Genomic DNA, 114,472 nt, shown 5'->3' with positions numbered 1-114,472 from the left:
CTCTGCGGGCCTGCGCCGAACGTGGTCTGACCGACCGCATTGCCACAGCCATTGTCACTCTGGAGCCCTGTAATCACACGGGGCGGACACCGCCATGTTCCGAAGGGCTGCTCGCGACACCGGTGAAAACCGTCTGGATTGCCTGCGCTGATCCCAACCCGAAAGTGGCGGGTGGCGGCGCGGCCAGACTGGAAGCGGACGGTCGTGAAGTGCGCTGGCTGGAGCGTGAACAGCACCATATTCCCGATGGTCCAGTCCTGCTCACGCAGTGCCGGGGCTTGATTGCGCCGTTCATTCGCTGGAGCGTGGAGCAGCGCGCCTGGCTGACGGTTAAGCAGGCCGTCAACATCGACGGACTGATGGTGCCGCCCACTGGTCGGACAACCTTTACCTCCAATGCAGCTCTGGATCTCGCGCATCGTTTGCGTCGTGCGACAGACGCGGTCGTCACGGCCGGCGGAACCGTCCGTGCTGATCTGCCGGGGCTGGATGTCCGGCGTATTGACGATCACATGGGACGGAAGCCCCGTATGCTGGTCGTCTGTTCCCGCACACGGGAAGTGCCGTCGAACTGGCTGAGTATGGCGGAGCGGCGTTTCGACGTGATCTTTTCTGATTCTGTCGAAGAGGTTCCGAAAAAGCTCGCGGAAGCGGGTGTGCTGTGGGCGCTGGTGGAAGCCGGACCGACGCTGCTCGGCGAACTGCGGGCGCGGAGCCTGTGGGATGACTGGCTGCGGATTGCCGTACGTCCCGATGGCAACGAGGATTTTTCAGTTGAACGGCGTCATGACGCGACACCGCTGGCGCTCTTCGATGAGCTGGCCGGGGCCGTGATCGCCGGTCGAAGTGAATGTGTGTGAGAGGACGTATGTTTTCAGGAATTATCGAACATCTGGGGACGGTCGCAGCGGTTCAGCCGGGAAACGCGTCCTGTATCCTCGATATCGACACGGGGATAACCGACGTGATCCTCGGCGAGAGCATTGCCGTGAACGGGGTCTGTCTGACCGCGACAGAGTTCAATGAGGAGGGCCGTGTCCGCTTCTTTGTCAGCTCGGAAAGTCTTGATCGCACGGCGCTCGGACGGCTGAAGGAAGGCTCCCGCGTCAATCTGGAACGCGCTGTCACACCCGCCACGCGCCTGTCAGGTCATATCGTGCAGGGCCATGTGGACGGTATCGCGACCTTCTGCACGGCGGATCTGGTGGGGGATGCGCGGAAGCTGGTCTTCGCGGTGCCCGAAGCACTGCGCCGTTACATGGTCGAGAAGGGATCGATCACGCTGGACGGCATCAGCCTGACGCTGAACGCCGTGAGCGAGCCAAAGGACGGGGAATTCACCATTGAGGTGATGATTATTCCCCACACATGGGACCACACCACGCTTGGCGCGCTTTCATCGGGTGATCCAGTGAATGTCGAGGTCGACGTGATTGCAAAATATGTGGAGAGCGTATGTCAGTATCGATAAAAGACAGGATGCCTCTCTCGCTGATGCGGGCGGTCGAGGCAATCCGTGAGGGTCGCATGGTCATCATGGTCGATGATGAAGACCGTGAGAACGAAGGCGACCTGGTGATGGCGGCTGAGTTCATGACGCCAAAGGCGATGAACTTCATGGTGACGCATGGGCGCGGGCTTGTCTGCCTGCCGCTCACGCCGGAGCGTGTCGAGCAGCTTGCCCTGCCGATGATGGTGAAGGTCAACAACGCCCCGCGCAGCACAGCCTTCACGGTGTCCATCGAAGCGCATGAAGGTGTGACCACGGGTATTTCCGCTCATGACCGCGCCCGCACAGTGCTGGCCGCCGTCGCGCCGGATGCGAAACCGGCTGATCTCGTCTCGCCAGGTCATATTTTCCCGCTGCGCGCAGCATCAGGTGGCGTGCTGGAACGCGACGGTCATACGGAAGGCTCCATCGACATCGCGCGTCTGGCGGGTTGCGCGCCTGCTGCGGTGATCTGCGAAATCCTGAGTGAAGACGGCACGATGGCGCGTCGTCCGGAACTGGAAGTGTTCGGGCGCAAGCACGATCTGCCGATCGTCTCGATCGCTGAACTGACGGCGTGGGTGCGCCAGCATGGAACGGCTCCTGTCCTGAGCGAGACTGTGGATGTCGATCCGGTGCCTGCGTCTGTCGTGGCGGAACTGGCCGAAGCGCGTCTGCCAACTGTATATGGCGGCGAGGATCTGGTAATCCACGCTTTCCGCGATGCTGAAGGCGTCGAGCATGTGGCGCTGGTGAAAGGCGATCCGGCGGCGAAAGGCGCTGTGCCGCTCGTACGGATGCATTCCGAATGTGTGACGGGCGACGCGCTGGGTTCAATGCGTTGCGACTGCGGCAATCAGCTTCAGAAGGCGCTGCGTGAAATCGGACAGGCGGAGAGTGGCGTGCTGCTTTACGTCCGTGGGCACGAGGGGCGTGGCATCGGACTGGGCAACAAGATCCGGGCCTACGCCTTGCAGGATCGGGGGCTGGATACGATCGACGCCAACCACGAACTCGGTTTCGAGACCGATCAACGTGACTGGGCGGCGGCATCGGCCATCCTGCGTGATCTGGGTGTGACGACGCTGGATCTGCTGACCAACAATCCCGCCAAGGTCAGGGCGCTGGAAGAGCGTGGTTTCACCGTGCGCAAGCGCATCGGACTGGAAGTCACGCCCAATCCGTTCAACCGCGCCTATCTTGACGCCAAGCGGAAACGCATGGGCCATGCCCTGCAGGCGGAGTCCGTTCCTGCACCGGCTGTCGTTCGCTGATTTTCTCCAAAAAGGTTTTTCTCTGACATGAGCACACGTTCTCCTGAATCCATGCCTTCCCTTCACCTGACACCGGCTCCACGTCTGGCGCTGGTTGTGAGCCGTTTCAATGAAGACGTGACGGGCGGTCTGCGCAACGGCTCCATCGAGTGGCTGGGCGAGCATGGCATTTCAGTCGCGGACGAGGATGTATTCCTTGCGCCGGGTGCGTTCGAGCTGCCGCTGCTGGCTCAGACATTGGCGAAGACCGGCAAGTATGAAGGCGTGATCTGCCTTGGTTGCGTCATCAAGGGTGACACGGCGCATTTCGAGTTCATCAGTCTTGGCGCGACGGTCGGTATCCAGCAGGCTTCGCTGGCGACGGAAACGCCGATCGCCTTCGGCATTCTGACGACCTATACCGAGGTTCAGGCCGTGTCCCGTTCGCGTGGGGATGAGCACAACAAGGGGCGTGAAGCCGCTGCTGCCTGCGTTGAGTCGATTGCGCTGCTGCGTCGTATCAAGGGCTGAAATAGGGAGTGGAACATCATGACGGATGAACGCATTTTGAAAAACAGCTCTTTCGTGGTGCTGCTTTCAGGTCTGGTTCTGGTCTCCGGCATGGTGTTCCAATCCGGCGTCGCAGACGCGCAGAGCCGCTATAACGGACGCGCTTCCTCGACAGCCAGTCGGACCGAAGGGTACCGTCAGAGCGGCATATCAAGATCAATACCACGATCCCGGACTGTTCAGACGACGCCTTCGGCCTCTTTGGAAAGAAGCAATACACGGTCTTCCCGTCCTGAGCGGATCGGTGGACCCTATCGGTCGGCGCTGACGCCACAGACCGCGCCGGACGCACCGACACTGCCGCATCTTACAAAGGCTGTTGAGCCACAGTCTTACAAGAGCGAACATGCCCCGGCCTCAGCCGCAAAGCGGTGAGGTGTCTGTAGTTTGAAACGCTCCAGTTATACAGGGATGGTTTCGCAGGAGTTTCTGCCTGGAAATTTTTGGTAGGGGCAGATTTTCGTAAACCCACTGTAAAACACGAAGAATATTTTGATAGTATTTTCAAAAAATTCTTATAAAACGAAGGGTTTTTAAAAGAGAAATATATGGGTCCTTTTGGGTGTCAATATGTTATTGCGAAACGGCCTTCTATAGAAGGAGAAGATCATTTTCACATATTCGTTGGAAGGGCGCTCCGAGGAGCGCGGCCCGTCGTGCATAGCGCGCCTGAAGCGTTGCGATAACATCGCTTTCCCTTATCAGGGGAGCCGCCATGACAACATCCGGTGAAGACGGCAGAGCGGCGACGGACTGATCGTAGTTATCGAAACCACGGCGCGATCCATCGTCATCGGTCAGGGATTCTGTTTCTACACCTTCAGCGAAAATGATGTCCTGGGCACCAATATCGAGATGATAATAGTCCATGGCGGTGACATTTGGCTTGATGAAGATGGTGCGATCATTGATCAGGGCTGCGGCCGGGATGAACCGCTCATCAATGAGGAGCATGTGCAGTTGTGAAACATGCAGATCCCGACGCGGGAGACCATCACCCAGCGCATCGGCCCGGATGACCAGCGGTCGCAGTGCCGCTCCAAGAACCATCTGCCTGTGACTGTACCGTCTGACGGCTTTCCAGCGGAGCGTCGCCATGTTGCCGTCACGTGTCAGAATTCCTGTTCCTTCCAGAATGTTTTCAATCAGCATCGGGCCGAATTCTGTTTCGATCAGGGTGCCCCGGCAGAAACAGGCGACCGGCGCGAGCGTAATGAGGATGTCTTTGCTGTTGGCGAAAAGCGGGTCCGTATCCGCCTGGGACAGAACGAAATCCTTGGTGAAATAGGCATTATCTGCGGCGGACAGGTTGAGGGTGATCGCTGTGCCGTCATCGTCAATCGTCAGAATATCGTCGGTGAAACTGACAGTGTCCGTGTCTGACCATGACGTGTTGAGCAGTTCGATGGAGCCGCCGGATGTCAGATACGTATCACTGCTGATAGCGGCGCTGTCGATCTGGAGAAGAGCGCCGCTGCTGATCGTGGTGCCGTCGACCGTGGCGGCCTCCTCACCCACCAGAACCGCGCCGGACTCGAGGGTCGTTCCCAGTCCGGTGCCTCCGGAACTGATGGTCAGACGTCCGCCGGACAGAATGGTCAGATTGGAGACCGTGCCGCCGCTCTGTACCGTCATTGTTCCGGCGTCAGAAATGGAGCCGTTGAGGACAGCACCATCAGCCAGCGTGATGTGACCGGATGATTCCAGTGTTACGGAACTGGCGGAAGCGTGCGTACCGCTTAGAGACAGCGTGCCATTTTCCACTGTGACACTGGAAGCCTGTCCGTCGTTGAGAACGGTCAGCGTGCCGCCGCCATCAATCGTGGCGCCGGAGGCGATGCCACCCGAGGAGACGATTTCCTGCGCGGTCGCGCCGCTGATCGTATCCGACACCGTGGAGCCGGCGACAAGGGCGACGCTCTGGTCCTCAATCAGCGTTGAACTGGCGATGCCTCCGCTTGCAACGACGAGCGTGGAAGGCGACGTCGCGTCGGTGGTGGCCAGGGTGACGCTGATGGCGGACCCGCCGGGCCCGATGGTCAGCAGGCCGCCGCTGACCGTGCCACCGCTTTCGAGACTGCCGGAAAAGACGCTTTCCTGGCCGCCGGATTCCACAAACGTGCCGCTGCCGACGCCGCCCGAGGAGACAGTCATCACGCCACCGGAAGAGACGATCGCGTTTTCGCTGATGGACGGGTCGCCGACTGCGAGCAGGCCGCCGGAGAGAACCTGTGTGTCGGCGGCGTAACCGTCGTCATCGATTTCCAATGAGCCGCCTGCAAGCGTGACGCTGGAGACCTGTCCGCCATAGATGTGGATGTCACCGCTGTCACTGACGGTCGCGGCGCTGACAATGCCGCCTGCGGAAACAAGGAGTTGTCCACCAGACACCGTCAGATCCTGACCGGAGCCGGTCGAGGCGATTGTGGTGACGGTGTCGGATGACAGTCGGGCCGCGCTGAGGAGTGCCGTATCCGTTACGCTTGTGATCGTGCCGCTGGAGAAGGTCAGGTCCTGGACGAGCGCGCCGGAAGCAAGATGAAGAGACGTGTTTGCGGACAGGACGCCGCCGGAAAGGATGCCCGAACCGGTTATCGTAAGGACGCCACCCTGTGCCGAGAGGTTGTTGACGCTCGCGCCGCTGTCCACGGTGATCACGCCGTTGACGGCATTCAGGCCGGAAACGACAGCGTTGTCTGTGATCTCCAGTGTGCCACCGTCGAGCAGGGTGATCTGCTGGCCCAGCGCGCTGGAACCGGTCAGCGACAGATCTCCGCTGATCGTGCCGCCGCTCTCCATGCCGCCGGACGAAACAATTTCCTGTCCGCCGAGACTGACCAGCGTGTTGCTGCCGACGCCCCCCGAGGAGAGGGTCATTTCGCCGCCAGAAGAAACGATGGTGTTTTCACCAAGGGAGGCGTTGATCGTCATCACGCCGCCGGACAGAAGCTGTGTGTCGATGGCGGAGCCGTTGCTGCTGATTGTCATCGTGCCGTTGACAGAGGCATTGCTCGCAATGGCCTGCTCTTTGACCTGAAGCATGCCGTCTGCTTCGACGGTTGCGGAGATGACTGTAGCGTCCACATCGAACGTGGAAAGACGACCGCCGGACTGGACATCGGCGTCATAGGATGTCGCGCCACCGGTGCCGCTGCTGTAGACATATTCTACGGAGCCGCTTTCGATCGTGTCGCCATAGATCGAACCGTTGTTATAGACTTCGATGTGGCCCCGTGATGCGACGATGCCGGAAACCGTTCCGCCATCGATAAACAGGCCGTAGTAACTGTTGTCCTGAGGGGCAATTGTCACATTATCCGCCGACCCTTTGACGGTGATGCTCGCGTCATTGAGCGTGACGCCGGAGGCATACGCGCTTGAATCCACGACCATGACTTCGTGAGAAACGACGGTGTTATAGGCGGTTCCTCCCGCACTGACCCAGAAAGCATAGTTTATGGTGGTGTCTTCGGGGCCGACGACAGTCGTGTTGCTGGTCACGCCGCCGGAGGAGATCACGGCAGAGCCGAATGCAGTGTCGGTGGCTGTCAGAGTGACGCTGACGGCGGACCCGCCAGAACTGACGGTAAGGACGCCGTCGTCGACCGTGCCACCGCTCTCGATGCCGCCGGAAAACAGCGTTTCGTTGCCACCATTCACCAGCGTGCCGCTTGCCGTACCGCCGCTCTCGACGTCTTCTGAAGTGCTGGCGGAGAGAGTGACCGAAACGGTCAGGCCGCCAGACAGAACGGATGCCGAGGCGTTTGTGTCGAGAGCGGTCTGTTTCAGGATGCCGCCCGATGAGACTGTGGCGGTGGCGCTGTCGCTGATCTGGAAATCGTTGATGCTGGCGCCAGCAACCGTGAGCGACGTGCCGCTTCCCGTAGCGCTGCCGCTTTCCAGTAGCGCACTACCACTGACTGTCGCGGAAGCGCCGCCGCTCAGTGTCGTGGACATGACCGTGCCCTGATCGTAAGCATTCAGCCAGCCGCGGGAATCCACAGTGATATCGGTGACGGACGTCGAGGAGCCATGGACATACAGATAGGCGTAATGCGCCGTGACGTTGCTCGTTGTGCCTCCCGCGAAATTTGCTTCGGCACCCTGCAGCGAGGTGATGGTGGCGTCACTATTGCTGGTGATAAAGGTGACGCCGGAGACCATCCCTCCCTGAATCTGTAATGTGCCCCCATCAGTCACTTCTGTGTCGAGGGCTGAACCCTGCTTAATAATCAGGGCACCACCACTGGAGACAGTGTCGTTCTCGGCCCGGGCCGTGGGAGATGCCAGTTCATCATAGGTATTGGTTGCGCGACCGGCGAAGACACCGGTGGGCAGATTGTAGGCGCCGTTGCCTCCAACGGTGATATTGGTTTCCGTTCCATACTCGTAGATTTCATCGTTATCGCTGATGGAAACATTGGAGATGGAGCCGCCGCTACTCACGATGAGGGTGGCGTAGACGCCGTTGTCAGCCGCAGGACCGCTGAGATCGGCGGACTGCATGATGATATTGGTGGCGCTTCCTCCGGATGACACGATGAGCGTGGCGTCGCCCATCGTGGCGCTGTTCAGCAGGCCGCCGCCTTCGACGATTGCGGCGATGGGACCGCTGATGGAGGTGGCGCTGTCCAGTCCGACGACGTTTGCTCCGTCGGACGTGTAACCACCACTCCTGTAATAGGTTGGCGCCGCGCCGGAATTGAGGAGGATGGCGGACGCCACGCCTCCATCGGCAATATCGATTATCCCGAAGGGCTGGACGATCGCGCTGGAGTCCAGCCCGCCGTTGCTGACGACTTCATGGCCGCCACTGGAGAGGGTCGTTGCGCTGGCGACGCCGCCGGACACGATCTGCAGGGAGCCGCTGTTCTGGACCGTTCCGGAAACACTGTTTCCTGAGATGATCGCGACGCCGCCGCTGCTGACGGTCAGCGCCGTGACGGTTGCTCCATTTTCGACAGTTAGCGGATCCGCAGCCGTAACGGCGGTGCTGGTCGTTGAATCGCCGCTGGAAAGGGTCGTCATGGACAGTAACCTGCGTTTGTGTCTTTCGGGGGTCGTTGCCGTGGGGAATGGTGGACAAAAGGCTCCGAAAAAAAGAAATTTCTGGCTCTGTCTGTCAGGGGTACAGCAAGGAAGTTAATGGAAAGTAGCTTTGCTGGTGGCGTGCGGAGATCGTAATCTGTTGTTGGTTCTTCAGGTCGTGAAGGAAATGGGATCGAGGCAGGCCTTCATTACTGGGCCGCGATTGATCCAGTCAGTCGGGCGCGCTCTGGCGACAGGTGAAACAATGGCGGCGTGTGAAGGGAAAATCACCGGACGGCAGAAGGTCGTGGCTCTGGGCTGGCATCCGCGGGACGATGATGCGGCGAGCCCGGGCCATGTTTCTGAGCCATGTTCCATGATGACCGGGTGACGGGCGGTATCATCCCGGTTGAATGTCTGTGGAACACCTGTCGGTCTGACCTGATCGCGCCTGATGCCCGGAAGGGAGATGCCACCGCCCTTACAGCCGGACGCGCTCTGTGCTATCAGCAACAGTCCTTGATCCACAGCAGGCCGTGCAGGCCGTGACATGACGGAAGAGCCTTGACCGAGAACTCAGACCTGCCCGCCTCGCCCTCCGACCTCGTTCCGGTTGCAATCGAGGAGGAGATGCGCTCCTCCTACCTTGCCTACGCGATGTCCGTTATTGTCAGCCGTGCCCTGCCGGATGTGCGGGACGGGCTGAAACCTGTTCATCGCCGTATCCTTTACGCCATGCGCGAGAGCGGGTTCACGGCGGACAAGCCCTATCGTAAATCGGCCCGCGCGGTTGGTGACGTGATGGGTAAATATCACCCGCACGGTGACTCCTCGATCTATGACGCCATGGTCCGCATGGCGCAGCACTGGTCGATGCGCGTCAAGCTGATCGACGGGCAGGGCAACTTCGGCTCGGTCGATGGCGATAGCCCGGCGGCCATGCGTTACACCGAAGCGCGTCTGGCCAAATCTGCCTCGTTCCTGCTGGATGACATTGATCGCGACACCGTCGATTTTCAGCCGAACTATGATGAGAGCGAGAACGAGCCGACCGTTCTGCCGGCCTCTTTCCCGAACCTTCTGGTCAACGGTGCGACCGGCATCGCCGTCGGCATGGCGACCAATATCCCGACGCATAATCCGGGCGAGGTCATCGACGCCACGCTGGCGATGATCGCCAATCCGGAGATCACGCTCGAAGAACTGATGGAGATCATCCCCGGACCGGATTTCCCGACTGGCGGCATTATTCTCGGTCGTACAGGTATCCGCTCGGCGTTCGCCACGGGACGCGGTTCGGTTGTTGTGCGGGCGAAGGCGGATTTCGAAGAGATCCGTAAGGATCGCAAGGCGATCATCATCACCGAGATCCCGTATCAGGTGAACAAGGCGACGCTTCAGGAGAAGATCGCCGAACTGGTGCGTGACAAGACCAGCGACCGCCATATCGAAGGCATTTCGGATATCCGTGACGAATCGGATCGTTCCGGCATGCGTGTGGTCATTGAGCTCAAGCGTGACGCCACGCCGGAAGTCGTGCTGAACCAGCTCTATCGTTTCACGCAGCTGCAAAGCTCCTTCGGCGTGAACATGCTGGCCCTGAACGGCGGTCAGCCGCAGCTCATGGGTCTGCGCGATGTGCTGTCGGCCTTTATCGCTTTCCGTGAGGAAGTGATCATGCGTCGCGCCCGGTTCGATCTGAACAAGGCGCGTGACCGTGGCCATATTCTTGTCGGTCTGGTGATCGCCGTCGCCAATATCGACGAGGTCATCCGCATCATCCGTGCGGCTCCGGACGCCGCTACGGCCCGCGAGCAACTGATGGCCGCCGAGTGGAACGCCGCCGATGTCGAGCCGCTGCTGGCGCTGATTCATGACGAGGGCAATGTCGTCGTCGATGGAAAAGTCCGTCTGACGGAAGCGCAGGCTCGAGGCATTCTGGAGCTGCGTCTCCAGCGCCTGACCGGTCTTGAGCGCGAGAAGATCCAGAACGAGCTGTCCGAAGTGGCAGTAAAGATCAACGAGCTTCTGGAAATCATCGGCAGCCACATTCGCCGCATGGAAGTCATGCGTGAGGAACTGCTGCTGGCGCGCGCCGAAATCGCCACGCCGCGCGTAACCGAAATTGCGGACTATGCGGGCGATCAGGACGACGAAAGCCTGATCGAGCCGGGCCTTATGGTCGTGACCATCACCCGTGACGGCTTCATCAAGCGCACGCCGCTGGAAATCTTCCGCGCCCAGAATCGTGGCGGTCGTGGTCGTACTGCCGCCGGACGTCGTGGCGACGACATCGTCGTCCGCTCGTTCAACGCACATACCCACCAGTGGGTGCTGTTCTTCTCCTCGGGCGGCAAGGCCTACCGTGAGAAAGTCTGGCGTCTGCCGGAGGCCAGCCCGACCGCGAAGGGCAGGGCGCTGGTCAATCTGCTGCCCGACCTCGGCGGCGACGAGATCACGGCGGTTCTTCCGCTGCCTCAGGACGAGGAACTGTGGGATGCGCTGCATCTCGTGTTCGCCACGGCGAGTGGCGGTGTGCGGCGTAACCGTCTCAGCGACTTCCAGAACATCCGCTCTTCCGGCCTGATCGCCATGAAGCTGGATGAGGGCGATCGCCTGATCGGCGTGGCGACCTGCCGCCAGGGTCAGGACGTGTTCCTCGCCACCCGCAAGGCGCGCTGCATCCGTTTCCAGATCACCGACGAGACGCTGCGTGTGTTCGCGGGTCGCGGTTCGACAGGCGTGCGGGGTATCCGTCTGGCGGAAGGCGATGCGGTCATCAGCCTTTGCGTGCTCAACCATGTCGAAGCCACGGTTGAAGAGCGGCAGCTTTATCTGCGTGCGGCCAACGCCAAGCGTCGTGCTGAAAACGCCGCTACGGATGAGGCGGATGTCGAGGAAGTCGGCGCCGAGGCGGAAGAGGCTGTCCTTGCGGAAGATTCCGCGCTGTCGCCCGAGCGCTTTGCCGAGCTGGAAGCTGCCGAGGAAATTCTCCTTACGGTGAGTGACGGTGGCTTCGGGCGTCGCTCATCGGCCTATGATTACCGCGTCAGTGGACGCGGTGGTCAGGGCATCGCCAACATGACGTTCTCCTCTAACAAGCGCGGCTCCGAAGTGGTGGCCACGCTCCCCGTTCTTCCGGGTATCGACGTGATGCTTGTCACCAATGCCGGTCGTTTGATTCGCGTTCCGGTCGATCAGGTGCGAGTCATGTCGCGTCAGGCCAGTGGCGTCACGCTGCTGCGTCTGGACGGTACGGAAGCAGTGACCAGCGTGTTCCCCGTTCTGGAGGATGACTCCTCCGACGGCGATGACGATGCTGGCGCGGATGGGGAAAGCGCGAGTAATGAAGGCTGAGAGACCCGCACGGGTCGGATTCTATCCGGGCACGTTTGATCCTGTGACATTCGGGCATCTGGATGTCATCGAGAGAGCGGCCCGGCTGGTTGACCGGCTGGTGATCGGCGTCGCGGTGAATGCGGGTAAAAGCCCGCTGCTGTCCATTGAGGAGCGTGTCGCGTCCATTGAGGAGGCAGTGCCACCGCTGGCGGAACGGTCCGACTGCGAGATTGTGGTCATGCCCTTCAACGAACTGCTGGTCGACGCGGTGCGACGCTCCGGTGCGACCATGATTGTCCGGGGGCTGCGGCTTCTGGTGGATTTCGACTATGAGGCGCAGATGCTTGGCGCCAACCGGCGGCTCGCGCCTGAGATCGAGACGATTTTCCTGATGGCGTCAGAACGGACACAGTTCATCTCCTCGCGGATGGTGCGGGAAATCGCCCATTATGGCGGCGATATCAGGGAGTTCACGCCGCCGGGGGCGGCTGCGCGGGTGACTGCACGTCTGGGGCGCTGATTCCGGAACTTTGCGATTCGGGCTTTGTGCCGTAAGCCGTTCGGAGCCGGTGCTTCTGTCTGTGCGGAGCGCCGGGTTCCTGTACGTGAATGGATAGGCACATGACTGACAAAAATGATATTCTGAACATGGATCTGGCTAGCGGACGCGTGGTGATCCGTCTGCGTCCGGATCTTGCTCCTCTGGCCGCCGAGCGTATGCGTACGCTGGCCGCCGAGGGCTTTTATGACAACACGCCGTTCCATCGCGTGATTGAGGGCTTCATGGCGCAGGGCGGCGATCCGACCGGCACCGGCACCAGCGGCAGCAAGCTGCCGGACCTGAAGGCCGAGTTCACCCGTGCGGCGAAGTTCGAGCGTGGCACGATCGGCATGGCGCGCACGATGAACCCGGACAGCGCCAACAGCCAGTTCTTCATCATGTTCGAGCCTTCCCCGCATCTGGATGGCCAGTACACCATCGTCGGTGAAGTGACCGAAGGCATGGATCTGGTCGACAAGATCAAGCGCGGCTCCGGCGCAGGCGGCACCGTCAAGGATCCGGACAAGATTCTGAAGATGCGCCCAGCCTCTGCTGAAGCCTGATTCAGAGGCCTGATTTCAGGTTTTTATGGCGATGGCTGTTGACATGAGCGGCAGCCATCGTTACCCGATTGCCCGTGGCGAGCCGGTAGCTCAGCCGGTAGAGCATTCGACTTTTAATCGAATGGTCGTGGGTTCGAGTCCCACCCGGCTCACCATTATTCCAGAAAAATAAATCCTCCGTTCCTGCGTGTCATAACCGTGGAATGTGCAATGTTCCTCCTGGCCATGACGTGCGGCTGGATGAGCTTTGTGTGCTGCTCTGCCGATTCCTGCCGGAATCCTCATTTGCGGCGTATATCTCGTGAAATTAGATGATTCTTAAGCCTCACACCTTACCTGTGGGTCCCATAGCCGACTGTATCGACAGAACCTTCTGTTGATGAAACGGGGATGTGTGACTGCCTGAGCGCAGACATGTCCCGTCGGAGGTGAGGTCACGCAGTTTCGGGGAACGGATGGCGGAAGAAGCTGAGACGGCTGGTGCTGAGGCACCGCCTCCCAAAAAGAGCAAGAAGAAGCTGGTGATGCTTGTTGGAGCATTGCTGGGTGTCGTGCTGCTTGGTGGTGGCGGATGGTATTACAAACAACATGCTGCGCGTGAGGTGAAAAAAGACGTGCCGGTTGTGCAGGAGGAGCCGTTTCTCGTCGATATTCCGACAGTGATCTCCAATCTCGAAAGTTCATCGGGACGACCGGTCTTCGTGAAGCTCACGGCCAAGCTACAGGTAAGGGGCGCGACCCAGCAGCAGGTCATGGCGCAGATGCCGGAGGTGCAGAATATCTTTCAGTCCTATCTGCACGAAAGTTCACAGGCAGATCTGAACGGTAATGGAATCTATCGCCTGCGTGAGGCCCTGCTGGACCGCATTGCCATACAGCTCGCTCCGATTGAAGTGAGAGATATTCTCTTCACGGAGTTTCTGATCCAATGAGCGGTGCGCAGGACACGGTCAACGCTTCCATCCCGCGCCCGGAGCCGACAGCGGCTCTGAATGAGCGCAGTCGGGAAGAGGAGGCCGCAGCCTCGGCGGACAGTGAAGCCGGGCAGGATGGCGGGGATGAAGGCGCTTTTGAGCGTCCTCTGGACCAGTCGGAAATCGATGACCTTCTTGGCAGTGTTCTCATGTCGGATGAGAACAAGGAGCCGGTCAGCGGGCTGGAACGGATCATCGGCGCGGGGCTGGTGGCCTATGAACGCCTGCCGATGCTTGAGGTGGTTTTTGACCGTCTCATGCGCATTGTGTCCACGTCCCTGAGAAGTTTCACGAATGACAACGTGGAAGTCTCTCTGGACGGGATCAGTTCGCTGCGGTTCGGTGACTATCTGAATTCGGCGAGGACCTCCTCCATTTTTGCGGTCTTCAAAGCGGAGGAGTGGGAGAATTACGGGTTGATGGTGATTGATTCATCACTGACCTACTCCATGGTGGATGTGCTTCTCGGGGGGGCGAGAAATCCTCGGCCGCTGAATGTCGAAGGGCGCGCGCACACCACGATTGAACGCGCTCTTGTCGAGAAGATGGTCCGGATCGTCCTCGCGGATCTGAGCGCAGGATTCGATCCGATCTGTGCTGTCAATTTCAAGTTCGAGCGGCTTGAAGTGAGCGCACGGTTCGCCACGATCTGCCGTACGTCAAACGCGGTTTTCATGGCGCGGATGCGCGTGGAAATGGATGACCGTGGTGGAAATATCGATGTCATTCTGCCGTATGCCACGCTGGAACCGGTGCGCGAGCTTCTGGTGCAGCAGTTCATGGGAGAGAAGTTCGGCAGGGACCCGGTATGGGAAACCAACCTCATCGACCACCTCCAGGACACGGATATCGTGCTTGATGCGGTTCTCTCTGAGCAGACCATGAAATTTTCCGAAGTTTCTGACCTGAAACCGGGATCTGTTCTTATTCTGGAACAGGAAATTGGAGCGCCAATTGATCTTCGATGCGGATCTGTTTCTCTTTTTATGGGGAAATCGGGCCGGAAAAAAGAACAGATGGCCATAAAGATTGAAGAAGACCTTCTGGTTGCCCGTACAATGTTCCAGTCCCCGGAAGGGGTGTACTCCTGATATGGAGGGTATATTATGACTGCATCTGAATACACTATTGAAATAGCGCTTTGCATTCTGCTTGGTTTCGGAATTTTCTACAGTATTCACCTTGGACGGGCTCTCGCCGTGTTGCGCAGGGATCGCCGGGAACTGGCCGATCTGGTGGCGCGTCTGGATGAGAGCGGGCGACGCGCTGAAGATGGCGTGGAGAAACTGCAGACGGCAGGAGAAGTCAGCGGTCGTTCACTGGGGCGCATGATCGATCAGTCCCGGATGCTGCAGGGTGAGCTTGAAGCTCTTTCCACAAGAGCGGACTCGGTAGCCGAACGTCTGGAAACGTTGATTCGTGAAAACAAGTTTCCTGAACAGGAAAAAGCTGTCGTGGAAGAAGTGACGCCTGCGCCGGCTGCGGTCGTGTCGCCCGATCAGACTGCGAATGTTGAAAGAGGCGCATTACCGTCTCTGCCAGCCAGCCCCACACCGGGCGTTCGTCCTTATGAACAAAGACTGCGCCAGCGGACGGCGGCCGAACAGGATTTGATCCGAGCGTTACGGATGAGCTAGTCGAATGCCGAAACTGCCTTTTTCCCGTATTTTTCAGCTCTCGTCCTGCCTTATGGGCGGACTGCTGTCACTGAAGCTGTATCTTCTGACGAGTTCACTCCTGTTCGCCAATACGCCTGACGGGGCGGCGGCGATTGCAGCGCAGGGAAGCAGTCAGGCTGCGGGAACAACTGGGTCCGCACCTTCTGTCAGTAGCGCAGGCGCTGCTCCGGCCTCTGCGCCGGAGGGTGGTGTTTCAGCAAAGTCCGGTAACGAGCAGGCTCACGCCGTGAAATCTCCCTGTTCCGAAGGAATGACCTGTATCGGGCAGCAGAATAAACCTGAGCTGGACGTCGACCATAAAGCCGATGAAGCACGGACAGGACTGCTGCAGGATCTGGCGGGTCGTACGAAGCAGCTCGATCAGGAAAGTAAAAGTCTTGAAGAATTAAAAAGAAGCATTGATGCGTCCCAGGCCGTTCTGGAGCAGCGGATGCAGAAATATTCAGAACAACAGGCTGTTGTCAAAAATCAGGCAAAACAGAAGCAACAATTAAGCGATGCTGATGTTGATCGTCTGGTGAAAATTTATGAGGCAATGGCGCCACGGGATGCCGCATCCATTTTCAATGTACTTGATTTTCAAGTAGTGGTACCGGTGATGACAAAAATGAACCCGAGAAAGGCTTCTGCGATTCTAGCGGGAATGGTGCCTGAACGGGCGATGATGGCTACACAGTTGCTTGCCGGTGTACCGCGCAGGTCTCCTGTGGTTCGGATTGGATCAAACGGCTAGATCGTTTGAAAACTGGATTATATGCCGTGACTTCAGTTTTATAGGAAGTCGCATGGCGGAGCGGGAATAAGGCGTGCGGATTAGATTCTCTTTGACGTTATGGCTTGCAACGTGCCTGACTTTTCCCGTTTCTTCTTATGCAGAAGAGTCGAGCACTGCGGCGCGCCTGCTTGTGCCGCATGATAATGAAGCAGTCACTCCGCCAGCAGATGGATCTGTTGCTGTTTCAGAACAGCCGGTTGTTCGCCATTCTGTTCGCAGACACAGGAGCAGGAAGGAAAAACCTGCGGCTCCCCCTGTCCCTGCTCCCTCTGCCACCGAGAAGGCGCAGCCATCAGCGTCCACCGGAAACCTGCCAGAAGGCTGGCGGTCAGAGCGTTTCAGCACGCAATCCGATGTTGAGCCACAGAAACCGGCAGACAATGCACCTGCGAAAACGAACGGGCCTTCTGTAGCTCCAGCGAAAGCTCCTGCACCTTCGTCGCCGGAAGAAAACAAGGCTGCCGCCGTCAACAAGATCTTTCTGCCTATGGGAGACGGAGCGGGCATCGGTGCGTTCTGGAGCGGGAACGATTTTATCATTGTTTCTGACCGTGCCACGCAGATGGATACCTCGGCCCTGCAGGGAACGGGCGTGTTTTCTGCCGCGACAGTTCAGACCGTAGGCAACACAACGATTGTCGCCTTTCATTTCAATCAGTTGATTCCACTGGAAATGCATAAACAGCCGGGTGGCTGGATTCTGGCTGTCAGGGCGGAAAACGAAGCAAGGCGTCACGCCGTGATTACGCCGCAGACGAAAGATGGCGGTCTTCTTTATCCCATGCCGCAGTCGGGGCGTGTGATTGAACTCTCCGATCCTGCATCGGGTGCCCGTCTGCTTGTGGCGACATCCGTGGAGGAATGTCCCGGTCCCCTGCTGCGTCGTCATAAGCTCGGTTACGAAATCTGGCCTTCGGTGCAGGGACTGGTTTTCGCCCTCGAATCTGACCAGATCGAAGTGCGCAAAGGAAATGGGGGCGCCTTTCTCGATATTCTTGGCAAGGACGGCATTCCTGTGGCGTCAAGTGCCGAGGGTGCTGTGGCGGATGATCGGGTGGACTGGTCTTGGCTCGGATTGCGCTCCCTGAATCCCACAGTGCTGAAGGAAGACTACCGTCGCCGCTGGACGCAGGCGGCCATGCAGCCTCCTGAAAACCGTGGCGAAGCCCGGTTGGAAGCAGCCAGAGCCGCCTTCGCGATGGGCGATGCACGAGAAGCAAAGGCGATTCTCGGAACGGCAATCGAAGATAATCCGGAACTGGCTCTTCAGCCCAACGTGACATTTCTGCAGGCTGCTTCCAGCCTGCTGACTGGGAACGCCGAGGCGGCATCGGCTCTGGCAAATCCGGAGGCGGGTTCTGACGGCGTGCTCTGGCGGGGGCTCTACATGGCCCGGAGTGGAGGAAATCCGGCCAAGGCGGCAACCCTGATGGCGCAGGGTTTCTCAAATCTGCAGAGCTATCCGGATTCTTTGAAAAAGCAGATTCAGCCGGAAGTGGCGACATTCATTGCACGCTATGGTTCGGATGAAGATCGTTCCGTGCTCGAACCGCTACCCGCTGAGGGACGTTTTGATCTTGCCCGTGCTTTCATGACTTTGAAAGCGGGCGATCAGGACAAGGCGCTGACGATGTTCTCGCGCCTTGCTTCCGACAGGAAACCGGAAGTCGCCGTTGTAGCAGCCGAACAGGTTCTGGACACGAAGCGCTCCGCTGGTCGTATTCGTCCGGCGGAAGCTGCCGCCGGATATGAAAAACTGCTCTTTGCGGCCCGTCAGGCGGGAGTTGAGAAGGAGGTCAGGCACAATCTGATCGCAGCGCTGATGCAGGCCGGTGAATGGCCAAGAGCGCTCATCTCGGTCGATGACGATCTGCGTCTGTTCCCGGAAGATCGCATTGCTCTTGCGCCTCAGATCGAGCAGATTCTGCAACATCTTGCGGAGTCAGACGGTCAGGCGGGTGGGGCGAAACCTGTTGAACTGATTGATGCGGTTGCCATGATCGAGAGCCACATCGATCAGATACCGGATGGTCCTGCCAAGGGAAAGATTCTGGCTGGCCTTGCGCGCAAGCTGCAGGGGCTTGGGTTGCCGGGAAAGGCAGCTATTGCCTTTGAACGGGCGCTGCCTCTCGCCTCTGACGATGCGCAACGTGCAGCGTTGGGTGCCGAACTGGCGCAGGCTGATATTGATGCGCAGCGTCTGGGGCAGGCGCGTCGGGCTCTGGATGAAACACAGGATCCGGGAGCGGACGCGACGCTGGCATCGCGTCGACGTGTGATTACGGCAGGCCTTCTGGCCCGGGAGGGCAGTCGTGATCAGGCGTTGCAGCTTCTGGCGGAGGATGAAAGCGATGCTTCTCTTGATCTGAAAGGCCGCATTCTGGAAGAGCAGCGTAATTGGCCGGAAGCAGTGCTCGTGGTTGGACGGCTTGCGACAAAGAATCTCCCGGAAGTGGGCTCTCTGACTCCCGAGCAACAGCAACTCGCCATCCGTCTCGCAACAGACGCCGCCCGCGCCAATGACTGGAGTACTCTGGATCGACTGCGTGAATGGGTGGGGGGGCGACGGATGAGCACCGAGCGTCAGCGCATCTTCACGCTTCTCGTCACATCCCCGGAAGATGAATTACGCAAACGTGCGCAGCTTCAGTGATCATCAGGGTCTGCAGGAACAGCCGGACATAAAGATTTTTCTTTATAGATGCCTGTCCTAAATAACGCCTGAGTAGATCACAAAGAATAGAAGAAAACAGCGTGTTGCCGTGGGTGCGATACACCGATGTTTTCGTGCGATCGAGTAGCTGCCAGACACTTACGTCACTGACGGCATGAATTTTATTCGCTATTCTGTCGCTTCCCGTGTGGCTGCACAGTGCGAAGTGCATTCAGCACCTTAGATTTATGTCTGAAAGTCGTGTTTTGCCTGATTCTGTCTTGTCTCCCGGAACCCGTGGTGAAGCCCCGGTCCTTTCACGTCGTGAAGAACGCAGACGACAGACGCAGGATGCCCTGATCGAGGCTGCGATGCGGTTGCTTGCCGAGAAGGGATTCGAGGGAACGACAACTGACGAAATCGCTGCTGCTGCCGGTATTTCCCGACGCACGCTGTTTCGCCACTTTCCGACCAAGGCGGATCTGGTTACGGCCTGGACCCAGCAGATGACGGACGTTCTCAGTGAACGGGTGCAGGCCTGTCCTCCCGAAATGTCGCCGCAGGAGGTGATCCGGGTCGCGCTGGAGGCTGTCGTTCCTCATATGGCCAAGACCCGGGAGGAGGCGCTGGCCTTTGTCCGCCTGATTGAGCAGGACCCCGGCCTGCGGTCCGTCAGCCTGCATAAATATTCCTGCTGGGAGGACAGTCTGGCGACCGTGCTGGAACAACGCCTTCCGGACATTGAAGGCAGGGCCCTGGCGGCGAGAGTGGCCGCCCGATCGGGCATTGCCGCTTTCCGGACCGCTGTTGATGAATGGATCCATGTGAAAGGACGCGTCGGGCTGGTGACCCTCATCCGGCGCGTGCTCGCCCTGCAGATCGCCTGCTTCAGGGACGACTGACGCACGTCGAAAAACAGGAACGGGTTTAATAAACCGGGATCAAAGGGACGATGTCCCTTTGTGGGGAGCGGGGCAGAGCCCCGCAAATCCTCCCCATACAAGACCCTCTCTCAGGAAGGGGCCCTGTTCCGTATCAGTCGAGTCTGACGGAAGGACGGACAAGGGAGTCCACCCAGTCCGAGAAGCAGGACATCAGGCCACGGGTAAGTCCGTACAGTTCAATCTGATGCTGACGGTAGAGCGCCAGATGACCCAGACGGGCGGACAGGCCGTGGAAAATGCCGCCGCCAAAGACGGTGCCACCCGGTAGCGTGCCCCATCCATTGTAATTGCCGAGAGCGACAATCGCGCCCTTGTTGTTGAACACGCAGGACGGGATTTCCCGCTTGTCACGCAGCCATGCCGGCAGATGACGCGCCAGATGGTGCGCCTGCTGACGGGCGACCTGCGCGGTCGGGGGAAGCGGATCGTTCACGATGTAGCTGCAATCGCCCATGGCGAAGATCGCCGGATCGTCGACGGTCTGCAGATTGGGGTTGATCAGGATCTGACCGGAACGGCTGAGCGACAGGCCGCCGAAACCGCTGGTCACTTCCGGAGCCTTCACACCGGCAGCCCAGACCCGGAGGGTGGCTGGCACGTGGCTGCCGTCTTTCAGGCTGAAACCGTTTTCATCAGCGCCGGACACCATCGCCGAAGTGCGGACTTTCACGCCGATGCGCTCCAGTTCCTTCTGGGCGGCCTCGGAAACAGCTTCCGGGAAGGCTGGCAGGATACGGGGACCGGCTTCCAGCAGCGTGATGTTCAGGGCAGGGGGTGTCTGGGAGAAACTGTGCAGCCCGACCAGCTCCAGCGCCTTGTGCAGTTCCGCGGCAAGCTGGGTTCCCGTGGCGCCGCCGCCGACGATGGCGATGTCGAGCGCGCCGTCGCCTGCATAGGCGCGGAGCAGCTCCATGCGGAACTTTTCGTTGAAGCCGTTGGCCTCGACAAGATTGTCGATGAACAGGCAGTGCTCGGAAACGCCGGGCGTGCCGAAATCATTGGCGCAACTGCCGATGGACAGGATCAGCGCGTCATATTCGACGGTGCGGCCTTCCAGAACCACAGCGCCGTCGGAGCTATGGAGCGGGCCGAGAACAGCCTCCCGCTTGTCGCGGTCTACACCGATGACCTCGCCGGGCCAGAATTCGAAATGATGCTCGCTGGCCTGCGCCATGAAGCTGATGCGGTCATTCTCGTTCTGGGCCGTGCCTGCCGCGAAACAATGCAGCATCGGCTTCCAGACGTGAGAGAAACTTTTGTCGATCAGGGTGATCCGCGCCTGCCCCTGTTTGCCGAGCGAATTGCCCAGACGGGTTGCCAGCGCCAGACCCGCGACGCCACCGCCAACGATCAGGATTTCGGATTTTTTACTCATGACTCTTTCCTGTACTCGCTGTGGAACGTCGGATAAAGGGTGTAGGCGAGGGAAAGCGCGCAGACACGCTTCCCCTCTGCTGTATCAGAAGAAACCAAGCTTCTTCTCGGAGTAGCTGGTGAGAATGTTCTTCGTCTGCTGATAATGTTCAAGAACCATCTTGTGAGTTTCACGTCCGATGCCGGACTTTTTATAACCGCCGAACGCAGCGCCCGCCGGATACACATGATAGCAGTTCACCCAGACGCGACCGGCTTCAAGGCCTTTGGCGGTGCGGTGACAGATGTTTCCGTTACGCGACCAGACGCCTGAACCCAGACCGAACTCGGTGTCGTTGGCGATCGCGAGCGCCTCGGCTTCATCCTTGAAGGTCGTGACAGCCAGAACCGGGCCAAAGATTTCCTCGCGGAAAATGCGCATGTTTCTGTCGCCACGGAACACGGTCGGCTCAACGTAGAAGCCGTCCTTGAAGGCGTTGCCCAGATCAGGCTTGGAACCGCCAGCCAGAAGCTGCGCCTTGTCCTGGTCGCGTCCGATGTCGATGTATTCCAGAATCTTGTTCTGTTGCATCAGCGAGTTCTGGGCGCCCATCATCGTGGTGGGATCAAGCGGATTGCCCTGCTTGATGGCCTTCACGCGCGGGATGACGCGTTCGATGAACTTCTCGTAGATGGATTCCTGAACCAGCGCACGGCTCGGGCAGGAGCAGATCTGACCCTGATTGAGCGCGAACAGGGTGAAGCCTTCCAGCGCCTTGTCGAGATAGTCGTCGTCATGATCCATGACGTCGGCGAAGAAGATGTTCGGTGACTTGCCACCCAGTTCCAGCGTGGCCGGGATCAGGTTTTCAGCAGCGGCGTGCGCGATCATCTTGCCGGTCGGTGTCGAACCGGTGAAGGCGATCTTGGCGATACGGGTGCTGTTGGACAGCGCCGCGCCGACATCACGGCCCAGACCGTTGACAATGTTCAGCGTTCCAGGCGGGAACAGGTCACCGATGAGCTCCATCAGCACCAGCATGCTGGCCGGTGTCGTTTCGGCGGGCTTCATGACGACGCAGTTGCCTGCGGCCAGAGCCGGAGCCAGTTTCCATGAACCCATCAGCAGCGGGAAGTTCCAGGGGATGATCTGACCGACCACACCAAGCGGCTCGTGGAAGTGATAGGCGACCGTATCTTCATTGATATCGGTGATGCCGCCTTCCTGAGCGCGGATACATCCGGCGAAGTAACGGAAATGATCGATCGCCAGCGGGATGTCGGCGTTCATCGTTTCACGGATCGGCTTGCCGTTATCCCAGGTCTCGGCGCGCGCCAGAAGCTCCAGATTGGCCTCCATGCGATCGGCGACCTTGAGGAGGACGTTGGAGCGATCGGTGATGGAGGTGCGGGCCCAGCCTTTGAACGCCTTGTGAGCGGCATCCAGAGCCAGTTCGACATCTTCCGCCGTGGACTGCGGCACTTCGCACAGCGTGCGTCCGTCCACGGGTGAAATGTTCTTCATGTATTCGCCCTTTACGGGCGCTTTCCACTCACCGCCGATATAATTACCGTAACGGGATTTGAAAGGGGGTTCCTGGTTAACCGACATGGGTAAACTCCGTATGTCTGGTGTGCTGCCTGGGGAAGCGACGGCAGAAATGTAATCAGGACTGCTTTGGTCTTGATAACTGTATACCGAGATATATGGACGAGGGTGACACAGCAACGTGCCGACGGGTAACATAATTGTGATTGGTGACACTCAGTGTCATTATGTTGACAATAAATATTGTTTTATATCAATATGATATGTGAAATATTTCTGTGATCCAGAAAATTTTCTGAAGTGATGTCATATCAGTCGCCCTCTTTGCGAAAGACGAGTCTCAATCGTCCTGACCGGTAGAAAGCGCCTGTCTGAAGGAAGAAACAGCGTGTCCCGGAGCGCCCGTTCACGCGTTCCCGACAAGCCGAGCGCCTCTATCCGGAGATGGGGCAGAACGACTATTCCGTGTCGCTTCCACTCGTGTCATTCTGTTTCCGTTATCTTTTGCGGGAGCGACGTACATGGACACAGTCTCCGCCATCCAGTCCGCAGGTCTGCCACGACACTGCACCTTTGATGCCTCTGACTGGACTATTCTGGCAGCCTGCTGGCATCCCGTGGCTCTCTCACGCGAACTGACACACAGCGCGCCTCTTGGTGTGACCCTGCTGGATGCGCCGCTGGTGCTCTATCGCAGCGGACACGCCATTGTCGTCGCGGACGATCTCTGTCCCCATCGCGGCGTTCCGCTCAGCATGGGAAAATGCAGGGGCGATACGCTGGCCTGCGCCTATCACGGTTTTGAGTTCGGCGCGGCGGGTCGGTGTGTGCATGTTCCGGCTCACCCGGACAGCGCTATTCCCAAAAAGCTGAATCTGCGTACCTATCCAGCGGTTGAGCGCTATGGGCTGATCTGGATCTGCCTGCGTCCGGATGGAAGTGAACTGAAGATTGCGGACATGCCCCACTGGGATGATCCGACCTATCAGCAGATCACCTGTCCATGGATCGATATTGCAGGGTTCGCTGGACGGCAGGTGGAAGGCTTCATCGATGTTGCGCACTTCGCTTTCGTGCACACGGCGACATTCGCAGATCCTGAAAATCCTGTTGTGCCGAGCTACATGCCCAAAAGAACGTCCTATGGGTTTGAAGCGGAATATCGCAGTTCAGTCGCCAATTACCCGCATGAAATAGAAAATACGGCCCCGGAGGGATTTGAGTGGCTGCGTCATTTCCGGGTGCATGTGCCGTTCACGGCCACTCTGGAAATCCACTTTCCGAACGAGGAGCGGCTGGTTATCATGAACGCCGCCTCGCCAGTGTCGGCGCGCATGACGCGGATGTTCGCGCCGATCTGCCGTAATTTCGATACGAATGGCGATGTCGAGGCCGTTTACGAGTTCAATCGGCGGGTGTTTGAAGAGGATCGTGCGCTGGTGGAGGCGCAGAAACCCGAAAACCTGCCGCTGGACCCGACGCTGGAAGCGCACGTCATGGCGGATCGGAGTTCGATTGCCTATCGCCGGGCGCTACGGGATATGGGGCTGAGTCACTTCTTCACAGCGTGAAGAAGGATTTTTTGCATCGCAAATCGTCGGGTCACGGGGCAAAGTCCCGTAAAGCGATTCCGATTTTGATGGGCTGCCAGTTCTGATTGCCCGTCATACCCTGTTCGGAGTCGTTATTTCTTCTTGCGATCCAGCATCCGTGTAATGGAGCGTTGCACGGAAAGACGCTCTCCGACATCGAGGCTGCGATAGAGCCGCAACAGATCAATCTCATCGATCGTCAGTTGCACGACGGCTTCCTGCGTGGCCATCCCTGTCAGAAAGACCTCCACAGGAACCTGGAACAGTTCAGCAAGGCGTGGGAGATATTCCTTTACGCGCCCGTCCCGGTCCGTCTCCCAGTGAGCGATCGCGCTGCGTGAAAGCCCCAAAGCCTCAGCGACTCCCACCTGAGTCATTCCGGCATAGTGCCGCAATGCTCTGATCCGCTGTCCTAAAGTTTCCTGACTGCCCAAACGTGCTCCGAGGGCAGAGGGCGCCTTTGTCATTGATTTGCTTATCCCGAAAAAGCGCCAGAATTACGCGCCTGACCAGATAAAACTCAGATATATGCAGAGAGTTCCGGGCAGGAGCAGACCAGATTGCGATCACCGTAAGCGTTGTCGATACGTCCAACCGGTGGCCAGTATTTCGTTGCAGGAGCGACGCCAGCAGGGAAGCATCCTTCCGCACGCTCATAAGGCCGATTCCATTCGGTTACGGCCAGATCACGCGCTGTATGGGGCGCATGACGCAAAGCCGAAGCCTCGACAGCGATCTTTCCGTTCTCGATCTGCCGGATTTCCTCACGGATCGTCAGCATCGCATCGCAGAACCGGTCCAGTTCGTGTTTGCCTTCAGATTCCGTCGGTTCGATCATGAACGTGCCGGGAACCGGAAAACTCACTGTCGGCGCATGGAAGCCGAAATCCACCAGACGCTTGGCGATGTCATCCACCGTCACGCCCGTCGCATCCTTGATCGGACGCAGATCGACGATGCACTCATGTGCGACACGCCCGTTCGCGCCGCGATACAGGATGGGGTAGGCGTCGGAAAGGCGCGCCACGATGTAGTTCGAATTCAGGATGGCGAGAGTGGTTGCGCGCGCCAGTCCTTCATCGCCCATCAGGCGGATATAGGCCCATGAGATCGGCAGGATGGAAGCCGAGCCGAACGGAGCGGCGGATACGGCATGGGCCTCGCCCTGTTCCGGACGTCCCGGCAGGAAGGGGGCAAGATGCTCACGCACACCGATCGGTCCCATGCCCGGACCACCGCCGCCATGCGGAATGCAGAAGGTTTTGTGCAGGTTGAAGTGGCTGACATCCGCGCCGTATTTGCCCGGCTGCGACAGGCCGACCTGCGCGTTCATGTTCGCGCCGTCGAGATAGACCTGACCGCCCGCCTCATGCACCAGCGCGCAGATATCGCGCACGGACTCTTCAAACACGCCGTGCGTGGAAGGGTAGGTGATCATGATCGCCGCCAGCGTGTCGGCGTGCTGCGCGATCTTGGTTTTCAGGTCGTCCATATCGACGTTGCCCTCATCATCGCATTTCACGACGACGACCTTCATGCCCGCCATCTGGGCGGACGCCGGATTAGTGCCGTGAGCGGAGGCCGGGATCAGACAGACATCGCGCTGCTCCTGACCGCGTGCGCGATGGTAGCCGCGAATGGCCAGCAGTCCGGCATATTCGCCCTGTGCGCCGGAGTTCGGCTGTAGAGAGACCGCATCATATCCACTGATGGCGCAGAGCCATGACTGAAGATCACGGAACAGTTCGGCATAACCTTCCGTCTGGTCGGCTGGCGCGAAGGGATGCAGATCACAGAAGCCGGGCCATGTGATCGGTGTCATCTCGACCGTGGCGTTCAGCTTCATCGTGCAGGAGCCGAGCGGGATCATCGTGCGGTCCAGCGCCAGATCCTTGTCGGCGAGGCGACGCAGATAGCGCAGCATGTCCGTCTCGGAACGGTAGGATGAGAAGACAGCCTGCTGCAGAAACGGCTTTTCACGGCACAGATCGTCGGGAATGTCGGAGGACAGCCCCGGCGCCGGGTCCGCCGCCGCAGCGAGGGCTTCCGTCGGACAATCCGGATCAAAGCAGCGCCAGACAGCCTCAATCACTTCCGGCGTGGTGGTCTCGTCAAGGGAGAGACCGATCACACCGTCTCCCACGCGACGGAAGTTCATGCCTTCAGCAACGGCGCGCTGGTGAATCTCTTCGGATTTTTCAGGAGCAACACGGACAGTCAGTGTGTCGAACACGGCTGTTGTCGCCACATCGACCCCGAGCGCACGCAGGCCGGAGGCCAGAGCCGCTGTCAGTCCCGCAACGCGTTCCGCGATGGCCTTCAGACCTTCCGGGCCGTGATAGACGGCATACATGGCGGCGATATTGGCGAGCAGAACCTGCGCCGTGCAGATATTGGATGTCGCTTTCTCGCGGCGGATATGCTGTTCGCGGGTCTGAAGCGCCAGACGGTAGGCAGGCTGTCCCGCAGCATCCACCGACACGCCGACCAGACGGCCGGGCATGCTGCGTTTGTAGGCGTCACGTACCGCCATGTAAGCCGCGTGCGGACCGCCGAAGCCCATAGGCACGCCGAAGCGCTGCATGGAGCCGATGGCGATATCCGCCCCGAGCTCACCGGGTGATTTCAGGAGGGTGAGCGCCAGAGGATCGGCCGCCATGACGGCAATTGCGCCTGCATCGTGCAGGGCTGTGATGGCCTCGCTCGGATCGCGCACCGCGCCGGACGTGCCGGGATAGGAAAACAGCGCCCCGAACACAGTGGACGCATCCAGATCACGCTCGGGATTTCCAACGATAATCTCGAAACCGAACGGCTCCGCACGGGTCCGCAGGACGGCCAGTGTCTGAGGATGCGTATCGGCATCGACGAAGAATACGTTCGACCTGTTCTTCGCCACGCGCCTAGCCAGCGCCATGGCTTCCGCCACCGCCGTCGCTTCATCCAGCAGGGAAGCGTTGGCGATGTCGAGTCCGGTCAGTTCCGTCACCAGCGTCTGGAAGTTCAGCAGCGCTTCCAGACGGCCCTGACTGATTTCCGGCTGATACGGCGTATAGGCTGTGTACCACGCAGGATTTTCCAGAATGTTCCGCTGGATCACTCCCGGCAGCACCGTGCCGTAATAGCCCTGACCGATCAGGGAGGTCATGACCCTGTTGCGTCCGGCGATCTCGCGCAGACGCGCCAGCACTTCGACTTCCGACCAGCCACGCCCGATCCCCATCGGCTCTTTCGAACGGATGGAGGCCGGCACTGTTTCTTCACGCAGCGCTTCTTCGCTGGAAGCGCCGACGGCCTCCAGCATGGCCGTGATTTCAGCTTCGCGTGGACCGATATGACGGGAAGCAAAAGCGTCGGAAGGCGGCAGAAGGCTGGACCAGGATGGCACGGATCGTCCCCGTATCAGAAAGAAGGTTTCACAACGTAGCTTGAAGAGGCCGTTCGGAGTCAGCCGATCAGCTTGGCGTAGGCATCGGCGTCCATCAGGTCCGCAAGCTGAGCCTTGTTTGTCAGCGTCATCTTCAGCATCCAGCCATTGCCTTCCGGATCGCTGCTGATCAGTTCAGGATTGTTCGCAAGATCCGGGTTGCCTTCGACGATCACGCCATCGACGGGTGCGTACACATCGGACGCCGCCTTGACGGATTCCACAACGGCGACGGAATCCCCCTGCTGAAGATCGTTGGCCGAGACGTTCAGTTCGAAAAATACGATTTCACCCAGTTCACTGGCGGCATGTTTCGTGATGCCGACAACCGCGACATCGCCTTCAACGCGCAGCCATTCGTGCTCTTTTGTAAAGTAAAGCGTCATCCCACCCTCTCCACGTTCTCTGAGCGTCCATTGCTTCAGAGATGAAAATCTTTTTGCCTGTCAGGACGAAAACCTGAGCCGCACGACAGGGCTCAGCGTTTGAAACCCGCTGGCACGAACGGCATGGCGGCCACCGTCACCGGAATGCGACGGCCGCGCAGTTCAGCGAAAACTTTCGTGCCCACCGGTGTAAAAGCTGTTTCGACATAGCCCATGGCGACAGGAGCCTGCAGCGTCGGCCCAAAGGCGCCGGACGTGACAACGCCAATAGGGGTGCCGCCTTCGCCCTCTGCGAACAGTTCGGCGCCATGCCTGACAGGGGCGCGGCCTTCGGCCAGCAGTCCGACGCGCCGGCGGCTTGTGCCATGCTCAAGCTGCGCCAGAATCAGATCGGCTCCGGGGAAACCGCCTGCGCGTGCGCCGCCGTTGCGACGGGCTTTCTGGATCGCCCATTCCAGCGCACCTTCCACGGGCGATGTCGTCTCGTCTAGGTCAGAGCCGTAGAGGCAGAGACCGCCTTCAAGCCGCAGGCTGTCACGAGCGCCAAGGCCGATCGGTTTTACTTCCGGCTGGGCCAGCAGACTTCTTGCAACCTGTTCGACCCTGTCTGCTGGAACACTGATTTCAAAGCCATCTTCGCCCGTGTAGCCGGAGCGTGTGACGATTGCTTCAACGCCATCCAGAGTGACCGCTTTTGCGTCCATGAATTTCATGGTCGTCACGTCCGGAGCAATCCGTGCCAGCGCCGCCTCAGCTTCCGGCCCCTGCAACGCCAGAAGCGCCCGGTCTTCCAGTGGTTCAACCGTGCAGTCTGAGGACAGTTCGCGCTGCATCAGGGCGATGTCCTGAGCCTTGCAGGCTGCGTTGACGACAACAAGAAACCACGATCCCATGTTGACGATCATAAGATCATCAAGGATTCCGCCTGTTTCATTTGTCAGAAAGCCGTAGCGTTGGCGTCCGGGTTTCAGGCCCAGAACATCAACAGGCACGATCCGTTCCAGCGCGAGCGCCACCCGGTTCATATCGCCATCGATGGGGCGGAGCGCGACCTGTCCCATGTGAGAGACATCAAACAACCCGGCATGAGCGCGGGTGTGCTGGTGCTCCGCCATGATGCCGTCGGCATACTGCAACGGCATGGCGTAACCGGCGAACGGCACCATTCTGGCGCCGCATTCTTCATGCAGGGAAAAGAGGGGTGTCTGCAGAAGCGTTTCGCTCATGGAAGCACCTTGGAGACACGGAAGAAAACTGCTGCATACGACATAAGAACGCTCCCACTTCCGGATGCCCGGTTCGGTTCAGCGCCCCTTCTGTCCGTTTGCCTGAGATCGCTATCCCGTCGGCGGGCGCTCGAAGCGCCACTCTCCAGAATGTTGTGTCACAGGGTCCTTCTGCCTGAGAGTTTCCAGGGCGGTTGCTCCTTCGGCGCCGGTCAAGAAACCGGTCTCTCCCACTGTGATGTCTGATCATCTCGCATTCCGGCCTGTCGCTGTCAAACAAATCCTGACGATTGGACAACAGTTTCGGCAGCAGGGAACGGGCGGGAGGTGAATGCGATTTTCTTGCAATCTGTTCAATTGAAGATCGACAGAGGAGCAGGCGGTCAGGCTCACTGGGAAGGTCGCATCGGGGCGGAGAGGGTTCAGCAGAGACTGTCGATCCAGAGTATTGATGAGAATATATTTTCCAGTTTTGCAAACCATTCTGGCCGGTTATGTGATGCCTTGAAAGTGTCATTAAAAATAAAGCAGAATTTTCTTGCGTGTGAAGAATAAACGCCTTATCCACCGCGCTTCCTAGCCCAAGGGGGCAATATTGCCCAACAGGCTGTCTACTGGTTTTGGGGTACGTCATGAACGCACTTGCTCAACTGGGGATGGTCTCGGAACTCCCGAGAAATAACCAGACTGTCGCTAACGCTGAGTCCTGTGAGGACGAGCGCAAGGATTACTTCGTCGAACGCGACGGCGAGAAATTTGCAGGCACGCATCTGCTTGTGGATTTGTGGGAGGCTACAAACCTCGACGATCCGGCAAAGATCGATGCTACGCTGTGTGAAGCTGCTCTCGCAGCCGGGGCTACAATCCTGCACAGTCATTTCCACCACTTTTCTCCGAATGGTGGTGTGTCGGGTGTGGTGGTGCTGGCGGAAAGCCATATCTCCATCCATACGTGGCCGGAGCGCAATTTTGCGGCTGTGGACATCTTCATGTGCGGTGAATGTGATCCGCACCTGTCCATTCCCGTGATGCAGCGCCTGTTTCAGGCCGGACGTGTGCTGGTTGACGAGCAGCGTCGGGGTCGCGTTCCGGTCTGATCCAGACCGGAAATATCATTCATATTTTCAGCTGCAATATTGTTCTGCTCAGACCGTAAGGTCTGGGCGGGTCATTTGCGGCTGTCATGAATCTATGGAGGCTGCATGTCTGAGCAGTGGCTGAACGAAGAACTGTACGAGAGCTGGGGACAGAGATTCCGGGTTCGCAAAGAGCTGGCCCGTGTCAAAAGTCCGTTCCAGGACATCGTCGTTTTTGAAAGTGATTCCCACGGCCGCGTGCTCATGCTCGACGGTGTGGTGCAGATCACGGAAGCGGACGAGTTCGTCTATCAGGAAATGCTGACGCATGTTCCGCTGTTCACGCATCCCGATCCGCGTCGGGTGCTGATCATCGGTGCGGGCGATGGCGGCGTTCTGCGGCGTGTGCTTGAGCACAGGGCTGTGGAGAAGGCCGTCATGGTGGAAATCGACGGTGCGGTCATTGAGCTGTCCAAGCAGCACCTGCCGAAGATTGCCGGTGATGCATGGAATGACGCTCGTGCGGAAGTGATCGTCGGGGACGGTATCGCTTACGTGGCGGAAGCCCCCGATGCCTCATTTGATGTCATCATTGTCGACAGCACTGATCCGATTGGCGTGGGCGAAGTACTGTTCACCGATTCCTTCTACGAGCATTGCGCCCGTATTCTCGGGCCGAACGGCCTGATCGTGAATCAGTGTGGTGTGCCGTTCATGCAGGCGGATGAACTGTATGAGACGAGTCTTCGTCGGGCGAAGTTCTTCCCGCAGGTCTCCGCCTACGTCGCGGCTGTGCCGACGTATGTGGGTGGATTCATGACGCTGGGTATCGCTTCCAAAGGCGTCGATCCGACAAAGCAGGATGTGGCTTCAGTAAAAGCACGTGCCGAGCAGGCGGGTGTTCTGGGTAATACACAGTATTGGACGCCCCAGATTCACGTGGGCTCCTTCAATCTGCCACCTTACATTGCAAAGCATCTTCCTTCCGGAAACTGAGGCTTTTCACTCAGGATAGCCATTCCGCATTCCGGAGTGGCCTGTCCTATCTGTTCTCAGGATAAAATTTTGGCACGACTCTCTATTGCGATGCGTGATGGGGAGGAGGCCTTCTAGTCATGCCACCCGAGGTGCATGTGCCTGATGGTGTGACGCTTCCTGTGGGCGGTCTGGCGGCGTCCTGACCAAGGCAGACGCGTGATCTGTCGTGTTTCTGCGGGGTTAGACCCGTCAGCATTTCTCCCGGCGATACATTTTTGCGAATCATGTTGGCTAGCCGATCGAGGTTGGGCACGACTCGATCCGTGTTCGGGGAATCGCAGGTGAGCCTGTTTTTGCAGGCTCATGAAGACGGGGCGAGGGCCGTTTTCTCTAGTGCGGACGGCATAAAGACGCGGGAAGTGATGATGGTGTTGGGCTGAGATCCAGCTTCATCTGAAATGTTCAGGTCAGTCAGACAAATCCTCATGCTCCGGAGTGCAGAGATTGCGGAAGAGGAGAACGGAAGGGGAACTTTTGGCGTGATGTGGCAAACGAAGATGCGGAGCTTTTGGTCGTAAAAACACGATGTGAAAATTGAAGTAGTTTAGTAAATGTGTTTTTATGTATTTATGATGTTTTGAAATGAATTTTAATTATTTATATGTATAAATATCTTTGCCTGTAAATAAATAATACAACGAATTTTAACTATTTTTATTTTTTTTGTGATGACTATTCTTTGTTTTTATTTTATATGAATTTTTGTGTATTTTTAAATACACCTTATTCAATTTAAAGAGCGGTCAGGTGACCTTGTTTGTCACGCTTTTTTTTTGGTCGTCTCATCTTCTTTTTTGTTGCCTACCTGTCTTTCTTTTAATACAAGGGCCATAGACAGAATACTGCCTACGTGAGTTGCTGCGACGGGTCATGTGGGTGCAACAAAGGAACTGACGTATGGCATTGATCACCGTTCAGGGTGCATCTGCAGGGGCGCATGTAGTCGTCACCGTTGATGGGGCTCTCACTGACCAGCTCGCTACTCTGGTCACAGATTTCAGCAATACGCTTACCGGAGAGATCGGTGGGGTTGACGGTGTCAATCTTGTTCCGGGTTCAACGGCTTTCACAGGCAACGGAGTGGGCTACGGCGTCGCTACCGTCGCAGGTTCCTACTCGGTAACGGGTGGCGTTGGCGCGATCGTTTTCGGTGGTGCAGTCGGATCGGGCGTCCCCAGTGTTCACACGCAGATTGACGCGTCCGGTGTGACTTCCAGCTTTGTGAGCGTCGAAGGCGGCACGACCGGCGGTGTTCAGTTTCAGGCTGGCAGCTCGGCTGGTCTTTTCGTCGCTGGCGCAGGCAACAATGCCTTCACGGGTGATCAGCTTTCCAATGCTGGCAACTGGATGGTGTTCGCGGGTTCCGGCAACGACACGGTTATCGCAGGTGCAGGTCAGAACACGATCAACGCTGGTGCCGGTGATAACTTTGTCAACGTCAGCAATGGCACAAACACGGTTTATTCCTACGGCCATGACACCATTTATGGTGGTGACTGCGCCAGCAATCAGACAGTTTCGCTTTATGGCGGCAGCTCCTTTGTAACGGTTGGCAAGGACTCCTACGTCGAAAATGTTGCTGGCGCAGGTAGCGACAACTCGATCACAGTTGGTGGCGGTTCCACCGTTGTTGGCGGTACCGACGACAAAATCTCTCTGAATGGTGGTATTTCCACGGTTCTTACGGGCGTGGGCGATACGATCTCTGCAAGCGGCGATGCCTGGGTGCAGTATGCTGTCAATGCTGATGTCAGTGTTGCTGGCTCTCTGACCTTCGTCGGCGGTTATGGCACAAGCACCATTACAGCAGGACAGAGCACGATCTTCGGTGCCGACTCGATGAATGTCATCGTGAATGGCACGGGTTCGGGTCAAACGCTGTTCTCTGGTGGCACGGGTAACGAAACTCTGAATGCTGCTGGTTCGACTAACGGTGTCGCGGCGTTCGGTAATAATGCGGGCACGACAGGCACGCAGGTGTTTATCGGTGGCACAGGTGCCGATACTCTCGTCGCCGGTGTTGGTGACGCGACGATGACCGGCGGTTCTGGTGCATCTAACATCTTTGCTTTCCGTGATGGTATTGCTGGCGGCAACTATGTTATCACTGACTTCAACTCTGCTGCTGGTAACACTGTTGCCCTGTATCAGTATTCGAATACTGAACTGCAGAATGCGCTGGCAGATCAGACGAACCAGAGTGGCTCCACGACCCTTAAGCTGGATGATGGCACAACCATTCTGTTCCAGAATGTTACCAGCCTGAATTCAGGTGATTTCCAGATCTGGTAAGTTTCAGATTTTGAAAATGAAACCGGACCTGAAAGGGTCCGGTTTTTTTTTATTCAAATCCTGGATTTACTGCTAACGGCATTTGTTTTTGAAAGGCTATGAAGTGTGCTGATAAGCATGCGATATGCTACCTGTCAGAGGCGGCATAAAATGTTAAAACTGATTAACCTTTGACGTCTTACAAGAAAGAGACCGCATTATCGTGACTGAAAAGCTCCCTCGAGAAATTCTCGAAAAACGTCTTCGTCATGTCGAGTCGTTGCTGGAATGCTATAAAGGGGCAGCTTTTCTTCACAGTATAAGAGCTGATGTAAATGCACACGATGCAGCGCATGTGCGTCATCTTCTCTTTGGATGGAATAAAAGCCGTTTATCCCGTGTAGGGCGTGTTCTTCGTGGTGGCTGGTTTCTCGTTAATGGACAGACCGCTGAAGGATGGCCCCTGAAGAAAGTTTTCCAGAGAGCACGGGAAATTGTGGAAAAAGATGGTGTCAGGAGCCTTTGCTATCGTGTGAAAAGGCGTCTGGATGCGCGCTTTCAGTCTCGGCCGAGGGTGAAAAAAAGGCTCAATAAAAATGAGACGGCATCATCGGCCAATAAAGAAAAGTTATTAAATCCGTATAGACAGCCGGTGCCGTCCGCACGAGATTTGGGCCTCACACCTAAAATATTGATTGTTGCCGAACTCAGTATCCCGCAATGCGCGAAATATCGGGTATGGCAAAGAAAAGAGGAACTGGAATTCCTCGGCTGGGAAGTTGAAGTTGTAAACTGGCACGATCCGCAGGGTGCCTTGTCGGCTATGCAGACAAGCTGGGAAGTTATTTTCTATCGTACCCCGGCGGTTTCAGTCATTCAGACGCTGATCAGGGAAGCAAAGCGCTTTGGTATTGCACCTTGGTGGGAAGTCGATGATCTTATTTTTGATCTCGAACTCTATGGCCAGAACAGTAACTTACTCTCTCTAAGTAAAGCAGAGCAGGAGGGCCTGCTTGAAGGGGCGAAGCTTTACCGGGAGTGTCTTCAGCTTTGCGGCAGGGGCATCGCCTCCACCCGTGTTCTCGGTGAAATCATGCAGCGGGCGGGTATCAAAGACGTCTGCATTATTGAAAATGCATTCGATGGTGAAACCCTGAGAATTGCGGACCAGTTGCTGGGAGCGGGGAACCTTCCGAGGAAAAACGATGACATCGTCATTGTTTATGGGTCGGGAACGCGCACACACGATCAGGACTTCGTGGAATGTGCGGCGGGGCTGGCCGCCGCCATGGATGCAGAGCCGCGATTGGTTCTGCAGATTATTGGCGAACTCACACTGCCTGATGAATTCCAGAGATTCGGTTCCCGCGTGGAATATCTGGAGGGACGTGATTATGCGGGTTACATGGCGGTTCTCGCCGCAGCGGATATAGCTATCGCACCGCTTGAGCCTTCAATTTTCAATGACGCCAAAAGCAATATCAAATTTCTTGAAGCCGCTATCCTTCAGTTGCCAGCGGTCTGTTCGCCCAGTGACACATTCCGTGTCGTGGTTGAGGACAATAAAAACGGTTTTCTTGCGAAAGACGAAACTGGCTGGAGAGATACACTTCTTGCGCTGGCTCGTGATGAAGCTCTCCGCGAACGCATCGGGCGGCAGGCCAGGCAGGATGTGCTGCTGCGCTACCGGCCTGAGGCGATAGCGCAACAGCAGGTTGCTACGCAGTTTCCATCGCCGGAGCGACGTAAAACGGATCGCCTGCGTGTCATGGCGGTCAACATATTCTTCAAGCCACGGTCTTTCGGTGGCGCTACTCTTGTGGCTGAAGAAATGGCGACGCATTTGTCAGCTCTTGAAACTGACGTCGCCATATTCACGTCCTATGAACAGATCCCCGAGCTGTTTTCGTCCTCTCTTCGCTATGAAATCGAAGGATTGCCTGTCGTCGGGTCGCCTTTGTCCACACACATCGACCCGATTGCAGGACTCGATAACCCCCGCTGTACAGCCCAGTTTATTTCATGGGTGAAAGCATTCCGGCCGGATGTCGTGCATTTTCATTCAATACAGGGACTGGGGCTGGGGATGCTGCAGGCCTGTCTGGAAGAGGGCGTGCCGTTTGTTGTGACGCTTCATGACGCATGGTGGCTGTGTGAACGACAGTTCATGGTCAAACCCAACGGACGTTATTGTTTCCAGCGCCACATTGATCTTAAGGTCTGTGGGGCGTGTCTGCCGGGTGCCATGCACCTCAAGGTGCGCCAGGACATGATGCTTTCGATGCTGAAAGAAGCCTCATTGCTTCTGGCCCCGAGCGAGTCCCATCGTGCTCTTTATCTGGCCAACGGTTTTGCCCCTGAACTGGTGAAAGTGAATAGAAACGGCTTCAGCTGGCCTAAAGTGGCGCATAAGCCACATCAGCCAAAGACGCCGCTTCGTTTTGGTTTTGTGGGCGGACAGGAAGCCGTGAAGGGTTTTCCATTGGTCCGTGAGGTGTTTGAGGGGCTGGAGAGCGCCGACTGGGAACTGGTTCTGATCGATAACACGCTTAATCTCGGCTTTGCGTCGATGGATGTTTCGGGCTGGAAAGTAAAAGGCAGGATCACCATTCAGCCAGCCTATGGCGATGCAACGCGTGATGCCTTCTTTAATTCCATCGATGTGCTGTTGTTCCCCTCTCAGTGGATGGAAAGTTACGGTCTGACGGTGCGTGAAGCTCTTGCCCGTGATGTCTGGGTCATTTCAACCGCGCCCGGTGGTCAGGCTGAAGATATCGTTGACGGCGTCAATGGTAACCTCATTCCGCTGGATGGTCGGCCAGAGCCTTTGAAGACAGCGGTGGAGGGGATTCTGGCGCGACCCGACATGCTGGACTCCTATGTGAATCCCATGAAAGGTGATCTGCCGAAATTTCGTGGGCAGGCAGAAGAACTGAAACAGTTTCTTCAGTCCGTGGTCCATTAGGCGCTTGTGCTGCCGGTTCTATGCGTCTGAAGACAGCGATGACGGGGAGGGAGTTTACTCTCCGTTGAGGGGTGCCCGATTACTCTAGGGTCATGCTTGATCTCGCTGAATTCTCCAATGATCCTTTGCTTGCACGCGAAACCCTGCTTGCCCGACTGAAAGTTGCCGGGACGGCAGGGGAGCAGGCGCAACTCCATTACCGCTTATGGGAAATGTGTCAGGCTTGTGGTGATGAGGCGGCTGCCCTGAGTCATCTCAAGGCTGCGATGCATCTGGACCCTGTCCAACGACCGGACAGATCTGACGAGGGCGCTGTGCGACGGATTGTCGTGCTGAATGTGCCCGGCACGTTTCAGGCCAATGCCCCTCTTGCCATGCTGCTGGATGACAGTACCGCCCTTTACACGATGTGGGTCTCAGGTGAGCCGGACAGACGCGAAGAGTTGGCGGAAAGAATAAGAAAACTGAAACCCGATGCGGTTGTCCTCGCAATGGGCGAGGATGCCCGTCAGACGGCTGCAATCCTTGAAGCGGAAGCTATTGGCAGGACTTCAGGAGTTCCCGTTCTGAATGGGGAAGAGCGCATCATGCAGATGGCGCGCTCAATGGTGCCGGAAATTCTGGAAAACATCCCGGGACTTTTAGTGCCGGCCTGCCGCGTGGTCTGCGCACCTTTTGATACGCTTCCCAGTTTCCCCTTGCTGGTAAGACCTGTTTCGTCCCATGCGGGAGACAGTCTGGCCCGTATTGATAATCGTGCGGACTTTGATCGCTATGTCCATGAAACGGGTGCGTCCGGGTCTTATTACGTGACCCAGTTCATTGATTATGTGAGTAAAGACGGACTCTACAGGAAGTACAGGGTCGTTTTCGTTGATGGTGTGCCGTATCCCGTTCACCTCGCTATCCATGATGACTGGGCTATCTGGTATTATAACGCGAAAATGGAGCAGTTTCCTGAGAGGCGGGCGGAAGAAGCGCGGTTCATGCTGGATATGACAGCCATTTTTCCATCTTCGGTGATGGAGGCGCTTTATGGGATTCCTCAGCGTATTGGACTGGATTATTTTGGACTGGATTTCGGTGTTCTGCAGGATGAAACGCTGGTCGTGTTTGAAGTAGAGACGGCCATGATCGTGCATGATCGCGATCCAGACGATATCTTTCCGTATAAAAGCGCCTGTATCACGCGGATCAGACAGGCTTTTGAGCGCATGATCGATAAACATGCGCATGCTGGTGTGCCTGTGGAAAAAGACACAACGTACAGCATGTCATGACCGGTTAAGAGGATCTTCCAGTAATGTGTTCGGCAAGATTATAGAACAGCCGACCTTTTAAGTTGATTTGTGGTCGGTTGGGGCGTGGAGGGTTCTGTTTCAGGTACTCTTCGATCCAACTCGTCTGGAAAACACTTTGTTCCGGAAGGGCGTCTTTCCAGTGCCTGACTGACGCAAGTCGAGAAACATTATCCCGCAGCAACTCGGTTTTGATGAAGGGCACGGCCTCGGTCTGTAGGAGATTCCGCCAGCGTAAATGCATTGCGTTAGTTTTTTTTATCGTTCTGGACAGGATGCTTTCTCTATCGCTCCAGGCGGCTGCTGTTCGCAGGTTCTCTGTCTGACAGGCAACCGCCAGTCCCATTTCGCCGTGCCAGATCAGTTCTTGCCGTGTCATATGCGTGAAATCCTGAAGAAGAACACGCTGGATGGCCGGGGCGTGAAAGCTGTGATGCTCGAAACAGACAAACCATGATTGGAGATGGGGCAGGACATCAAGAGATTCAACAACGCCCCAGACATCAGCTTCTCTCTGTTCCATGCGTGCAAACAGTTTTGAGAGCGATGAAAATGGGCCAAAGACACTGTCGTTAGCCAGTAAGATCCGGGAGGCCTGCTCGGCGCACCCCCATAGGATCAGGTCTTTCCATGCGCCAAAATCATGACCCGAGTTCGGACGGATCCAGGGTGTTATTGTGGTGCTCTGGCAGAAATCCAGAGTGTCGGCAGGGATATCCTCGCAGCCAGACAGAGCGAGATGTACGGTGAAGCCGCAGCGGGTCAGTTCGGATAAGTAATAAGCGGTATGGGGTGGGATATGTCCTGTCGGCTCGTATGAGGCAAAGAGGCAGATGGCGTCTGACACGAATATGATCCTCACACGAAAATGGCCGTCCAGCGGGTCTGATATCCATTATAAAACGTGACGTTCAAGCTACGCGATGAGCTTTTCTTTCGATTTTTTATGGCGAGTTGGCATTTTTCGGTATTTTTTTCTGGTTTCTTTAAAATGTCCACGCTAATAACCGCGTTATTGGCCAGTGGCGCGTTATGGACAGCAGTGATCCATGCCGCTGGTCTTGGTAAGCATCCCAGGAGCGTGAGTGGTCCATGAGTAAAGCTTTTATTGCTGCGGTCATCCAGGATTCGATCAATTGCACAGGGGTGGCCGCAAATAAGGCTGCTGCTGATCTTATGGATGCAATTGTGAAGGAACTGAAGCGGGACGGCGGGTTTACACTTCCGTCTTTCGGTACTTTTACGGTCAAGAAGACCAAGGCCCGCAAGGCCCTGAACCCGCGTACGGGTGAGCCGGTCAAGGTGAAGGCTGGCAAGACAGTGCGTTTCAAGGCAAGCCCGAACCTGAAGAAAGCTGTCTGAAGAAGGATTGGTATGACGGTTTAATCAACCGTCATACCGCTTTCTGGCTGGGGTGGGAGGGATCGAACCTCCGCATGGCGGAATCAAAATCCGCTGCCTTACCGCTTGGCTACACCCCATAAGCAGTTCGTGGAGATGTTCTAATCTGGCTCCACGCCTGCGTAAAGAGTGATTTTGTCTTATTTCCCGTCCTGAAAATCATTGAAACTGGCATCGCCAGCTTCAGACGTCAGGAGGTTTGACGTCTCGTCACCGCCGGTCTCAGACTTCAGGGCCACCGCATTGCGGAAAAGCCCCATTCTCTCGGCGCGGTCCAGACCGGACTCAAGAGCGATCATCGTCAGGCCGAGATCTTCGCTGTCATCTTTTTCCCATGAGCGAAGAGCGTAGGTCCACAAGGCGACAACGCCCTGGACCCGTAGAGCCCCTTCAATGCCACTGGTCTGTATGCCTGCCGCTCCGGCGATCCAGCGCATGCTGTCAACCGTGGCGCCTCCCAGAATGATCGTGACAAGAGGATCGAACGGCAGGGTCTTCAGGACGGAGAGCACGCCGGGACGATATTGCTGAAAAACGTCGAAGCGCCGCATCATCAGATCGAAGAGCATTTCCCGTGAGGTTCCGAGCGAACCATCGTCAATCAGCGCTGAACGATCCGCCAGTTGCCCCAGAAGCAGCAGCACAGACGTCTTGAACGGATAACGGCAGCGGACCTCCCCTACATCCAGACCGGCATGTCGGGCGATCTCGGGCATTGACAGGCTGCCCCAGCCCTTGCTGGCGGCGAGGGACATCGCGGCTTCAAGCAGGGTGGAGTCGAACTGGTCGTCTTCTTCTTCCATTGGCATGGGAAAGGCTCTTGATGTCGGAGAGGTTCAGGAAGCGAGTTCGCGAGCACGCCGGGCGGCGGCTGCGACGGCTTCGGGGATGGCGGACGGCCAGTTTGCCGGCGCGCTGAGCACGGCAAGGGCCGCAGCGGTAGTGCCGCCGGGACTGGTTACGCGACGGCGGAGCTCGGCGGCGTCTTCCGGGCTGTGATCGAGCAGGGCTCCAGCGCCGGAGACAGTCTTGCGGGCCAGTATGCGTGCGACATCAGCCGGTAGCCCAAGCCCGACAGCGGCTTCTTCCAGCAATTCGGCCAGCAGGAAGACATAGGCGGGGCCACTGCCGGAAATGGCTGTGACCGCGTTGATCTGATCTTCTTCGGAAACCCAGACGGTCGCGCCGACAGCCGAAAGCAGCCGGTCACAGAGTTTTTCCTGACGATCTGTAACGCCGGGCGCCCTGTAGAGCCCTGTCATGCCTTGCCCGATGGAGCAGGGCGTGTTGGGCATGGCGCGCACGACGGCAGGTGTTGCCTCCGGTGACTTGCCGCGAAGGCGCTCTGCGATCGAACCCGCGGTCAGGCCCGCCATGACGGACACGAAGACGGACCGCGCCGCGATATCGGGACGTAGCGTTGCGAGTTCTTCCATCACCGGGGCGGCTTTCTGCGGCTTGACCGCGAGAATCACCGCCTCAGGCATGAAATCTTCAGGGATTTTCGACAGTTCCCGCACGATGGTGTGCGGGGTAGCCACCGTGTCACGGTGACGATCCATGATGACGGAAGGCGCAAGACCGTTCTTGATCCAGGCTTCGAGGAGAGCCCCTCCCATCTGGCCGCATCCGACCAGAAGGAGGGGAGGGAGAGGCTCCGTCATCAGGCTTCGCCCATGCAGTCGAGCATGGCGGCTTCAAGCGCCTCGGCCGGAGCCTTGCCGCCCCAGAGCACGAACTGGAAAGCCGGGTAGAAGCGCTCACATTCTGTGATGGCGATATCCACCATGTCTTCCAGACTCTCCATGGAAGCCCCCGGAGCGCCACGCAGCAGAACGGCGTGGCGGAACATGGGCGTTCCGCTTTCGACATCGAGCGCGAAGTGACCGATCCAGAGCCGCTCATTGGCCAGGGCGATCAGTTCGAAGAGAGCCTTGCGCTGTGGTTCCGGCACTTTCAGGTCGAAGGTGCAGGTGAAATGCATGGCGCTGAGTTCGGCCGACCATGAGAAATAAAGACCGTAATCGCACCATTTGCCGGGTGCTTCGGCCGCCATCTCGGATGAATTGCGCCGGTCGAACGCCCATTCGTACCCACAGACGATCTGTTCCATCAGATCGATCGGGTTGGAGTTGGGAGTGGAGGTGGTCATCGTCAGAGCGGGCATGCAGGCCTCCCAAGCCATGAAACGCTTCTCCGTTACGGAGTGGTTTCGTCTGCGAATCAATGGCGAGCAGTCACCCGACTCGCCACACTGTTCAGCCTATGGACCCGTGCCGTTCCCGGCAAGATGAGCCGTGACTGTTTTTGTGACACTCCGACCTGTTATTTTCAGTTCGGAAAGGCGGTGCTGTCTCCGCTCCAGCCGGAACCCTGATCATCGTGACCGGTGTGCGTAGGCGCTGTGCTTGTTTCCTCAAGATCAGCGACACGTTTTTCCAGGGCGGCGATGCGCTGCTCGGCCTCTTCTCCGGCCATACGGGCGTTGGCGGCGAGTTCCTTGACGACTTCGAATTCCTCGCGGCGTACGACCTGTAACTGGCCGAGGACTTCATCGACGCGCGAGCGGACCAGCGCGTTGATCTCTTCCTTCACGCCGGCAAAGGCAGAGATCGCGCCGCCGGCAACGCCAGCAAGATCATCAAAAATACGCGGTCTGTCAGCCATTCCGGTGCTCCTCGGTGTGGCAGGGCCGTTCAGGCCAGCCCTGTTGTGAAGTCTTACTTATAAGCGTTGAAAGAGGATTAATCCAACCCACACCCTCTGTCCTCTGCGCACGCTCATCGTTATAAGGCTGAATTCATGATTATCGTCACCGGCGGCGCCGGATTCATCGGATCGTGTCTGGTTGCGGCGCTCTGTGCACGCGGGCTGGATATCGTGGTTGTCGATCGTCTCCGGGATGGAGAGAAGTGGCGCAATCTGCGCCGTCATATCCCTGTCCGCATCGTTGCGCCGGAAGACCTTGAGACGCTCCTGAATGACGATACCGTCAAGGCTGAAGCCGTCTTCCACATGGGGGCGATCAGCACGACAACGGCGCGTGACGGCGACCTCGTCTGGCGCACCAACGTCTCCCTCTCCGAGCGGCTCTGGTCATGGTGTGCGCAGCAGGGGGTGCGGTTCTTCTACGCGTCGTCTGCTGCGACTTATGGCGCGGCTGACGAGCCCTCGCTGTTTTCCGATGATCCGGCGCTGCTGTCCTCGCTTGAGCCCCTGAATCTGTATGGCTGGTCGAAACAGGCGTTCGATCTGAATGTGATGCGGTCTCTGGAACGGGGCATCGCCCGTCCTCCGCAATGGGCCGGTCTGAAATTCTTCAACGTCTACGGCCCCAACGAGTATCACAAGGGCAACATGATCTCGGTCGTGAAGGTGAAGTACGACGAGGTACGGCAGGGTCATCCAGCCCGCCTGTTCCGTTCGGATCGTGCCGACATCGCCGATGGCCAGCAGAAGCGCGATTTCATCTGGGTCGGTGACGTCGTGAAGGTCATGCTCTGGCTGTATGACAATCAGACCGTCAACGGCCTCTTCAACTGTGGCACAGGCGAGGCCCGGACCTATCTCGATCTGGCCAATGCCGTCTGTGACGCGGCGGGCGTGAAGCGGGCTGTCGAATATGTCGACATGCCGGACAGTCTGCGCGGGCAGTATCAGTCGTTCACGCAGGCGGATATGTCCCGATTGCGCGCCGCCGGTTATACGGCCTCCTTCACCAGTCTTGAGGACGGCGTTCACCAGTATGTCAGGGATCACCTCTCGAAGGCCGACCCCTACCTCTGACTTTTTCTTCATCACGTTGAGAGCCCGCGCAGGGCTGGATATCAGGAAAGTTCCCGCATGCTGCCTGTGCTCATGTTTCCGCAGTTCGACCCGGTGCTCGTGCACCTCGGCCCGCTTGCGGTCCGCTGGTATGCGCTGGCCTATATCGCGGGCATCGTTATCGGTATCCAGCTTCTGAAAAGGCTGGTTACATGGGCGCCGCGGGTAGCCTCCCCGGAACTGGCCGATGATTTTCTCGTCTGGGTCACGCTGGGCATCGTGCTCGGTGGCCGTCTTGGCTATGTGCTGTTTTATCAGCCAATGGCTTTTTTGGCGCACCCGGCCCAGATCTTCGCCGTCTGGCAGGGCGGCATGTCCTTCCATGGCGGAACCATCGGCGTCATTCTGGCGATGCTGCTGTTCTGTCGTCGCTATGGGCTGAAATTTCTGGCCTTTGCGGATCGTGTGACGACCATCGTGCCGATCGGGCTCGGCTTCGGAAGAATAGCGAACTTCATCAACGGCGAGCTCTGGGGGCGTTATGCCGACCCGAGCCTGCCCTGGGCGATGATCTTTCCCGACACGGACGGTCATCCGCGCCACCCGTCACAGCTCTATGAAGCGCTGACCGAAGGGCTCCTTCTCTTTCTTGTCCTGCTGTTTGCATTGCGTCAGCCGAAGCTGCGTGAACGTCCCGGTTTTCTGGCCGGTCTGTTTCTGGTGGGGTATGGGTGCGCCCGTATTTTCTGCGAGTGCTTCCGTGAGCCTGATGCGTTCCTCGGCTATTTTCCGTTTGGCGTCACCATGGGGCAGATCCTGAGCATCCCGATGATTCTGGCTGGTATACTGCTCATGCTCCACGCCTTTCGTGCGCCGGTTTATGCGGGCCTGCCCATTGAGGAGCAGGAAAGCGCGTGAGTGTGTCGGGTCCGCAGCAGGATAGTGAACGGTTGCCCGGCGAGCGTCTGGACGCGTTCATGGGGCGTGCTAATACGGCCTACTACGCCCAACGTGACCCTTTTGCGGACTTTGTGACGGCGCCAGAAATTTCCCAGATTTTCGGTGAGGTTCTGGGCGCCTGGTGCGCCGTTGTCATGCGCAGCCTGCCGATAGCGTCGGGCTCTTCCGTCCATCTGGTGGAGGCGGGGCCGGGGCGTGGCACCCTGATGGCGGACATGCTGCGGGTTCTGGTTCGTCTCGCGCCGGACTGTCTGGCCGGTCTGTCCGTGCATCTGATCGAGACGTCGCCGCGTCTGCGCGAGGCGCAGGGGAGGGCGTTGGCTCAGTGTGGTGTGTCCGTCTGCTGGCACGACACCCTGTCCGATGTGCCGATTGGCCCGATGATTCTGGTGGCGAATGAATTTCTCGATGCTCTCCCCATCCGTCAGTTCGTCCGCACGGAGACGGGCTGGCAGGAGCGTTTCGTTCAGGACGGGCAATGGCGTTTGCAGGATTGCAGCGATGTGCCGCCAGACGTGACGGAACGTGGTGCGACTGTTGGAGACGTTGTCGAAATTTCGCCCGCTTCGGCTGGTTTTGTGCGGGATGTGGCGGAGAGACTGTGCAGAGCGCCGGGTGTGGCGTTGTTTATTGATTATGGCACGGCCACGTCCTGCGTAGGTGAATCCTTGCAGGCTCTGCGACAGGGACGGCCGGTGTCGGCGCTGGTCGAAGCGGGTACGGCGGATGTGACGGCGCATGTCGATTTCGCGTCGATGGCGCGATCTGCGCAGAGGGCGGGTGCGGTGTGCTATGGACCGGTTGGGCAGGGCGAACTGCTGCGGGCTCTCGGCGCTGTCCAGCGGGCGGAAGCCTTGTGTCGGAGTGCGCCGGAACAGGCGGGTGCGATCCGGTCCGGACTGGACAGGCTGATCGGCCCCGACAGGATGGGACGTTTGTTCAAGGCCTTGGCTGTAGCCTCGCCGGATGTCACGATTGTGCCGGGATTTTCAGAAAAAACAGCGGGAGAACAGCAATGAGCGCTGGGCTTGTACCAGACTCGGTTGTGCAGAGTCCTTATCTGTCCTTTGTGCGTCATGGATTTTTCACACGCATCGGGGGCGTTTCGGAAGGGCCTTATGCCAGCCTGAACTGTTCAACCCGGTCGGAAGATGACCCCGCTGCCGTGACGGAAAACCGCTGTCGTGTTGCCGGTTTTTTCGGTCTGCCGAATGAATCGCTTCTGGGTGTGTCACAGGTGCATGGCGACGGGGTGATCACCGTCACCGAGCCGTGGAACCCCGGCGAGGGCGGCAAGGCGGATGCGATGGTGACCGCCCGGCCCGATGTGGCGCTCGGGGTCATTACGGCGGATTGTGGGCCGGTTCTGTTCGCCTCGAAGGATGGAAAGATTGTGGGGGCAGCTCATGCCGGTTGGCGGGGTGCCGTCGGTGGTGTGCTGGAAGCGACGGTCAGCGCGATGGAAGCGCTCGACGCGTCGGTCGAGGAGATGGTGGCTGTTGTCGGTCCCTGTATTGCTCAGGCGAGTTATGAAGTCGGGACCGACATGCGGGATGCTGCACTAACGGCGGATGCGCAGGCGGCGTCATTTTTCGTATCGGGTCAGCGAGAAGGCCATTTCCATTTTGACCTTGCCGGATACTGCATGGATCGCCTGCGCCGCGCCGGAGTGACAGCCGTGGCGTCCGTGGGACTGGATACGCTTAAAGACGAGAGACGCTTTTTCAGTCATCGACGGCGCACTCTGGCAGGCGGTGGTCCGATCGGGCACCAGATCTCGGTGATTGCAGCAGGAAGCGGAGTGGAACTGGGTTGATGAAACGGATTTTTTCAAAACTTCTTCCGCTTTCGGCGACCTGCCTGCTGACCGGCTGTCTTTCGGTGCCGCATCCTTTCGAGCATGACAAGCAGGGTCAGAAGGGCGGTATGGCGACGGCTCCGACCTCCCGTCTCGATATTCCGCTCCCCAAAGATAAAAGCCTGAGTCCGGATGGCGAAAAGCTCTGGGCGGCGCAGGTGACGCAGGCGCTGCTCGATCAGTCGATCCCGGCGATGGCGCAGCCTGTCCGGTCGGGTGACTGGTGGGTGAAGCTGCATACCGAGCAGCGGGGTGACGTCATTGTGCCGCTTTATTCGTTGATGACGCCTCAGGGCACTGTCCGCGCGACGCAGGAAGGGCCGGGTGTTCCGGCTGTTGCCTGGTCGGCGGGTGGTCCGGATGTGTTGCATGAGGCGGCGCAGCAGGGCGCGGGGCAGATTGTCAGTATTCTGACCGGTGTCATGGCCGAAAGCATGGAGGAAGATCCAAAAAGTCTGAAGCACCGCGGTGCACGGATTTTCTTTCAGGGTGTGACGGGTGCGCCGGGTGACGGCAATATTTCGCTCGCGCGTGCTTTTGTGGTGTCGTTCAGGGAAATGAAGGATACGATCCAGACATCCCGGACGGATGCGGACTTTACCGTGACGACGACAGTCAAAGTGACGGACGGACCGGCCGGCTCACGGGGGCATCCGCAGCAGAATATCCGTATCGACTGGCGCGTGACTGACAAGGACGACAAGGAAGTCGGTATAGCGACCCAGCTTCACGATATTCCGGCCCATTCGATGGACGGCATGTGGGGTGATATCGCCATGGCGGCTGCGGAAGAGGCGGCAGGAGCGGTGGAGGAAATGATTACGCGGTATTCGAGCCGTGACGCCAAACCGATACCGAAACCTCAGGAAGCGAAGAAAAACAAATAGGCTGTCCGTTTCAGAAGAAATTCCAGCAGGGAAAGTGAAGAGCGCATGTCAGTCAGAATAGACCGGGTCGTCACGCGGGGCGGTGACAGGGGACAGACGTCGCTTGGAGACGGAACGCGGCTGAGCAAGGCTGATCTGCATGTCGAGGCGATCGGCGTGCTGGATGAGGCCAATGCCGCAGTCGGCGTCTTGAGGAGCCATGTTGTGGACGCTGTCTTGTCGAAGCGACTGATGGCTGTCCAGAATCTGCTGTTCGACATGGGCGGCGATCTCTGCATGCCTGAAGGCAGCAGACATGCGAAGCGTCTGACAGACAGCGTTATCGTGCCGCTTGAAGCCGAGATCGAAAGAATGCGGGCGCTTCAGGTGCCTCTGACCAGTTTCATCCTGCCGGGTGGTTCGGTGCCCGCCGCCTGGGCGCATATTGCCCGCACGGCAGTCAGGAAGGCGGAGCGCGCAGTTGTGGCGCTGTCTGAGCAAGCAACGATCAACCCTGTTCTTGTGCCGTTACTGAACAGACTTTCAGATTACTTTTTTGTACTTGGGCGTCATCTTAATGATGATGGCAGACAGGATGTGCTCTGGCAGCCCGGTGCCGCTCTGTTTGCAGAGACACCCTGATTTCCGGTTTGTGGACAGTTTGTGTCTGTTGGTCACTGAAATTCTGACTGAATGACCATGAAAGCTTTCATGACAAAAAGAATACCTGCGGGTTTCTTGTAGTAGTGAAAGCTTCGTGCTACCAGTCGTATCAATCTCGTAAAAGATGGTTGTCGGCTCAGTTCTGTCCCGGCGAAATCCCACAGATCATGGCAACAATCAGAGTTACATCTGGTGATCCGTCACGTCAGCGGTTTCTGCTTCGGTGGAACTGGTTTTGCTGACGGCCGGACTGACTTAAATTAGAAAGTATAGTAGTGGATAGTGGATTATTGAAAAGATCCTCTCAGGCCGACCTCCTGGAGGACAATCTTACGGATCATGATGCTGAAGAAGCAGCCCTGCGTGCGTTGAACCGCATGGGGTCACACAAGGCGAGCGCTCCCGCATCCGGTGGCGGTGCGCCGCGTCAGAATGATCAGCAGCTTCGTCTGTCGCCGCGCTCCGGCCAGGATGCGGCAGGACAGTTTCGCAAGCGGCGCTTTGTGCGTGATGGAGATGTGCAGGTAGAGCACAACCCGTTCTCGCGACCGACTGCCCGCACCGTGCCTGCGCATTCCGGGGACAGCGAGACAAAGCTCAACAATCGTGCTCTTGAGGCCGAAAGACGCGCACGCAATGACGCTGAGCGTCAGGTGCAGGAACTTGAAACGCATCAGCGTTCTCTCGAGACCCGTCTTGGTCACGCACAGGTTCTGATTGCCGAACTCAAGGAAAGCCTCACGACGCGTGAAGCAGAGCTGACTGCGGTGAGAATGGAACTGGCCGGGGAACAGCTTGCCCTCCAGCAGGCTCACGCTGAAATCAAGTCGCTCCGTCAGCAGGCCCGGTCTGCTTCTCCGAAAACGGCTTCGGTCCAGCGTGACGTTGACGCAGATGAAGAAGGCCAGAAACCCGTGAAATGGTGGAAAGACTGACCGCTTCTTCTTTGGTCAATTCTTCATCTGGCAGAAAAGAGCGACTGGGATTGCTGCGTGCAATCGTTGTGCTCTCTTCTGCCTGCCAGCTTGCAGCCTTGCTGGTGCCGAACCTGATTTCAGGTTTTCTGATCCTGCTTCAGAGCATTATGGAAGCGCTGTTTCTGCCCTTCCGCCTGCTCTTCAATCTCGCTGTATGGCTGACAACGGGACGACAGATCAGCGATGCTGTCACCAGTGTGGGACATGCCATCCCACCGCGCGCTTTCTCCGATGTTCTTTATCATAGCTATGGCCCGGCGGCTCTGGTCGTCATCGGTCTACTTCTGTCTGTTCTGGCTATCGGACGACGGGAGATATGGCTTCTCTGGTTGTGTTTTCTGATGCACGGGCTGGCAGGTTTTATGATTGGAGCGCCAGAGGCTGCGCTCCTGTTTCCCGCTTTGATTGCCGAAGCTTTTGCGTTCAGGGAAATCAGGCGCTGAGCAGTAATGCAGTGGTCTGTTTTTAGAAATCTGCTTTATCTCGATATGGTTTTGGAATTGTGTGGCTGTTTTTTTGACGATGCTCTCTCAAGCTTTTTGAAAAAAGCTTTACCAAAAACTTCTGTGTAATTTTAGTCGACTTTAGAGTGAACTACTGAAGTCGTGTCTCTTTCGGGTGGGTTTCCGGGATCGTCAGACCTTTCGAGTGATGAAAATGTATGACCGTAATTCGGCTCGATCGAATGGAATGCTTATTTTCATAATGAATGTAATTAACGAGAGATTTTTATCTTGAGATGGCAGTCATATCTTTCTTGTTGAAGAAATATTTTATGGAGCGCTTTTTTTGAATGTGTAGATAAGAGCGTATGAATTTGATCTGAAGAGACTTTTTTTTGGTGAAATAATTTTAATTTGCTGTTTTTATTTGTAAAAATATACATTTTTAAATAATGAAACAAAATATTGTAATAATATATAAATCAGAAGTGTTTCCGGAAAGAATAGACTTCTCTTGCCCGTATCAGAACCTTCTCAGAGAAAGCGTTGAGGCAGTGCGTGTTCAGATGAACAGGCGCATAGGAGAGTTGGCTATGTAAAACTTCCTCCTGAAAACCGGAAATTTTCAGGAGGAAGGCACAAATATCAGGTGTCAGTGGGCATGAACATGGCGTTTGCCACGATAGACGCTGGGGTGTCCCTTATGACTTTTGAGAGCCTGCGCAGCTTCCAGATGGGCCTGAGCGGTTTTCTGGAAATCGGTGGCGAAGCTCTTCAGGTCGGCATCGGATGTGGAAGCCGCTTCGTCTCCTGCCAGCTGTACCGCGTCTGTGTGCGCTGTGATGGCATTGGCAATGTAGCCTTTATCAAATTTTGCGCCTTTGATGCCGCCAAGCTCTGTAATGATTTTCTGATCGTCAGCATTCGGCGCCGTGGGCAGGGTAATACCGTGTGCCGATGCGATGGTGCTGAGACGATCTTCAGCGCTCGTATGCTCGGAAATGGCGTGCTGGGCGAAGCTCTTGACGCCGGAGGTGCCCGCGTTTGTCAGTGCGATCTTGCCGAGCGCCACTTCCGTCAGATTGGCTTCAGCCACCGTCTGCACGAACGTGGTGTCCGCTGCGGAGAGTGAAGATGGCGGCGACGGCGTGGGGGGAGCCGGAGGCTGAGACATTGAGCATGCGGCCAGGCCGCCAAGGGCTGCAACGGCAGTTATCTTTCTGAAGATATTCATGATTCTACTCTTTTGTTGCGGGTTTCCCCGAGGGCGGTGCGGGTCTGCAGAGGTTTGTTTCTTGCCGGTTCTTCTTCTCGCGGTTACGACGACGCTCATGATCTGGGCAATTACGAGAATGGTAACGGCGCGAAAGCCGAACGCACGGAGTTCCATACAGTTCACCGGAGTGTTCGGGAGGGGACTGAGATGACCATAGGACGTGTGTGGCGCGTTGCCGCCGCCTTCATGGCGGCAACGGCTGTCATCATGGGAGCTGTTGCTGCCCACCTTCCGATTGAACGGTTCGGATTGCCGGAAGGGCGAGACATCGTTCGTGAGGCGGTGCAGATGCAGATGTGGCACGCGCTGGCCCTGCTGGCGTTGGGTATGGGCCTGCGCACTCCCTCGCGTCTGCAGGCGCTGGCTGGTTGCATGATGCTGCCCGGCATCATGCTCTTCTGCGGCGCTCTGTATGTGACGGCTTTTTCCGGTCACCATCTGGGGAGCGTTGCGCCGACGGGTGGTTCTCTCCTGATCTGTTCATGGGTTCTTCTTGGCGTAGGATTTCTTGCTCGTCATGACTGATGATATTTCTGTTGGCAGTGTCTATGTCGCCGCTCCGGGATTTGAGGGCGTCCTGCAAAAGGAGCTGGAACGACTTGGGGTGACGCCAGCCTTCTGGCATGGACGGCTGGCGGTCTGCGAAGCGCCTCCTGTACCCAGTGTCTGGGCGCTTGATGTCTGGACAACGCCTGAAATTCACACGATCGTTTCAATTGGCGAGGCTGCGCGTCTGCTGAAAGGCAGGCAGCGGAACTGGTCGCTTGCGCCGGTGGAGTTCTTCCGTCGCGCCGCGCTGATTGTCGACAGGCTACCGCCCGTCAAAGCAGCGCCGCTGGTGTTTCCGCAGTTGCCACCAACAAGTCCGCTCGGTGGCTGGACACTTCTGGCTCCCGACCGGATTCTGTTTTCCCAAGCCAAGACAAGCCCTTTTCCGATGGGTGAGGTGAAGTTTATTGAAGATCGGGAGGGGCCGCCTTCACGGGCCTATCTGAAACTATGGGAAGCCTGCACCCGACTGGGACGTTGGCCGATGCCGGGGGAGACCTGTCTGGATCTGGGTGCGACACCGGGCGGATGGACCTGGGCCATTGCGAAACTTGGCGCCAATGTCACGGCAGTTGACCGTGCGCCGCTTTCACCGTCTGTCGCGGCCATGCCGGGTGTGCGTTTCCGACAGGAAAGCGCCTTTGGTCTTGAGCCGCTCAATGAAGAGCGTGTGGACTGGCTGTTTTCCGATGTTATTGCTTACCCGGAACGTCTTCTGACGCTGGCCAAACGATGGATTGAAGCAGGACGAACCGCGCGGATTGTCATGAGCGTGAAGTTTCAGGGTGAGACCGATTTCGCCATTCTGGATCAGTTCGCGGCCATTCCCGGCGCACGTCTCGCGCATCTGTTTCACAACAAGCATGAAGTGACATTTTTCTGGTCCGAAAACGGAATCTTCTGAAATTTGCATTCTCTTGTTGCGAATGTCTTTTGTGACAGTGAAAAGACGACATCACGGATCCACTTGAGGGGAAGGAGATGTGATGCGTTTTCGGAAATTAGTGTTGTGTCTGACGTGCAGTGTCACGCTGGCTGGTATGGTGTCGGAGGCCGCCATGGCCCGGACAATGACGACGGCTCCTGTGGTTGGTAACGATCCGGTTCACCCGGTTGTGGTGCCCTACCCGGCGCCTCAAATGGCGCAGGGACAGCTTCAGGCGGCGATTGCCCGCGCCAAGGTGAGTGACAAACCGGTTTTGCTGGATTTTGGAGGAAACTGGTCGCCTGACTGCTGGGCTCTGTCGGGCGTCCTTGCGATTCCGGCAGTGTCGGCATGGATCGCCCAGAATTTTGAAGTGGTGGTGATCAATATTTCCCGTCACAACACGAATATGGGTATTGGCGAAAATTACGGTGTCGAAATTACGGCGGTGCCTTCCGTCCTGATTGTGTCCCCGGAAGGAAAACTCCTCAACACAGGCACCGTTGCGGCCTTGTCCAATGCGAGCAAGATGACGCCGCAGGCGGTTGTCGATCAGCTGGCAGCCTGGGGCAAGCTGAACTGATTCATTTCAGCAAACAGTTTCTACAAAGATCATTTTATCTGTTTTTAAACCGGAATGTCCGTGTGTCCGGCCGAACAGGACGCGGAATTATTTGCAAGCGTGACGGACCCGGTCATTTCGGTCCGATTATTTCGGACAGTATTTCAGTCAGATCGCCCGTCTCGGGTGGAAGCCTGCGGGGTTCATTCCGGGATCTGTGGTGAATTGAAACAGACATCGGGTGAGGGATGGTGAGCCTTCTGCCCGGTTTACAAAAAGCATGATTCTAAAAAGAGACAGGCCGGAGGAATTATCCTCCGGCCTGTTTTTTTGTGGCTCAGGCAGATTTCAGCTGAGCTTCGGCGAACTCGTAGTTGGCGAGCTTGTCGAGATAGTTGGTGATGTAGTCAGGACGACGGTTACGGAAGTCGAGGTAGTAGGCGTGCTCCCAGACGTCGAGGCCGAGAAGCGCCGTGCCCTGACCTTCGGCGAGCGGGTTGCTGCCGTTGGCGGTCTTGGTGACAGCCAGCTTACCGTTCGGGTTCAGGACCAGCCATGCCCAGCCGGAGCCGAACTGCGTGGTGGCGGCCTTCTTGAACTCTTCCTTGAAGGCTTCAACGCTGCCCAGATCTTCCTTGATCTTGGCTTCGAGAGCCGGCGGAATTGCGCCACCGTTGGAGGACAGGTTCTGCCAGAAAAGGATGTGGTTCCAGTGCTGACCCGCATTGTTGAAAACGGGAGCCTGAGCTGGATCGCCTTTGACGGAAAGAATGATCTCGTCGAGGGACTTGCCCTGAAGTTCCGGCTTGGCTTCGACGAAGTTGTTCAGGGCTGTCACATAGGCCTGATGATGCTTGTCGTGATGAAGTTCCAGAGTCTCCTGGCACATGCCTTTGGCGGCAAGGGCGTTATAGGAGTAAGGGAGGGCAGGCAGTTCAAATGCCATGATGATGGTCTCCTTGGATTGCAATCACGAATACAGGGCGAAACGACGCCGCCCTCAACAGCTATGGTCCACCCGGAAAAGCGTCAAGGGACGCTTGCGTGATAGATGGCTGACAGCTTTCTGAAAGGTTCAACGCAGTTATGGCAGAAAGAGATCCATTAAAAATGGAAAAGCCAGACTGCGAAACGACAGCACGTTTATGTGATCCGGATCGGTTCTTCTGTGCGATGTTCCTGCCGCAGGCCATCAGAACGGCGGCTTTTACGCTCATTGCGCTGAACTGTGAGCTCTCGAAGGCGCTGGTCCTGCCCGTGTCAGGCACGGTGACCGGCCCAATGGCAGGTCTGATTCGGCTTCAGTGGTGGCGTGACGTGATTGAGAGCCCTGAGCAGGGGCGACAGTCCCGTCATGAGATTGCGGTTGCGCTGGCGGACCTGCTGGAAAGTGGCGTTGTCCGCAAGGCTCCACTTCTCACACTGATTGACGCCCGGGAGGCGGAATTGTGCCGTCTTGCAGACTGGACGGCGTGGCGTTCGGCCATGCTGGATGGCGCGGGCATGATGCAGCGGATGGTAGGCGAACTGCTGGGAATCGAGGATGAGACGATTCTGGCTGCTGTGACCCGCGCCGGGGCGGCATTCGGCACAGGGCTGCTGGTGCGGTATCTGCCTCAGGTTCTGCTCAGTGGACGCATGCCGCTACCGGAAGAGGTGTTCACGGACGTTGGACTGTCCGCTCATGCTGACAGCGAGGACCTTCTGGAAAGCGCACGGTTGTCCACGATCGTAAGCACTCTGAAGCGGGAAGGACTGGCATTTCTGCCTGACCGTAAAGAAATCCGTCGAGCAAGGCTGGCCATGCTCCCTGCGATTCTGGCTCGCAGGGATCTGAGCCGCCCGCCGGTCGCGACCGGCGCGGTCAGAGGTGTTGGTGACCGGCTGGCCGTGATGGCGGTGGGCGTCAGAGGGCGCTAAGCCCTCCTGCCTCGCTTTGTTCATCGATCGTTGGCGACGATTTTTTCCATGACCCGGATGAGTGAGGAATAATCCTCATTCGGTGACAGACGACGGGTGAGGGAAAGCTGCTGCGTGGCTGCCGCCAGAGTCGGGACGGGCACAGCTTCCCGCGCTGCCGCATCGAGCAGCAGGCGCATATCCTTCTGCATGAGGCGGGCCGGGAACTGCGGCGTAAAATTGCCGTCCTTCGCCGCTTTCAGCTTACGCTTGTGATGCGGGGAGATCACCGCCACCTGATCGAGCGCATCGAACAGCATGGAGCGATCCAGCCCTGCGGACAGACCGTAAGCGACCGACTCGGCGAGCGTCGTCAGTCCTGCGCCCATGATCCCATTGATGACGAGCTTCAGGCGTGCGCCGCTACCGGACGGGCCGGCATGGATGGTGAGCTTGCCGATGGCGTCAAAGATGGGCGCGGCTCTCGCGACGTCTTCCCTGTCTCCTCCGACGAGGATGACAAGGCTGGCAGAATCCGCTTCCGGCGTGCTGCCCGAGACCGGGGCGTCCAGCACGACAACGCCGCGTTTCTGACCGGCTTCATACAGCGTGGCTGTCGCTTCCGGTGACACCGATGAAGTGTTGATCAGCAGGGAGCCTTTGGACATGCCTGCCAGAGCTCCGTTATCGCCATACATTGATGCGGCGAGGGCTTCGTCATCAGGCACGCACACCACAACCGTGTCTGCCTGTCTGGCAAGCTCCAGAGGTGTTGGGAGCATGGGAACGGAAGGGGAGGGGGAGCGACCGGAAGGTGTGTAGGCGCTGATTGTATAACCGGCTGTCTTGAGATGATCGCCCATCCGGCTGGCCATGGCGCCAAAACCGATAAAACCGATGCGCGGCGCATTTTCGGGAGAGAGAATCTGCATGCTGGTAAGTCCTGTTCTTATCGGGGCTGAAAATATCTCCTGATAGAATGCCTGAACGATAAGACAGTTTTTTTGAAATCACTATCTCCGGACCTGCCTCCTGTTCCGGATGAAGGAACAGGGCATGCCGCCAGTCGAATGGAGGAAATGGTCTGCGCCCAAGGATATGAATGTCGTTCTTGGGAGCGAGGTCATCAGTCAGGCAAAGCGAGACCGCACATCTTCAAATACTGGCGCGGTCAGACAGGGTGCCTTGTCGGTTTTTACTCCGGAGAGTCGATTTCCTGCCGGATCTCCCGAAGGAGTTTCCCGAAAGAAGGCTGGCAGATGTGACCGGTTTCCAAATTGTGGCGCGAGAGCAGCAGGCTGTTCGCGATTCTGAGGCCGTCCGGCATGCTGGAAATCTGGCCGTTCTGAAAACTGACGCGGGAAAATGGCACACCGCAGGCGGCAAGCGTCGCATTATGCGCGAGCACACCCAAAGTCAGGACAACACGCAGATGAGGGAGTGTCTGCAACTCGGTGCGAAGAAAGTGATTGCAGTCAACGACATCCGACGGCAGGGGCAGGTCGGAACACGGTGGCGACTGGATAACGCTGACAAACCGGGTTTCCACAGGGGACAGCGTGATGTTGCCACTTTCGTCCACGCTGCGCGAAAGAAAACCCGCCTCAGTCAGTGCTTCATAGAAAACGGATTCGGTTTGTGTATCGAAGCGGGACGTGTCGTCACTTTCCCGCGGATGGATAAAGGCTGGAGCTACAATCAGAAGGCTGGCGTCAGCGGGACCGAAAGGAAGGCGTTCACCGGCCAGTCCGGTGCGGAAACCGGGCATGGCGAAGCGCGGGCAGACCGCACTGTTATCAATGGAATCCATCGTGCCTGAAAGATCGGCGGCAGATGAGGTAACGACTCCCATGTGGTCATATGCTCCTGGACACAGCCTTCCACCCCACCGGGGAGTTAAAGGGGTGGGGTGTTCGGGATAGGGTGGTGCGGCCTTATTCAGGCTCGCTCAACTGATCCGCCGGGTGGCGAATCGGGGACTGACGCGGCCGAGGTTCGGCTGGTCGACGGGTGATCTCTTCAGCAATGTCGGCCAGATCAACGAACTGGTCGGCCTGTCTGCGGAGGTCGTCACCGATAAGCGGTGGGGAAGAGCGCATGGAGGAAACGACGGTGACCCTGACGCCCTGACGCTGCACGGCCTCAACCACGCGGCGGAAATCTGAATCGCCGGTAAACAGGATGGCGTGATCGATACGGGGAGCCGCTTCCATCATGTCCACGGCGATTTCGATGTCCATGTTGCCTTTGATGCGGCGGCGACCGCTCTGATCAGTATATTCGCGCGCCGTCTTGGTCACCAGAAAATAGCCGTTATAGGACAGCCAGTCGGTCAGCGGCTTGATGGGGGAATATTCTTCAGTATCAAGGATCGCAGCATAATAATGCGCTCTCAGGAGGTGGCATCTCCGCGCGAAGAAATCGAGCATTTTACGATAATCGACATCGAAACCAAGACCGCGAGAAGCTGAGTAAAGGCTTGACCCATCAATGAAGAGGCTGGTTCGTTCAGTGTTATGAATGATCATTAAGTTTGTATTCCTTTAATACCGCTGACTGTATAGCGAACAGGTTAAGACTTGGTTATGTGTCGCCGGAGTCCTGTCGGTCTTTTCACCGGAAGGCCGGGGTATGTTTTAAAGTCTGGAGGGTTAAAGTGGTGCGGGTTGTGATAGCCATTGGCGCGAACCTTGCCGGTTATGCTCCTGCTGATGGAAAACTGTTAGCCCCCGCCGCAACCTGCGAGGCGGCTGTAGAGGCCTTGCGAGAGCTTGACGGGCTGAGCGTGGATGCCGTGTCCTCGTGGTATGAGAGCGAGCCTGTTCCGCCCTCCGGTCAGCCTCCCTACATAAATGGCATCGTAGTGGGCAAGTCTTCTCTTGCGCCGGAAGCGCTGCTTGACGCATTGCACGGGATTGAGGCCGCATTCGGGCGTGTCCGGAGTGTTGTGAACGCCGCCCGCACTCTGGATCTGGATCTGATCGACATGGGCGGGCTGGTCAGAACGGATGTGGCTCCGCTGCTGCCGCACCCACGGGCTCATGAAAGAGCCTTCGTGCTTCTGCCAATCAGGGATGTTCTGCCTGACTGGCAAGAGCCGGGCTCGGGAAAAACGGTGCAGGCCCTGCTGGATGCGCTGCCGCCTCAGGCGATCCGACGGCTGGAGCCGGACGCGCACTGACCAAGGCTTCCCTTGTCGCGGGGATGGTGGTAGGAAACGTCTTTAACAAAATTTTCCGGAGGTCCGCCCCATGGCGCGCGTCACAGTCGAGGATTGCGTCGAGAAGGTGCCGAACCGCTTTGAACTGGTTCTGCTTGCTGCTCAGCGTGCACGCAACCTGTCCCGCGGTGAGGAACTGACAGTCGATCGCGATAACGACAAGAATCCTGTTGTCGCGCTTCGTGAGATCGCCGAGGAGACCGTTCAGCTTGAGCCGCTGCGCAGCGACCTTGTGCGTTCGCTGGCGCGTGCTCCCGAGCCTGAGCCTGCCGATGAAGAGGTCATGGATCTTATCCCGACCGAGCAGAACATCTTCGGTCTGCAGGAAAGTTCCGCAGAGGAGGAGGTGACTGACCTCTCTCCTGAAGAAATGAAGGCCGCTTTCGAGGCCGAAATGTCAGGCCGCGGCAAACGCTGAACCCGCTCTGACACATGACACCGCCGGGCGCTCCTTTTCCGGAGCGTCTGACGGGGACTGAACCTCCTCCGGCCAATCATGGAGATTTTCGTCATCCCCGCGCTTTCTCCTGCCGTTCCGCTGTTTGACTGTAACCTGTCCGGTGGAAAGGCATGAAGGTGGAGCAGGAAAAGCATCTCGTGCTCGCCCGGGGGCGGGGTGTGTCACCATCGGAAAATGACGAAATTACCGAGGTTTCGGCTGATCGCCTGATCAAGCGTATCCTTCGATACAATCCTGACGCGGACATAGCGCTCGTCCAGAAGGCCTTCGAGGTTGCGCGTACTGCGCACGAAGGCCAGTTGCGCGATGCGGGTGATCCCTACATTACCCATCCGCTCTCCGTTGCGATGATCCTCGCGCGGTTCCGGATGGATGTGCCATCCATCGCAACGGCTCTCCTGCACGATACAATTGAGGATACCGGCGTCACCATCGAGACGCTGCGGGAGCAGTTTGGTCCAACGATCGCCGAACTGGTCGATGGCGTCACCAAGCTGACCCGTCTTGAACTCCAGTCCGACCGCACCAAACAGGCCGAGAACTTCCGCAAGCTGGTGCTGGCGATGTCGCGGGATATCCGCGTGCTCATCGTCAAGCTGGCGGATCGTCTGCACAACATGCGCACCCTGCATTTCGTGCAGCGTGAGGATCGCAGACGCCGCATCGCCCGTGAGACGATGGATATCTATGCGCCGCTCGCCGGCCGTATCGGTATGGATCGGGTCAAGACGGAGTTGCAGAACCTCGCCTTCGCTCAGTTGGAGCCGGAAGCCGACGCCACCATCCGCGCCCGCCTGAATTACCTGCGCGGGCAGGGCGCTGACATCATTGAGGACGTCAAACGCGAGCTGGCGCGTCTGTGCCGCGAATCCGGGATTGAGAATGTCGACGTAAAGGGGCGTGAGAAATCGCCCTATTCGATCTGGGAAAAGATGCAGCGCCGCAATGTGGCGTTCGAACAGCTCTCCGACATCATGGCGTTCCGCCTCATCGTGGAGTCGCGGGAGGACTGTTACGCCGCGCTCGGCGCGATCCACGGCGCTTTCCCGATGATCGCCGGACGGTTCAAGGATTACATCTCCACACCAAAGGCCAACGGTTACCAGAGCCTTCATACCGGTGTGACGCTGCGCCATCCGCGCAATCAGAAAATTGAAGTTCAGATCCGCACCGAGGAGATGAACGACATCGCCGAGAACGGTGTGGCGGCGCACTGGGCCTACAAGCAGCTTCCGACTGGCGCCGCGCCGGACGAGGTTGTCGGCAAGATGAAGCGCCCGCGCTGGGTGCAGGATCTGCTCGAAATTCTGGAAGATTCGTCAGCACCGGACGAATTTCTCGAAAACACCAAGCTGGAGCTCTATCAGGATCAGGTCTTCTGCTTCACGCCGAAAGGTCAGCTGATTCCGCTGCCCGCTGGCGCGACGCCGGTCGATTTTGCTTACGCCGTGCACAGTCAGGTCGGTGATTCGTGTGTCGGCGCGAAAGTGAATGGACGGCTGGTGCCGCTGCGTTACGAGCTTCAGAACGGCGATCAGGTCGAGATCATGACCGCTCGCGGCGGCGCGCCGTCGCCGTCATGGGAACGGTTTGTCGTCACAGGCAAGGCCCGCGCCCGCATCCGCCGCTATGTCGCGCAGCAGCAGCGTCAGGTCTCGCTCGACTCGGGTAAGGCGACGCTCGCCAAGGCGTTCCGTCAGGAAGGCGTGGACGGTTCCGAAAAGGTGCTGGAGACGCTGCTCAAGGAACTGAAGCAGGCGTCTGTTGAAGATCTGTATGTCGCGGTCGGCACCGGCAATATCGGGCCGCGTGATGTTGTTCATGCCGCTTATCCCGAATTGCGCCGCACCACCCGTGGCCCCCGCATGGTGCCGGGTCTCGTGGCGCGTGCGCCGGTGCCCAAGCCGAAAACGGGTGGGGCCGGGATGGCGCCGCTGGTCGGCCTCGGGGCAGGAATTGCCGTTCATTTTGCTGGCTGCTGCCATCCGCTGCCGGGCGACCGGATCGTGGGCGTGGTCGCCAGCGGCAAGGGTGTGACCATCCATACGGCAACCTGTCAGACGCTGGAATCCTTTGCCGCTACACCTGAGCGCTTTCTGGATGTGGACTGGGATTACGAAGCGCTCGGACGTGTCGGGAAGGCGGGTAGCGAACCGTTTGTTGGTCGTGTCACGGTGATTGCTGCGAACGAGCCGACCACGCTGGCGACGATCACCAATGGCGTGTCCCGGCAGGATGGCTCGATCGTCAATCTCAAGATCGTGCATCGTCAGCTTGATTTCATGGAAGTGCTGGTGGACGTGGAAGTCCGGGATCTGCGGCATCTGTCGAGTGTGATCGGGGGGCTTCGCTCCGTGGAGGGAATCTCTCAGGTCGAGCGGGCGCGGTCATGAGAGGCTTTCCGGCATGATCATCGGCACCGGCATGGATCTGTGCGACATGCGCAGGATCGAAAAAGCCATCGAACGCTTCGGGGCCCGTTTTCTGGATCGTGTCTTTACGGAAACCGAACGGGCGCGGGCGGAACGTCGCAGCGGGCAGGCGAGGATTGGAGCATACGCCAAACGCTGGGCCGCCAAGGAAGCCTGCGCCAAGGCGCTTGGAACAGGGTTTGCCGACGGCGTGTTTCATAGCTGCATCGGTGTGGGCAATCTGCCGTCCGGGCAGCCGGTGCTGACCCTGACCGGAGGGGCTGCCGTCAGGCTGGCCGCCATGGTTCCGGCGGATATGGAGGGGCGTCTTCACCTGTCGATGACGGATGATACGCCTTACGCACTGGCGCAGGTCATGATCGAGGCCCTGCCGCGTCTCTGAGCGCTTTTGCTTGACAGGGGTGGGTCGCCTCGGCTTCATCCGCCGTTCGCCCGGTCAGGGTGCGATAGCCTTGCCGTGTGGCGGGGATCAGGCGGAAACAGGGGATGGAATGAAGCCTAAGGACGAAAGCGTAACGACGCAGGGACATGGGGCTGCCCGTAAAGGGGAGAGCCTGTTTGACTTCGTGCGCTGGTTTGCAAGTGTCATTCTGCTGGTTCTGGTGGTGCGCACATTCCTCTACGAGCCGTTCAACATTCCCTCCGGTTCGATGATCCCGACGCTTCAGGTGGGGGACTATCTGTGGGTTTCCAAATATAGCTACGGCTATTCGAAATACTCATTTCCGCTCTCTCCCAACCTGTTTCAGGGGCGCGTCTGGGGTGCGGAGCCGCATCGTGGCGATGTGGCGGTGTTCCGTTTCACCAAGAACCCATCCATTGATTACGTGAAGCGGATCGTGGGTCTGCCCGGTGATCACATCCAGATGCGTGAAGGGCAGCTTTATCTCAACGGCACGGCTGTGCCCTGTGCGCCTGAAGGCGAATATGCCGAGCAGGACGAATATCATATGGGCCGGAAAGGGCATCTGTGTCGGGAGACCCTGCCGGGAAGCGCCGGGCGGACGCCTGTCGAGCATGAGGTTCTGCTTTTTCCGGAAGATGGACAGCGCAACGATACGCCTGACTACATTGTCCCCCCCGGCTATTTCTTCGCGATGGGTGACAACCGTGATCACAGCGCGGACAGCCGGTTCATGGGCGATGCCGATCAGGATCTCGGGTTTGTGCCCATGGAGAATCTCGTTGGCCGGGCAGGTATGATCTTCTTCTCTGTGGATATGACGCACCCGATCTGGCAATTCTGGGCATGGCCGACGGAAATCCGGTGGGCCCGGCTTTTCCATGTCGTGCACTGATCGACAGTGACGAACGGGGATCTTGTGGAACAGACCGTACTCGACAGCCTGCAGCAGCGGATTGGTTATCGGTTCACCAGCGCGAAGTTGCTGGGAGAAGCGCTGACCCATCGTTCCGCCGCGCATCAGCGGCGTACGGGAAAGCGTCCTGGAAAAAGCAGCGGGAAAAGCCAGACCAAAGGCGCTGGCTCGAACGAACGGCTTGAGTTCATAGGCGATCGGGTGCTCGGGTTGCTGATGGCGGAATGGCTGCTGGAACGCTATCCGGATGAGCAGGAAGGAGCGCTTGGTTCGCGTCATGCCCATCTTGTGTCGCGCACCGCGCTGGCGCAGGTGGCGCAGGAACTGGGACTGCCTGAAGCTCTGGATGTCGCCGAGCACGAGGACAAGGCCGGGATTCGTGGCACGGCGAACGTGCTGGCCGATGCGCTCGAAGCCATTCTGGGTGCGCTGTATCTGGATGGTGGCCTGGAGCCGCCCCGCAAGCTGGTCCGGCAGTGGTGGGGAAGCGCCATCATCGCGCAGGCGCGGCCGCCGAAAGATCCGAAAACGGCTTTGCAGGAGTGGGTTCTGGCGCGTGGGCTGGCTCTGCCAGCCTATGAGGTGGTCAGCGCGGACGGGCCGTCACACGCTCCCTGCTTTGTCGTGGAAGTTCACGCCGCCGGTATGGTTGGCGAAGGAGAAGCGGGTAGCAAGCGCGCGGCCGAAAGTGCCGCCGCAGCCAATCTGCTGGAAAGATTTAACACTGCACCGGGAGCAGGACGGAAATGACAGAAGAGACACGGTGCGGGTTCGCCGCGCTGGTCGGGGCGCCGAATGCAGGGAAATCGACCCTGCTGAACCGTATGGCGGGCGCAAAGCTGTCGATCGTCAGCCCCAAGGCGCAGACAACACGCTTTCGGGTGCTGGGCATCCTGATCCGGCACGCAACCCAGATTCTGATCGTTGATACGCCGGGTATCTTCCGTCCGAAGCGCAAGCTCGATCGCGCCATGGTGGCGGCGGCATGGTCAGGCTCCGAGGATGCGGACGTCACGCTGCTGCTGATCGACGCGAAGTCCGGACTGGATGATGCGACGACGGCCGTGATCGAACAGCTGGCGAAGGCCGGACGACGTGTCTGGCTGGTGCTGAACAAGACCGATCTGGTGACGCCGCAGTCCCTGCTGCCGCTGACGGCGGCTGTTGCCGAGATGATCCCGGTCGAGCATGTCTTCATGATCAGCGCCCGCACGGGTAATGGCGTGGACGATCTGCTCGATCGTCTGGCGGAGTCCCTGCCGCCCGGTCCATTCCTTTATCCGGAAGATGACATGACCGATCTGCCGGATCGGTTGCTGGCGGCGGAGCTGGTGCGTGAGCAGATTTTTCTGCAGACGCATGAGGAGGTGCCGTATGGCGCGACGGTCGAGACGGAAAGTTTCGTCGAGCGTCCGGATGGTTCCGTACGGATCGATGTCACCGTCTATGTTGGCCGGGCGAGCCACAAGGCGATCCTGATCGGCGAGCGGGGCCGCCGTATCCGGGAAATCGGTCTCAAGGCGCGGCTTCAGTTGGCCGATCTGCTGGACCGGCCCTGTCACCTGTTCCTCAATGTGAAAGAACGTGCTGGCTGGGATGAGGAGCGGGCGCGTCTGCGGGCCATCGGGCTGGATGATAACGCCTGAAGACTGTTTTTGAGTGTTGCGTGGGGGCGGCGCTCTGTGTTTTGCCCCTGATCCGACAAAGCCTGATCCCGGCTGGATGAAATGAAAAGGGTGATGGAGGCTCTGCCCTTTCTGGCAAAGGTGGAGCCCGCCCGATCTCCTGTTTCAAAAGCATGAACGGATTTTGTGGGGCGTGAAGCTGTGCGTCAGCTTGGCCGGTTTTTCTCAGAGACCTGATGATCGAACGTGGGAGGCCATCCACTGATGACGGGGATAAGGCGCTCCTGTTCTGGAGCGACTCCTGACAGGTAAACCTGAATTTTATAGGGATATTTACGTCTGTTCTTGTGATACGCGCCATCGGGCGATATGACGTGGCCTCGGGTTCCATGTCATATCGTTCGGCAGGACGATGAGGGACGTGGACATAACATCCGAATTATCCGCGCATTGAGGTACCATGAACATCACCGCTGAAGGCCCCGCCACGCCGCGTCGTGCGCTCCTGAAAATATCCGGTGAGGCGTTGATGGGCACCGGCCAGTATGGCGTTGACGCCCAGACGGTCGACCGCATCGCGGCTGACGTCGCTGCTGTCGCACAGAGCGGCATTCAGGTCTGCCTTGTTGTCGGTGGCGGCAATATTTTCCGCGGACTGACAGCCGCAGCGCGCGGCATGGACCGCGCCCAGGGCGATTATGCCGGGATGCTGGCCACCGTCATCAACGCGCTGATGGTGCAGAACGCCCTGGAGCGGGAAGGCATCCCCACGCGGGTCATGTCGGCCATTCACATGTCCTCGATCGCCGAACCCTATATCCGTCGCCGCGCCGTCCGCCACATGGAAAAAGGCCGGGTTGTGATCTTCGCCGCCGGCACGGGCAATCCCTTCTTCACGACGGATACGGCGGCAGCCCTGCGGGCCGCAGAGATGGACTGCGACATTCTGCTGAAGGGAACGCAGGTGGACGGCGTCTATGACTCCGATCCCCGCAAAAATCCGGACGCCAAGCGCTATGAGAGCCTGACCTATCTTGAAGTTCTGTCACGCGATCTCAATGTCATGGACGCCGCGGCCATCAGCCTCGCCCGTGAGAACAGACTGCCGATCATTGTCTTCAATATTCACGAAGCAGGGGCTTTTCAGCGCGTGCTGAGGGGCGAGGGGCCATTTACACGGATTGAAGAAGCCGGTTGATACAGCGCAAAGACGTTCATCAATCATTCATGTTTGAACCGGCGTGCGAATCATTGCAGCCGGTCTGTTGAGGGGAGAGCCGCTGTGGCTGAACTGGACACGCTTACTGAAGATCTGACACGCCGTATGGAGGGTGCGCTCGACAGCCTGCGTCGTGATTTTGCCGGTCTGCGTTCCGGGCGCGCCAACGCGGCCCTGCTGGAGCCGGTGCGTGTCGAGGCCTATGGCGGTGAAGTGCCGTTGACGCAGGTGGCGACGATCGCGGCTCCGGAAGCACGGATGCTGACGGTTCAGGTCTGGGACCGTTCGCTGGCTGGTCTGGTTGAAAAGGCCATTCGCGATTCCGGTCTGGGTCTCAACCCGGCGGGCGAAGGTCAGACCATCCGCGTGCCGATTCCCCAGCTGACCGAAGAACGCCGTAACGAACTGGCCAAGGCCGCCGGTCGGTATTCCGAAGGCGCCAAGATTGCTGTTCGCGGTGTCCGTCGCGATGGCATGGACAAGACCAAGGGCTTCGAGAAGAAGGGCGAGATCAGCGAGGACGATGTGAAGACGTGGTCGGACGCGATCCAGAAGCTCACCGACCAGTACGTGAAGAAAATCGACGAGGCGCTTTCTGAAAAAGAGCGCGAGATCAAGCAGGTCTGATCTCGGGAATGCCTCTTCCTCTGGCAACGGCGACGACAGGCCCTGTGACGATCGGAGCGTCTTCGGACGGTTCGGTCCCCCGGCATGTTGCGATCATAATGGATGGTAACGGACGATGGGCCGCCTCTCGTGGGCTGCCGCGTATCGCCGGCCATCGCGCTGGAGCCGAGGCGGTGACCCGTTGCCTGAAGGCGGCGCGTGCGCAGGGGCTGGAATATCTGACGCTCTATGCGTTTTCATCGGAAAACTGGCGGCGTGGCCCTGATGAAGTCGCGGATCTGAAGGGGCTGCTCCGCTTTTATCTCCGTCACAAGGTGGCGGAACTGCACAGCCAGCAGGTACGCATCCTGTTTGTCGGTGAGGTGCACCGTTTTGGCCCGGATCTCTGCGACGAGCTAGAGCGGGCCGAGCGGCTGACGGCGCATAACACGGGTCTGACCCTGCTGCTGGCCCTGTCCTATGGCGGGCGCAGCGAAATCGTGCAGGCCGCGAAGGCGCTGGCGCGGGCGGCCCTGCGCGGCGAGATCGATCCCGATTCGATTGATGAGGATGTCGTGTCACGTCACCTGCTGACGGCAGGTATTCCCGACCCGGATGTCATTGTCCGTACGAGCGGTGAGCATCGGCTTTCCAATTTCCTGCTCTGGCAGAGCGCCTACGCCGAACTGGTTTTTCTCGAGCAGCTCTGGCCGGATTTCAATGAAACCAGCTTCATGCAGGTGCTGGAGATCTATGCCCGCCGGGAACGACGCTTCGGTGCGCGTCCAGCGTGAACAGTCCCGTTTCCCCGCCGACCGCATCGGCTAAAGGTTCGAACTGGCAGGATCTCAGACCACGCCTTATTTCCGCAGTAGTGCTCATCATCGTGGCCGCGACGGCGATCGGGGCCGGGGGCGTGATCTATGGCGGCCTCATCATTCTGACCATGTGCGGACTGGCGTCCGAACTGGCCGGACTGTTCGGCCTGTCAACGCGGTCATGGCGTGGCGTGCTGTATCTGGGATGGGCATTGTGCGCCGGTATCGTGGCCTATGCCGGGCGATGGGCGCAGCTTGTCGCCTTTCCCATGAGCGCTTTCATATTCGGCCCGGCCCTGTGGTGCGGCAACGCCATCATTGTTGCGGCGGGCGCTTCGCTGCTGTGGCTGCGTCTTGGAGTCGATACCGGCATATGGTCGGTGGTGTCCGTCATTGCTCTGGTCGTGGTCAGCGATTCCTCGGCGTATCTGGTGGGGCGTCTTGTCGGCGGCCCCAAGCTGGCTCCGTCCATTTCTCCGGGCAAAACGCGCTCAGGCGCTGTCGGTGGTCTCGCCGGAGCCATGCTGGCGGGCATGTTTCTGGCGTGGCTTTCCGGAAAGAATGGTGGTTTGCCACTCTCTTCAGTGCTGCTTCGAAGCGCGGGATGGGCCGCGCTTCTGGGTGTTGTGGCCCAGACAGGCGACCTTATCGAGAGCGCTGTGAAACGCAGGCGTGGCGTGAAGGATTCCGGCACGCTGTTGCCGGGACATGGTGGGCTGCTCGATCGTTTTGATGCGCTGCTGGCGGTTGCTCCGCTGGCGGCCCTGCTGTCTCTGGCGGCGCAGCAGGGTGCGGGTTTCTGGACTGTTGGAGTGGGCGATATTCTCGCTGCTCTGATGAGAATGATGGGACGCTGACGGAAGTATGACAGGGCTTCTTCACGGAGCCCTGTCGTTTTTTCTGGATAAAGCGGGTAAGATGAGGCGGTGATGAAGACAGTAACGGTTCTGGGGTGCACGGGAAGCATCGGCTGCTCGACGGTCGATCTCCTGCATCAGTCGGGCGACGATGTGGCGGTGCGGGTTCTGGTCGGTGGCCGGAATGTCGCGCTGCTGGCCGAGCAGGCGAAGGCGCTGCGTGCGGAACAGGCCGTGATTGCGGACGAGGCGCTGCTTCCGGAACTGAAGTCCCTGCTTGCCGGAACCGACGTGAAAGCCAGTGGTGGCCGCGCCGCCGTTATCGAAGCGGCGGGTGTTCCTGCTGACTGGACCATGGCGGCGATCACCGGCGCCGCCGGTCTGGAGCCGACTCTTGCCGCCGTCAGGAACGGTCGCACAGTGGCGCTGGCCAATAAGGAAGCGCTGGTCTGCGCTGGCGATGTCATGCTGCGCGCCGTGAAGGACGCCGGCGCGACATTGCTTCCCGTCGACTCCGAACATAACGCCGTTTTTCAGGCCATGGCCGACCGGCAGGAAGATCAGGTCGAGAAGATCATTCTCACCGCATCCGGCGGCCCGTTCCGCACGGCGACGCTGGAGCAGATGGAAGCCGCGTCACCTGCGCAGGCGCTGAAGCATCCGACATGGACCATGGGTGCGAAAATTAGCATCGATTCCGCCTCCATGTTCAACAAGGGGCTGGAAGTTATTGAAGCCGCCCGCATTTTCGGGCTGACCGAAGACCGGATCGACGTTCTGGTGCACCCCCAGTCCGTCGTGCATGGTATGGTGCAGTACACAGATGGAAGTCTGATCGCCCAGATGGGCTCCGCCGACATGCGTATCCCCATCGCGCACTGCCTGGCCTGGCCGAAGCGTATGGCGACGACCTCACCCCGTCTGGATCTTGCCGCTTTCGGAACGCTCGTGTTCGAGGCTCCGGACCCGGTGCGCTTTCCGGCGCTGCGTCTTGCGCGACAGGCGCTTCGTGACGGAGGGGCCGCGTCCACCATCCTCTCCGCCGCGAACGAGATTGCTGTTGAAGCCTTTCTGAACAACCGTATCGGTTTTCTTGATATTCCCCGGATTGTCGAGGCGGTCATGGCGGCTCTCGGCGCTCCGGCCATCAATGATCTGGACGCAGTCCTTCACTGGGACGCGGAAGCACGACGGGCGGCGGAAGATCGCGTCCTGAAGCGGGCAGCCTGAGCCGCCATGAATCTGACGCCGCGATGCGTGCGCAAAGGAGTATGACCCATGCATGACCTGATCCGGACGATCCTCGCGTTCTGCGTCGTCCTCGGCGTTCTGGTCTTCATCCATGAGCTCGGTCATTACCTCGCCGCACGCTGGCGTGGGGTGAAGGTCGAGACGTTCTCCATCGGCTTCGGTCCGCCGCTGGTTCGGTGGACGGACAAAGCCGGGACCGAGTGGCGTGTGGGGCCGATTCCGCTGGGCGGTTTCGTCAAGCCGCACGGTTTCGAAGGGCCGGACGAGGCGACGGACGAGCAGAAAGCTGCATGGGAGCCGGGGCGGACTTTCCACGACAAGCCGGTCCTGTCGCGCGCTATCATCATCCTCGCCGGACCGGTCTTCAATTTCGTGCTGGCGTTTGTTCTGTTCGTGTTGCTGTTCGCGACATGCGGCCAGCCTGTGCCGCGTAACGAAGTCGCGGGTGTGCGGACGGGGAGCGCTGCCGCAACCGCCGGGCTGAAGGTCGGTGACACCATCCTCGGTCTGGGTGATCTGAGCAGCTCCGATGTTTCCGCGATCCAGAAGCAGGTGGCGTCTGAACCGGGACAGCAGACGACCATTCACATCAAGCGTGGTGCGGAGGATCTCACCCTGCCGGTGACGCTGGACAGGGTGGCGTCCTCTTCCGGGCATGCGAAGCCGATCGGTCAACTTGGGATCGAGTTTGCCTCAACACCCGGAGCCGCTCAGTCCTTTCCCCGTGCTGTCGTCAGTGGGGCGAAGGCGACCTGGATGACGACCGTGCAGACGCTGGACGGACTGATCCAGATCATTACCGGACAGCATACGGCGCGGGATCTTGGAGGGCCGTTGCGGATCGCACAGATGTCCGGACAGGTCGCGCAGTATGGTTTTGCCAGCCTGCTGTCCTTCATGGCGCTGCTGTCGGTCAATCTGGGACTGATCAATCTGTTCCCGGTGCCGATTCTGGATGGAGGCCGTCTGGTGTTCTATCTGGTGGAGGCGATTCGAGGCCGTCCGGTGCCAAAAAAGATACAGGAACTGGGCTTTCAGGCTGGTTTTGCCCTGCTGGCCGGGCTGTTTCTGTTTTCGACCTTCAACGACCTTTCCAGCTTTGGACTTTTCAGGTGGCTGTCCTCGCTGGCGGGATGAGGGGGCTCGCCGGAGCGTCCATGATGGCGCTCCCTGTGCCCTGCAGGCAGGGTTTATTAAAAAAACCTTTTGCATAATGCGGAAAACCGGCATCACTGGCTTGCGGGATGACCGGAAGTTCGGATAGTCCCATGGTGGACGCAAAGCTGTGTCCCAGGGGAGGAAACTGTGCAGGTGGCACAGCTTCCTGTCTTCCTGAAAGTGACAGTTCGGAAAGGCTGCCTTGATGGTGACAATTCAGGACGGAAAGGGTGCTGGTGTTGAAGAGTAAACGTTCGGCTCTGCTTGCATCGGTGTGCCTGCTGCCCGCCCTGTTGTCTCAAAAGGCTTCCGCCCAGTTCATGCCCGTGCATCAACATCCGGTGGCGTCACGGCAGACAGTCGGCGATGATGTGATCGCCCGCAATCAGCGCATCGAGGAAATCGAGGTTCACGGCAATGACCGTATCGAGCCGAGTACGATTCTGTCCTATATGGTCGCGCGTCCCGGCGACACCTTCAATCAGGACGATCTCGACCGCTCGCTGAAGACGCTCTACGCCACGGGTCTTTTCAAGGACGTGACGCTGCACCGGTCCGGCAACATGCTGCAGGTGCAGGTGGTCGAAAACCCGATCGTCAATCGGATCGTCTTTGAAGGAAACCACGCGGCGAAGGATGAAGACCTCCGCAAGGTGATCGGTCTGAGACCGCGTGCGGTGTTCACGGCTGAGGCGGCGACATCCGATCGGCAGAAGATTCTTGAGGTCTATGCCCAGAAGGCCCGCTATGGCGCCGAAGTGACGCCGCAGCTGATCAAGCTGGCGCATAATCGTGTCGATGTGGTGTTTCAGGTCAACGAGGGACCCCAGACGCTCATCAAGCGCATTGCGTTCGTCGGCAACAGACATTTCAGCGAAGCGCAGCTCGCCAGCGTGGTCTCCTCCAAAGAGACGGCATGGTACCGTTTCTTCTCTTCTGCTGACCAGTACAACCCCGAGCGGCTGCGATACGATGCGGAACTGCTGCGTCGTTACTACCTCGCCAACGGATTTGTCGATTTCCAGATGGTCAACGCGACCGGTGAAATGTCACCTGATCGCAAGTCCTTCTTCGTGACCTTCACGATCAAGGAAGGGCCGCGCTACCGACTGGGCAAGATCGATATTCGTTCCAGCCTCAGACATATGCCGGCCGTGAAGCTGCGTAAGTATGTCGAGGTTTATCCGAATCAGTGGTACGACGGAAACGCGGTTCAGCAGAACGTGACCAACATGGAGGAGAGCCTCCAGAGTGAAGGCAATCCCTTTGCGATGGTCCGTCCCGAGATCGCCCGTAACCCGGAAAAGCAGATCGTCAACCTTCTATTTGACGTAAGCGAAGGGCCGCGGATGTATGTCGAGCGGCTCGACATCAACGGCAATACCGTCACACGCGACAATGTCATCCGTCGTCAGATGCCGATGTCCGAGGGCGACCCGTACACACCGGTTCTGAAGAAATACGCCAAGCAGTCCCTTGAGGATCTGGGCTACTTCAAGACGGTTACGATCAATCAGGGGCAGGGCTCCGCACCGGACAAGGTCAATGTTTCCACTGGCGTCGTGGAAAAGCCGACGGGTGAATTCTCGCTTGGTGGCGGTTACTCCACCGACGTGGGCGTGATCGGTAACATCGGTCTGAAGCAGCATAACCTGCTCGGTACGGGCGTTGACGCCGGTATTTCCGGCACCATGGCCTATTACCAGCGTCAGGTTGATGCCTCGATTACGGATCCCTACTTCCTGAACCGCAACCTCGTGGTCGGCGCGGATCTGTTCTACATCAACAACCATTATCAGACGTACCAGAACTACTCCGAGAGCCGTTATGGCATCACCCTGCGTATGGGTTACGCCTATACCAACCATCTGTCGCAGTCGTTCAACTACTCGCTGATGGAACGTGGTGTTTCGGGTGTCTGGGATCATTCCTCCCAGTATATTCTGGATAACCAGGGTCACTCCCTGCTCTCGCAGCTTGGAACCGTGCTGCAGTATGATACCCGTGACCGCCGTATGCTGCCGCACAAGGGCTTCATCCTGCGTCTGGGTGGCGATGTCGCCGGTCTGGGTGGTGACGCCCGCTATCTCCGTGGCAAGTTTGACGCCGCCTACTACCTGCCGCTTGACGATCTCATGAACAATCATGACTGGACCGTCGAATTCAAGGCGGGCACCGGCTACATGACTGACTGGGGTCACGGCAAGGACTGGATCATCGATAACTTCTATCTTGGTGGTAACAACCTGCGCGGCTTCTGGGATGGTGGTGTCGGACCTCGCGCCATTGGTCAGGACACTCCGGTTGGTCATAACCGTGCCGGTGAAGATATGCTGGGCGGCCGTTTCATCTATACAGGATCGGTGACGGTTCACTTTCCGATCCCCTACGCGTCTTCCATGGGCCTTCGTGGACGTGCCTTTGTTGACACCGGTAGCCTTGCGGGTCTGCGCGTTCGCCGTCGTCTGACCAATCCCGAAAAGGATGGCTCCCTGTATCAGGGCGTAAGCGGTAACTCTCTGACGCCGCGCGTCAGCGCGGGTGCCGGTATTTCGTGGAAAAGTCCGTTTGGCCTCCTGAATATTGACTGCGGTATACCGATCCGTCGCAGTTACAATGACCGTACGCAGCTTCTGCGCTTTGGCTTCGGCCAGCAATTCTGAGGTGATGATGATTCGTTTTTCACGGGCCGCTGTTCTGGCCTCTTCGATGTTGCTTGCCGCCGGTGGAATGATCTCCGGCGATGCGTTCGCCCAGTCGGCTGGCGGCGGTGGCTGGTTCGTGCCGAAAGCGGCGCATCCGGTTGCGCCTCCTCCGGCTCATGCGCCGTCACACGCCAGCCGTCCTATGCCGCAGCCTGCGGAAGATGAGGGCGGTGGTGACGACGCTGAAAACTCATCCCGTCCGCCTCCGGTTCTGCCTCAGCCAGCCATTCCTCCGGCGCCTGCGCTGCCGAAGGCGGGTCCGCCACCGGCTGCCGTCATTGGCATGATCAGCGTCGCAGACGTCATGCGTCAGTCTCTGGCCGGACAGCAGGTCGAGCGTGAACTTGGTGGTCGTCGTGACGAACTGGCGCGCGATGCACAGCATGCGCAGGGTGGCTGGCGCGAAGAGCAGCAGAAGCTGCAGAGCAACGCCAAGAGCATGACTGCTGACCAGATCCAGTCGCAGGAGCGGGCTCTGCAGTCGAAAGTCATGCGTGCGCAGCGTCAGTTCCGTGACCGTAACCGGGTCATCCAGGAAGCGGCTCAGGTTGCTCTGGGACAGATCGAGCGTGAGCTTGTGCAGGTGATCCAGCAGGTTGCGGGTAGTCACGGCATGAACCTCGTTCTGCACAGCGAGCAGGTCGCCCTGCATGTGGACGGTCAGGACATCACCAACGAAGTCGCCAAGCAGCTGAACGTGGTGCTGCCAAAAGTCTACATCCCGGCGGCAAACGAGGATCCGGAAGTTCTGGCCAAGTCCGGCAAGATGCCGACGACAGCCTCGCCGCCGCCGGGGCCGGCTCCAACGACCAGTCAGGCGGCTTCGCCTGCGCCAGCTGCTGCTCCGGCACAGAAGTGACCGGGCAGAAGGTGGTCTGACATAATGGTGCGTAATCCTGAAACTGCGCTGGGTGATCAAAAGGCGGCGGGTGTGGCCAACGCTCGTTTCTTCACCCGCAGTGGCCCGTTTTCCGGAGAAGAACTGGCCGCTGCGGCGGAGGGGGAATTTGTTCCTCCTCGTGAAGGCGCAGAGGCAGGGCGACGCTATGTCGGGATCGGTCCGCTTCAGTCAGCAGGCGCGACCGAAGTCAGTTTTCTCGATAACCGGCGTTATGCGCCGCTGCTGGACGCCACACGGGCCGGTCTGATCATCGTCGCGCCCGCATTTGCGAAACGGGTGCCCGCGACCAGTGCGGCGATCGTTTCCTCCACCCCTTATCTCGCCTGGTCGCGGGTGGCGCGGATGTTCCATCCGGTTCCACCTGCGAAACCGGGTCGTCACGCGAGTGCTGTCATTGGAGAAGGCGCTGTTGTGCCTGATTCCTGTGAAATCGGTCCTTTTGTGGTGATCGGGAATGGCGTGGAAATCGGCGAGGGGACCATCATCGGCCCTCACGCCGTTATCGGGGATGGGGTGACCATCGGCAGGGATTGCCGGATCGGTCCTCAGGTTGTCGTCTCACATGCGACACTGGGCGACAGGGTGACCCTGTTTCCCGGTGCGCGGATCGGGCAGGACGGATTTGGTTTCGCTGTTGGTCCAGCGGGTTTTGAAAGTGTGCCGCAGCTTGGGCGCGTCGTGCTTGAACATGATGTGGAAATCGGTGCGAACTCGACAATTGATCGTGGTTCGGTGCAGGACACGGTGATCGGCGCCGGCTCCCGCCTCGACAATCTTGTTCAGATTGGTCACAACACCCGTCTTGGCAAATGCTGTATTGTGGTGTCGCAGGCAGGTATTTCCGGTTCGACCGAGTTGGGCGACTTCGTGACAGTCGCTGCGCAGGCTGGTCTGATCGGTCATATCAAGATAGGCACGAAAGCCCGTATTGGCGCACAGTGTGGTGTCATGTCGGATGTTGAGGCTGGCGCAGACGTCATCGGCAGTCCGGCGATGCCTTTCCGGGAGTTTTTCCGGAATGTGGCGACGCTCCGCAAGCTGTCGAAGAAACCCGGCAGCGGGGACGAATGACAGGAACAGGCGCAGCAAGCGCATTGAAATGGTTTGAGAGACGTGGATCAGAAACCTGAAACGCAGGCTCCCGCAAAGGGGCCGACCCATATTGAAGCCGTGGATGTCATGCGGATCATGGAAGCGATTCCTCATCGCTATCCATTTCTGCTGATTGATCGCATGGTTGATGTCGAACTGGGTGCATCCGCTGTTGGCGTGAAGAATGTTTCCGTCAACGAGCCTTTTTTTCAGGGACACTTTCCTGCGCGTCCGGTCATGCCTGGTGTGCTGATCGTTGAAGCCATGGCCCAGACAGCAGCAACTCTTGTGGTGCTGACGCTCGGCAAGGCGTTCGAGGGCAAGCTGGTCTATTTCATGACCATCGAGAACGCCAAGTTCCGTCGTCCCGTTGGACCGGGTGATCAGCTGCGCATTCATGTCGAGAAAGAGCGTCAGCGAGCGAACGTCTGGAAGTTCAAGGGTGTGGCGCGCGTGGAAGATGTGTCAGTAGCAGAAGCTACATTCAGCGCCATGATCATGGAATAGCAGTGGGCTGGGACAGGATGTTTGGCTTCTGTCTGAAGGCAGGCGTTCCTGATAGTGATTCTGCCGGTCCACGAATTGCCGTAATTGACGTGGATACGGGAAATGGCGGCAATGGAGGCAGCTCTGGCTGAAGCGATGAAAATTAAGGAAGCAGGCCTCTCACGGGGTCTTGAGTCGTTTCCCGAAGGCATCCATCCCACGGCGATCATCGCTCCGGAAGCAAAACTCGGCAAAGGCGTAAGAATTGGACCATGGTGTTCGATCGGCCCCGATGTCGAGGTTGGCGACGGCGTGGAAATGGTGGCCAATGTCGTTGTGGATGGCCACACGCGTCTTGGTGACAACTCGCGTTATTATCCGTTCACGACTGTAGGGCTGGCGCCTCAGGATCTGAAATATAACGGTGAGCCGACGCGCTGCGAGATCGGTGCCCGTACGGTTGTGCGTGAGCACGTCACGATTCACCGTGGCACGGCCACGGGAAGTGGTCTTACCCGTGTTGGCTCGGACTGTCTGATCATGGCCAACGCCCACGTAGCCCATGACTGCACGCTGGGTGACCGCGTGATCATCGTCAACAATGTGGTTATGGGTGGACACGTTTCCATTGCGGACGATGCCCGCGTGATGGGGTCCGCCGCCATCCACCAGTTTGTCCGGATCGGCCGGGCGGCTCTGGTTGGCGGCGTTGCGGGTGTCGAGGCGGATGTCATTCCCTATGGCAGTGTGCTGGGAAACCGTGCGCGTCTGGTAGGGCTGCACTGGATCTGGCTGCGTCGGCATGGGGTAAAGCTGGAAGAGCGCCATCGCATGCGGCAGGCCTTCCGGTTGCTGTATCCACGGGACGGTCAGGGTGACGTCTTTGCCGCGCGTCTCGAGCAGGTGAAGGCGCAGTTCTCGGATGATCCGCGTATCGCTGAAATTCTTGCTTTTATCGACGCACCCTCCCGTCGTGGACTCGTGCGTATCGCAACGAGCGATTTTTCCACAAGTGAAACCGAAGCCGGTTAAGGCTACAGACAGTGAACGCTTCTGACGCATCGCGACGTTGCGTTGGTATCCTTGCGGGAGGCGGACCCCTACCGGGGCAGGTGGCCGCCGCCGCTGCCGCGCAGGGGCGCGATGTTTTTATTGTTGCCTTTCAGGATTTTGCCGAGCCTGCTGTCGTCGCGCCATGGTCGCATGCTTACGTGCGTCTGGCCGCTGCGGGCGCGATCCTGTCTGAACTTCGCAAGCATGACTGTGGCGACATCGTTCTGATCGGCCCTGTGCGCCGACCTTCCTTCCGTGATCTTCGCCCTGATGCAGAAGGCGCCCGTATCCTTGCGCGTCTTGGTAGAGCGCTTTTCGCTGGTGATGACGGGCTGCTGGGAGCGCTTGTCAGAATTCTTGGAGAAGAGGGTTTCACCGTCCGGGGAGCCCATGAATTCCTGTCGCAGTCTTTGGGGCGCACGGGTTCCCTTGGACGCCATGAGCCTGATGAGATGGCCCGTTCTGACATCGAACGCGGTGTTGAAGTGGTTCGGGAATTGGGCAAGCTGGATATCGGTCAGGGATGCGTCGTTCAGAACGGTGTTGTGCTGGCTGTTGAAGCCATGGAAGGCACTGACGCCATGCTGAAGCGTGCAGGTCAGTGCCGCCAGCCCGGTGAGGGTGGTGTGCTGATAAAACTGTGTAAGCCTGGACAGGAGCGTCGGGCTGACATGCCGACGATTGGTCCCAGAACGATTGAAGAAGCGTCTCAGGCTCGACTTGTTGGTGTGGCTTTTGAGGCTGGAGCGACTCTGCTGACGGACCCGGAGGCCTGTATTGCAGCGGCTGATAATGCCGGGCTGTTTCTGTTCGGTGTTTGAGGTCGTTACTCGATCCCTTTAAGTATACTGACAGTTTCGATTATGAGCTGTCGTTTTTACAAGAATTTATCGTATTTCATTGAATGTTTTTTGCGTGGAAACACAATACATTATGTAATATATAATTTGCTTTTTATTGAGGATTATACGGCCTTGCCCCAGAACTCAGTCAACATGACTTCGGCTCATGCTGGTCGCGATATATCGGTCGATATCATTCGTGGAATAGCCATCATTCTGGTTGTTCTTGGTCATGCGAACAGAGGCCAGATGGAAACGATGGCCATTGCTCCGGCGAGTTTGCAGTTCCTCGATTTTGTTGTTTATGCAGTGCACATGCCTGTATTTTTCTTGGTTTCTGGATATTTTACATTTGTTTCCTTGAGTAAAAGAAAAGAATCAATATTTCTTGGAAGCAGAATTCCAAATATAGTCTGGCCTTACTGCCTATGGTCAGTTATTTATTGTTTTGTGGGACATGTAATGTCTTCTCTGACACAAGTGCATCATATGGTGGCCTGGCGTCAGATTCTGTTGATTGGCTGGCAGCCTATCAGTGTTCTCTGGTTTCTTTACGCTCTGTTTTTCATGCAGATCGGTGCTATTCTGTTATGGCGTCGTCCTGTCGCTATTCTGGCGCTCAGTCTCGCTGTAGACCTTGCTGTGGCCTTTGTGCCTTCAGGCATGCTGCCCAGTATCGTCGTTGATATTATTGTTCAGGCGCCATTTTTTTACATTGGTCTTCTGTTGGCTGAGAGAGGTTTGCCTGCGCTGCCGACTGTCAGGCAGGCAGGCTTGTGGGGCACGGGCATTCTGGTGGTCTACGGGGGCCTCGCCTACGCAATGTTTGAGGCGCATGTGGGACGGTCTGTCCAGTTTATAATGTTGCCAGTTGCTTTTCCTGGTCTTCTTGGTCTGGCGTTCCTGAGCCGTGCAATCCTGCGGATGCATTCATTGTCTTTTATTGCATCCGGACTGGCGCGACTGGGGCAGGCCTCGCTCGCCATCTATTTACTGCATATTCTCGTGCTGGCTCTGGTGCCCCGGATGCTGCATCAGATGCACGTGAACACGGCTGCTCCTGCATTGATTTGCGGCACTCTGGTTGGTGTGGCAGGCTCTTATGCTCTGTATCTCGGACTGGAAAAAATCCGGATTGCCCGTTTCTTTGCTCTGCGATGAAGCGGCTGCTTCCCACTATGGCATGATCTGAAAGCGAAGACTCTTATCGGCAGGAGAACCGACCATGGGTACCTATCTGCACACCATGATCCGCACAAAAAATCTTGAGGCCAGTCTGGCGTTTTACAAGCTTCTGGGGATGCATGAACTCCGCAGGCGGGATGTGCCTGAGGGGAAATACACTCTGGTGTTCATCGGTTTCGCAAGTAATGTGGAAGGTCAGGCGGAAGTGGAGCTGACCTATAACTGGGGCGAAGATGCGGGATATGACATCGGCACCGGCTTCGGTCATCTTGCTATTGGTGTTCCTGACGTCGCTGCGGCCGTTGAAACGGTCAGAGCTGGCGGTGGCAAGGTTACACGTGAAGCAGGACCGGTGAAATTCGGCACGTCAGTGATCGCGTTCGTGGAAGATCCAGACGGCTACAAAATTGAACTCATCCAGAAGCCTGAACTGGCCTGATAGTCAGGCTTTCGTTGTTTTCAGGCGTTCCGTCATACGATCAAGAGCCGAGAGAATCTGTTCGGCTCTGGTTCGGGTGGCTTCATCCGCACTGAGGGAAAGCTGGTCAGCCGCCAGCATGGCGGGAGAGATCATCCCCCGCAGATCATGACGTAACTGGTGAGAAATTTCCGGCGCTGGCTGGGTGGCTTTTTCACTGACTGACACGCTGGCAACAGGCGTTGCGGGCAGGCAGAGGAAAGCGCCCGTTGCGATGAGCGCCCCCGCAAGGCTCAGAAGAATCCGTGCGGCCAGCGGTAAAGGCACGAACAGGGAAATCAGGCCGCAGGCGAGTACAAGAAGAAAAACGGAGAGAGCGGGGAGGGAGCGGGACAATTCTGTCTCCTGGCGGGAAAATGGTCAGAGTCGGACCGTAAGCACGCATTGTATAATGTTGACGTTACAGCCTCACATGACTATAAGCCCGCGATCCAGACAAGACACGGAATGACTCCGGTTTTGTCTTTTACGAAATCGAGTCTGAGAATTTTAAGGGAGTGCCGCCGTGAAGCGCACGTATCAACCTTCCAAGCTGGTCCGTAAGCGCCGCCACGGTTTCCGTGCACGCACCGAAACGGTCGGTGGTCGCCGCATTCTTGCGAATCGTCGTTCCAAGGGCCGCAAGCGCCTGTCAGCCTGAGACCCGGTCTCAGGTTACTTCGACGAATCAGCGCGGAGGATATGCTTATGCACCCACGCTCGATTCGTCTGAAAAAACGGCCCCAGTTTCTGGCTGTTGCGGCAAAAGCCCGCAAAGCGCCGATGCCGGGGCTGGTTCTTCAGGCGCTCCGTCGTGATGATGACGGTGTTGCCCGTGTCGGTTTCACCGTCACCAAAAAAGTCGGTAATTCAGTCGTCCGGAACCGTACACGCAGACGGTTGAAGGAAGCACTTCTCGCCGTGGAGCGGGAAACTCCCCTGACTGGCGTCGATCTCGTTCTGATCGGTCGTGACGGAACAGGACGCCGCTCCTTTCCTGATCTTGTTGAAGATCTTCGCAAAGCTCTCCGTAAAACAGACGCTCTGACATGAAGCGGGGCGGTTCCCAGTTTCTGTCTGTAGCTATTATTGGCTGCATGCGTTTCTGGCAGATCGCCATGCGTCCGGTGATGGGGCCGAACTGTCGGTTTCATCCCTCCTGCAGCTGTTATGGCGTCGAAGCCGTGCAGGCACATGGTCCATTCAAAGGGCTCTGGCTGACGCTCTGGCGGATTGTGCGCTGCAATCCGTGGTCAGCAGGAGGGTATGACCCGGTTCCTCCTGCTGATAAGTCCCGGAATTCGGTCAAAATCCGAACATAGTTTGCCGGAGCATCTGGCAATCGGGCGCAATTCCGCTATGAGATACCGCTGATTGTGCCGGGCGCCATGCTGGTTGCCCGGAGGTGTTTTCACGAAGTTAGAGAGGCCAGCCGGTCGGTATGGATATCAGACGTGTAATATTGGCGACCGTTCTGTCGGCGCTGGTACTAATCGGTTTTGAGTATTTCATGCCGGAGGAACACAAAACCTCATCGGCGATACAGGGCAAAACCACAGCCATAACGGCGCCTCCCACAGAGAATGATCAGCCAAGAGTGACGGATCGCGAAGAAGCGCCGTCACGTCTGCCGATTGATGCTGTGGATGTGGTGGGTTCCGTCAATCTTCGGGGCGCCCGTCTCGATGATCTGGTTCTTCGCGGCTACCATGAGACTGTCAGACCTGACAGTCCGCTTGTTCGCGTGCTGGAAGCCCGGAACGAGAAGGAACCGACCTATGTCGAGTTCGGCTGGTATGGTTCGCCGGGGCAGACCATCAAGCTTCCTGACGCCCATACGCTGTGGACGACCTCGGCTCCCAAGCTCGGCTCCGATGCGCCTGTTGTTCTGACATGGGATAACGGTGGCGGTCTGACGTTTGAAATCGATCTTTCCGTGGATCGTGACTACATGTTCACGGTCACACAGAAGGTCCGCAACACGACAGGCGCAGCGGTATCACTGGTGCCGTTCTCCCGTGTGGTCCGTGGATATACGCCGGTCGAGACGGGCGGCATGCTGGTGCATGAAGGCCCGATTTCCGTGATCGACGGAAAGCTGGGCGAAGAGTCCTACAAGTCGCTTCGTGATGGCTCCACGGCACCAAACTTCGTGTCATGGTCGAAGGCTGGTACAGGCGGCTGGGCTGGTATCACCGATAAATACTGGCTGGCAGCCGTGGTTCCGGACCAGAAGGAAGAGGTTGGTGGCACCTATGGCTTCGATACGCCCGCTGGCGCGTATCAGGTCGGGTTCACTGGGCAGAAGCCGCTGGTCGCCGCACCTGATGCAGAGATCCAGACGACGTCGCATGTCTTTGCCGGAGCCAAGGAAGTCCGTCTTCTTGAGCGTTATCAGCATGAAATGAACATTCCGGATTTCTGGAAAGCTGTCGATTTCGGCTGGTTCGCCTTCCTGACACGTCCGGTGTTCTTCGTTCTTGACTGGCTCTATCAGTTCTTCGGCAACTTCGGTCTTGCTCTCCTGACCTTTACGCTGATCGTCAAGGCGGTGTTCTTCCCGCTGGCGTCCAAGGGGTTCCGTTCCGCCGCTGCGATGCGTGACATTGCGCCGCGCATGAAGGAACTGCGGGAGCGTTACAAGGATGATCCGGTTCAGATGAACCAGCAGGTCATGCAGCTTTACAAGAAGGAAGGCGTGAACCCGGCCAGCGGCTGTCTGCCGCTGTTGATTCAGGCCCCGGTCTTCTGGTGTCTGTACAAGGTGCTCTATGTCACCATCGAAATGCGTCACGCACCATTTGTTGGCTGGATTCACGATCTTTCTGCGCCGGACCCGACCAATATCTTCAACCTGTTCGGTCTGCTTCCTTTCGATCCGACGCTTGTTTCATCGTGGCTGCTTCTTGGCGCGTGGCCGATCCTGTATGGCATCACCATCTGGCTGATGCAGCGGATCAATCCCGCGACCGTTGATCCGGCGCAGAAGCCCGTGTTCATCATGATGCCGTTTATCTTCACCTTCTTCATGGCGCGGCAGCCTGTTGGTCTGGTGATCTACTATTGCTGGAACAACCTGCTGACGATGGCGCAGCAGTATACGATCATGAAGCTCCACGCCCGGAAGAAGAACGAGCCGGAGATCATTCCACCGGCCAAACCGCGTGGAAAGAAAGGCTGAACTGATGGCTGACGAACAGGACTTTTCTGCCTCTCTCGAGCTGTCACCCGAACAGCTTGAGGCCGGACGTCTCCTGTTCGCAGGACCATGTGATTTTTTCTATGGTGCGCAGCAGATTGGTCAGCTGCCGGATCCGGCAGCGCCGGAGGTGGCGTTTGCCGGACGTTCCAATGTCGGTAAATCAAGCCTCATCAATGCGCTGACAGGACGTAAAAGTCTCGCCAGGGCCTCTTCCGAGCCGGGCCGTACGAAGCAGCTCAATTTTTTCGATCTCAATGGTCAGCTCGTTCTCGTGGACATGCCGGGCTATGGCTTCGCCAAGGCGGCCAAGGCAGTGAAGGAAGACTGGCAGGGGATGATGTTCGATTATCTCCGCGGTCGCCCCAATCTGCGGCGCGTGATCCTGCTTCTGGACGCCCGGATCGAGACAAAGGCATCTGATCGCGACGTGATGGACATGTTCGACAAAGCGGCCATCAATTTTCAGGTCGTGCTGACGAAATGCGATGATGTGAAACCGAAAGCCGAGGAAGCCCGCTACCGTGAGGTTGTGGCTGAGGTGAGCCGTCATCCGGCCGCTCATCCCCTCGTTTTACGCACCAGCAGTGAAACGGGGCTCGGGATTCCGGAGCTGCGGGCTGAAATTGCAGCTTTTGCGGAACCGGTTCAGAACTGAGTGCGGATTGAGGTTCCCGGAACCTCATGTTTTGCGGTTCCGGCAGGCCGGGCCATGTTTTCAGGACATGTGGAGTTGAGATGACGGATCAGGGACTTCCATCAGCGGACGCCTTGCAGCAGGCGGCGACACTTGCGGGAGCACTGCCTTTCCTGCGTCGTTATGCCGGTGACACCATTGTCGTGAAGTATGGTGGGCACGCCATGGGTGACCCGGAACTGGCCCAGACGTTCGGCAAGGATATTGCCCTGCTGAAACTGGTGGGCATCAATCCGGTTGTGGTGCACGGCGGTGGTCCGCAGATCAACCAGATGCTGGAACGACTTCAGGTGAAGTCCTCTTTTGTCGATGGGTTCCGTGTTACGGATGCTGCGGCAATTGATGTTGTGGAGATGGTGCTGTGCGGCTCCGTCAACAAACAGGTTGCGAGCCTCATCAATGAAGCCGGTGCGCTGGCGGTTGGCGTCTCCGGTAAGGACGGTGGGCTGGTGAAAGCCAGCAAGCTACTGCGCAAGGTCAAAGATCCTGTCACAGGCGTTGAGCAGACATTGGATCTCGGCTTTGTCGGTGATCCCGACGAGATCAACCCTCAGGTGCTTTATGCGCTTTCAGGTTCGGGTCTTATTCCGGTCATTGCTCCGGTTGCAGGTGGCCATAATGGTGAGACCTTCAACGTCAACGCCGATTCTGTGGCCGGAGCGATTGCTGGCGCCATTCATGCCTCGCGCCTGCTGATGCTGACGGATGTGCCGGGTGTACTTGACGGAAACGGAAAGCTGATACCGGAACTGACAGCCGAGGAAGCACGCAAGGGTATTGCGTCCGGCATGATTTCCGGCGGCATGATCCCGAAGGTGGAGACCTGTCTGCAGGCTGTGAAGGCGGGGGCGAAGGCGGCTGTTATCGTGAACGGCCGTGTACCGCATGCCTGTTTACTGGAACTGTTTACACGCGCCGGTTCGGGAACCTTGATCCGCGCTGGTTGAGTTTCTGATTTTTAGTGACTGAACGAGAAAGGGCGTCTTCTGGACGCCCTTTTTTGTTGGCGTTTGCTCAGTTTGCAAGCAGAGCGACCTGTAGTCGGCCTCCTCATTCTTCTCTGTTTTAACAGGAAAAGATCAAAGGGAGAGGGGAGGGATGACGATGGAAATCAATAAAGAAAATTCAATATTGAAATAGTAAAACCTGCAAACGGTTTTTAATGACTGCTTTCAATAGGAAAGCGCATCGATAAGCTTATGAATGCTGCCTGTGAATAGAAGATAAGGGTCTGAAAATAACAGGCCGGCCATGGTGAAGCCTAATAAATCCGGCCTGCGGTCTGTGAGTATCGCTAATTCTGAAGACGAAAACCCGGATCTGAAGCAACTCTAAACCAACGAGCCTGCGCCTTAGCAGAGTAAGGATAAGACCTCATGTAATCAGGCGTCGATTTTGGAGCTGTCAGTCTGGTTTCTGAATTGAATATTATTAAAGGCTTTTAAAATCGAGCGGTTTGCTGATTGGCTCTGAGAGACCGTTTGGAAAATCACATGTGAGCTATTTCGACGCATGAGATTAACACCCATGACAACGAAGATCATGGCCTGTGACACGTCAACGCGTCGCCCGTAATCACTCACGAGCTGCCGTCAGCGGGTGATTCTGGCCATCCGGCCCCTCTGCTCCGGCGCTCACATCCAGAGCTTGAATCACATTGGAGCGATGTTTCAAACAGGCTCTGGTAGCAAACGATCTTTCAGAAAATGAAAACAAAAAAAGCCACGGAGATTTCTCTCCGTGGCTTCCCGAACAAGTCGAGGACTCTGTCCAGACTTACTGCGGGTTATCTACACCGGCATGCGTATCCGGAGAGAATGTCCATCCTTCACCATAAGGCTGCGGACCGAAGAGGCCCCAGCTGGAGGTGCTGGTTGGTTCATCCGTCCAGGAACGACGGTCCAGAACAGACTGGCTGGCCTGACGCAGCTTGGAGACGTCAGACGCCGTTACGTTGGCCGGAGCCTTGTTGCCCCATGAGGTACGGATGAAGTTCACGACGTCAGCAACCTGCTGATCGTTCAGGATCTTCTGGTAACCCGGCATGGCGACGGCTGAAGGAGCCCAGTTGGTCGGCGGGAGAACGCCACCGGCTGCCACGATATGAGCGACAGAGGTCGGGTTTTCCGAAACGACAACAGGGTTTCCAGCCAGTGGCGGGAACATGCGGTCTACTGCTGCACCGTCGTTACGATGGCAGATGGCGCACTGCTGCACGTAGACATCGGCACCGGTCATGCCAGCTGTCTTGCCGGCATCAAGAGCCTGAGCCGTGGACGGATCGTAGGTGTAATCGCCCTTGGCTTTCGGCACTTCCGGCAGGCTCTTCAGATACTTCGCCGTGGCGCGAAGATCGTCCTCGGACCAGTACTGGGTGCTCCATGCCACCACATCGGCCATTCCGCCGAATGCTGCGGAGTGATCGATACGACCCGAACGCAGGAACTGAACCAGATCATCTTCCGACCAGCGGCCGAGACCCAGAACAGGATCGCTACGCAGGCTGGGGGCAATCCAGTTGTCGATCGGCGCGCCGCCGCCAAGGAAGTCTGCACCACCTGCTGCATCGTAGGCTTTCTCCTGCATGGAGAAACCACGAGGCGTATGGCAGGCGCCGCAATGTCCCGGACCCGTGACGAGATATTCACCACGAGCGACGACAGGATCCGTGCCCGGAGCCGGCGTGAACGCCTTCGGAGCCGGAGCAAACATCTTGCCCCAGAAAGCGAGCGGCCAGCGCATGGACAGGGGCCAGGAGATGTCAGCCGGCTTGTTGGGCTGATCTACCGGAGCAACGCCATGCATGAAGTAGGCGTACAGTGCCTTGATATCGTCTTCCGACATGCGGGCGAAAGACGGATAAGGCATTGCCGGATACAGCGCCGAGCCATCCTTGCGGATGCCGTGGCGGACTGCCTTGTCGAAGTCTTCCAGCGTGTAGCTGCCGATACCGGTCTTGGGATCAGGTGTGATGTTGGTCGAATAAATCGCGCCAATCGGGGTTTTGATCTGGAGACCACCCGCAAAAGCGGTGCCATGCAGAGCTGTATGACAGGCCACGCAGTCACCAAGGCGCGCCACATAAGCGCCCTTGGCCACCAGGTCGCTGTCGTCAGCGTTCTGCGCCAGAGCAGGGGAGGCGCTGAGCGCGGTCCCTGCAAGAAGCCCGACCACAGCTGCGCCAAGCGCAGCTTTAAGTCCTTTGATCATTGTTTCACCACCGCGGTGCTTGTGTTGGAAGGATGCCATTTGTCACGGTCTCCCATTTCACGGGGTGATACCGAGCGCAGGAGCGGTCGGGATTTTGTTCGGATTCTTCCGAGCTTCAACCTCGCGCTCATACGTGTCGGTCGCACGTTTGATCAGGTAGTTCCGGATGCTCTCGATTTCGTCCGGCGTCATGGACGTATCGAAGCGATCCATGCCGTACGCCGTCAGAGCACCACGTCCCACGACGTTGTAGAAAGCGTCCTTGTGACGGATGGCGCCGGACCAGCGCAGATCCGGAAGCATGCCGCCGGCCTCGGCGTTATCGCCATGGCAGGTCTGGCAGTAGGTCTGGTACTGGAAGTAGCCCTTGTCGACCAGCTTCTCGTCAAACTCCGCCGGTGGTTTCACAGGGAGGAAGCCGATGCTGTTCCATGTCGGCAGCTTGGCCTTGCCGTCGAGTGAGAACACCGCGAGGTAGGAGTGGTTGACCGTCCAGCCAGCAGTACGGCTCATGCCGCCCATGGAGATCGGATAGATACCGCCCCAGCCAACTTCGATCGCAACATACTGCTTGCCGTTGACGCTGTAGGTCACCGGGTTTGCAATGATGCCGCTCTGCAGATCGTATTTGAACAGATCCTTGCCGTCTGTGGCGTCGTAGGCGTGGAATTCACCGGTTGCGAGGCCCTGGAAGACCAGATCGCCGCCAGTTGCCAGCACGCCGCCGTCCCAGCCGCCCGGACGCTCAATGGACCACTGCGCCTGCAGCTTGACCGGATCCCATGCCAGCAGCCAGCCCTTCAGATCCTGCATGTAGGCAGCGCGGGCTTCAGGCGTGTCAGGCAGACCTGTCTTGGTCATGTCGAGACCAAGGTTCCAGGAATCAGGATGCGGCTTGAAGCCACCGGCCTGGTTTTTGTAGCCGAACGGAATCTGGTGAGCTGGCAGATAGATCAGATGCGTGCGCGGGCTGTAAGCCATCTGCATGAAGTTATGCGCACCCAGAGGACCCGGAATGCCGTACCAGTCCTTGCCGGTCAGCGTATACAGACCTTCAGGATTGAAGATCGGACGGCCGGTTTTCGGATCGAGGCCATAAGCCCAGTTCTCATAGACGTAGTTCTTGCCCTGAATGAACTGGCCGGTCTTCGCGTCGAGGACGTAGAAGAAGCCGTTCTTCGGAGCGTGAACGACCACATGGCGGGTCTCGCCGTTGATCGGCAGATCAAGTGTCATGATCTGCTGGACCGAGGTGTAGTCCCACTCGTCCATCGGTGTCGCCTGGAAGTGCCAGACATACTCGCCGGTCTCAGGCTTGATCGCAACGATGCTGCCCAGGAACAGGTTGTCGCCGATACCGTTGGAGCGGTACTTGTAGTTCCAGGGAGAGCCGTTGCCGACACCCAGGTAAACAAGGTCCGTCACCGGATCATAGACGATGGAATCCCAGACGGTTCCGCCACCGCCCTGCTTCGTCCATGCGCCGGTCGGGCTCCATGTCTTGTAGGCCTTGTTCATCAGCACGCTGTCGGACGCGGCATGATCGGGCTCGTTCTTCGCGTTCGGAACCGTGAAGAAGCGCCAGTCGAGCTTGCCGGTCTCGGCGTCGAACGCGGAAACAAAACCACGGGCGCCGAACTCGGAACCACCGTTACCGATGATGACCCGGCCTTTGGCGATACGCGGAGCGCCATCGACAGTATAGGAGCGCTGCTTACCGAGCGCGGCGTCCTTGGGAATGGTGTTGACGCTCCAGACGACCTTGCCGGTCTTCGCGTCAAGCGCGATCAGGCGACCGTCGAAGGTGCCGACATAGATCTTGCCATTCCAGTACGCGATGCCGCGGTTGACAGTATCACAGCAGCCACGGACGGCGACATTGCCGGGCACTTTGGGGTCAAAGGCCCAGAGCAGCTCACCGGTGTCGGCCTTTAGGGCCTTGACCTTGGACCAGTTCGTGGAGGCGTAAAGAACGCCGTCAATGATCAGGGGCGTGCCTTCCTGACCACGGTTGGAGTCAAATTCGTAGAACCAGGCCAGTTTCAGATCGCCGACATTCTGGCGATTGATCTGGTCGAGCGGGCTGTAGCGCTGCTCTGAGTAGGTTCGCCCGTAAGAGAGCCAGTTTTCCGGATGATCATCAGCGTGGATGATCGCTTCTCCGGTGGCTCCCTGGTCGTCAGCAGCGCGTGCAGCGCCTGTAGGCTGACCCAGGGCCGCGGCAAGGATGGTTCCTGCCGCGAGTAGGCCAAGAAAGGAAGTCTTCCTGGCGGCTGAGGGACGGCTCATAGTTATAGTCCTCATGCTCACTGATTGCAGATTCAGTCGGCAAATCAATGCGGAATTACCGTTGTGTCGTAGTCAGCCGACATGAACCAATGATGTCAATCGTGTCATCTGATTACGGCCTATGCGTGAAATGAGGGGGACCCTCACCGCTCCAAACGGAGGATGCCGTCAGATAACATGAAAAAATGGACAGAAAATTGCGCTTTCCCGTGCTGTGACGGGTCTATGTCGCAATGGAGCCTGTTTTTCATCTGTGCTGAGGAAGCCAGCAATCAGGAGAATAGGGAACATCCTGCAGGGAAAGAGTCCCGCTGTAGACTCACGGAAAGGTGATGGTCGGAGGGCGCTATGAGGTTGGAAAGTCCCAGAATCGTTTCGATGGCAGCGTTGTAATATTTCGTCGGTGCGCATCGCTGGCGTGGATGATTGTAAGAGTCGCCTTTTGCTTCGACGATGCTCTATAATAAAGGCCGGAAGCAGTTTGCGGGCGTTCTTGAAGAGCGTTCCGACAGACATATATATACGTACACAATTAAAGGTACACCGTCAGAGCATCTGACAGTTTAAGGAGTGGTTATGTCCTTCAGTCGCGACTTTCGTTCGTCGCCTTTTGCCACCGGAGCTCAATCCGCGACTGTGGATGCAGGGCTGCGGGCTTATATGCTCCGCGTCTATAACTGGATGGCATCAGGCTTGTTGCTCACGGCACTCGTTGCTTACCTGATTGCGGAAATACCGTCCGTGCGTTCCCTGTTCTTCCACGTGCAGGGATATCAGGTTGCGCCAACCGGACTGGGCTGGCTGGCGATGATCGCGCCGCTGGGCTTCGTCATGGTGATGTCCTTCGGCGTGAACAGGCTCTCCCGTTCAGCGGTGCAGACTCTCTTCTGGCTGTTCTGTGCGGTGATGGGAGCCAGCCTTTCCAGCATTCTGCTGCTGTATACCGGCGTATCGGTGGCTCGGGTGTTTCTGGTGACGTCAGCGACCTTCGGTGCAACGTCCCTGTGGGCATACACCACTGGCGCCAATCTGATCCGCTTCCAGTCCTTCCTCATGATGGGCCTGATCGGACTTCTGATTGCGGGACTGGTGAACATGTTCCTCGGCAGCCCGGCTCTCTACTTCATCTACAGTGTAGTGGGCGTCTTCCTCTTCATTGGGCTGACGGCTTTCGATACGCAGCGGATCAAGGTCACGTACCCGCAGTTCGCTTATTATGAAGGACCGGAAGGGGCAGCGAAGCGTTCGGTTTACGATGCGCTGAACCTCTATCTGAACTTCATCAACCTCTTTCAGTTCATGTTGCAGTTCATGGGAACCCGTAACAGCAACAGCGAGTGAGGCTGTCTCGCTTCTTCTGATTGGCGCGACTCTGCCCCGGCCTCATGAGGTCGGGGCTTTTTTTGACTCGTGGAATGTCCGCGTTCAGTGAGCGTGTCCCCCCCGTGTGATGCATGGCATATCCAAAAAAATAACACTTATTCGAAAAATTTTGAGAAGAATGGCAATTCTGTGAAGCGATGGGAAAGAGAGAAAGGTCGGGTTTGTTGCGGTAAATTGATCTGACACCACCTTAATGAAATATATTGAAATATTACGTGATGTCAGCTTTGGGGTGATCTGGCCTGCTTTTGGCAGGAAACAGCGGAACGGAAAGGCGTATGGTGCATTGTGATAACTAAATTGTGGGATTATTGAATCGTTGTAATGCAACGTGGACGGAAGCGATCTGTGCCTGTGGGCAGGTGTGATCCGGAACGACCTTGTTGGAGAGAGACCTACAAGTATGTCAGAATCGAGGGACGTACGATGAGAAACAAGTACCTGAAGGGAGCAGCCAGACTGGCTGGTCTCGCTTCGGTGCTTCCACTGGCGGGATGTGACTGGGACATCCTGGACCCCAAGGGGCCAGTGGGAGACCAACTGAAAACCTTGATCGTTGAGTCGACGGTCGCAATGCTCATTGTGGTTGTCCCGACAATCATCATGGCATGCTATTTTGCCTGGAAGTACCGGGAGTCCAACACGGACGCCGAGTATCTTCCGAAATGGTGCCACTCGAACAAGATCGAGGCGGCGATCTGGGGCATTCCGACCCTGATCATCATTTATCTGGCAGTCATCACCTATCAGACCTGCCACTCGCTGGATCCGTATCGTCCGCTGGACGCAGAAGCGACGACGAAGCCTCTCGAGGTTGAAGTTGTTGCCCTGGACTGGAAATGGCTCTTCATCTATCCGAATGAAGGCATTGCCACAGTCAACCAGCTGGCAATTCCGGTGAACACACCAGTTCACTTCGTCATCACGTCCGATGCCGTGATGAACTCGTTCTTCATTCCGCGTCTTGGTTCCATGATTTACGCCATGGCGGGCATGCAGACGCAGCTTCATCTGATGGCGACGGAAGCTGGCGACTACCTCGGTGAGTCCGCCAACTACAGTGGTCGCGGCTTCTCCGACATGGAGTTCCGTACACTCGCAATGCCGCAGGATCAGTATGCAGCATGGGTCGAGAAGGTACGTTCTTCATCCGATCAGCTGGATGACCAGACCTACCCGCGTCTTGCTGCTCCAAGCGAGGCCGAGCCGGTCAAATACTATTCTCATGTCGAGCCGAACCTCTTCGACCAGATCGTGGCGAAGTACAATAACGGCATGGTCATGGACAAGAGCACGGGCAAAATGATCCACGTTCAGTCCGCGATGTCCGACATGAACATGAAGGAGTAGGATCAAAATGCTAGGGAGATTATCGTTCGCGGATATCCCGTTGGATGTGCCGATCCTTGTCGGCACGTTCCTCGGCGTCGCGATAGCTGGTATCGCCGTTCTCGGCCTGATTACGTATTTCGGCAAGTGGGGCTATCTCTGGAAAGAGTGGCTGACTTCCGTTGACCATAAGCGTCTGGCGGTGATGTATGTCGTCGTCGCTCTGCTTGCTCTTGTGCGCGGTTTTGCCGACGCCATCATGATGCGTACCCAGCTTGCGCTGGCCTACGCGGGTAACCCCGGCTATCTGCCGCCACATCACTATGACCAGATCTTTTCGGCCCATGGCACGATCATGATCTTCTTCATGGCGATGGCGTTCATGACGGCTCTGTTCAACTTCGTGGTGCCGCTTCAGATCGGTGCGCGCGACGTTGCTTTCCCGTTCCTGAACAACCTGAGCTTCTGGATGACGGCAGTCGCCTTCGCGCTGATCAACGTCTCACTGTTCATCGGTGAGTTCTCTCAGTGCGGCTGGCTGGCTTATCCGCCGCTGTCCGAAAACCAGTTCAGCCCCGGTGTCGGTGTCGACTACTATATCTGGGCAGTTCAGATTTCGGGTGTCGGCACGCTGCTGACCGGCGTCAACTTCTTTGTCACCATCGTCAAGATGCGTGCTCCCGGCATGACCTGGATGAAGATCCCTGTGTTCACATGGACGGCTTTCTGCGCCTCCGTGCTGATCATGATCGCCTTCCCGGTTCTGACCGTGGCTATCGCTCTTCTTGGCCTTGACCGTTATTTCGGGATGCACTTCTTCACGAATGATGGTGGCGGCAACCAGATGCTCTACCTCAGCCTGATCTGGACGTGGGGTCATCCGGAAGTCTACATTCTCGTTATCCCGGCGTTCGGCGTGTTTTCTGAAGTCGTTCCGGCATTTTCCCAGAAGCCGATCTTCGGTTATGCGACGATGGTTTATGCGACCTGCGCCATCATGGTGCTGTCGTTCGTCGTCTGGGTTCATCACTTCTTCACCATGGGTGCAGGTGCTGACGTCAACGCGTTCTTCGGTATCGCGACGATGATCATCTCCATCCCGACGGGCGTTAAGCTCTTCAACTGGCTGTTCACCATGTACAAGGGGCGCGTTGAATTTCACGCCACGATGTACTGGGCTGTCGGCTTCATGATCACCTTCACCATCGGCGGCATGACCGGCGTGATGATGGCGATCCCGGCTGCTGACTTTGTTCTTCACAACAGTCTCTTCCTCATCGCCCACTTCCATAACGTCATCATCGGCGGTGTGTATTTCGGCTATATCTGCGGCATGAACTTCTGGTTCCCGAAGGTCTTCGGCTTCAAGCTGAACGAAACCTGGGGCAAGCGGGCGTTCTGGTGCTGGTTTGTCGGCTTCTACTTTGCGTTCGTTCCGCTTTATGTCCTCGGCTTCGAAGGCATGACGCGTCGTCTGAACCACTACAGCAACCCGGCATGGCATCCCTGGCTTCTGATTGCTGAAATCGGCGCCGTGATGATCCTGTTCGGTATCGTCTGTCAGGTCACGCAGCTTTATGTCTCGATCCGTGACATGAACCTTGCTGAAAACCGTGATGTGACCGGTGATCCGTGGAATGGTCGTTCGCTTGAATGGTCGACGTCTTCACCGCCGCCGCCGTACAACTTCGCTATCGTTCCGCACGTTCATGAATTCGATGCGTTCATGCACGACAAGGAAAACGGTATCGACACCCGTCAGGCAGGTGGACCTTACCAGCCGATTCACATGCCGAAGAACACGGCGGCCGGTTTCCTGGTCGGTGCGTTCAGCTTCGTGCTTGGTTTCGCTGCAATCTGGTACATCTGGTGGCTGGCTGCGATCGGACTTGTGGGTGTTTTCGCGACGGTTATCGCACGCAGTGCGAACCAGGATGTTGATTACTACATCCCCGCCGAGGAAGTTGCCCGGATCGAGAACGAGCACTCCCGCAAACTTATGGCACAGGCGGCTGAGTAATGGCGCACGATACAACTCTCTCTGACGCGCACGCAGAGCACGAACACCACGAACTTCCGACGGTGTTCGGGTTCTGGGTGTATCTGATGACGGACTGCATCATTTTCGGATCGCTGTTCGCCGTCTTTGCAGTCCTCCGGAACCAGTATGCCGGTGGACCGACAGGCAAGGAGTTGTTCGAAATTTCGGGGCTTGCGCTGGAAACAGCGCTCCTCCTGATCTCGAGCATCACCTATGGTTTCGGCATGATCGCGGCCCACAAGGGTCAGATCAAATCTGTCCAGATGTGGCTGGCCGTGACCTTCCTCCTTGGTCTTGGGTTTGTGTTCCTTGAAGTCAGGGAATTCGCTCATATGATCGCTGATGGCGCTGGTCCGGATCGCAGTGCGTTCCTGTCGGCGTTCTTCACCCTGGTTTCGACTCACGGTCTCCACGTGAGCTGTGGTCTGATCTGGCTGGTCGTCATGATCATCCAGCTGTCCGGCGTGAGCGCGATCAATGAGCGTATGATGAACAAGCTCACCATGCTGAGTCTGTTCTGGCACTTCCTCGACATCGTGTGGATCTGCGTGTTCACCTATGTCTATCTGGCGAGCATGATCTGATGAGTAACGACCATTCAGCAGCCCATGGGGGCTCGAGCCACGGTAACGCAACCTCGTATATCATCGGGTTTGTTCTTGCCGTTATCCTGACAGCCGCAGCGTTCATCGTGGTGATGGGGCATAGCCTCTCACCATCCGCGACGCTGATGGCCATTACCGTGCTGGCAGCGATTCAGGTGGTCGTTCATCTGATTTTCTTCCTGCACATGAGCACAACAGCCGAGCAGGCCTGGGATAACAAGGTCTTCCTGTTTACCCTTGGTTTTGTTGCGATCTTCTTTGTCGGTACGATGTTCATCATGGACAACACGGCCGCACATATGATGTCGCGCTAAAAGATTGTCAGTCCGGTCGCTGCGGCGGCCGGACGCATGGTCTGGAAAAGCCCTGCCCGTTAATTCGGGTGGGGCTTTTTTTTTGACATGCTGCAATCAGATTGTCAGTGATAGCGGATCGACAGAAATGGGAATAGGCCGATGGGCAGACACTCTTCTCAGGCCTGGTTCGCTGTCAGACGTTATGGATATGGTGCCGGGCGGCCCATCAGCTGGCAGGGATGGAGTCTGTGGATACTCTTTTTAGGAGTAACGCTGATTCCGACTCTGGTCGTTCCCTGGATTGACGTGTCTCGACCATTGCTGGCCGAAGGCCTTGTCATGCTTGTCGATGGGATCGCAATCGTTTCGTTTGTTCTGATCTGCAAGGCTCGGACGGATGGAGACTGGCGCTGGCGCTGGGGAAACACGACTGATGACCAAAGATCTCCGGAATGAGGAGATGTCCTCCATTTCAGATTTCAGGATCTGAAAGAAGAGTCAAACTGCGGCTTGGCAGCCAGCAAACACGTTGGCGACCAGATGCTCATTAAGCCAACAGCAAACAGAAGCACTTCTCCTCTTTCCCGGTTAATTTTAATAAACCGGGATCAAAGGGAGTGAGGCCCTTTGTGGGGTTCGGGACAAAGCCCGGAAAGGCCAATATTTCTGTATGGGTAAACCGTCCCCTGTTTGGTCCCATCCAGTGGGCAGGAGTGGCGTCTTTCTCCTCCCCTGAACCCGGCAGCCCATAAAAAAAGCCTGCCCTTTTACAGGCAGGCTTTGTCCAGACACGGAAAAATGTCTGCTCAGTCTTTCTGAGGCTCCGGAGAGAGAAGCTCTCTTTTGTTCGGCTTGTCTTTCCACTCTTCCGCATCCGCAGGTGCTGTGCCTTTGCGGGTGATGTTCGGCCAGAGTGCTGCATATTTCGTGTTGATCTCAGCCCAGGACGTGGCGCGATCATCACTGTCAGGGAAAATGGCTTCGGCCGGGCATTCCGGTTCGCAAACACCACAATCGATGCATTCATCAGGATTAATGACGAGAAAATTCTCGCCAGCGTAGAAGCAGTCTACCGGGCAGACTTCCACGCAATCCATGAACTTGCAGCGAATGCAGTTTTCAGTGACCACGTAGGTCATCGTCATCTCCGATTATCAGGGGCCTGACACTGGCGTCAAAGCCGGGTGTGAACGGACGGTCGGAACTCAGCCCGCATATCGAGGCGCACCTATGCGGCGGATTTCCTACAGAAGCAAGCCATTGGTGCGGAAAACGCACGGGTGTTGCCGAATGGCCCATATGCACGGCTGCGTGAAAGAGATTCAGGCGGGCGTGCGGGCCAGCAGGGATGAGAGGATGGCAAAGGGTGTTTCCTTTGCGGGTCGTCGTGATTTTGCTGACCGTGAGTGATGTTTTTTCGGACCGTTCTGGGGTTTGGAGAGCATCCAGAACGGATTGGGGCCCGCCATATTGGACGGGAGAGGACGAGGGGCTTCCAGCCGCAGGCCCAGAGAGCGGAGTATGGCAGGCACATCCGCCGTCTTGGTGCCGAGCCAGGGAGCGAAATACTCAGGCAACGCTACACTGTTCTGTCGTGTGCGGAAAGATAATGTTCTGACAAGTTTCTCCACCATGTCGAGGCGGAGTCGGACTGGGCCGCAGGCAGGCCATCCAAGCGCATCAAAATGCGCGGCAGGAAACGCAGCCGCCGGAACCGAGACGGCGGAAGGAGGTGGCAGTTCTATCGGCTCCGCACCGGAATGCACGGCCATCAGAAGCGCACGGAAACGCATGGGGCGTGGTTTGAGTAGTGCGGGCAGATAGAGCCACCCCAGAGCGCAATGCACTCCCAAGCGATGGAGAGGATGATGCTTTGTCAGCGGAAAGCGGGCGAGGGCCTGCCCGGCCCCTTCCATCATTTCATGCAGAGCGCCGCGGGTGTCGGCGCTGGCGGCTGCGAGAGCGTGGACCCTGAAAAGAGGAGCCAGTTCCCGGGCGATATGACGCGAGACAAAATCCGACAGACGCGCCCGGACAGTGTCCCGCTGGCGGGTGTCCAGAAGATCGTCGCCCCGCAACATGATTGTTGGGTGCAGCACGTCTCGCCCCGCACGCAGGCGGGCGATCCCGATGCCTTCCCAACTGATTTCACCCGTCTGGTGGTCGAGCACGAACGCAGCGTCATCGGCGTGCTGGCAGGCCTGCACACGCAGGGGGATCTCGGTTTTCAGAGCGCGACGGGCGGCGCGAGCGAGGGTGGCGCGGTCCGATTGCGGCAGGTCCGGATCAAGATGGAGCTGGAAGCCCTGCATCCTGCCGACCGGATGCCCTTCAACAATGACTTCGCCGTCGTTTTTGACCGCCGAGAGAAGCGGAGCGTTGCTTTCATTTTCGAGCAGTCGGATCAGATGGGCCGAGCGCCTGTCCACGAAACGGGCCGTAAGACGCTCATGCAGCGCGTCCGAAACCTTGTCTTCGACAAGTCGTGTACGCTCCTGCCACATGGGAGCATTTGTGACCCAGTTTTCCCGGTTGGCGATGTAGGACCAGATGCGGATACCGGCAAGGCGCTGCATGAGCGTATCGACATCGCCGTCCACACGATCGAGACGTCCCAACTGTTCTTCCATCCATGTCGCGGGCAGACGACGCTGCTCCACCAGAAGACTGAACACGCGGCTGCAAAGCTGCGCGTGGCTCCGCTCGCCAATCTTGCGGAAATCGGGAATCTGGCAGACATCCCACAGCAGTCTTGTGCGGGCGCGGCCCGTGGCGGCCGTCATGATCTGCGGTTCGTGCGCCAGCGTGGCGAGAATTAAGGCGTCGCTGGTCGGCTCGCTGGCCTGTAGGCCGCGCATCGGTGGCGGTACGGACAGGCTGGCCATCAGGGCGCGGGGACTGGAGAAATCCAGTCTGTCATTCCGCCAGATCAGCCGTTCGAGCGGATCGAACTGATGGTTTTCAACAGCCTCGATTATCGGATCAGGCACCGGCGGACAGCGTCCGGTTGTGCCGAACGTGCCGTCTTTCGCACCACGCCCGGCCCGTCCGGCGATCTGTGCAATCTCGGCAGCGGTCAGAGGGCGGCGACGTGAGCCATCGAACTTGGAAAGGCCGGCAAAGGCGACATGGGCGATGTCCATGTTGAGGCCCATGCCAATAGCGTCGGTGGCGACGAGGTAATCGACTTCCCGATTCTGATAGAGCTCTACCTGCGCATTCCGCGTGCGGGGCGACATCTGCCCCATGACCACGGCGCATCCACCCCGTCGGCTGCGGATCAACTCCGCAATGGCGTACAGTTCGGCTGCCGAAAAAGCGACAATGGCTGAGCGTGCCGGAAGTTTTTCCAGTCGTGCCGGACCCGTAAAGGTCAGGGCCGACAGGCGGGGGCGGGTGTCGATGGTGATTTCAGGCACCAGCCGACGCATCAGGGGGGCGATTGTTTCCGCCCCGAGGAAAAGCGTCTCGCCGGTGCCGCGCGCATGCAGCAGGCGGGACGTGAAAATATGGCCACGTTCCGGATCGGCGCAGAGCTGGATTTCGTCGATTGCGAGAAAGGAAACCTGCCGATCGACGGGCATGGCTTCGACCGTGCAGGAAAACCACCGCGCGTCGGGCGGGATGATCTTCTCCTCGCCGGTGATCAGCGCGACGCGGGAAGCCCCCTTGCGGGCGACCAGCCGCTCATAATTCTCGCGTGCCAGAAGCCGGAGCGGAAAGCCGATGATGCCGGAGGGATGGGCCAGCATCCGCTCGATGGCGAAATGCGTCTTGCCCGTGTTGGTCGGTCCGAGAATGGCGTGAAGATGGTGGTCTGTCTCGCGACCGGACGCGCCATGAAAAGCATGACCGGACGATCTGGCGAAAGAACCGTCGGCGCCCGCCGGAGCGCAGGCGGGGAGCGAGCGAAGTGAAAACGGGTGGGTAGGGAACCCTGTCATGCAGGCATGGTCCGATGGCTCGACAGGAAATGCAAGGGCCGGTTGTGATCGCGGGCGATGTTGCGTCCGGGGATGTTCGGGCGCAGCCTGCGCCCATTGATCGTTCATGAAGCTGGAGATGTCCGATGGGTGCTGATGGATTGGCCAAAAAGATGGAATGCTTTGTTACGGGGCGCGTGCGGGAGCCGGTTCACGTTGTGCATGGCGTCCGGACTGCCGACCTCAAGGAACTGACATCTCTGGTTGGTGCGGCCGGAGCGCGTTTTGCGGCGGATACAGGATTCACGGCCGCATCCGGGCAGTTGACGCTGGTGCCGGCCGCATCGGGCGAGGTGACCGCGCTGCTGGGACTGCCATCTCCCGACAGGATCGACCCATTCGTATTCGGCGGTCTGGCCAGAGGTCTGTCGAAGGGTGTCTGGACCCTGTCGTTGCCGGATGACGTGGATCGGGGCATTGCCGTGCTGGGCTTCGCTCTTGGCGCCTATCGCTATGCTCTTGGCGAAACGAAGCCTCTTCAGGTTCGCCTTTATGAAAAAAAGCCTGACCCATTGGCTCTGGAAATGGCGCAGTCGATCTGGCTGGGGCGCGACCTGATCAATACACCCGCCAATCTGCTTGGGCCGGAAGATCTGGCCGAGGCCGCTGAGGCGGCGCTGGAACCGTTCGGCGCCAGGGTGAAGGTCATCAAGGGAAAATCGCTCGAAGCCGCCTATCCGCTGGTCGCGCATGTCGGAAACGGGTCCGAGCGCCGTCCGCGTGTTGTGGTGGCGCACTGGTCCGGCTCGAAAGCGAAGAAAGACGCGCCGCTGCTGTCTCTGGTGGGTAAGGGCGTGTGCTTCGATAGCGGCGGCTACGACATCAAGCCTGCATCCGGGATGCTGCGGATGAAGAAGGATATGGGAGGGGCCGCGACCGTTCTGGCGCTGGCGCGTCTGATCATGGCGCGGGATCTGCCTTTGCGACTGGAATTACGTCTTGGCTGCGTGGAGAATTCGGTTTCCGGTACGGCGATGCGGCCGCTTGATGTTGTGACAGCCCGAAACGGCCTGACCGTTGAAATCGGCAATACCGACGCGGAAGGGCGACTGGTGCTGGCTGATCTGCTGACCGAAGCCAGTGAAGCCCATCCGACAGCGCTTATTGATGTGGCGACTCTTACCGGGGCGGCGCGTGTGGCGCTTGGTCCTGATCTGCCGGTTGTGCTCGGAAATGATGATGCAATGGTCGAGGGGCTGCTTGAAGCGGGAAAAACCGTTTCCGATCCTTTCTGGCGACTGCCTCTGTGGGATGGATACCGCGACTGGCTCAGGAGTTCTGTGGCGGACCTCAATAACATCACCTCGAAACCTTTCGCGGGAGCCATAACCGCTGCTTTGTTTCTTGAGCGTTTTGTTGAATCTGATGTGCATTGGACGCATATCGACAGCTATGCGTGGAATGATTCAACGCGTCGGGGAAGGCCAGAAGGCGGGGAAATCCTAGGGTTACGGGCAATCTACGCTGCTCTTCCGCGTGTGCTGGGCATGACGGATTTATTAAATTCGTGAGAATAACGATTTACCTGAAAAACTATTCATTTGTTACGGCTTTAAATCGTATCAGAACAATCTATATGTGCTTGCAATGAGAGATAAAGCTGACTGCGTGTCAGCGGACAGGGTGCTAACCTTACCTGTCTGAAAACAGGGAGTAATATGATGGCTCAGGCCAGGACAACGACACTTCGGACCGCATCCGCAGCGAAGGCCGCGGCGAAGACCCAGACGAACGCGACAGCTGACCAGCTGGTCAATACGCTGCGCGACACAATGGTTTCGCTCGTCCGTCGTGACGGTCCGGATCTTTCCGCTCGCCAGCTGGCCGTGTTCCTGACCTGCTACCTTCAGGAAGAAGGTCACACCGTTCGCGGTCTCGCTTCCGAGCTGAATGTGTCCAAGCCGGCCATCACCCGCGCTCTCGACCGTCTGGGCGAACTGGATCTGGCGCGTCGTAAGGTTGATCCGCTTGATCGTCGTTCCGTGCTGGTTCAGCGCACGCTGAAGGGTGCTGCCTATCTTCGCGAAATCCGTTCCATCATGGGGGAAGCCGCTCCGACTGCCCGCAAGGAAGGTTCGGAAGAGCGTGCGCCACGCGCTGGACGTCGTGCTGCCTAATTGGCTTGCGTTCACTGGGATTTTTAAAAAGGGCCGCTCCCGGGAGCGGCCCTTTTTTTATGGCGTGGGTGTGATTTGCACGCAGGCTTTCGGGGTTTGTCCCGAATCCCACAAGAACACAGGTCCTTTGATTCCGGCCTGATACGACGAAGGGGCTGCGAATCCTTTCCGGAGTCCAGCCTTGTCCCCTGTCGATGAAGTATAAAATGCCTTTTTCAGGGGTGAGACCTGATTTGATGAGTGGACAGGACTGTGGCTGAATGGCCCGGTGAACCGGATGAGGGTTCAGGCGTTGTCTCTGCACAATAGACGCCGATACCTTTCAGGTTCTGTTGGGAAAATTAAGGAGCCCACAATGCGTTTCACACCTTTTGCCGTTGCCGCCGCCCTGTCTGCCGCGACGTATTTCGCAGCCCCTGCCATGGCGGCAGATACGCTCGGCACGCCCTCCGCCACTCTGACCATCAAGACCAAATCGGCTGACCTTGGTGTTGGTTACACGTGGGGCGACGCCCGTCTGACGTTCAACAAAAAGACGTATCGCTACAAGGTTACCGGCGGTCAGATCGCCGCCGTTGGTTTCTCTGAGGTAGTCAGCAAGGGTACTGTCTATAACCTGCACAATGCCGCCGATATGGAAGGCACTTTTGCCGCGACAAGCGGTGAAGCCACGCTGGGTAGCGGACTGGGTGGCGCTATTCTGGAGAACAAGCACGGCGTTCGCCTGAAGCTGGAGAGCGACGCCAAAGGTGCGCGTCTTTCTGCCGGCGCCGGTGGTCTGACGTTCGAGCGTCTGAAATAAACGCTGCCATCAGCGATGGGAATACGAGCCGGGGATCGAAAGGTCTCCGGTTTTTTGTTGAGGTTTGTGATGGAGAGCGAAAGCGTTTCGTGAAGTCTGCTTTTCTGCTCTCCTGAAACCGGATCCAATATCACTGTGCTGATCTCGAGACGGGCAGGTTACACCCCGTCCTGCCGATCAGACCGACTGTTTTCTCCTGCCATACCGGTAGATGACAGCCGATCCAGCCCACGCCAATGCAAACATTCCGATAACGACAAAACCGAGTGTATTGAAGTGATCGCCAAGTGACGAAACAATATTCCAGAACGTCCCCTGTGCATTGAACTGGTCGGCGATGAGGTCGAGCGTTTCAATACTGCCTATGACGAGTGCGACAAGAACAGAAACCAGAGTGATGGCGATATTGTAACGGAGTTTCCGAAGAGGATCGACAAAGGCCCATTGATAGGCGCCTGTCATCAGCACGCCATCAGCCGTATCAATGAGCGACATCCCTGCGGCAAAAAGCGCTGGAAAGATCATGATGGAGGCAACGGCAATGCCTCGGCTGGCTTCGGAGGCCGACAGTCCGAGAAGGGAAACCTCTGTCGCCGTGTCAAACCCCAGTCCGAACAGAAAGCCGAGAAAAAACATGTGCCAGCTTTTGGAGACAAGTTTGAACAGGGGACGGAGAAGACGCGCCAGAATACCTTTCTGTCCCAGAAGTTTCTCGATGTTCTCAGGCTTTTCTTCCGGGTGCTTTCTGGCGTTTCGATAGGTCTTCCAGGTTGAGAGCAGAACCAGAAGATTGATCAGAGCGAGGATGAACAGAAAGGCTGCCGAGATGACTGTGCTGATCACGCCGCCTATATTTCGCCAGGCTTCAAGACGATCCTGTAGGGCGTGGGACAGCATGATCGTGCTGAATGCGGCGATCACGACAAGCGTTGAATGTCCGAGCGCAAACCACAGGCCGAGTGTCAGCGGGCGTTTGCCCATCTGGATGAGCTGACGCGTCACGTTATCAATGGCGGCAATATGGTCCGCATCCACGGCGTGTCTGAGGCCGAACCCGTAAGCAATCAGGGCGTTCCCCAGAAGAACAGGAGAGTGTCTGAAAAGCACCAGCGCCCATATCCAGATTCCCAGATTGGCGAGAACCAGACATGTCCCCAGCACGATGATGCGCAGGCGGAGAGTGGGTGGGTGCCCCAGTGCGAGATCAGAAGCCATACTGCACCGCAAATCGTGCCGAAATAGGCTCAATGGGATGGCCGGTCGCTCCGGACTGCACCGCCGAGGTCGGTGTCAGGCGGTAATCATAGGCGTATTGCGCAGCGTAGGCGTGGGCATTGAAGGCATTGAAGACGCTGGCTTCCAGTTTGAGAGTCTTCGTGAAGCGGTAACCGATGTTCAGATTGACCTCCTGATAGCCCTTCGATCGCAGACTGTTGTCTTCAACCAGTGGATAACCGCCAAGCCAGCGGACCTGCAGACCGCCATACCATGGCCCACGATCAGCAATGATACCGAAAGACCAGACAAAACTGGGCGCGTTTGTCACATAGTGTCCATCAATGCCGTAGCTGGCCAGGTTTTTAGCCTGATAGCGCGCCTTCGCAAAAGACAGGTCGGTATTGAACTCAAGCCAGGTAAACGGATTGTACTGCGCGGAGAGTTCAACACCCTGCCTGCGGCTGGCTGGACCGGGCGAGGTGACGCCAGCGTCTCCGTCGTAACTGAGCTCGGAATCAAAATCGATGATGAAGGCGGCCGCCTGCACATTCAGATGATGAAGGGGAGTGGCTCTCACTCCGACTTCTCCGCTGACAGCGGATGTCATCAGAGGCACTTTGACCGATCCCTTGGCAAATTCATCCGAAGCGTAAGACCCGGATACTGACCGGAAGTCGTTGGAATGGAAACCTCGTCCTCCACTCAGGTAAAATTCGGTTTTCTTCCACGGACCGAAGATCAGGCTTCCCTTGGGCTGAAAAAGCCACTGATGTTTGCGTGTCAGACTGCCATCCACCAGATTGCTGTCCGTGCCGCCCTGATAGTCCTCACGCAGCCCCATGACCATCCGGAACCAGGGCAGCCAGTGCGTCGTGTTCTGAGCGAACATCCCTGCCGAGCCAAGATTGATGTCGTCCGCATTGCAGAGATAGGGAACCGTTGCCTCCAGACTGGATGGGCAGCCTGCCAGCGTCACGCGTTGCCGTGTGTGCCGCCGATCGACATACAGGAAATCATACCGTCCCTGCACACCAAGCTGCGTGTCTGTTCTGACCCGTCCGACATGGTCCTCCCGTGAATAAGTGCTGCTGCCACCGACGGTCGTGCGGGTTTCATCCTGCTGCTGCTGATCCCCGTTAATCGGATCATCCAGATAATGCGTGAAATCATTCCACAATGTCAGCCGGTCGTGCGAGGCAAAGGCGCTCGTCACCCATTTCCAGTTGTCGTCGGCAAGATGATAGTGGCCGGACAGGCTGTACCTCTCTGAAAATCCTCCATCCGTCGGATCGAGCGAACCATATCGACCGATCAGCCCTTCGCTATAGGCGGCCAGAGGCTGATCGTTCGTGGCGCGCCACTGCCCGCGATAGAACATCCCGGTGACATCAAAGCCGTTCGTTGAATCGCCATGCGTATAATGGCTCATCGCCTTGATGCTTCTGGCGTTGTCAGGATATTTCCATGGACCATCGGTGTGGGAAAGACTGAAGGCGTTGATCCAGCGATCGCCATTTCCGAGATGGGCTGTCCCTCCCAGATAGGCGCGATAATCTCCCAGTGTTCCGGCGCTCAGGGAGATCTGTCGGGGAATATCATCCGCGAGTTTCATGTGATCCGAGCCCGCAACGCCGAAATCTCCGATATCGGCGTGGAACGGTCCCTTGGTGTAATCCACGCCTGACAGCAGCTCGGGAATCAGGAAATTGAGGTCCGTATAACCCTGACCGTGCGCGTTGCTGACGCCGTTTATGGGCATGTCATCCACGAAGGTGGCGAGATCGGTGCCATGATCCAGATTGAAGCCGCGCAGAAGGAACTGGTTGGCTTTGCCCTCGCCGGAATGGGACGTGACGACCAGACCGGGCACGGCTTCCAGAATCTGACCGACACGATAAGCCGGCCTGAGCTGGATTTCCCGGGCTGTAATGGAGCCCTCACTCGCCGTCTCGGCCCGCCCCAGCAGGTTGCGGCGGGAGGCTGTGACGTTGATCTGTTCAACTGTCGATCTGATCTGTCTGGAGCGCGTGTCTTTCGATTCTTTCGATGCGGTCGTTTCCTGACTGCTTCCGGGCGGAGGGGAAGCTTCTGGCGCAGCGACTGCGTCATCTGACATGGAAAGCAGACCGCCAAGCAGGAACGAGAAGCAGAGGGAGAAAACCGGATAGCACTGGTGCAAAGGCAATCGCGGGTAACGAAGGATACTGCAGCGTTCGGTCTGCCTATCCGGAAACAGTAAAGTCATCTGAGCCCTGTTCAGTATGACAGGAACAGGGCAGACACATGCGCGTCCGGTTTGTGCAACGAAAAACCAGGACGCCAGACACAGCCGCCCCGGACACCCCGCCGGTGGTTGAAACATGCATGGCAGGTCTCCTGGCTCATGGGTCATCGTGGCCAATCTGTCTTCCCGGGAGCAAGGCTTCCAGTGACATCAGCGATTGGCAACTCGCCATTTACAGTTGCGGGGACAGCGTCGGTATTACACCGGACTTCCCTCTTAGCTTCATCCCGCCGAAACAGGATGAAGAACCATGCGGGATGCACCAGAACTGCAATGAGCAGCTTATGTCAATCTTTCAGAGGAAGCTCAGGCAGGGCGTTCCCAATGGCAGGGGGCCGCTTTCCGGTCATTTCGTAACTCTGCGCCGGGCGCCTCCGGACTACCACCGTCCGACCGGATGTTTCCTCGCCCGCAAAATCACGAACGCCGTCCACAACACCTGCGGCAGAACAACCGCTGCAATAGCGAACCAGGACGACCCGACAGGCGGCAGGGCGAGGAGCGCATACATGCCCGCACCCCACAGGACAAAACTCCAGTGCAGCAGGGTCACCACCGGCATCGGCACACCGGAGCGGAAGGCAATCTGGTAGAGGTGCCCCCGATGCGCCTGTAGCAGCTTTTCTCCCGCGAAAGTGCGGCGAATGAGCGTGAAGGCCACGTCGTACAGCAGCCCGGCGATCAGGCAGGGAACCAGCAGGGCCGCATGAAGGTCAGGAATCGCTGGCGCGATGGCGGGCGTTGCAAGCATCAGCGCCGCAGCGGCGATGAGCAGCCCGCAGGCCTGACTGCCGACATCGCCGAGAAAGATACGGGCGTGAGGAAAGTTCAGCGGCAGGAACGCCAGCAGTCCAAAAGTCATGAGAGCTGCGATAAGGCGGAGTTCAGGCGTGTCCGAAGGCCAGAACGGCAGGGTCAGGCACAGGAACGTCAGACAGAGCGTTCCGGAAACCAGACCGTTGAGACCGTCCATGAAGTTGACCGCGTTCGTCACGAACACTGCCCACACGGTGGCGCACAGGGCGGCCAGAAGAAACCATGTCGGGCTGGAAAACGCGCTCACGGGCAGAATGGCGGCGGTGACCATCACGGCGGACAGAATCTGGGCGGTCAGTTTGATCAGGGGCGACCACTGATACACGTCGTCCAGCCAGGAAATGGCCGCCAGAAGGGCGACTGCCGCCCAGAATGTCACGCTGTCCGGTGTGAGGGCAGGCAGACCGCACAGATGCCGCATCGGGAAGAACAGAAGCAGGAAAGCCCCGATCACACCGACGCCGCCGCCCTTCGGTGTCGGAGCCGTATGCGCGCTGCGATGCCCCGGCGTATCGAGCACGGCGACCACGATCATCCGGCGGCAGAGAAGCGCCGAAATGATGTAGGCAAGAAGCAGAAGGCCGAGAGCCGGATACATGTGAAACATCGAAAGCCACGAGCTGATATGAAAAACCTCGGCTTCGTTGCTTCTAGCCGACGCATAGCTGGGCTATACGGCGAGCGTGATAGTCCCGCAACGCCCGGATGTCGCGCCGAGAAATACCCGGCTGCGACCACTCAATCGGATTCTGGTCAACGTCCTGCTTGACGGCAGTGTTGCCGCCGTCGCCGCGCCGTTCGCCCGCTGGCTGGCCGCGCCGCGCGACGGGCTGCTGCATCCGCTGTGGTTTCTGGCGGGAGGGGCGATCACTCTGGTGGTCAGCGGTCTGCCGTTCAGGATGCCGCAGCAATACTGGCGTTTTTCCGGCCTGTCCGATCTTCTCGGCATTGCGGGCGCGTCCATCGCCAGTTCGGCGCTGTTCACGCTGGGGCTCTATGCCACCGGCTTTCCGCTCCCGAGTCCGACTTTTCCGCTCATCTACGCGCTGACGCTCACGGCTATGCTGGGCGGCCTGCGCATGGCCTATCGCCTGTGCAACGGGATCACGCGACGCAGCATCGCACAGCGCCGGGTGGTGCTGATCGGCGCGGATCAGGTTGCCGACCTGTATCTCCGGGCGCTCGACCGCAATCCGGAGGCGGGCGTCCGCGTGACCGGTCTGATCGGGCAGGGGACGCATCAGGCCGGTCGTCGTATTCATAATGTGCCGATCCTCGGCCATGTGACGGATGTGGCGACCCTGCTGAACGCAATGGCCGCTCAGAACACTCTTCCGGACACGCTGGTGGTGACCGATCCGAATTTTCGGGGAGGCGGTCTCGCACGGGTTCTGGAAGCCGCCGAGACGTACGGAATCGCCGTCATGCGGGCGCCGGTTCTCACCGACCTGACCCCTGCGGACAGGATCGCACTGCGTCCTGTCGCTATCGAGGATCTTCTGAACCGGCCGCAGGTGCCGCTCGACAGAGCGGGTATGGATCGCATGATCCGTGGTGAGGTCGTGGTGGTTACTGGTGCAGGCGGCACCATCGGCTCCGAGCTGGCGCGGCAGATCGCGGGATTTGGTCCGAAACATCTGGTGCTGCTGGATCACGGCGAGTTCGCCCTCTGGCAGATCGACGTGGAACTGGGCGAACTGGCTCCGCATGTTTCGCGCAGCGTGGTCGTGGCGGATGTGCGCGACAGCGACCGCATAGATGAGGTGTTCGCGCAGTTCGGTCCGGCGCTGGTGTTTCATGCGGCTGCTCTCAAGCATGTGCCGATTGTCGAGGCGAACGCCTGCGAAGGACTGCTGACCAATGTCGTCGGCACGCGGATCGTGGCGGATGCGGCCCGGCGTCATGGCGTGCGGGCGCTGGTGATGATCTCGACCGACAAGGCGGTGAATCCTTCCAGTCTGATGGGCGCGAGCAAGCGGGCGGCGGAGATGTACTGTCAGGCGCTCGACATCGCCACGCGTCATGCCGGAGAGCCGTTGCGCTGCGTGACCGTCCGGTTCGGTAACGTACTGGGCTCAACCGGTTCGGTCGTGCCGTTGTTCCGCCGGCAGCTTGAACGAGGCGGTCCGCTGACCGTCACGCATCCGGACATGCGGCGTTATTTCATGACCGTGCCGGAGGCGGTCGGGCTCGTCCTGCAGGCCAGCGTCCGGGGCACCGACGGCTTCCGCTTCGAGCAGGATATGGCCGAGAAGCCATCGCAGACGGAACGCGTTGCCGGAACGGATGCGCTGCTGCGGGATGGCGGCATCTTCGTGCTTGATATGGGGCAGCCCGTGCGGATCGTCGATCTGGCGCGGCAGATGATCCGGCTTGCAGGGTTGCGTCCCGACGAAGACGTGAAAATCATCTTCACAGGTCAGCGGCCCGGTGAAAAACTGTTTGAAGAACTGTTTCATGGCCGCGAGGCGCCCGTCCCGACCGATGCGCCGGGGCTGCTGATGGCTGCCCCGCGTGTTGTGGACTATCAGGATGTGGCGCACGCGGTAGACCGGATTGCTGTTCTGGCGCATGCAGGAGACACGGAAGCGGCGATGGCCGTGTTGCGCTATCTTGTGCCGGAATTCGATCACAACGCGACCGGTGAGGCGAATGGCGTCGCACCGGGCACCGATCAGGACAGGGAGAGCTTGACCTCATGAGCACGCCGGACGGGCAGAAGCCGATTGCCTTTCTTGATCTCCCAGCCCAGCAGCGTCGCCTCGGCGCGCCGCTGAAGCAGCGGATCGATACTGTTCTGGAGCATTGTCGCTTTGTGCTCGGTCCGGAAGTGACGGAACTGGAAGAGCGGCTCGCCGCATGGTCGGGAGTCGGTCACTGCGTGGGTGTTTCGTCCGGCACGGACGCGCTCCAGATCGTCATGATGGCGGAGAATATCGGCCCCGGCGACGCGGTGTTTCTCCCGGCTTTCACCTACACGGCGACGGCGGAGGTGCCTCTCGTGCTGGGCGCGACGCCGGTCTTCGTCGATGTTGATCCGGCCACCTTCCAGATCGACCCGGCCAGTCTGCGTGAGCGGATCGAAAAGGTCCGTAAGGACGGCAGGCTGAAGCCCCGGGCGATCGTCGGTGTGGATCTGTTCGGCCAGCCCGCGCCATGGGATGCGTTGCGCGAGATTGCTTCGGACTACGGCCTGTTCCTGATGGATGACTGCGCCCAGTCTTTCGGTGGGGCGTATCATGGCCGCAATCTCGGCGCGGAAGCCGTGGCGACGACCCTGTCCTTTTTCCCGTCCAAGCCGCTCGGCGGCTATGGCGATGGCGGCGCGATCCTGACCGATGATGCGGAACGGGCGGATCTTTATCGTTCGCTGCGCACGCATGGCGAAGGCAAGACCCGTTACGAAGTGCTGCGCACCGGCATGAACGGGCGTCTCGACACGTTGCAGGCGGCGGTTCTGCTGGCCAAGCTGGACGTATTCAGGGAAGAGCTGGCGCGGCGCGATGCGATTGCGAACGCCTATGACGCAGGGCTGAAGGATGTGATGACCGTGCCCGCCCGCGTGCCGGACAGCGCCAGCGCCTGGGCGATCTATTCCGTGCTGCTGAAGGATTCTGCCGAACGGAGTGCGACGCAGGAGCGGCTGAAGGCGGCAGGTGTGCCGTCGGCGATCTATTATCCGCTGCCGCTGCATCATCAGCCGGCTTACCGGGGGCATCATGATGGCGTTGCGCTGCCGGTCTCCGAATCCCTTGCGCAGCGGATTCTGGCGCTGCCGATTCACCCCGAACTGACCGACGCGGAGGTCGCCCGCGTGATCGCCGCCGTGCGTGGCTGAAGGACTGACAGGACTATGAGGAAGGAAACCGCGTTCATCATCACCTTTCTGGTGTTTACGATCGGAACGGCGCTGGTGATCTGGATGGCGGCGCTGCCGAATTTCGTGGCCGTCAAGTTCCCGGAAGTGACCAGCGGCAAGATTGTGGCCGGACCGATGCGGCAATCCCGTCCGCTCACGCAGGATGAGGTCGCGATGCTGAATGACTGGTTCAGGCGTCATCCGGGTGGCTGGGGACCGCTGAGCCAGACGCCGCCTTCCAGTGGCGATGCGCGTGTGGAGCTTGAAGGCACCACCGACGGCCATGCCGACCCGGTCGTGCTGACGCTCTGGACGGGAATCAGCGCGGCGGACTGGAACAATACCGTCTTTCTGGAATCACCGGACGGCTCGAAAGTGCGCACGGAAAGCTTCTCGGACACGGACTTCGCGCCGCTGCGTAAACTTGCCGACGGCCAGGTTTTCCCCCGGTCGGCTTTCCCCTGATGCAGGTCGCAGCCGGAACGGAAGCGCTGATCTTTGACTGCGACGGCACCCTGGTCGATAGCCTGCCGCTTTATCTGGCGTCGTGGCTGGAGGCTCTGAAGAGCAGGGGCGGCCTCGACGTGTCGCCGGACTGGTTCTTCAGCCGTCGGGGCTATTCCGAGGGAATGGTCCTGTCTGAACTGGAAAAAACGCACGGCGTGACGCTCAACCGGGCCGCCATCATGGCCGCCACACGGGAAGGGGTGCGAGACCGCCTTCCCGGCGTGAGGCAGAACGTGCCGGTCGTGGCTCTGGTGCGGGAATGGGCGGGACGACTGCCGCTCGCCGTGGCGTCCAGCGGGTCGCGGGAAGTGGTGGAAGCCTCTCTTGCGGCCATCGGTCTGCTGGAAGTCTTTGATGCGATCGTGACGATCGAGGATGTGGCGCGTCCGAAACCTGCTCCTGACATCTATCTGCTGGCAGCGAAGAAACTGGGTGTGAAGCCACCGGGCTGTCTGGTGTTTGAAGACAGCACAGAAGGGCTTGAAGCGGCTCATGCGGCCGGGATGTCGGCGGAAGATGTGCGTCCATGGTCGGACTTTCGCGGAGATGCCTGATGGAAACCCGCTGCGTCCGCTGTGACGCGCCACTGGAATGTCTGGCGTCTTCTGAGTGCTGGTGCATGAAACTGCCGCCGGGACTGCCGGTTCCTGCCGAACAGAACAGCGGGTGTTACTGTCCGAACTGTCTTGCCGCAGTCATGGCTCCCGTTTCGGCTGATGCTATTCAGTCCGATACAACGACGGAAACAGGCAATAAGCTGACAGATAAACCGCGCTGAGCATTTCCATCTCTGTTTTGCCACAGAGATCGTGAAGAAAGCGCAGGATCATCCGTCGTGAGTATGGCAGGCAAGCTGAGGAGTGGCCGAATGAAGGTTTTCGTGCATCTGGCCCGGGGATTTGGCAACGAGACGTGGGGAGAGCTCTGGCGGTCGGGCAAGCTGCTCGGCCTGAATGAGGAGCATGCCTACGGGTATAACCATGCTGCGTCTCCCGACGTGCAGGTGACTTATGCGTCCGATTATCCCGAGACACGGCTTCAGAAACTGATTCGTTACGCCGGTCGCGCCATCCTCGGGTTCGATGTCGTCCATGCCTGGCGGAATCGCGAGAAACTTCTGGCGGCGGATGTTGTGTGGACCCACACGGAGTCCCAGACGCTGGGCGTGCTGCTGCTTTTCCGTCTGACGCGGGGACGCGTTCCCAAACTGCTCGGCCAGACAGTCTGGCTGGTGGACCGATGGGCGAAGCAGCCGTGGCCGCGTCGTCTGCTCTACCGCTTTCTGCTGCATCGGCTGGATGTGCTCACCACGTTGTCGTCCCTGAACTGTCAGGACGCCCGCGGCCTGTTCCCATGGGTGCGCGTGGAGAGCGTTCTGTTCGGTATCAAGGCGGATGGCATGCGTCCTGCCCGTGGCCCTCATAACAATGGCCCGATGAAAGTCCTGTCACTGGGCAATGACGAGCATCGTGACTGGCCGACACTCTGCACGGCCATGTCATCCCTGCCGGATGCGACGCTGCGGATTGCCAGCAGCACCAGGGCGGCGGCGAGAGCAGCCAAGGGGCATCGCAACATTGAAGTGATGAAAATCCGCGACAACGCGACGCTGTTCGCAGCCTATGAGCAGGCGGATGTTGTGGTGGTGCCGTTGAGCGAGAATCGTCATGCTTCGGGAATCACCGTGATTCTCGAGGCGATTTATTTCGGCGTGCCGGTCATCGCCACGGATTGCGGCGGCCTGACGGATTATCTTGATCACGATGCGGTTCTTTATGTGCCGCCGGGTGATCCCGCGGCGCTCGCCGCTGCGATTCGGGCGGTCAGAGAGAATCCGGAAGCGGCGAAACAGCGTGTCGAAAAGGCGCAGGAGCGCATGAAGACGACTCTGAGTTCAGTCGCCTATGCGCAGCGATATGTCGCGCTGTCCCGGGAGGTTTGCGGGCCGGTCTGACGGCCTCAGCCTTCTTCCTTCTTGCGAATCGTCAGGATGTGACGCCCATCGCCGGCTGCTTCCTCGGTGGCGAGAATCGTGTGTCCGAGCGACTGGGCGGAACGTGTGACATTCTTCAGCGGCTCTTCGCCACGAAGCGTGACTCGCAGCAGACCGCCGGCAGGCATGCCGTCCAGGGCGAGCCGGGTCCGCACGAATGTCATGGGGCAGGTTTCGCTGGTGATATCCAGAAGAAGGGGAGGGGCGTCAGGCTCTTTCATGGCGTTCTATGTGGCCGCAGGAACGGGCGGCTTCAAGTTCCACGGAATTATGTGGTAAATACCAAACAAAGCGCGGAGCGTGAGTGGACAAACCGCGTGGAAATCAGCTAGGCGAAGCATATGGTTGCGCATACACAGGCAGCAGGACGTATGCCGTGAGTCCGGCTTCTACCCCATCTCCGTTCCGTCAGGGCTCCAGAGCCAAGGCAGAAGATCTGTCCGATTCCCGCATTGCACGTCTGTGCGTGGAACGTGGGCTCAAGATGACCGGCCAGCGCCGCGTGATCGCCCGTGTCCTTTCGGATGCGGAAGATCATCCCGACGTGGAGGAGCTGTATCGCCGGGCGTCCGAGCTGGACCCCAAGATTTCCGTCGCCACGGTCTATCGGACCGTGCGGCTGCTCGAAGAGAAGGGCATTCTCGAACGCCGTGACTTCGGTGGCGGACGGGCCCGGTATGAGGCGACCGAGCATGGTCGTCATTATCATCTTATCGATGTGGAAACCGGCAAGGTTCTGGAGTTCGAGGACGAGGAGCATGAAGCGCTGATGCGTCAGATTGCCAACCGTCTTGGATTCGAACTGATTTCCATGCGTCTTGAACTGTTCGGTCGGCGTCTGCCGACCCCGGAGGCGGCGAAGACCGAGCGTCCGAAAGCAGCAAAGAAAGCGCGGGGGACCGGCAAATGAGTGCTGAAACTCCGCAAGGCGGTGGCCTCTCCGCTCTTGATCTGGACCGCGACGGTTTTCACGAACTGCGCGGCGGCAATCTCGGCGTGAGGATTGCGTCCACGCCGGAAGAGATCGAGGCCGCGCAGGAACTTCGCTATCGCGTGTTTTTCGAGGAAATGGGGGCGCAGCCCGATGAGCGCGCCTTTCGCCTCAAGCGCGATATGGATGAATTCGATGAGTATGCCGACCACCTGCTGGTGATCGATCACGCCGTTTCTTCCGGAGCGGCGGGCGTGGTTGGAACCTATCGTCTCATGCAGGGAGACCGGGCGGCGAAGCTTGGCCGCTTCTACAGCGAGAGCGAGTTCGATATCGGTCCGCTGAAAAAGTTTCCCGGTCGTCTGCTGGAAGTCGGGCGGTCATGCATCGATGTCCGCTATCGCGGGCGTGCCGCGATGCAACTGCTGTGGCGCGGCATCGCGTCCTATATTTTCCTGCACAAGATCGACGTTCTGTTCGGCTGCGCCAGTCTGCCCGGGACCAATCCCGAGGAACTGAGCGAAGAGCTGACCTACCTTTATCACAATCACCTTGCGCCTCCTGCGCTGCGGGTGAAGGCCCTGCCCGACCGTCGCGTGGAAATGCTGCGGCAGGACCCGCTGACCCTTGACCGTCGCCGGGCGCTCACCCGTCTGCCGCCGCTGATCAAGGGCTACCTGCGGCTTGGTGGGTATGTTGGTGACGGTGCGGTGGTGGACCCCCAGTTCAAGACCACCGATGTCGCTGTTCTCGTGAAAAGCGAGCTGATGACCGACAAATATTATCGTCACTATGAACGTAGGCTGCGTGACGCTCTCGACTGAGGGCAGCGCGGTCCGGTTTCTGGTCCGATGAGTTCTCCTGACCGGAGGGCGGCAGGTCTGTTCAGACGGACCGGCGTTGCCCTGCGTGGTATGGGGAAACCGCTTCTCGCAGGTGGTCTGGCAGCCCTCACATTTCCGCCGCTGCATCTTCTTCCACTTCTGCCGTTTGCATTTCTGGTGCTCATGCGGGCGATTGATCGCGCTCAGACCACCCGGCAGGCGGCGCTGGCCGGTTTCGCCTTCGGGTTCGGTCTGCATGCGGTCGGTCTTTACTGGCTCATCAACGCCATTCTGATCCGCGCTAGCGAGTTCTGGTGGTTCGTCCCGTTTCCGTCTCTTGGCTGCGCGCTCATTCTTGCGCCTTTCGCTGCGGTTCCGGCGGCGGTCTGTCGCTGTGTTCCGGCAGGATGGCGGCGGTGCGTTCTGTTCGCGGCGGTCTGGACGCTGTGCGATATGGGACGTCAGTTTCTGTTCAGTGGCTTCACATGGAATCCGCTCGGCAGTGACTGGGCCATTCATGGTCTTGCAGGCGATGTCATGATCCAGCCCGTCGCATGGATTGGCGTTGATGGTCTGACGCTTCTGACCGTGATTCTTGCGCTGACCATGCCATTGGGCCGCCGTGCGGCTGTGGCTGGTGTTCTCACGCTCATGCTCTGGGCAGGAAGTGGCGCGCTGCGTTTCTACGGTCTGGCGCATCAGGCCGACGTTGCTTCTGCCGGTCCGACCACGCCTGTCGTGGCGCTGGTGCAGGGGAATGTGCCGGAACAGGAAAAGATCAGCCGCTCCGACATGCAGAGAGTGTTCGGACGTTATCTGGGTCTTACCCAGCGTGGCGTGGCTCAGGCTCTGGAAGAGAGCGGTCGGACACAGGGTGCGGCGCATCCGGTTGTCTATGTCTGGCCGGAAACGGCTTTTCCCGGCGTGCTGGAAGAAGATCCGGAAGCCCGGTCCATGATCGCCCGGGCAGCGGAAGGCGCCAGCGCGGGGATTGTCGGCACATTGCGGATGGGGCCGGATCAGCACTGGCGCAATTCCGTTGTGGCGCTTGATGAAACGGGAGGAGTCGCCGCAGTCTACGACAAGGCGACCCTTGTGCCCTTCGGTGAGTACCAGCCGCGTTTTCTGCCTTTGCAGGTGGTGCCCGGCGGCGGCATGACGCCCGGCCCCGGCCCGAGAAGCTGGCATCTGCCCGGCCTTGAAGCGGCAGGCCCGCTGGTCTGTTACGAGGTGATTTTCTCCGGACATGTAGTTGACCGTCATGACCGTCCGGGCTGGCTGGTGAATGTCACCAACGATGCATGGTACGGAAATAGCGCCGGTCCCCGGCAGCATCTGGCGGCTGTCAGATTGCGGGCTGTTGAGGAAGGCCTGCCCGTGGCCCGCGCCGCCAATACCGGCGTATCGATTGTTTATGACGCACGCGGACACGATCTCGGCAGGCTGGAGTGGGGGATTGAGGGCGTTCTGGTCAGGGCCATGCCGCCTGCATTGTCGCCAACCCTGTTCGCGCGGTTCGGGCAGAAAATCCCTGTAGGCCTGTGTCTGCTTGTCGCACTGGTCGCGCTGTTTCCATCACGTTCCGGGTGGCGGTTGCGGTCTGACCGTTAATCTAGTTAACAAATTCATCCTCTGGTTGTATGTTTACCTTCTTCTAACCCTCAGGTGGGGGTGTTCCGGGGGACGAGGTTATGGCGACAGCAGAAGATGGCGGGACACGGGTCAGTGATCTTGATGCCCATGTGGGAGCCCGCATCCGTCTGCGTCGCACCATGCTGGGCATGTCCCAGGAAAAGCTGGGTGAGGCGATCAGCCTGACGTTTCAGCAGGTCCAGAAATATGAACGTGGCACCAATCGGGTCAGCGCCTCGCGTCTGTTCGAGATCGCCAAGGTGCTCGACGTGCCTATCGGATTTTTCTACGACGATATGCCTCTGGCTCCGACCGCCGCACCTCCCGAGACCACGCAGGCCGGGTCCGTGATGGGATTTGCGGAGGCGCAGCAGGGCTTCGGCGGACCGCCGATGCCGGGAACCTCTTCTCAGGCAACGGTCGATGCGGCTGTGCTGTCCCGTCGTGAAACGCTCGAACTTGTCCGCGCCTATTACCGTATCCCCGATTCAGGGGTCAGAAAGCGCGTGCTGGACCTGATCCGCTCAACGCGGATTTCTCACACTTGAGGCAATTTCGGGTCATTTTGTAGAATTCAGTCATCCCACAGGAGCCCGATCTGGAATATTGACGATATTCTGCTTCTGGCGGCGGGTTCT

107 protein-coding genes, 2 tRNA genes, 1 pseudogene and 2 riboswitches (1 of these 112 cut by a window edge) are annotated in these 114,472 nt (G+C 58.3%); of the genes and pseudogenes, 80 read left to right on the top strand and 30 right to left on the bottom strand.

The features are described 5' to 3' along the window. The 5 genes in view from ribD to GVI59_RS12240 are tightly spaced (at most 27 nt apart) and all read left to right on the top strand, a layout consistent with a single transcriptional unit that may run on beyond the window. Window positions 1-860, top strand: partial view of a bifunctional diaminohydroxyphosphoribosylaminopyrimidine deaminase/5-amino-6-(5-phosphoribosylamino)uracil reductase RibD gene (gene ribD, locus GVI59_RS12260; RefSeq protein WP_173574496.1) — the 3' portion only. 187 nt of this gene lie to the left of the window's left edge; the window shows 860 of its 1,047 coding nt (coding positions 188-1,047); its start codon lies off the left edge, out of view; the stop codon is at window positions 858-860. 8 nt (window positions 861-868) lie between these two features. Continuing rightward, window positions 869-1,471, top strand: a complete 603-nt coding sequence (locus tag GVI59_RS12255; protein WP_173574495.1) for a riboflavin synthase — start codon at window positions 869-871, stop codon at window positions 1,469-1,471. An 8-nt stretch (window positions 1,472-1,479) separates the two neighbouring features. Beyond that, window positions 1,480-2,763 (top strand): 3,4-dihydroxy-2-butanone-4-phosphate synthase, encoded by a 1,284-nt coding sequence (ribB, locus tag GVI59_RS12250; RefSeq protein WP_173574534.1) that lies wholly within the window; start codon window positions 1,480-1,482, stop codon window positions 2,761-2,763. A gap of 27 nt (window positions 2,764-2,790) precedes the next feature. Beyond that, a complete protein-coding gene (gene ribH / locus GVI59_RS12245) occupies window positions 2,791-3,273 on the top strand; it encodes a 6,7-dimethyl-8-ribityllumazine synthase (protein WP_173574494.1) in 483 nt (160 codons plus the stop codon). Window positions 3,274-3,291: 18 nt separating this feature from the next. Further along, window positions 3,292-3,687: a hypothetical protein gene (locus GVI59_RS12240; protein ID WP_173574493.1), complete on the top strand. Its 396-nt coding sequence runs from the start codon at window positions 3,292-3,294 to the stop codon at window positions 3,685-3,687. Window positions 3,688-3,903: 216 nt separating this feature from the next. Here GVI59_RS12240 and GVI59_RS12235 read toward each other — a convergent pair whose 3' ends face one another. Both GVI59_RS12235 and GVI59_RS12230 read right to left on the bottom strand, forming a co-directional pair. Continuing rightward, on the bottom strand, window positions 3,904-8,340 hold the full coding sequence (locus GVI59_RS12235; protein ID WP_173574492.1) for a Hint domain-containing protein: 4,437 nt from the start codon (window positions 8,338-8,340) through the stop codon (window positions 3,904-3,906). A gap of 171 nt (window positions 8,341-8,511) precedes the next feature. Further along, window positions 8,512-8,892 carry a hypothetical protein gene (locus tag GVI59_RS12230; protein ID WP_173574491.1) on the bottom strand — a complete coding sequence of 127 codons (381 nt, stop codon included), beginning with the start codon at window positions 8,890-8,892 and terminating at the stop codon, window positions 8,512-8,514. Between the two features lie 12 nt (window positions 8,893-8,904). Between GVI59_RS12230 and gyrA the strand changes: the two genes are divergently transcribed. From gyrA to GVI59_RS12190, 8 genes are all read left to right on the top strand, one after another. Further along, window positions 8,905-11,697, top strand: a complete 2,793-nt coding sequence (gyrA, locus tag GVI59_RS12225; protein ID WP_173574490.1) for a DNA gyrase subunit A — start codon at window positions 8,905-8,907, stop codon at window positions 11,695-11,697. Continuing rightward, window positions 11,687-12,199: a pantetheine-phosphate adenylyltransferase gene (coaD, locus tag GVI59_RS12220; protein WP_173574489.1), complete on the top strand. Its 513-nt coding sequence runs from the start codon at window positions 11,687-11,689 to the stop codon at window positions 12,197-12,199. The genes gyrA and coaD overlap by 11 nt, the downstream gene beginning before the upstream one ends. Before the next feature lie 101 nt (window positions 12,200-12,300). Continuing rightward, window positions 12,301-12,783 (top strand): peptidylprolyl isomerase, encoded by a 483-nt coding sequence (locus tag GVI59_RS12215; protein ID WP_173574488.1) that lies wholly within the window; start codon window positions 12,301-12,303, stop codon window positions 12,781-12,783. A 79-nt stretch (window positions 12,784-12,862) separates the two neighbouring features. Continuing rightward, window positions 12,863-12,938, top strand: a tRNA-Lys gene (locus GVI59_RS12210). 300 nt (window positions 12,939-13,238) lie between these two features. Further along, window positions 13,239-13,715 carry a flagellar basal body-associated FliL family protein gene (locus tag GVI59_RS12205; protein WP_173574487.1) on the top strand — a complete coding sequence of 159 codons (477 nt, stop codon included), beginning with the start codon at window positions 13,239-13,241 and terminating at the stop codon, window positions 13,713-13,715. Further along, complete coding sequence (gene fliM, locus GVI59_RS12200; RefSeq protein ID WP_173574486.1) at window positions 13,712-14,848, top strand: flagellar motor switch protein FliM; 1,137 nt, start codon at window positions 13,712-13,714, stop codon at window positions 14,846-14,848. Before GVI59_RS12205 ends, fliM begins: the two co-directional genes overlap by 4 nt. A gap of 15 nt (window positions 14,849-14,863) precedes the next feature. Continuing rightward, window positions 14,864-15,394, top strand: a complete 531-nt coding sequence (locus GVI59_RS12195; protein WP_173574485.1) for a DUF6468 domain-containing protein — start codon at window positions 14,864-14,866, stop codon at window positions 15,392-15,394. 52 nt (window positions 15,395-15,446) lie between these two features. After that, window positions 15,447-16,169: a MotE family protein gene (locus tag GVI59_RS12190; protein ID WP_242013076.1), complete on the top strand. Its 723-nt coding sequence runs from the start codon at window positions 15,447-15,449 to the stop codon at window positions 16,167-16,169. Between the two features lie 194 nt (window positions 16,170-16,363). On the opposite strand, the gene GVI59_RS19055 is transcribed toward GVI59_RS12190, so the two are convergent. Continuing rightward, window positions 16,364-16,504, bottom strand: a complete 141-nt coding sequence (locus GVI59_RS19055; RefSeq protein WP_242013075.1) for a hypothetical protein — start codon at window positions 16,502-16,504, stop codon at window positions 16,364-16,366. A 194-nt stretch (window positions 16,505-16,698) separates the two neighbouring features. Here GVI59_RS19055 and GVI59_RS12180 point away from each other — a divergent pair, with 194 nt between their 5' ends. Together GVI59_RS12180 and GVI59_RS12175 are read left to right on the top strand one after the other, a co-directional pair. After that, the gene (locus GVI59_RS12180) at window positions 16,699-18,864 is read left to right on the top strand and encodes a tetratricopeptide repeat protein (RefSeq protein ID WP_242013074.1); all 2,166 of its coding nucleotides are present in this window, start codon (window positions 16,699-16,701) and stop codon (window positions 18,862-18,864) included. A 281-nt stretch (window positions 18,865-19,145) separates the two neighbouring features. Then, window positions 19,146-19,766, top strand: coding sequence for a TetR/AcrR family transcriptional regulator (locus GVI59_RS12175; protein ID WP_232876820.1), 621 nt, complete (start codon window positions 19,146-19,148; stop codon window positions 19,764-19,766). A gap of 133 nt (window positions 19,767-19,899) precedes the next feature. Here GVI59_RS12175 and GVI59_RS12170 read toward each other — a convergent pair whose 3' ends face one another. Further along, complete coding sequence (locus GVI59_RS12170; RefSeq protein ID WP_173574482.1) at window positions 19,900-21,183, bottom strand: NAD(P)/FAD-dependent oxidoreductase; 1,284 nt, start codon at window positions 21,181-21,183, stop codon at window positions 19,900-19,902. An 84-nt stretch (window positions 21,184-21,267) separates the two neighbouring features. Next, the gene (locus tag GVI59_RS12165; RefSeq protein ID WP_173574481.1) at window positions 21,268-22,773 is read right to left on the bottom strand and encodes an aldehyde dehydrogenase family protein; all 1,506 of its coding nucleotides are present in this window, start codon (window positions 22,771-22,773) and stop codon (window positions 21,268-21,270) included. Window positions 22,774-23,231: 458 nt separating this feature from the next. Between GVI59_RS12165 and GVI59_RS12160 the strand changes: the two genes are divergently transcribed. Beyond that, complete coding sequence (locus GVI59_RS12160; protein WP_173574480.1) at window positions 23,232-24,281, top strand: aromatic ring-hydroxylating dioxygenase subunit alpha; 1,050 nt, start codon at window positions 23,232-23,234, stop codon at window positions 24,279-24,281. Window positions 24,282-24,394: 113 nt separating this feature from the next. Here GVI59_RS12160 and GVI59_RS12155 read toward each other — a convergent pair whose 3' ends face one another. The 4 genes from GVI59_RS12155 to gcvT all read right to left on the bottom strand — a co-directional run bounded on the left by GVI59_RS12155 (window position 24,395) and on the right by gcvT (window position 29,341). Further along, a complete protein-coding gene (locus GVI59_RS12155) occupies window positions 24,395-24,769 on the bottom strand; it encodes a helix-turn-helix transcriptional regulator (RefSeq protein ID WP_173574479.1) in 375 nt (124 codons plus the stop codon). A gap of 53 nt (window positions 24,770-24,822) precedes the next feature. Beyond that, window positions 24,823-27,690, bottom strand: coding sequence for an aminomethyl-transferring glycine dehydrogenase (gene gcvP / locus GVI59_RS12150; RefSeq protein ID WP_173574478.1), 2,868 nt, complete (start codon window positions 27,688-27,690; stop codon window positions 24,823-24,825). A gap of 59 nt (window positions 27,691-27,749) precedes the next feature. Beyond that, on the bottom strand, window positions 27,750-28,115 hold the full coding sequence (gcvH, locus tag GVI59_RS12145; RefSeq protein WP_173574477.1) for a glycine cleavage system protein GcvH: 366 nt from the start codon (window positions 28,113-28,115) through the stop codon (window positions 27,750-27,752). Between the two features lie 92 nt (window positions 28,116-28,207). Next, window positions 28,208-29,341, bottom strand: coding sequence for a glycine cleavage system aminomethyltransferase GcvT (gene gcvT / locus GVI59_RS12140; RefSeq protein ID WP_173574476.1), 1,134 nt, complete (start codon window positions 29,339-29,341; stop codon window positions 28,208-28,210). 153 nt (window positions 29,342-29,494) lie between these two features. Then, a riboswitch (glycine riboswitch) is annotated at window positions 29,495-29,585 on the bottom strand. 388 nt (window positions 29,586-29,973) lie between these two features. Between gcvT and speD the strand changes: the two genes are divergently transcribed. The 5 genes from speD (at window position 29,974) to GVI59_RS12110 (ending at window position 37,971) form a co-directional block, all read left to right on the top strand. Beyond that, window positions 29,974-30,438: an adenosylmethionine decarboxylase gene (gene speD, locus GVI59_RS12130; RefSeq protein WP_173574474.1), complete on the top strand. Its 465-nt coding sequence runs from the start codon at window positions 29,974-29,976 to the stop codon at window positions 30,436-30,438. Between the two features lie 105 nt (window positions 30,439-30,543). Further along, a complete protein-coding gene (gene speE, locus GVI59_RS12125; protein WP_173574473.1) occupies window positions 30,544-31,413 on the top strand; it encodes a polyamine aminopropyltransferase in 870 nt (289 codons plus the stop codon). 939 nt (window positions 31,414-32,352) lie between these two features. Next, complete coding sequence (locus GVI59_RS12120) at window positions 32,353-33,747, top strand: beta strand repeat-containing protein (protein ID WP_173574472.1); 1,395 nt, start codon at window positions 32,353-32,355, stop codon at window positions 33,745-33,747. 802 nt (window positions 33,748-34,549) lie between these two features. Beyond that, a complete protein-coding gene (locus GVI59_RS12115; RefSeq protein WP_173574532.1) occupies window positions 34,550-36,691 on the top strand; it encodes a glycosyltransferase in 2,142 nt (713 codons plus the stop codon). Between the two features lie 92 nt (window positions 36,692-36,783). Further along, window positions 36,784-37,971 carry an ATP-grasp domain-containing protein gene (locus GVI59_RS12110; protein ID WP_173574471.1) on the top strand — a complete coding sequence of 396 codons (1,188 nt, stop codon included), beginning with the start codon at window positions 36,784-36,786 and terminating at the stop codon, window positions 37,969-37,971. A 4-nt stretch (window positions 37,972-37,975) separates the two neighbouring features. Here GVI59_RS12110 and GVI59_RS12105 read toward each other — a convergent pair whose 3' ends face one another. Beyond that, window positions 37,976-38,836 (bottom strand): rhamnan synthesis F family protein, encoded by an 861-nt coding sequence (locus tag GVI59_RS12105; RefSeq protein ID WP_173574470.1) that lies wholly within the window; start codon window positions 38,834-38,836, stop codon window positions 37,976-37,978. 245 nt (window positions 38,837-39,081) lie between these two features. On the opposite strand from GVI59_RS12105, the gene GVI59_RS12100 reads away from it, so the two are divergent. Then, entirely contained in the window at window positions 39,082-39,351 is a 270-nt protein-coding gene (locus GVI59_RS12100; RefSeq protein WP_010666022.1) for an HU family DNA-binding protein, read from the top strand. Window positions 39,352-39,395: 44 nt separating this feature from the next. Here the strand turns inward: GVI59_RS12100 and GVI59_RS12095 are convergent. From GVI59_RS12095 to GVI59_RS12075, 5 genes are all read right to left on the bottom strand, one after another. After that, window positions 39,396-39,470, bottom strand: a tRNA-Gln gene (locus tag GVI59_RS12095). 60 nt (window positions 39,471-39,530) lie between these two features. Then, a complete protein-coding gene (locus tag GVI59_RS12090; RefSeq protein WP_242013073.1) occupies window positions 39,531-40,199 on the bottom strand; it encodes a TetR/AcrR family transcriptional regulator in 669 nt (222 codons plus the stop codon). Window positions 40,200-40,226: 27 nt separating this feature from the next. Continuing rightward, window positions 40,227-41,054 (bottom strand): pyrroline-5-carboxylate reductase, encoded by an 828-nt coding sequence (proC, locus tag GVI59_RS12085; protein WP_173574469.1) that lies wholly within the window; start codon window positions 41,052-41,054, stop codon window positions 40,227-40,229. Then, entirely contained in the window at window positions 41,054-41,557 is a 504-nt protein-coding gene (locus GVI59_RS12080) for a type III secretion system chaperone family protein (protein ID WP_010666019.1), read from the bottom strand. The genes proC and GVI59_RS12080 overlap by 1 nt, the downstream gene beginning before the upstream one ends. A gap of 164 nt (window positions 41,558-41,721) precedes the next feature. Next, window positions 41,722-42,057 carry an accessory factor UbiK family protein gene (locus tag GVI59_RS12075; RefSeq protein ID WP_173574468.1) on the bottom strand — a complete coding sequence of 112 codons (336 nt, stop codon included), beginning with the start codon at window positions 42,055-42,057 and terminating at the stop codon, window positions 41,722-41,724. A 135-nt stretch (window positions 42,058-42,192) separates the two neighbouring features. Between GVI59_RS12075 and rfaD the strand changes: the two genes are divergently transcribed. The 8 genes from rfaD (at window position 42,193) to GVI59_RS12035 (ending at window position 48,922) form a co-directional block, all read left to right on the top strand. After that, window positions 42,193-43,176 (top strand): ADP-glyceromanno-heptose 6-epimerase, encoded by a 984-nt coding sequence (rfaD, locus tag GVI59_RS12070; RefSeq protein ID WP_173574467.1) that lies wholly within the window; start codon window positions 42,193-42,195, stop codon window positions 43,174-43,176. A 57-nt stretch (window positions 43,177-43,233) separates the two neighbouring features. Further along, window positions 43,234-44,073, top strand: coding sequence for a prolipoprotein diacylglyceryl transferase (gene lgt, locus GVI59_RS12065; protein ID WP_173574466.1), 840 nt, complete (start codon window positions 43,234-43,236; stop codon window positions 44,071-44,073). Continuing rightward, complete coding sequence (locus tag GVI59_RS12060; protein WP_173574465.1) at window positions 44,070-45,134, top strand: SAM-dependent methyltransferase; 1,065 nt, start codon at window positions 44,070-44,072, stop codon at window positions 45,132-45,134. Before lgt ends, GVI59_RS12060 begins: the two co-directional genes overlap by 4 nt. Beyond that, window positions 45,131-45,931 (top strand): peptidoglycan editing factor PgeF, encoded by an 801-nt coding sequence (gene pgeF / locus GVI59_RS12055; protein WP_173574464.1) that lies wholly within the window; start codon window positions 45,131-45,133, stop codon window positions 45,929-45,931. The genes GVI59_RS12060 and pgeF overlap by 4 nt, the downstream gene beginning before the upstream one ends. Then, the gene (locus GVI59_RS12050) at window positions 45,931-46,860 is read left to right on the top strand and encodes a hypothetical protein (RefSeq protein WP_173574463.1); all 930 of its coding nucleotides are present in this window, start codon (window positions 45,931-45,933) and stop codon (window positions 46,858-46,860) included. The genes pgeF and GVI59_RS12050 overlap by 1 nt, the downstream gene beginning before the upstream one ends. Before the next feature lie 45 nt (window positions 46,861-46,905). Further along, window positions 46,906-47,481 carry a cob(I)yrinic acid a,c-diamide adenosyltransferase gene (locus GVI59_RS12045; protein ID WP_173574462.1) on the top strand — a complete coding sequence of 192 codons (576 nt, stop codon included), beginning with the start codon at window positions 46,906-46,908 and terminating at the stop codon, window positions 47,479-47,481. A gap of 311 nt (window positions 47,482-47,792) precedes the next feature. Next, on the top strand, window positions 47,793-48,437 hold the full coding sequence (locus tag GVI59_RS12040; protein WP_173574461.1) for a hypothetical protein: 645 nt from the start codon (window positions 47,793-47,795) through the stop codon (window positions 48,435-48,437). A 50-nt stretch (window positions 48,438-48,487) separates the two neighbouring features. Then, window positions 48,488-48,922, top strand: a complete 435-nt coding sequence (locus tag GVI59_RS12035) for a hypothetical protein (protein ID WP_173574460.1) — start codon at window positions 48,488-48,490, stop codon at window positions 48,920-48,922. Window positions 48,923-49,574: 652 nt separating this feature from the next. Here the strand turns inward: GVI59_RS12035 and GVI59_RS12030 are convergent. Then, entirely contained in the window at window positions 49,575-50,156 is a 582-nt protein-coding gene (locus tag GVI59_RS12030) for a DUF4142 domain-containing protein (protein ID WP_232876787.1), read from the bottom strand. 189 nt (window positions 50,157-50,345) lie between these two features. On the opposite strand from GVI59_RS12030, the gene GVI59_RS12025 reads away from it, so the two are divergent. The 3 genes from GVI59_RS12025 (at window position 50,346) to GVI59_RS12015 (ending at window position 52,255) form a co-directional block, all read left to right on the top strand. Continuing rightward, the gene (locus GVI59_RS12025; protein WP_173574458.1) at window positions 50,346-50,723 is read left to right on the top strand and encodes a DUF423 domain-containing protein; all 378 of its coding nucleotides are present in this window, start codon (window positions 50,346-50,348) and stop codon (window positions 50,721-50,723) included. After that, a complete protein-coding gene (locus tag GVI59_RS12020; RefSeq protein ID WP_173574457.1) occupies window positions 50,716-51,651 on the top strand; it encodes an SAM-dependent methyltransferase in 936 nt (311 codons plus the stop codon). The genes GVI59_RS12025 and GVI59_RS12020 overlap by 8 nt, the downstream gene beginning before the upstream one ends. Before the next feature lie 82 nt (window positions 51,652-51,733). After that, entirely contained in the window at window positions 51,734-52,255 is a 522-nt protein-coding gene (locus GVI59_RS12015) for a thioredoxin family protein (protein ID WP_173574456.1), read from the top strand. 316 nt (window positions 52,256-52,571) lie between these two features. Here the strand turns inward: GVI59_RS12015 and GVI59_RS12010 are convergent, their stop codons facing one another. After that, window positions 52,572-53,180, bottom strand: a complete 609-nt coding sequence (locus tag GVI59_RS12010; protein WP_099348322.1) for a superoxide dismutase — start codon at window positions 53,178-53,180, stop codon at window positions 52,572-52,574. 164 nt (window positions 53,181-53,344) lie between these two features. On the opposite strand from GVI59_RS12010, the gene GVI59_RS12005 reads away from it, so the two are divergent. After that, the gene (locus GVI59_RS12005; RefSeq protein ID WP_173574455.1) at window positions 53,345-54,154 is read left to right on the top strand and encodes a squalene/phytoene synthase family protein; all 810 of its coding nucleotides are present in this window, start codon (window positions 53,345-53,347) and stop codon (window positions 54,152-54,154) included. A gap of 20 nt (window positions 54,155-54,174) precedes the next feature. Here GVI59_RS12005 and GVI59_RS12000 read toward each other — a convergent pair whose 3' ends face one another. From GVI59_RS12000 to GVI59_RS11990, 3 genes are all read right to left on the bottom strand, one after another. After that, a complete protein-coding gene (locus GVI59_RS12000) occupies window positions 54,175-55,065 on the bottom strand; it encodes an NAD(P)-dependent oxidoreductase (RefSeq protein ID WP_173574454.1) in 891 nt (296 codons plus the stop codon). A gap of 263 nt (window positions 55,066-55,328) precedes the next feature. Beyond that, on the bottom strand, window positions 55,329-55,985 hold the full coding sequence (locus GVI59_RS11995; protein WP_173574453.1) for a uracil-DNA glycosylase family protein: 657 nt from the start codon (window positions 55,983-55,985) through the stop codon (window positions 55,329-55,331). An 82-nt stretch (window positions 55,986-56,067) separates the two neighbouring features. Continuing rightward, a complete protein-coding gene (locus GVI59_RS11990) occupies window positions 56,068-56,661 on the bottom strand; it encodes a LabA-like NYN domain-containing protein (RefSeq protein WP_173574452.1) in 594 nt (197 codons plus the stop codon). Window positions 56,662-56,792: 131 nt separating this feature from the next. On the opposite strand from GVI59_RS11990, the gene folK reads away from it, so the two are divergent. From folK to gloA, 21 genes are all read left to right on the top strand, one after another. After that, the gene (gene folK / locus GVI59_RS11985) at window positions 56,793-57,314 is read left to right on the top strand and encodes a 2-amino-4-hydroxy-6-hydroxymethyldihydropteridine diphosphokinase (RefSeq protein ID WP_173574451.1); all 522 of its coding nucleotides are present in this window, start codon (window positions 56,793-56,795) and stop codon (window positions 57,312-57,314) included. Between the two features lie 70 nt (window positions 57,315-57,384). Continuing rightward, window positions 57,385-57,771, top strand: a complete 387-nt coding sequence (gene rpoZ / locus GVI59_RS11980) for a DNA-directed RNA polymerase subunit omega (RefSeq protein WP_077813480.1) — start codon at window positions 57,385-57,387, stop codon at window positions 57,769-57,771. Window positions 57,772-57,923: 152 nt separating this feature from the next. Next, entirely contained in the window at window positions 57,924-60,206 is a 2,283-nt protein-coding gene (locus tag GVI59_RS11975; RefSeq protein ID WP_194299122.1) for a RelA/SpoT family protein, read from the top strand. A 13-nt stretch (window positions 60,207-60,219) separates the two neighbouring features. After that, window positions 60,220-60,627: a holo-ACP synthase gene (gene acpS / locus GVI59_RS11970; protein WP_173574450.1), complete on the top strand. Its 408-nt coding sequence runs from the start codon at window positions 60,220-60,222 to the stop codon at window positions 60,625-60,627. A gap of 109 nt (window positions 60,628-60,736) precedes the next feature. Next, entirely contained in the window at window positions 60,737-61,543 is an 807-nt protein-coding gene (lepB, locus tag GVI59_RS11965) for a signal peptidase I (protein WP_173574529.1), read from the top strand. A gap of 24 nt (window positions 61,544-61,567) precedes the next feature. Further along, window positions 61,568-62,314, top strand: coding sequence for a ribonuclease III (gene rnc, locus GVI59_RS11960; protein WP_173574449.1), 747 nt, complete (start codon window positions 61,568-61,570; stop codon window positions 62,312-62,314). Next, on the top strand, window positions 62,311-63,210 hold the full coding sequence (gene era / locus GVI59_RS11955; protein ID WP_173574448.1) for a GTPase Era: 900 nt from the start codon (window positions 62,311-62,313) through the stop codon (window positions 63,208-63,210). The genes rnc and era overlap by 4 nt, the downstream gene beginning before the upstream one ends. A 439-nt stretch (window positions 63,211-63,649) precedes the next feature. After that, a complete protein-coding gene (gene pyrH / locus GVI59_RS11950) occupies window positions 63,650-64,387 on the top strand; it encodes a UMP kinase (RefSeq protein ID WP_010668150.1) in 738 nt (245 codons plus the stop codon). A gap of 126 nt (window positions 64,388-64,513) precedes the next feature. Further along, a complete protein-coding gene (gene frr / locus GVI59_RS11945) occupies window positions 64,514-65,035 on the top strand; it encodes a ribosome recycling factor (protein ID WP_048874179.1) in 522 nt (173 codons plus the stop codon). A gap of 8 nt (window positions 65,036-65,043) precedes the next feature. After that, complete coding sequence (gene uppS / locus GVI59_RS11940; RefSeq protein ID WP_173574447.1) at window positions 65,044-65,808, top strand: polyprenyl diphosphate synthase; 765 nt, start codon at window positions 65,044-65,046, stop codon at window positions 65,806-65,808. Further along, entirely contained in the window at window positions 65,805-66,689 is an 885-nt protein-coding gene (locus GVI59_RS11935; protein WP_408736619.1) for a phosphatidate cytidylyltransferase, read from the top strand. The genes uppS and GVI59_RS11935 overlap by 4 nt, the downstream gene beginning before the upstream one ends. A 72-nt stretch (window positions 66,690-66,761) precedes the next feature. Then, window positions 66,762-67,919, top strand: coding sequence for a 1-deoxy-D-xylulose-5-phosphate reductoisomerase (gene dxr, locus GVI59_RS11930; protein ID WP_173574446.1), 1,158 nt, complete (start codon window positions 66,762-66,764; stop codon window positions 67,917-67,919). Between the two features lie 48 nt (window positions 67,920-67,967). After that, window positions 67,968-69,077 (top strand): RIP metalloprotease RseP, encoded by a 1,110-nt coding sequence (gene rseP, locus GVI59_RS11925; protein WP_173574445.1) that lies wholly within the window; start codon window positions 67,968-67,970, stop codon window positions 69,075-69,077. A 251-nt stretch (window positions 69,078-69,328) separates the two neighbouring features. Then, complete coding sequence (gene bamA, locus GVI59_RS11920) at window positions 69,329-71,761, top strand: outer membrane protein assembly factor BamA (RefSeq protein WP_173574444.1); 2,433 nt, start codon at window positions 69,329-69,331, stop codon at window positions 71,759-71,761. A 7-nt stretch (window positions 71,762-71,768) separates the two neighbouring features. Beyond that, window positions 71,769-72,662 (top strand): OmpH family outer membrane protein, encoded by an 894-nt coding sequence (locus tag GVI59_RS11915; protein WP_242013081.1) that lies wholly within the window; start codon window positions 71,769-71,771, stop codon window positions 72,660-72,662. 24 nt (window positions 72,663-72,686) lie between these two features. Next, the gene (lpxD, locus tag GVI59_RS11910) at window positions 72,687-73,775 is read left to right on the top strand and encodes a UDP-3-O-(3-hydroxymyristoyl)glucosamine N-acyltransferase (protein WP_173574442.1); all 1,089 of its coding nucleotides are present in this window, start codon (window positions 72,687-72,689) and stop codon (window positions 73,773-73,775) included. A gap of 108 nt (window positions 73,776-73,883) precedes the next feature. Next, on the top strand, window positions 73,884-74,303 hold the full coding sequence (gene fabZ, locus GVI59_RS11905) for a 3-hydroxyacyl-ACP dehydratase FabZ (RefSeq protein ID WP_408736620.1): 420 nt from the start codon (window positions 73,884-73,886) through the stop codon (window positions 74,301-74,303). A 135-nt stretch (window positions 74,304-74,438) separates the two neighbouring features. Then, the gene (lpxA, locus tag GVI59_RS11900; RefSeq protein WP_173574527.1) at window positions 74,439-75,314 is read left to right on the top strand and encodes an acyl-ACP--UDP-N-acetylglucosamine O-acyltransferase; all 876 of its coding nucleotides are present in this window, start codon (window positions 74,439-74,441) and stop codon (window positions 75,312-75,314) included. Window positions 75,315-75,325: 11 nt separating this feature from the next. Continuing rightward, entirely contained in the window at window positions 75,326-76,156 is an 831-nt protein-coding gene (locus GVI59_RS11895) for a UDP-2,3-diacylglucosamine diphosphatase LpxI domain-containing protein (RefSeq protein WP_173574440.1), read from the top strand. Window positions 76,157-76,330: 174 nt separating this feature from the next. Further along, complete coding sequence (locus tag GVI59_RS11890; protein ID WP_173574439.1) at window positions 76,331-77,338, top strand: acyltransferase family protein; 1,008 nt, start codon at window positions 76,331-76,333, stop codon at window positions 77,336-77,338. Window positions 77,339-77,402: 64 nt separating this feature from the next. Next, complete coding sequence (gene gloA, locus GVI59_RS11885; protein WP_173574438.1) at window positions 77,403-77,801, top strand: lactoylglutathione lyase; 399 nt, start codon at window positions 77,403-77,405, stop codon at window positions 77,799-77,801. 3 nt (window positions 77,802-77,804) lie between these two features. Here gloA and GVI59_RS11880 read toward each other — a convergent pair whose 3' ends face one another. Beyond that, the gene (locus GVI59_RS11880) at window positions 77,805-78,176 is read right to left on the bottom strand and encodes a hypothetical protein (RefSeq protein WP_173574437.1); all 372 of its coding nucleotides are present in this window, start codon (window positions 78,174-78,176) and stop codon (window positions 77,805-77,807) included. Window positions 78,177-78,345: 169 nt separating this feature from the next. Between GVI59_RS11880 and rpmH the strand changes: the two genes are divergently transcribed. From rpmH to argB, 6 genes are all read left to right on the top strand, one after another. Then, entirely contained in the window at window positions 78,346-78,480 is a 135-nt protein-coding gene (gene rpmH / locus GVI59_RS11875) for a 50S ribosomal protein L34 (RefSeq protein ID WP_010667008.1), read from the top strand. A 47-nt stretch (window positions 78,481-78,527) separates the two neighbouring features. Next, on the top strand, window positions 78,528-78,872 hold the full coding sequence (rnpA, locus tag GVI59_RS11870) for a ribonuclease P protein component (RefSeq protein WP_173574436.1): 345 nt from the start codon (window positions 78,528-78,530) through the stop codon (window positions 78,870-78,872). Further along, window positions 78,869-79,141, top strand: coding sequence for a membrane protein insertion efficiency factor YidD (yidD, locus tag GVI59_RS11865; RefSeq protein WP_173574435.1), 273 nt, complete (start codon window positions 78,869-78,871; stop codon window positions 79,139-79,141). Before rnpA ends, yidD begins: the two co-directional genes overlap by 4 nt. Before the next feature lie 119 nt (window positions 79,142-79,260). Then, window positions 79,261-81,000, top strand: a complete 1,740-nt coding sequence (yidC, locus tag GVI59_RS11860) for a membrane protein insertase YidC (RefSeq protein WP_173574434.1) — start codon at window positions 79,261-79,263, stop codon at window positions 80,998-81,000. Between the two features lie 4 nt (window positions 81,001-81,004). After that, the gene (yihA, locus tag GVI59_RS11855) at window positions 81,005-81,676 is read left to right on the top strand and encodes a ribosome biogenesis GTP-binding protein YihA/YsxC (protein WP_173574433.1); all 672 of its coding nucleotides are present in this window, start codon (window positions 81,005-81,007) and stop codon (window positions 81,674-81,676) included. Between the two features lie 80 nt (window positions 81,677-81,756). Further along, complete coding sequence (gene argB / locus GVI59_RS11850; protein WP_173574432.1) at window positions 81,757-82,662, top strand: acetylglutamate kinase; 906 nt, start codon at window positions 81,757-81,759, stop codon at window positions 82,660-82,662. 552 nt (window positions 82,663-83,214) lie between these two features. Here argB and GVI59_RS11845 read toward each other — a convergent pair. The 3 genes and pseudogenes from GVI59_RS11845 to GVI59_RS11835 form a co-directional block, all read right to left on the bottom strand. Continuing rightward, window positions 83,215-83,307: pseudogene (locus GVI59_RS11845) on the bottom strand (IS5/IS1182 family transposase); the annotation flags it as partial. 184 nt (window positions 83,308-83,491) lie between these two features. Beyond that, the gene (locus tag GVI59_RS11840; RefSeq protein ID WP_173574431.1) at window positions 83,492-84,925 is read right to left on the bottom strand and encodes a cytochrome c; all 1,434 of its coding nucleotides are present in this window, start codon (window positions 84,923-84,925) and stop codon (window positions 83,492-83,494) included. Between the two features lie 57 nt (window positions 84,926-84,982). Further along, window positions 84,983-87,214 (bottom strand): PQQ-dependent dehydrogenase, methanol/ethanol family, encoded by a 2,232-nt coding sequence (locus GVI59_RS11835; protein WP_173574430.1) that lies wholly within the window; start codon window positions 87,212-87,214, stop codon window positions 84,983-84,985. 576 nt (window positions 87,215-87,790) lie between these two features. On the opposite strand from GVI59_RS11835, the gene GVI59_RS11830 reads away from it, so the two are divergent. The 6 genes from GVI59_RS11830 (at window position 87,791) to GVI59_RS11805 (ending at window position 93,324) form a co-directional block, all read left to right on the top strand. Continuing rightward, window positions 87,791-88,555: a Bax inhibitor-1/YccA family protein gene (locus GVI59_RS11830; RefSeq protein WP_173574429.1), complete on the top strand. Its 765-nt coding sequence runs from the start codon at window positions 87,791-87,793 to the stop codon at window positions 88,553-88,555. A gap of 468 nt (window positions 88,556-89,023) precedes the next feature. Continuing rightward, window positions 89,024-89,947 carry a ubiquinol oxidase subunit II gene (gene cyoA / locus GVI59_RS11825; RefSeq protein ID WP_173574428.1) on the top strand — a complete coding sequence of 308 codons (924 nt, stop codon included), beginning with the start codon at window positions 89,024-89,026 and terminating at the stop codon, window positions 89,945-89,947. A gap of 7 nt (window positions 89,948-89,954) precedes the next feature. Further along, window positions 89,955-91,946, top strand: coding sequence for a cytochrome o ubiquinol oxidase subunit I (gene cyoB, locus GVI59_RS11820; protein WP_173574427.1), 1,992 nt, complete (start codon window positions 89,955-89,957; stop codon window positions 91,944-91,946). Continuing rightward, the gene (cyoC, locus tag GVI59_RS11815) at window positions 91,946-92,551 is read left to right on the top strand and encodes a cytochrome o ubiquinol oxidase subunit III (RefSeq protein ID WP_173574426.1); all 606 of its coding nucleotides are present in this window, start codon (window positions 91,946-91,948) and stop codon (window positions 92,549-92,551) included. Before cyoB ends, cyoC begins: the two co-directional genes overlap by 1 nt. After that, entirely contained in the window at window positions 92,551-92,886 is a 336-nt protein-coding gene (cyoD, locus tag GVI59_RS11810) for a cytochrome o ubiquinol oxidase subunit IV (protein WP_173574425.1), read from the top strand. Before cyoC ends, cyoD begins: the two co-directional genes overlap by 1 nt. Window positions 92,887-93,027: 141 nt before the next feature. Beyond that, window positions 93,028-93,324, top strand: a complete 297-nt coding sequence (locus GVI59_RS11805; RefSeq protein ID WP_173574424.1) for a hypothetical protein — start codon at window positions 93,028-93,030, stop codon at window positions 93,322-93,324. A gap of 350 nt (window positions 93,325-93,674) precedes the next feature. On the opposite strand, the gene fdxA is transcribed toward GVI59_RS11805, so the two are convergent. Together fdxA and GVI59_RS11795 are read right to left on the bottom strand one after the other, a co-directional pair. Beyond that, window positions 93,675-94,007, bottom strand: coding sequence for a ferredoxin FdxA (gene fdxA, locus GVI59_RS11800; RefSeq protein WP_173574423.1), 333 nt, complete (start codon window positions 94,005-94,007; stop codon window positions 93,675-93,677). A gap of 183 nt (window positions 94,008-94,190) precedes the next feature. After that, window positions 94,191-96,812 (bottom strand): helicase-related protein, encoded by a 2,622-nt coding sequence (locus GVI59_RS11795; RefSeq protein ID WP_173574422.1) that lies wholly within the window; start codon window positions 96,810-96,812, stop codon window positions 94,191-94,193. A gap of 125 nt (window positions 96,813-96,937) precedes the next feature. Here GVI59_RS11795 and GVI59_RS11790 point away from each other — a divergent pair, with 125 nt between their 5' ends. The 3 genes from GVI59_RS11790 (at window position 96,938) to GVI59_RS11780 (ending at window position 99,770) form a co-directional block, all read left to right on the top strand. Beyond that, the gene (locus GVI59_RS11790; protein WP_173574421.1) at window positions 96,938-98,362 is read left to right on the top strand and encodes a leucyl aminopeptidase family protein; all 1,425 of its coding nucleotides are present in this window, start codon (window positions 96,938-96,940) and stop codon (window positions 98,360-98,362) included. Between the two features lie 261 nt (window positions 98,363-98,623). Next, window positions 98,624-98,968 carry a MarR family transcriptional regulator gene (locus GVI59_RS11785; RefSeq protein WP_173574526.1) on the top strand — a complete coding sequence of 115 codons (345 nt, stop codon included), beginning with the start codon at window positions 98,624-98,626 and terminating at the stop codon, window positions 98,966-98,968. A 355-nt stretch (window positions 98,969-99,323) separates the two neighbouring features. Then, window positions 99,324-99,770, top strand: coding sequence for a hypothetical protein (locus tag GVI59_RS11780; RefSeq protein WP_173574420.1), 447 nt, complete (start codon window positions 99,324-99,326; stop codon window positions 99,768-99,770). A gap of 177 nt (window positions 99,771-99,947) precedes the next feature. On the opposite strand, the gene GVI59_RS11775 is transcribed toward GVI59_RS11780, so the two are convergent. From GVI59_RS11775 to GVI59_RS11765, 3 genes are all read right to left on the bottom strand, one after another. Further along, window positions 99,948-100,985 carry a HoxN/HupN/NixA family nickel/cobalt transporter gene (locus GVI59_RS11775; protein WP_173574419.1) on the bottom strand — a complete coding sequence of 346 codons (1,038 nt, stop codon included), beginning with the start codon at window positions 100,983-100,985 and terminating at the stop codon, window positions 99,948-99,950. Continuing rightward, on the bottom strand, window positions 100,975-103,104 hold the full coding sequence (locus GVI59_RS11770) for a TonB-dependent receptor (RefSeq protein WP_242013072.1): 2,130 nt from the start codon (window positions 103,102-103,104) through the stop codon (window positions 100,975-100,977). Before GVI59_RS11770 ends, GVI59_RS11775 begins: the two co-directional genes overlap by 11 nt. A gap of 233 nt (window positions 103,105-103,337) precedes the next feature. Further along, window positions 103,338-103,540, bottom strand: a riboswitch (cobalamin riboswitch). A gap of 111 nt (window positions 103,541-103,651) precedes the next feature. After that, entirely contained in the window at window positions 103,652-104,686 is a 1,035-nt protein-coding gene (locus tag GVI59_RS11765; protein WP_242013071.1) for an MraY family glycosyltransferase, read from the bottom strand. 88 nt (window positions 104,687-104,774) lie between these two features. On the opposite strand from GVI59_RS11765, the gene GVI59_RS11760 reads away from it, so the two are divergent. The 6 genes from GVI59_RS11760 to GVI59_RS11735 all read left to right on the top strand — a co-directional run bounded on the left by GVI59_RS11760 (window position 104,775) and on the right by GVI59_RS11735 (window position 110,408). Further along, entirely contained in the window at window positions 104,775-106,790 is a 2,016-nt protein-coding gene (locus GVI59_RS11760; RefSeq protein WP_173574525.1) for an SDR family NAD(P)-dependent oxidoreductase, read from the top strand. Further along, window positions 106,787-107,926 carry a DegT/DnrJ/EryC1/StrS family aminotransferase gene (locus GVI59_RS11755; RefSeq protein ID WP_173574416.1) on the top strand — a complete coding sequence of 380 codons (1,140 nt, stop codon included), beginning with the start codon at window positions 106,787-106,789 and terminating at the stop codon, window positions 107,924-107,926. Before GVI59_RS11760 ends, GVI59_RS11755 begins: the two co-directional genes overlap by 4 nt. Before the next feature lie 15 nt (window positions 107,927-107,941). Further along, window positions 107,942-108,412, top strand: a complete 471-nt coding sequence (locus tag GVI59_RS11750; RefSeq protein ID WP_173574415.1) for a hypothetical protein — start codon at window positions 107,942-107,944, stop codon at window positions 108,410-108,412. Next, on the top strand, window positions 108,412-109,008 hold the full coding sequence (locus GVI59_RS11745) for an HAD family hydrolase (protein WP_173574414.1): 597 nt from the start codon (window positions 108,412-108,414) through the stop codon (window positions 109,006-109,008). Before GVI59_RS11750 ends, GVI59_RS11745 begins: the two co-directional genes overlap by 1 nt. Then, a complete protein-coding gene (locus GVI59_RS11740) occupies window positions 109,008-109,232 on the top strand; it encodes a hypothetical protein (protein ID WP_173574413.1) in 225 nt (74 codons plus the stop codon). The genes GVI59_RS11745 and GVI59_RS11740 overlap by 1 nt, the downstream gene beginning before the upstream one ends. A gap of 90 nt (window positions 109,233-109,322) precedes the next feature. Continuing rightward, the gene (locus tag GVI59_RS11735; RefSeq protein WP_173574412.1) at window positions 109,323-110,408 is read left to right on the top strand and encodes a glycosyltransferase family 4 protein; all 1,086 of its coding nucleotides are present in this window, start codon (window positions 109,323-109,325) and stop codon (window positions 110,406-110,408) included. Between the two features lie 5 nt (window positions 110,409-110,413). Here GVI59_RS11735 and GVI59_RS11730 read toward each other — a convergent pair whose 3' ends face one another. Next, entirely contained in the window at window positions 110,414-110,668 is a 255-nt protein-coding gene (locus GVI59_RS11730; protein ID WP_173574411.1) for a sulfurtransferase TusA family protein, read from the bottom strand. A 215-nt stretch (window positions 110,669-110,883) separates the two neighbouring features. Between GVI59_RS11730 and GVI59_RS11725 the strand changes: the two genes are divergently transcribed. The 4 genes from GVI59_RS11725 to GVI59_RS11710 all read left to right on the top strand — a co-directional run bounded on the left by GVI59_RS11725 (window position 110,884) and on the right by GVI59_RS11710 (window position 114,382). Further along, window positions 110,884-111,357, top strand: coding sequence for a Fur family transcriptional regulator (locus GVI59_RS11725; RefSeq protein WP_194299123.1), 474 nt, complete (start codon window positions 110,884-110,886; stop codon window positions 111,355-111,357). Continuing rightward, window positions 111,354-112,202 carry a GNAT family N-acetyltransferase gene (locus GVI59_RS11720; protein ID WP_173574409.1) on the top strand — a complete coding sequence of 283 codons (849 nt, stop codon included), beginning with the start codon at window positions 111,354-111,356 and terminating at the stop codon, window positions 112,200-112,202. Before GVI59_RS11725 ends, GVI59_RS11720 begins: the two co-directional genes overlap by 4 nt. A 27-nt stretch (window positions 112,203-112,229) precedes the next feature. Continuing rightward, window positions 112,230-113,813 carry an apolipoprotein N-acyltransferase gene (gene lnt, locus GVI59_RS11715; RefSeq protein WP_173574408.1) on the top strand — a complete coding sequence of 528 codons (1,584 nt, stop codon included), beginning with the start codon at window positions 112,230-112,232 and terminating at the stop codon, window positions 113,811-113,813. An 80-nt stretch (window positions 113,814-113,893) separates the two neighbouring features. After that, complete coding sequence (locus tag GVI59_RS11710) at window positions 113,894-114,382, top strand: helix-turn-helix domain-containing protein (RefSeq protein ID WP_173574407.1); 489 nt, start codon at window positions 113,894-113,896, stop codon at window positions 114,380-114,382. Window positions 114,383-114,472 lie beyond the last annotated feature (90 nt).

Source organism: Acetobacter sicerae, assembly GCF_011516765.1.
In the GTDB taxonomy this organism is placed as follows: Bacteria; Pseudomonadota; Alphaproteobacteria; order Acetobacterales; family Acetobacteraceae; genus Acetobacter; species Acetobacter sicerae.
Note: the sequence above shows the minus strand (reverse complement) of the source record. Positions and strands in the feature narration are given on the sequence as shown.

Coding starts and splice junctions, on each gene's coding strand:
- GVI59_RS12155 (WP_173574479.1), bottom strand. CDS start 24,769: ATGACAAAGGCGCCCTCTGCCCTCGGAGCACGTTTGGGCAGTCAGGAA.
- fabZ (WP_408736620.1), top strand. CDS start 73,884: ATGCGGATCATGGAAGCGATTCCTCATCGCTATCCATTTCTGCTGATT.
- frr (WP_048874179.1), top strand. CDS start 64,514: ATGGAGGGTGCGCTCGACAGCCTGCGTCGTGATTTTGCCGGTCTGCGT.
- era (WP_173574448.1), top strand. CDS start 62,311: ATGACAGAAGAGACACGGTGCGGGTTCGCCGCGCTGGTCGGGGCGCCG.
- GVI59_RS11745 (WP_173574414.1), top strand. CDS start 108,412: ATGCAGGTCGCAGCCGGAACGGAAGCGCTGATCTTTGACTGCGACGGC.
- GVI59_RS12160 (WP_173574480.1), top strand. CDS start 23,232: ATGGACACAGTCTCCGCCATCCAGTCCGCAGGTCTGCCACGACACTGC.
- GVI59_RS12120 (WP_173574472.1), top strand. CDS start 32,353: ATGGCATTGATCACCGTTCAGGGTGCATCTGCAGGGGCGCATGTAGTC.
- GVI59_RS12180 (WP_242013074.1), top strand. CDS start 16,699: ATGGGAGACGGAGCGGGCATCGGTGCGTTCTGGAGCGGGAACGATTTT.
- dxr (WP_173574446.1), top strand. CDS start 66,762: ATGAAGACAGTAACGGTTCTGGGGTGCACGGGAAGCATCGGCTGCTCG.
- lgt (WP_173574466.1), top strand. CDS start 43,234: ATGCTGCCTGTGCTCATGTTTCCGCAGTTCGACCCGGTGCTCGTGCAC.
- GVI59_RS12020 (WP_173574457.1), top strand. CDS start 50,716: ATGACTGATGATATTTCTGTTGGCAGTGTCTATGTCGCCGCTCCGGGA.
- cyoA (WP_173574428.1), top strand. CDS start 89,024: ATGAGAAACAAGTACCTGAAGGGAGCAGCCAGACTGGCTGGTCTCGCT.
- lepB (WP_173574529.1), top strand. CDS start 60,737: ATGAAGCCTAAGGACGAAAGCGTAACGACGCAGGGACATGGGGCTGCC.
- GVI59_RS12080 (WP_010666019.1), bottom strand. CDS start 41,557: ATGCCCGCTCTGACGATGACCACCTCCACTCCCAACTCCAACCCGATC.
- GVI59_RS11770 (WP_242013072.1), bottom strand. CDS start 103,104: ATGTCAGATGACGCAGTCGCTGCGCCAGAAGCTTCCCCTCCGCCCGGA.
- pgeF (WP_173574464.1), top strand. CDS start 45,131: ATGAGCGCTGGGCTTGTACCAGACTCGGTTGTGCAGAGTCCTTATCTG.
- speE (WP_173574473.1), top strand. CDS start 30,544: ATGTCTGAGCAGTGGCTGAACGAAGAACTGTACGAGAGCTGGGGACAG.
- ribH (WP_173574494.1), top strand. CDS start 2,791: ATGAGCACACGTTCTCCTGAATCCATGCCTTCCCTTCACCTGACACCG.
- lpxA (WP_173574527.1), top strand. CDS start 74,439: ATGAAAATTAAGGAAGCAGGCCTCTCACGGGGTCTTGAGTCGTTTCCC.
- lpxD (WP_173574442.1), top strand. CDS start 72,687: ATGGTGCGTAATCCTGAAACTGCGCTGGGTGATCAAAAGGCGGCGGGT.
- GVI59_RS11785 (WP_173574526.1), top strand. CDS start 98,624: ATGGTTTCGCTCGTCCGTCGTGACGGTCCGGATCTTTCCGCTCGCCAG.
- GVI59_RS12205 (WP_173574487.1), top strand. CDS start 13,239: ATGGCGGAAGAAGCTGAGACGGCTGGTGCTGAGGCACCGCCTCCCAAA.
- GVI59_RS11730 (WP_173574411.1), bottom strand. CDS start 110,668: ATGAAAGAGCCTGACGCCCCTCCCCTTCTTCTGGATATCACCAGCGAA.
- cyoD (WP_173574425.1), top strand. CDS start 92,551: ATGAGTAACGACCATTCAGCAGCCCATGGGGGCTCGAGCCACGGTAAC.
- GVI59_RS11735 (WP_173574412.1), top strand. CDS start 109,323: ATGAAGGTTTTCGTGCATCTGGCCCGGGGATTTGGCAACGAGACGTGG.
- GVI59_RS11995 (WP_173574453.1), bottom strand. CDS start 55,985: ATGGGAGTCGTTACCTCATCTGCCGCCGATCTTTCAGGCACGATGGAT.
- GVI59_RS12230 (WP_173574491.1), bottom strand. CDS start 8,892: ATGTCACGGCCTGCACGGCCTGCTGTGGATCAAGGACTGTTGCTGATA.
- rpoZ (WP_077813480.1), top strand. CDS start 57,385: ATGGCGCGCGTCACAGTCGAGGATTGCGTCGAGAAGGTGCCGAACCGC.
- yidC (WP_173574434.1), top strand. CDS start 79,261: ATGGATATCAGACGTGTAATATTGGCGACCGTTCTGTCGGCGCTGGTA.
- GVI59_RS11750 (WP_173574415.1), top strand. CDS start 107,942: ATGAGGAAGGAAACCGCGTTCATCATCACCTTTCTGGTGTTTACGATC.
- rnpA (WP_173574436.1), top strand. CDS start 78,528: ATGCACCCACGCTCGATTCGTCTGAAAAAACGGCCCCAGTTTCTGGCT.
- GVI59_RS11990 (WP_173574452.1), bottom strand. CDS start 56,661: ATGATCATTCATAACACTGAACGAACCAGCCTCTTCATTGATGGGTCA.
- GVI59_RS12170 (WP_173574482.1), bottom strand. CDS start 21,183: ATGAGTAAAAAATCCGAAATCCTGATCGTTGGCGGTGGCGTCGCGGGT.
- GVI59_RS11790 (WP_173574421.1), top strand. CDS start 96,938: ATGGGTGCTGATGGATTGGCCAAAAAGATGGAATGCTTTGTTACGGGG.
- GVI59_RS12215 (WP_173574488.1), top strand. CDS start 12,301: ATGACTGACAAAAATGATATTCTGAACATGGATCTGGCTAGCGGACGC.
- rseP (WP_173574445.1), top strand. CDS start 67,968: ATGCATGACCTGATCCGGACGATCCTCGCGTTCTGCGTCGTCCTCGGC.
- GVI59_RS12045 (WP_173574462.1), top strand. CDS start 46,906: ATGTCAGTCAGAATAGACCGGGTCGTCACGCGGGGCGGTGACAGGGGA.
- GVI59_RS12025 (WP_173574458.1), top strand. CDS start 50,346: ATGACCATAGGACGTGTGTGGCGCGTTGCCGCCGCCTTCATGGCGGCA.
- GVI59_RS11840 (WP_173574431.1), bottom strand. CDS start 84,925: ATGATCAAAGGACTTAAAGCTGCGCTTGGCGCAGCTGTGGTCGGGCTT.
- GVI59_RS12030 (WP_232876787.1), bottom strand. CDS start 50,156: ATGAATATCTTCAGAAAGATAACTGCCGTTGCAGCCCTTGGCGGCCTG.
- speD (WP_173574474.1), top strand. CDS start 29,974: ATGAACGCACTTGCTCAACTGGGGATGGTCTCGGAACTCCCGAGAAAT.
- GVI59_RS12010 (WP_099348322.1), bottom strand. CDS start 53,180: ATGGCATTTGAACTGCCTGCCCTCCCTTACTCCTATAACGCCCTTGCC.
- GVI59_RS11805 (WP_173574424.1), top strand. CDS start 93,028: ATGGGCAGACACTCTTCTCAGGCCTGGTTCGCTGTCAGACGTTATGGA.
- GVI59_RS12165 (WP_173574481.1), bottom strand. CDS start 22,773: ATGTCGGTTAACCAGGAACCCCCTTTCAAATCCCGTTACGGTAATTAT.
- uppS (WP_173574447.1), top strand. CDS start 65,044: ATGCCTCTTCCTCTGGCAACGGCGACGACAGGCCCTGTGACGATCGGA.
- gcvT (WP_173574476.1), bottom strand. CDS start 29,341: ATGAGCGAAACGCTTCTGCAGACACCCCTCTTTTCCCTGCATGAAGAA.
- GVI59_RS12110 (WP_173574471.1), top strand. CDS start 36,784: ATGCTTGATCTCGCTGAATTCTCCAATGATCCTTTGCTTGCACGCGAA.
- GVI59_RS12015 (WP_173574456.1), top strand. CDS start 51,734: ATGCGTTTTCGGAAATTAGTGTTGTGTCTGACGTGCAGTGTCACGCTG.
- GVI59_RS11720 (WP_173574409.1), top strand. CDS start 111,354: ATGAGTGCTGAAACTCCGCAAGGCGGTGGCCTCTCCGCTCTTGATCTG.
- coaD (WP_173574489.1), top strand. CDS start 11,687: ATGAAGGCTGAGAGACCCGCACGGGTCGGATTCTATCCGGGCACGTTT.
- cyoB (WP_173574427.1), top strand. CDS start 89,955: ATGCTAGGGAGATTATCGTTCGCGGATATCCCGTTGGATGTGCCGATC.
- ribB (WP_173574534.1), top strand. CDS start 1,480: ATGCCTCTCTCGCTGATGCGGGCGGTCGAGGCAATCCGTGAGGGTCGC.
- gloA (WP_173574438.1), top strand. CDS start 77,403: ATGGGTACCTATCTGCACACCATGATCCGCACAAAAAATCTTGAGGCC.
- GVI59_RS11915 (WP_242013081.1), top strand. CDS start 71,769: ATGATTCGTTTTTCACGGGCCGCTGTTCTGGCCTCTTCGATGTTGCTT.
- GVI59_RS12255 (WP_173574495.1), top strand. CDS start 869: ATGTTTTCAGGAATTATCGAACATCTGGGGACGGTCGCAGCGGTTCAG.
- GVI59_RS11775 (WP_173574419.1), bottom strand. CDS start 100,985: ATGGCTTCTGATCTCGCACTGGGGCACCCACCCACTCTCCGCCTGCGC.
- GVI59_RS12195 (WP_173574485.1), top strand. CDS start 14,864: ATGACTGCATCTGAATACACTATTGAAATAGCGCTTTGCATTCTGCTT.
- GVI59_RS11975 (WP_194299122.1), top strand. CDS start 57,924: ATGAAGGTGGAGCAGGAAAAGCATCTCGTGCTCGCCCGGGGGCGGGGT.
- argB (WP_173574432.1), top strand. CDS start 81,757: ATGACGGATCAGGGACTTCCATCAGCGGACGCCTTGCAGCAGGCGGCG.
- GVI59_RS12005 (WP_173574455.1), top strand. CDS start 53,345: ATGGAAAAGCCAGACTGCGAAACGACAGCACGTTTATGTGATCCGGAT.
- acpS (WP_173574450.1), top strand. CDS start 60,220: ATGATCATCGGCACCGGCATGGATCTGTGCGACATGCGCAGGATCGAA.
- GVI59_RS12075 (WP_173574468.1), bottom strand. CDS start 42,057: ATGGCTGACAGACCGCGTATTTTTGATGATCTTGCTGGCGTTGCCGGC.
- GVI59_RS12235 (WP_173574492.1), bottom strand. CDS start 8,340: ATGACGACCCTTTCCAGCGGCGATTCAACGACCAGCACCGCCGTTACG.
- gcvH (WP_173574477.1), bottom strand. CDS start 28,115: ATGACGCTTTACTTTACAAAAGAGCACGAATGGCTGCGCGTTGAAGGC.
- GVI59_RS19055 (WP_242013075.1), bottom strand. CDS start 16,504: ATGGCTGCGCCTTCTCGGTGGCAGAGGGAGCAGGGACAGGGGGAGCCG.
- proC (WP_173574469.1), bottom strand. CDS start 41,054: ATGACGGAGCCTCTCCCTCCCCTCCTTCTGGTCGGATGCGGCCAGATG.
- GVI59_RS11710 (WP_173574407.1), top strand. CDS start 113,894: ATGGCGACAGCAGAAGATGGCGGGACACGGGTCAGTGATCTTGATGCC.
- GVI59_RS11755 (WP_173574416.1), top strand. CDS start 106,787: ATGAGCACGCCGGACGGGCAGAAGCCGATTGCCTTTCTTGATCTCCCA.
- GVI59_RS11835 (WP_173574430.1), bottom strand. CDS start 87,214: ATGAGCCGTCCCTCAGCCGCCAGGAAGACTTCCTTTCTTGGCCTACTC.
- lnt (WP_173574408.1), top strand. CDS start 112,230: ATGAGTTCTCCTGACCGGAGGGCGGCAGGTCTGTTCAGACGGACCGGC.
- GVI59_RS11795 (WP_173574422.1), bottom strand. CDS start 96,812: ATGACAGGGTTCCCTACCCACCCGTTTTCACTTCGCTCGCTCCCCGCC.
- GVI59_RS12050 (WP_173574463.1), top strand. CDS start 45,931: ATGAAACGGATTTTTTCAAAACTTCTTCCGCTTTCGGCGACCTGCCTG.
- rfaD (WP_173574467.1), top strand. CDS start 42,193: ATGATTATCGTCACCGGCGGCGCCGGATTCATCGGATCGTGTCTGGTT.
- yidD (WP_173574435.1), top strand. CDS start 78,869: ATGAAGCGGGGCGGTTCCCAGTTTCTGTCTGTAGCTATTATTGGCTGC.
- GVI59_RS11780 (WP_173574420.1), top strand. CDS start 99,324: ATGCGTTTCACACCTTTTGCCGTTGCCGCCGCCCTGTCTGCCGCGACG.
- fdxA (WP_173574423.1), bottom strand. CDS start 94,007: ATGACCTACGTGGTCACTGAAAACTGCATTCGCTGCAAGTTCATGGAT.
- GVI59_RS11890 (WP_173574439.1), top strand. CDS start 76,331: ATGACTTCGGCTCATGCTGGTCGCGATATATCGGTCGATATCATTCGT.
- GVI59_RS12000 (WP_173574454.1), bottom strand. CDS start 55,065: ATGCAGATTCTCTCTCCCGAAAATGCGCCGCGCATCGGTTTTATCGGT.
- GVI59_RS12100 (WP_010666022.1), top strand. CDS start 39,082: ATGAGTAAAGCTTTTATTGCTGCGGTCATCCAGGATTCGATCAATTGC.
- pyrH (WP_010668150.1), top strand. CDS start 63,650: ATGAACATCACCGCTGAAGGCCCCGCCACGCCGCGTCGTGCGCTCCTG.
- GVI59_RS12115 (WP_173574532.1), top strand. CDS start 34,550: ATGCAGACAAGCTGGGAAGTTATTTTCTATCGTACCCCGGCGGTTTCA.
- GVI59_RS11830 (WP_173574429.1), top strand. CDS start 87,791: ATGTCCTTCAGTCGCGACTTTCGTTCGTCGCCTTTTGCCACCGGAGCT.
- GVI59_RS11765 (WP_242013071.1), bottom strand. CDS start 104,686: ATGTATCCGGCTCTCGGCCTTCTGCTTCTTGCCTACATCATTTCGGCG.
- GVI59_RS12090 (WP_242013073.1), bottom strand. CDS start 40,199: ATGCCAATGGAAGAAGAAGACGACCAGTTCGACTCCACCCTGCTTGAA.
- cyoC (WP_173574426.1), top strand. CDS start 91,946: ATGGCGCACGATACAACTCTCTCTGACGCGCACGCAGAGCACGAACAC.
- GVI59_RS11740 (WP_173574413.1), top strand. CDS start 109,008: ATGGAAACCCGCTGCGTCCGCTGTGACGCGCCACTGGAATGTCTGGCG.
- GVI59_RS12240 (WP_173574493.1), top strand. CDS start 3,292: ATGACGGATGAACGCATTTTGAAAAACAGCTCTTTCGTGGTGCTGCTT.
- fliM (WP_173574486.1), top strand. CDS start 13,712: ATGAGCGGTGCGCAGGACACGGTCAACGCTTCCATCCCGCGCCCGGAG.
- GVI59_RS12190 (WP_242013076.1), top strand. CDS start 15,447: ATGGGCGGACTGCTGTCACTGAAGCTGTATCTTCTGACGAGTTCACTC.
- yihA (WP_173574433.1), top strand. CDS start 81,005: ATGGCTGACGAACAGGACTTTTCTGCCTCTCTCGAGCTGTCACCCGAA.